Below are 115,343 nucleotides of genomic sequence, written 5' to 3' on the forward strand. Positions count from 1 at the left end.
GGGGCCCGGGCCGTGCGGGACGACCAGCAGCTCGCCGGGGGCGCGGCGCGGGTCCGCCGGGTCGGCCACGCGGACCGGGCCGGTGTGGTCGAGACGCCGCACGACCTCGTCGGCCAGGCGCGCGCGGGCCGCCTGCGCGGCGGCCCGCAGGGTGGCCGTCCCGCCGGGGTCGAGCGCGTGGTTCCACCGGCTCGGGTTCTCCCGGCCCGCCGCCAGCGCCCGGCCCATGGCCGTGCGCTGCGGCTTGCCGGTGGCGGTTGCGGTGAACGCGCCGAACGCCAGGGCGGCGGGGCGCAGCGGGCCGTTCTCGGCGATGGCGCGGGCGGCTGCGATGGTGCCCGCGTCGGTGTCGGCGGTGACGAGGCCGATCTCGTGGCCGAGGGTGTCGTCCGGCACCGGGACGGCGGCGAACCGGCCGGGCAGCCCCGCCTCGCGCCAGGTCCGCTCCACCTCCAGCGGGTAGTGCTTCTCGCCGCCGCGCTCGATGCGCTCGCTGCGGCGGCCGGTGAGCACGAGCAGGTCGCCGCGCCGCGCGCCGAGGTCACCGGTGCGCAGCCAGCCGTCCGGGGTGAGCGCGGCGGCGGTGGCCTCCCGGTCCTCCCAGTAGCCGCGCATCCGGTCCGCGGAGCGGATCCAGACCTCGCCCGCCTCCAGCCGCAGCTCGGTGCCGGGCAGCGGGGCGCCGACCGGCGGGTAGTGGTCGAGGTACTCCGCCACCCAGTGCTCCGGGCCGGGGTGCGGTGTGGTGAAGGAGAAGTTGACCAGCTCGGTCAGCCCGTAGCCCTGGCGCAGCCTCGGCCCGTAGCGCGCGTGGAAGCGGCGGGCGAGGTCGGCGGTGAGCGGGGCGGCGGCGGTGATGAGGTAGTCCAGGCTCTCGGGCCACGGCGGCGCGGAGTCGAGCAGGTCGGGCAGCATCGCCGGGACGATCGAGGCCGTGCGCACCTCCTTGGCGCGCAGGTCGGCGAAGTAGGCGGCGGGGTCGAACCCGGGGTGCAGGACCAGCGGCGTGCCGGTGGTGTGCGTGCCCACCAGGGACATGACCAGCGCGTTGCAGTGGTAGAGCGGCAGGCAGGTCGCGTGTGGACGGTCGGGCGCGAAACCGTGCAGGGCCGCTGTTTTGGCGGCGTTGCCCAGCACCGCGGCCCTGGGCAGCATCACGCCCTTGGGAACACCCGTCGAACCGGAGGTGAACATGATCAGCGCGAGGCCGTCCGCGTCGGGGTGCTCGTGCGGCAGGCCGGTGGTCTCGACGCCGCCCGGGGTGATCACGGCGGAGGCGCGCACGCGGCGCACGACCTCGGCGACGCGCGACGGCGGGGTGCGCGGGTCGAGCGGGACGGCGACCAGCCCGCGGTCGAGGCAGCCGAGCAGCAGCTCGGCCAGCCGGTCGCCGCTGGGCAGCGCGAGGACGACGCGGGCGCCTGCGGGCAGGTCGGCCGGTGGGGACACGGTCGACTCCTCCGGATTCCGCGCGGGCGTCGGGGAAACGCGACCGGCGCATTCGGGGTGCACGGGGACACAAGGGGGAAATAACCGGGAATGAAACGGGATGGCAATGGTGTCGTACCACCCGAGCGGTCGAGGGAAAGCCCAGCGCACCACCGACCGAGCCGCCCCACCTCCCGAGTGGACGCTGCCGACACCAACAGCGTCGATAGTACATATCCGGCAAATCAGACGCTACCCAGTATCTGGATTGGTGAGACACTCACCACCGACTTCCCAGCTCACAGCGCTTCCCACCAACCTGGGCCGACCCCGGCGCGCGTCCTCGACCCGGGACCGGGCAAGATCATCCTCGCCGGTGCCGCCCGCCCGGATGGACCACGACGGCGGTCCGGCAAATCGATGTCGGGCTATTACCGGAACATCACACCCGACCGCTAGGTTGAAGTCCGGTCCGACGCCACCGCGCCCCGCGCCACGAGCAGTGAGGACGATGCCGGAACCCGCCGCACCGCATTCCCCCGTACCCCCCCGACCCGTTCCGGGAATCGGCGCCGATTCCGCCGCGCCCCCACCAGCACCCTCGTCCCACTGGGCGACCGCGCCCGGGAAGGAGTCCCCGCATGATCGTCCCGCTGCTGCTCAGCGCACCCACGTCGGCCGAACTGGTGGCCCAGGCGGAATCGCTGTCCGGCGACCTGCCCGCCCTGGGGCGAGCCCTCGCCGCGCGCGCCCGCCCCGAACACCGGTTCCGCACGGTCCTGCTCGCGCACGGGCCCGACGACCTGGCCGCCGCGCCCGCCGCCGCCGCCGCGTGCGCGCCCCTGCCCGAACCCGGCCCCGTGGCGTTCCTGTTCTCCGGGCAGAGCAGCCAGCGCGTTGACATGGGCGCCCGACTCGGCCTGGAGTTCCCGCAGGTCGACGCGGCGGTGGCGCGGGTGTGCGCGCGGGTCGACCCGATGCTCCCCACCCCGCTGCGGTCGGTCGTCGCGGGCGCCGCCGAGGGCCTCGACGACTGCGCGTTCGCCCAGCCGTCGTTGCTGGGCCTGGGGATCGGCCTGTTCGAGCTGCTCACGACAGCCGGGCTGCGGCCGGACGTGGTGACCGGGCACTCCTTCGGCGAGTACGTCGCCGCCACCGCCGCCGGGGTGTGGTCGCTGGAGGACGCGGCGGCCGTCGTCACCAGCCGGGGGTTGCTGCTCGACGCGCTGCCGCCCGGCGGCGGGATGATCGCCATCGAGGCCCCGGAGGACGTCGTCGCCCCCGCCCTGGCAGGCACGGCGGCGTCGGTGTCGGCCGTGCACGACACGTCGTCGGTCGCGATCGCCGGGCCGCTGGAGGAGATCACCGCCATCGCCGACCGCTTCGCCGCGCGCGGCGTGCGCACCAACCGCGTCGGCGTCGGCAACGCCTACCACTCCCCCGCCGTCGACCCGGCCATGCCCGCCCTGGCCGCCGCCATCGCCGCGGTCCCCGGCCGCCCCGCCGCGATCCCCCTGGTCGGCAACTCCACCGGCGACCTCGTCCCACCCGGCGACGCCGCGACCCCCGACCACTGGACCCGGCACTGCCGCCTGCCGGTCCGCTGGTCCTCCATCATGGACACCCTCCAGGCCCGGGGCGTCGCCACGTACGTCGAGGTCGGCCCCAGCGGCGTGCTCAGCAGGCTGGCGGCCCGCTGCCTCCCCGCCGACGAGCAGGACCGGGTGGTCCCCGCCCTGCAGGCCGAACCGGACGAGACCACCGCCTTCCTGACCGCGCTGGCGCGGTTGGACGCGCGCGGCCACCGGATCGACTGGCAGGCGGTCTTCGCCGCGTCGACGAGCCTGCGGGCGTAGACCCGACATCAGGGCTCGCGGCGTGGCAGGGGGCTCTGATGGGTGCGTTCGACGTGCCGCTGGACGACGAGCGCGCACAGCCCAGCGCTTTCCTCTAGGACTACCGCGGTGCCAACGGGCCCGCCGCGAGCTGGTCCCGTCCGCGACGACGCTGCTCGGCCTGCTGAGCAGGCACCGAGGTCCGAAGGAGCAGACCGGAGGTCCGAGCGCACTCAACCCGACGCCAACTGCGCCCACCATGCCGCGACCGTCCGGATTCGGGGACCGCAATCTGCGTTTCCACAGGTCAGGCCACGATCGGGGCACGGCTGGGGGTCAAGGGGACCCTATTTCAAGTATCCGGCTGTGAAGTCAGCCAGCGGTGGTCGATTCGGTTCGGCTGGTCGTCGGCGTGGACATGACCGAAGAGAGCGCCGAATCTGCCATGACTGTCGACACGCCGACGGCGCCATGCGGGGATGCCCGACGCCGGACTCGCTCCGTCGGGGTGGCCGGAACGACGGCGGTCACAGCTTCTTGAGCCGCCGCCGATTGACCGTCAACACCTCGTCTGACAGGTCCGGGGCAGCGGCCGCGATCGCCCGGGAGAGGACCAGTGCGCCGACCATCTGGCTGAACAGCGCCACCGCGCGCTCGCGGGCTTCGGCGGGAGTGAGTCCGGTGCCGGATTGGCGTGCGCGGTCGAGCAGCATGTCGGTGATGGTGGCGAAGTAGCCGTCAAGCCCGCGCCGGTATGCGGCCTGGGCGGCGGCGCCGTGGCGGCCTGCGTCGGACACGAGGGCGGCCGAGGCGCAGCCGATCTCCGGGTGGTCGCGGTGCTCGGCGTTGACGTACTTGTCGATCATGTCGTGCAGGGCCGCGCGCGCCGAGCGGGGGTGCGCTTCGCGGATGGTGTCGAGCGCCTCGAGCGAGTCGGTGAAGCCCTGGTGGAGGACTTCGAGAGCGAGGTCGTCCTTCGAGGCGAAGTGGTTGTAGAACCCGCCGTGCGTCATGCCTGCCGACTTCATCAGCTCCTCGATGCCGATGCCGTCGATGCCGCGCAGCCGGAATCCCGCGCCTGCCGCGTTGACGATCTTCTCGCGGTTGAGCCGCTTCTGCTCTTGCGTGATGCGGGGCACGTCGACCACCTTCCCGGCGAGCTCGTCTCCCCCGATGATACCCATCATCAAAACGAGAGTGCACGGAGGAGTCCAGGCTTGACAGGTAATGATGACGTCTACAATCATAAATTATGATGACGTAGGTCATCGAAGGATGGAGGGACGGTCATGGACTTCGGAACCATCGGCGCCGGGACGGTCGCGCAGGCCATCGCCCGCCACCTCGTGACGGCAGGCCACAAGGTGACGCTCAGCAACAGCCGCGGCCCGGACACCCTGCTCGACGTCGTGACCCGGCTGGGGCCGCGCGCGAGCGCGGGAACGGCCGCCGAAGCGGCCGCCGCCGAGATGGTCTTCCTCGCCGTGGGGTGGCCGCAGGTCGGCGACGCGCTGGCCGGGCTGCCCGACTGGGACGGCCGCGTCCTGGTCGACACCACCAACAACCTGGAATCGATGCGGCCGACCGCCGCCGACCTCGGGGTGCAGACGGCGAGCGAGTTCGTAGCCGATCGCGCGCCGGGCGCGCGCGTGGTCAAGGCCTTCAACACCCTCTTCGCCCAGTACATCGCCGCCGACCCCCGGCACGCAGAAGGGCGGCAACTGCTGTTCTACGCCGGTGACGACGAGGCCGCCAAGGCGGATTTCCACACCGTCGCCGACACCATCGGATTCGCACCGGTCGACGCAGGGGCGCTGCGCGATGGCGGCCGCCTGATGCAGATCGGCGGCCCGCTCTCGGCGCTGCACGCCCTGAGGCAGGACTGAAGCCGTGAAGGCGCTCACCTACGAGAAAGCGCACGCGCTCGACGCGTTCGCCATCACTCTGACCGAGGTGGCCGAACCTCGGCTGCGCGACCGTGACCTGCTGGTCGAAGTCCGTGCGATCGGCATCAACCCGGGTGAAGCGGCGATCCGGCGAACGCGCGGCGCCGAGCCCGGCGGGCGGCTCGTGCTCGGCTGGGAGTTCGCAGGCGTCGTCGCCGCGGCCGGGTCCGCGGCCACCGGGTTCGCGGTCGGGGACCGGGTGATGGGCACCGGCGACTTCACCCGCGACGGTAGCTGGGCCGAGCGCGTCGCGGTCGACCACCGGGTGGTGGCCAAGATCCCGGACCGGCTCGCGTTCACCGACGCCGCATCGCTGCCCATCGGTGTCCTCACAGCTCGGGAATCGCTGTTCCGCGACCAGGACGTGCTGCTGCCCGGTGTGGGCCGGGTGCTCGTCGTCGGCGGAGCAGGCGGCGTCGGGTCGATGGCCACGCAACTGCTCAAGGCCATGACACCGGCCTTCGTGATCAGCACGGCCTCGCGGCCCGAGTCACGGGAGTGGGCGACAGCGATGGGCGCCGACCTGGTCGTCGACCACCGCGGCGACCTGGCCGGACAGCTCCGCACGGCGGGGATCGACCACGTCGACCTGGTGTTCTCGACCTCGGGCACCAGCGGTCACCTGGGGGCGATCGTCGAGGTGCTGCGCCCCTTCGGTCACCTGGCCTCCACCGACCTCACCGGCCCCTTCGACCTGGGGGCCTTCACGGGCAAGTCACTGTCGCTGCACAGCGAGATGGTGTTCAGCAAGATCGTGGCAGGCGGTGACGTCGGCAGCCAGGGCCGGATCCTCGCCCAGGCGGCGGACGACGTCGCGGCGGGCCGACTGCGCCCGATCGTCACCACCACGCTCGAAGGCCTGACCGCCGAGACCATGAAGACGGCGCACACCCTCGCCGAGAGCGGCCGGACCATCGGGAAGACCGTGATCCAGGTAACCGGCTGAAGCCGGCGAACGTGTACGGCTCCACCGTCCCGGCGGTTCTGGCTGCGACATCCACGGCCGCGCGTGAAACGCCACCCCAATGAAAGGAATTCCCTGACATGACGACGGATCTGCTCGACGGTGAATACGTCCCCAGTGCCGACGCGACGACCCGCGCTCAGGTCGAGCTCTACGAGCGCACCGACGGCCGCGAAGGCGCGACGACGGAGGGTGGTCCCGTGGTCGTGGTGACCATGCGTGGCGCCCGGTCGGGCAAGCTGCGCAAGGTCGCCCTGATGCGCATCGAGCGTGGCGGTGTCTACGCCATCGGCGCGGCGGCAGGCGGCCAGGCTCGCAATCCGAGCTGGTTCCACAACCTCGTGGCGCACCCGACGGTGCAACTGCAGGACGGTCCCGATCGCCGGTTGATGACCGCCCGGGTGGCCGAAGGTGCGGAACGGGAGAACTGGCTGGCCTACACCGACGAGCTCTACCCGTTTTTCGCCGACTTCCGCGCCCGGGCCATCGAGGCAGGCAACCGCGAAGTGCCGCTGATCCTGCTCGAACCCACCGAGAGCTGACCGAATTCGCCACGGGCGCCCGGGCTCGCACCCGGGCGCCCGCCACCCGGCCGACGCAGACCGAACCATCCCGTGGATCGACGTCGCTGCCGCCCGGGAGTTCCCAACAGGATGATCAATTTGGTGGCCGGTGTGTTGTCATGGTGCGGATCATGTCGGTGTGAGGAGAGGCGAGTCGCCGCCGTGGTCGGATCGGGGATGACCTGGTGGCGGCGGCTGTCGGAGTGGAACGAGGCCGAGGTGTGGGCCCGGTTGCCTGAGGTCCTGCTGGCCGAACCGCAATCGGCGGGCCCGGCTGGCCTGGGGCCGGGCGGTGATCGACTCCTCGCATGTGCGGGCGGCGCGGCGGGGCCCAAAAGCGGCCCGTGCCCCGGTCGACCGGGGCAGAGCAGGGTCCAAGCACCACGTCCTGACCGACGGTGCCGGGATCCCGCTCGCGGTCGTGTTGACCGGTGGGAACCGCAGTGACATCACCCAGTCGGAGCCGCTGCTCGACGCGGTTCCCCACGTGCGGGGCAGGTTCGGCCGCCCCGCCACCGGCCCGGGATCGTCTTCGGCGACCGGGCCTACGACCACGACAAGTACCGCAGGCGCCTGCGCGCCAGAGGCGTCGAAACGCGGATCGCCCGCCGCGGACAGCTGCGCGGCTCCGGCCTGGGTGTGGTCCGGTGGGTCGTCGAAAGCACGATCGCCTGGAACGACGGGTTCAAGCGCCTGCGCATCCGCTGGGACGTGCCAGTTTCACCCCATGTCGATGTGGAAGGACGCGCCGAGCCCGCCGATCCGGCCCGGCACCGAAGTTCGCCTGCACTTGAACGAGAGCCCGTTGGGCCCATCGAAGATCGCTGTCGAGCGCGTCATCGCCGCGGCCCAGGACCTGCACCGGTACCCGGGGCACCTCCGCCGCTCAGCGACCGCAGCGGTCGCCGAGTACCAAGGTGTCCCAGAGGACGCCACACTGCTCACCAGTGGTGTCGACGAAGCGGTCGACCTGGTGCTGTCCACAACCCACACCGCGTGGACCACCTCCCCCGGGTTCACCGGCTACGCCGACCGGGCACGGGCGCTGGGGAAGCGGGTCCGCACCATCGTCCTGGACGAGCGGTGGGAACCGGCGACCGACCCGGCCGAGCTACGCGACGGCGTGGTGCTGCTGGCCCAACCGAACAACCCCACCGGCAACACCTTCGGCCCGGACTGGCTGCACGCGGTCCTGCGGGACACGCCGCTGGTGTTCCTCGACGAGACCTACCTGCGGTTCGGCCCGGCGCCGGTGTCCCGGGCCGCGCGGGCTCCGCACACCGACAACCTGTTGGTCTACAGCAGCTTCTCCAAGTCGTTCGGCCTGGCGGGCGTGCGGTTGGGCGCGGTGTTCGGTTCGCAGAAGACCATCCGCGCGCTGCGCGCCGCGCAGCGCTACGAGGCTGTCGACACCGTGGCCTTGGCCGCGGCGGAGGGTGTGCTCGCGGACCGGCCACACCTCGCCGATCTCCGGCGTTGCGTGGTGGAGCTCAGGCCCCGTTACGCCGAGGTGCTTGCCACGGCCGACCTGTTCGACCACGTCCGGGAGACCGAGGCCAACTTCGTGCTTGCCCGGTGCCGCACCCCCGCGGGCGCGGGCGGGGTCGTCGCCGGGCTCGCGGCGCTCGGCGTGCGCGTCTGCGACACGGCGGCCTTCGGCCTGCCGGGCTGGGTCCGGGTGAGCGTCGGGACCTCCAGGTCGCTGCACGTGCTGGCCCAAGCCCTCACCGAGCTCGACCACCGCGCCGCGGGCGGCGCCGCAGACCTCAACACCAGAACACAGGACGGAGAAACCGCGTGACCGAACCTGATTTCGAGATCCGTCTCGTCGAGGCCCTCCAGCCGATCCGCCACTTCGCGCTGGCCAGCGTGCTCCACCAGGTGCACGCCAGCGGGCTCTGCGCGTCGCTGGGCCGGGAGGCGGGGGCGACCTCGGCCGAGCTGGCCGCCGAGCACTCGATGGAGCCGAGCCGGTTGGTGGGCGTACTGGCCTACCTGGCCAATGAGGGCTACGTCGCCGAGCGGGAGCGGCGATGGTCGCTGACCGCCAAGGGCAGCAGGCTCGAACCCTTCCTGCCCTGGTACACCCTGATGATCGGCGGCTACGCCAGACCTTCGGCCAGCTCGGTGCCACGCTTGCCGCGGGCGCGCCCTACGCCTCCCGGCACGGGACAAGGTCGGGGCGGGCAGCTGCGGGATGAGCATGTTCGACGCGCTCCCGCTGGCCCGCAGGCTGCTCGACGCGCTCGACCACCGGGACCTCACCGTCGTCGACGTCGGCTGCGGCGACGGCTCGTTCCTCGCCGAGCTTGTGGGGCACCGGACGGGGGTGACCGGTGTCGGGTTCGAGCCGGACCCCGACGGGTTCGGCCTGGCCCAGAAGCAGGTCGCTGCGCGCGGCTTGGCGGCCGTGATCGACCTGCGCAACGCAGGCGCGCTCAGCGCTGTCGAGGTGGACGTCCCCGAGGGGCGGGAGGTGTGCTTCATGGCGGCGTTCGTCCTGCAGGAGGTGCTGGAGCAGGAGGGCGAGCAGGCACTGCGCGCCATGCTCGAGCGCAGCGTCGCCCGCAACCCCGGCGCGCACTGGCTGGTGATCGAGGTCGACCACCGGCCGCAGGACCCGGCCGTGATGCGCCACGGCCTGGGTGTCGCCTACTACAACCCGTACTACCTGCTGCACGTGCTCACCGAGCAGCGGCTGGCGCCCCGGGCGTTCTGGGAGCGGTTGTTCGACTCCGCGGGCCTGGAGGTGCTGGCGGTGGCGCACCCGGACGAGCAGATCGACTCGACCGGGTTGGAAGTCGGCTACCTGCTCCGGGCCCGCGTCCGGTGACCGGCTCCCGCCCGGCCCGACCAGCTGGTCGGGCCGGGCGGGAGGCTCAGCGGCCGAGCTTGCGCCGCTGCGCCATGCCGGTGAGCGCCTCCAGCACGACGCGGTTGGCCAGCAGCGCGGTGATGTTCATCGGCTGGTCGTAGTGCGGAGCGACCTCGACGAGGTCGACGCCGACGACCGGCAGCTCCCTGGTGAGGCGGCGGACGGCCTCCAGCAGCTGGCGCGAGGTCAGCCCGCCCGGCTCCGGTGTCCCGGTCGCGGGCGCCATGCCGGGGTCGACCACGTCGATGTCGATGGACAGGAAGATTCCGTCCACCGCGCCCGTGTCGTCCGGCTCGGTCACCAGCGCGACGGCCTCGTCGAGGACGGCGTCCATTCCCCGGCTCTCCACCTGGTCCATGCTGTAGCTGTGCATGTTCCGCGCCGCCATCCACTCCAGGACGTCGGCGGGTGGCCAGTAGCCGCGCAGGCCGATCTGCACGAACCGGTGCCCGGGCACCGCCCCGCACCCGATGAGCCTGCGCATCGGCGCGCCGTGGCCCAGCATCTCCGGGCGGGTGTAGACACCGGTGTCCGGGTGCGCGTCGAAGTGGACGACGGCGAACCTGCCGTTGCCCCGGTGCCTCGCGACCGCCTTGGCGTTGGGCAGGGTGATGGTGTGGTCTCCGCCGAGGACGACCGGGGTGCCGCCGCGGCGGACGATCTCGTGCACGTAGGACTCGATCGCGTCCAGCGATTCGTCCATGTAGCCGCGCACCATCGGGTTGTCCCCGGCGTCCACGACGGACAGGTCCACCAGCGGGTCGACGCCCGCGGCCAAGTGCGGGCGGGTACCGCTGGCCTCCAGGTAGTCCGCGTCGCGGATGAACCGCGGGCCGAACCGCGCGCCCGCGCGGAAGCTGGTCCCCCAGTCGAACGGGGCGCCGATGATCACGACGTCCCCGTCCCGCACGTCCTGCACCCCGCGCACCGGGATGCCGCAGAAGGAGCTGCGCGACCCGGCGGGTTCGACGAACTCGGGGCTGTAGGGTGCGACGAACTCGGGAAAAGGGTCGGTCACCGGTCCTCCTCGTGGTGTGGTTGCGCGCGTTCGCGGATGGCGTCGACGAGTGGCCCGAGCCCCGGTGCTCGCAGCACCCCGTAGTGGTCACCGGGCAGGGTTGTCACCTAGACCGGACCGGTCGTCCACGCGCTCCAGTTGAGGTCGGCCGCCCGCGTGTCGAGTGGCTCGTCTCCGGCGCGCACGAGGTGCACCGGTCCGCTGAACCCCCGGGGTGGGGCGTAGCGGGCAGCGGACCGCACGTTGGTGCGGAAGACGCGCCACATGCGGGCCATCGCCACTTCGTCACCCTGGGGGCGGGGACGACCTGCCCGCGTGAGCCCGTTGAGGTCGGCGGCGAACAACCGCCGCGCCTCGTCGTCGTCGACGACGGCGTCCGGGTCTGGCCCGGGCGGCCTGCTGTCGATCAGAAGCACGGGTACCGGTGCGCCGGTGCGCTCCTCGACCTGCCGCGCCATCTCGTAGGCGACGACACCCCCCATCGACCAGCCACCCAGCACGAACCGCCCGGTGTGCCCGGCGGCGGCCAGGGTGCGCAGGTGGTACTCGGCGAGCCGATCGATCCCCGGCACGGGGTCGGCCGCACCATCGAGACCGGGTGCGGCGAGCCCGAAGACCAACGCCCGCCGGACCTGCGCGGTGGTGTACCCCTGTCGCTCGCGCAGGTGGTCGGTGAACGTGCGCGGGTAGCGGGGCACAGCGCCCTCGTCGAAGCAGTCCTCGCACGGCAGGCAGGCGGCGAAGGACACCGCGGCCGGGTAGCGGCGCGACACCCCGTTCAGGAAGTTCACGGCCGCCAGGGCCGGGTCGGCCAGGCTGCCGTGCAGGTCGGCTGCCTCCAGGTCGGGAGATGGGCTGCTCGGTCCACCGCGCTCTCGGGTCCGCACCCTCACCGCACCGGCTCGACGGCGGCGCGGTCGAGCTCGACGGCCTCGTACAGGGCCTTGGTGTTGCCTCGGTGCCGAACACGATGTGCTGCACTCTGGCGCCGCCGCGCGCCGACAGGAAGACTTCGATCTGCCCCCGGCCGCGCGGTGGTGCCTGGTTCGAGGAGGGTGAAGACCACCGAGCTCGACCGGCTCTGCACCACCCTGGAGTCCATGGCCTGGGCACCGACGACGACTCGTTCGGTGAACGTGGTCCGGAAGTCCAGGACCTCCTCGTAGAAGTCGGCAACCGGTCCCAGTTCACCGGGGGGACGCAGACCGCGAAGTGGTCGACGACGCGCAGGCCAGCAGCCCGAGTCGGTGGCGTGGCGCCGAGGGGGGTGGATCGTCCTCTCCCGTCCCGGTCCGGAGAGGGGAGTCGCTCCTCGCCGCAGAGCTTCCGCGTACGCACCATCCACATCGGAGGTGCTGAAGGCGATGTCGGCCACGCCATCGCCGTGTGCGGCGACGTGGGCGGCAGCGGGGTGGGTCGCCGTCAGGCCTTCGGCGACCACCAGGCGGGCGTTCGCCTGCACCGAGGCGACCGAGCGCGCCGCAGCTCCGGTGCGCTCCGCCACACGGGTGAAGCTCCACCGCTCGGCGAGTTCCCGGCCCGCCGCCGCGGCGTCCGCCACGAACAGCTCGGTCCACCCCAGGCTCAGGTCGCCGAAAATCGCACTCGTCGCCATTGTCCCCCCATCGCCGACTGCTGGGACCTCGGATTCAAACGACTCGACGCGGACAGCAAACTCCGCGCGACGCAATCCATTTGGACACCAAGCACCTCCAGCAGAGATTACCAAGGCGACCAAGGACGCTCAACAGCGAATATCGTGCCGCCAATCTCACCCGTTTGCCCGTCAAGGCATTCCACAAAAGCGGAATCGGAGCTTGACAGCGCCGTTGAACAGCCGACCACCGAATGCCGACTGCATGACCGCGATTGGGTCGCGGGTCAAAGATCGAGGACGATTCGAGTTGTTCGGTCGCGTCGGGTGCGCGCCCGCCCCTCGATCAGGCAGACTCGTACGGCAGCCGCGCAGGTCATCGGCGGCGGGACCGACACGGGGCAACCGACTTACGGGCGGTGCGTGAAGCTGTCCTGGGCCACACTGCCGCCGGGGACCCGACCGTCCCCTTGACGACCGTGATCGTCTACCTGTTCGACCGGACGAAATGGGTCAGGTCACCGGAAAGTGAGTGCTCGAGGCGGTGCGACGCCTGACGGAAAAAGGTGAACGAACTCAACGCGAGAAGTGCCAGCATGCTTCGTTGGGCGATCAACCGCTATCTGCTCGGCAGGCATGGACAACTCGCCTACGAGCACACGCTCCTGTGGATCGGATTGTACTTCGGATTCGAACACCGACGACATTCGAACTCGCGGGTGACGACGTGGTTGGGCGACGCCAGGATACCACCGGGCAACTGCCCGACGCCTTCCGCGACGAGATCAGGAACAGTTCGCTCCGCCATTGATTCCGACGCAACTCCGCCCACCCCGGTCGACACTCCCACGGAGACGGCCGAAGGAGCAGAACTGGAGATTTGAGCGCACTTGATCTGACGTCAGGTTTTCGGGGATGGTCGGACCGCAGTGAGCGAGGTCGCCCACCACATGGCAGGTCGAACCGCATCTGGTCAGGGGGCCTTGCCCCGAGGCCCTTCGCCATGGCGGTGGCGTTCGTGGAAGAAGTCGGGGATGGGGGTGGCGGTGCCGGTTTCCGTGGCCTGCCGGTGGACGAAGGTGGCCACGGCGAGGTCGAGGACCCCGAGACCGAACGGCGAGAAGACCACCGTCGCGTCCGCGGGCGCGGTGAACCGCCCGGTCAGCGCTTGCGCGAGCGTGGCGTGGACGTGGTCGCGGGAGCCGGTGCGCTGTTCGACCAGGTGGACCGAGGTGTCGGCCTTGAGGCAGTGGTCGATGTCGTCGACGACGTTGGTCGCGCTGAGGATGACCTCCGGGGACAGGTCGCGGAGGGAGACGTGGAGGACAAGGGGGTGGTGGGCGAACCAGTCCGGGTCGCTCACGTGCGGGGTGGCGGCTGTGGTCGCGAACAGCACAAGGTCGCTGGAGCGGATGAGGGATTCCGGCGTGGGATCGACGACCACGCGGTCGGCGGTGGTGCGCAGGTGGGTTGCCAGGCTGTCGGCGTGCTCGGGCGACAGGTCGTGGACACCGATCTCGTCGAACCGGAAGCCCACCGCGGACAGGTAGTCGCTCACGTAGCGGGCGATCAGGCCCGCGCCGAAGATGCCGAGGCGGGTGGGGCGCGGCCGGGCGGCGCCGATGGTGCGCGCGGCCAAGGCGGCCGAGGCGGCGGTCCTGGCCGCGCTGATGATGGAACTCTCCAAGCAGGCGAACGGGTAGCCGGTCTCCAGATCGTTGAGGACGAGGACGGCGGAGGCCCTCGGCACGCCCTCGGCGACATTGCCGGGGAAACTGGAGATCCATTTGAGGCCCGCGACCCCGGTGGCGCCGCCGATCGAGGCGGGCAGGGCGATGATGCGGTTGTGCGGGGCGTCGGGGAAGCGCAGGAAGTACGAGGGCGGGTTGACCGTCTCGGCCCGGTCGTGGGCCAGGTAGGCGGCTTCCACGATGTCCACGACTTGGCGCCGCCTGCCCGCCAGCGCCCGACTCACCGCCGCCCCGGAAATCGCACTGAAATCGGGGATCTGCACAGTCATGGCACATCCTTGCTGCGTCCACCGAGGACGCCGAAGTGCACGCCAACACCCATAGTGTCCACAACGGACTCCGCAGGATCGGTTTTGTCGTTGCTGGAAACAGCAGTGGAGGCATGCTGACGCGGAGGGGGCACACACAAGACGCGCGGACCCCGATGGTGTCCTATCAGGATTTCACGACAGGAGAAGAGTTCGCAGGTCCCGAGGAAGACGAGCCGGAAGACCCGAGTCAGGGCAAGATCCGATACAGCACAAGAGAAGACGCACAAGGACCCCCATGTCCCCCCACCGGACCCCCTGCCCGGTCAGCAAAGTCGAGTGTAGCACAACTTCGATGCCCGTCAACGAACCGTGGCCGCCCCCTGGCAATCGGCAACAACAGGGCGGATGCCTTGGCGCACTACGACTCCACCGATCGGGGGAGACATGACCGGGCCCTGGATCATCCGACGATAATCGCACCGAAGCCGAAACCTGTGCGGTACGTTCGACGGCACGCACGTGGCGACGTGCACGCCGTGCCTGCCGCGTCGAGCGCCCAGTTCTCCGCACGCGGCACGACGGGCGCAGCGATCCACCGCCCACCGGTGACGGCGGGCGCATCCACGCACTGACACATGGGGGCAGTGTGCGATTCCACATCCTCGGACCGGTGAGCGCTCAACGGGAAGACGATTCCGAAGTCCCGCTCGCGGGCACGAAGAAGAAGACGATGCTGGCGACGCTGCTGCTGGCGAAGGAGCAGAGCGTCCAGGACAGCTCGCTGAGCGAGGTGCTGTGGGGCCGGGTCTCGCCGAAGACCTGCCAGGCCCAGATCTACACCTACGCCTCTAGGTTGCGGAACCACCTCGACGGTGGAGCCGCCATCTCGCGCCAGGGGTCGGGCTACCGGCTGACCCTCGGCGGCGCGTGGTTCGACCTCGCGGAGTTCGAGCGGCTCTCGCGCGCGGGCGCCTCGGCGCTGCGCGCGGAGCGGTACGACGAGGCACGCGGCCTGCTGCACTCGGCGCTCGCGCTGTGGCCCGGCGAGGCGCTGACCGGGGTGACCGAGCCGTTCGCGCAGGTGGAGCGGCCGAGGTTGGCCGAGGCCCGGTTGGAGGTGCTCGAGGACCGCATCGACGCCGACCTGTTGACCGACGCGCTCGGGGGCCTGCTGCCGGAGCTGCTCGCACTGGTGCGGGCGCACCCGCTGCGCGAGCGGCTGCGCGCGCAGTACATGACCGCGCTGTACCGCTCCAACCAGCAGGCTGCCGCGTTCGACACCTACCAGGAGGGGATGGCGCTGCTGCGCTCGGAACTGGGCGTCTCCCCCGGCCCGCTGCTGCGCGACACCCACCGGGCGATCCTCGACGAGCGGTCCGGGGTGGCCAGGCTCCAGCCGTCGCGACGGCGCGCAGGCGGACCCCTGACCGCCCGGGGCGGGCAGCCGAGGGTGGCGGGCCGGGTGGCGGACTTCGTGGGCAGGCACGAGCAGCTGGCCGCGTTCGCGACCTCGCGACCAGGGCGCGGGCAGCGGCCCGTCGTCGTGGTGAACGGTATGCCCGGCGTGGGCAAGACCGCGTTCGCGAGGGAGGCGGCCACCCTGTACCGGGAGGAGTACCCGGATGGGCAGGTGGTGGTCGACCTGCGCGGCGGCAGCCGGAACCCGATGGAGCCCGCCGAGGCGCTCGGCGCGCTGCTCAACGGGCTCGGCGTGCGGGCCGATGACCTGGCGGACGACCCGCTGGCCCGGCTCGAGCAGTACCACCGGGTATTGGCCGACCAGCGGGTGCTGGTCCTGCTCGACGACGCCGCGGAGGGCGAACTGGTGCGGGCGCTGGCGCCACGCACCCCGCACGCCGCGCTGCTGGTCACCAGTGGGCGCCTCCTGCGGGTGCCCGGTGGGCAGCAGACGATCACCTTGCAGCCGATGGGCACCGGCGAGGCGCTCGACCTGTTCACCCGGATCGCCGGGGTGGAGCGGGTGCGCGCCGAACCAGGGGCGGCGTGGCGGCTGGTCGAGGCGTGCGGCGGGTTGCCGTTGGCGGTGCGCGCCGCGGCCGGGTGGGCGGTGGCCCGGCCGGGACAGCCGCTGTCCGCGCTGGCGTTCCGCCTCGACGACGAGCGGTACGCGCTGCACGTGCTGCTCGAGGGCGAGGCCGACATACGGGCCCGGGTGCTGCGGGCGCTGCGGGCGCTGGACCCCGCCGACCGGGAGGCGCTGTGCGCACTGGCCGATGGGGCGGCCGACCGGGAGTTCGCGCCCGCGGTGGCGGGTGGGCTGCTGGACGTCGACCGGCCCTCCGTCGAGCGGGTGATCCGGAAGCTGGTCGACTGGCACCTGCTGCGCGAGGTGGGGGCGACCCCGCTCGGCGAGCCGCTGCACCAGGTGCACCGGTTGGTCCGGTTGGCCGTGTCAGGCCAGGCAGACCGGGTCGCCTGCCTGGCCTGACGTGCGGAAACGGGGTGCGGGCGGTGCTGCGGCACCGCCCGCACCCACGTTCACGAAGTTGCTCTGAGCTTGCAGGTAGACGTCTCATCTGGCACCTGCTAATGTTTGTTGGCATGCGCCAGAGGTTGTTGTGACAACGCCGATGCCGGTCGGAGACGAGCTGGTGCGGTTGCTGGGCGTGCTCGCCAGCCCGCACCGGCTGCGGGTGCTCGCGGCGCTGACGGATGAGCGCAACTACGTCAGCCAGTTGGCCAGGGAGCTGGGCATCAGCAGGCCCCTGCTGCAGGGGCACCTGAAGAAGCTGGAATCGGCGGGCCTGGTGTCCGCCGAGCTGGAGCTGTCGGCGGACGGCAAGGCGATGAAGTTCTACCGACTCGTGCCGTTCTCGGTGCACCTGACACCGGAGACGGTGGCGGAGGCGGCGCGCACCATCGACCCGCACGACGCGGGGCAGACCAAGGGGGGATCGGGGACATGAAGCCCTGGGGCATTCAGGAGATCGCTGGCGTGATCGGCGTGTTCACGCTCGTCACCGTCGTGATCGGGGTGACGATCTGGCAGCTGGGCACCAGCTGGCGGGCCAAGGCAGCCCTGGCCAGGGAAGCCTCCTACCGGCAGCTCGCCGAGCGCACCGTTGTCGCGCAGGAGGAAACGAGGCGGGAACTGGCGGAGATCACCGCCAGGTTCGGCGACCTGCAGCAGCGGGTGGACTCGGTGGAACGGATCCTCAAGGAGATCGAGTAGGGGTCGAGCGAGGTGAGCGGTCCGCCGATGCGGGCCGGGCCCTGGGCCGCCGAGCTGCCACTCGACGGCCCAGGTGTGGAGCAAGTACCCCGCCCTCGGGCGGTTTCCGATCGCACTTCCTCCGGAGGGGGACTGTAAGCCATGCAGAACAACACCCAGGCCACACCACCGAACACGCGGGAACGGACGGTGATCGGACGGATCGCCGCCTGGTCCATCCAGCACCGCTGGACCGCCATCGGCGGCTGGGTCGCCCTGGTCCTCGTCGCCATCCTGTGCGGCGCCCTGGCGTCCGGGTCGGACGCGCGTTCGCTGGACCCCGGTGACTCCGGTCTCGCCCAGCAGGTGATCGCGGGACAAGGCCTGGACCCGTCGAGGGAGAGCGTGCTGGTGCAACCGTTGTCCGCCGACGGTCCCGGCCTGCGCGACGACCCGGCCGCGCGAGCGGCGGTGCGCGACCTGGTGGACCGGCTGCGCGCCACGCCGGGGATCATCGACGTCGAATCGCCCCTCGACCGCGCCGACCGGGTGTCCGACGACGGCAACTCGGGGCTGGTCGGGTTCGCCCTCGGTGGGCCGCTGGCGCAGTACAACGCCCAGGCCAAGGCGTCCACCGCGGTGGTGGAGCAGGTCGCGGCCGCGAACCCGGGGCTGCGCGTGGTGCAGGCCGGTGACCGCAGCCTGACCAGCACGGTCGACCAAGCCATCAAGGACGACATGCTCCGCTCGGAGTCGATGTCACTGCCGATCACCCTGGTCATCCTGCTGGTGGTGTTCGGGTCGCTGGTCGCGGCGGGCATCCCGCTGCTGCTGGCGGGCACCACCGTCGCCGCCACCTTCGGGTTCCTCGGGCTGATCGGCAAGGTCATCCCGGTCAACAGCGCCACCTCGGTGATGATCTTGCTCATCGGCATGGCCGTCGGCATCGACTACACCTTGTTCTACCTGCGCCGCGAGCGCGAGGAGCGGGCCAAGGGGGCGAGCGTGCGCGACGCGCTCATCATCAGCGCTCGCACCTCGGGGCACGCGGTCGTCGTGTCCGGGCTCACCGTGATGGTGTGCGTCGCCGGGTTGCTGTTCACCGACATGGACGTCTTCCGCGGCCTGACCGTCGGCGCCGTGCTGGTCGTCGGACTCGCCGTCCTCGGGTCGATCACCGTGCTGCCCGCCCTGCTCTCGGTCCTCGGCCACCGCGTCGACAAGGGCAGGGTGCCGTGGCTCGGCCGCAGGCGCACCGCCGCGCAGGAGTCCCGCTTCTGGTCCACCGTGGCCTCCGCGGTCGTGCGCAGACCACTGGTGTGGGGGCTGACCGGCACCGTCGCCCTGGTCGTACTCGCCGTCCCGGCGCTGGGCATGCACCTGCAGGACCCCGCCACCACCGACAGCCTCCCCCGCTCGGTCACCCAGGTCGACTCCGCGATCCGGATGCAGGACGCCTTCCCCGGCACCGCGGCTCCCACCCGGGTCGCGATCTGGATGCAGGACGGCAGCACCGCCGACACCCCCGAGGTCCGCGCGGACATCGACCGGCTGCGCCTGCTCGCGGAAGCCGACCCGCGGCTGGGCGGGCCGGTCAGCCTGGCCAAGGTCGGTGACGTCCTCGTCGCCCGCATCCCGTTGGCAGGCAAGGGGACCGACCCCGAGTCCATGGCCGCGCTCGAGCACCTGCGCAACGACGTGCTGCCCCAGGCGTTCGGCGACACCGTCGGCGTGCGGACGGCCGTCTCCGGCAAGCCGACGGCCCAGGCATACGACTTCGCCGAGCAGCTGACCAGCCGCGCGCCCGCGGTGTTCCTGTTCGTCCTCGTGCTGGCGCTGGGCCTGCTGGCGCTCGCGTTCCGCTCGGTGGCCATCCCGATCGTGTCGGTGCTGCTCAACCTGCTCTCGGTCGGCTCGGCCTACGGCGTCGTCACCTGGGTCTTCCAGGGCGGGCACGGTGAGGGCCTGCTCGGCTTCACCTCCTACGGCGGTGTCGTCGGCTGGCTGCCGCTGTTCATGTTCGTGATGCTCTTCGGCCTGAGCATGGACTACCACATCTTCATCCTCAGCCGGATCCGCGAGCGCTGGCTGTCCGGCGCCGACTCCCGCTCCGCCGTCGTCGGCGGCATCCGCAGCAGTTCCGGCGTCGTCACCAGCGCGGCGGTGATCATGACCGCGGTCTTCGCCGTCTTCGTCACGCTGAGCGCCATCGAGTACAAGATGCTCGGCCTCGGCATGGCCGTCGCCGTCCTGATCGACGCCACCGTGGTCCGCGGCGTCCTGCTCCCCGCCGCCCTCGCCCTTCTCGGCGAACGCGCCTGGTGGCTGCCCGGCCGTTCCCGCCGCGGCGTCGCCGCGGCATCGGCGAGCCAGCGCTCGCCGCAGGGCCGAGCGCAGGCGATCCCCACCCCCTCGGCCAGGTAGCCGAGGTCCCGCGACCGGTCCGGCGGCCCCACCCCCTGCCGCCGGGCCGGTCGCACAACCGCTTCACCGGAACGGGTCTGGAACTCCTCCAGGCCCGTTCCGCGCGTCCATAGGACCGGTATAGGTCGAGTATCGCCTCCGGCGCGACGCTACCCGGACGTGGAACCCGGGCAGCGGCCCGATTTCCGCGCGGACCGACCACCGGACTGGGAGCGCACATGGCCGAGGAGCAGGACGACACGCAGGTGTACCGCGTCGTGGTCAACCACGAGGAGCAGTACTCGATCTGGCCGGTCGGCCGGGACATCCCGGCCGGGTGGCAGGCGGACGGCACCGAGGGCAGCAAGGCGCAGTGCCTCGAGCACATCGAGGAGGTCTGGACCGACATGCGGCCCCGCAGCCTGCGCGAGCGGATGGCGGAAAGCGGGATGGCCTAGGCGGTCCTCGACCGACGGCGGACAACGGCGAAGGGGTTGCGGCACATGGGGACCGAGGACGTGGCTGAGCGGGCGGGCGACCTCCGGCAGGAGCTGCTGCTGCGCAGGCTGGCTGGGGGCGGGCGCGGGACGCGGGGAATCCCCCTCGCCGACCGGTCGGCGCCGTTGCCGCTGTCGCCGGGGCAGGAGCAGATGTGGTTCCTGGCGCAACTGGAACCCGACAGCGCCGAGTACCTGGTGCCGCTGGCCGTGCGGGTGCGCGGTCCGCTGGACCTCGCGGCGCTGCGGTGGGCGTGGACGGGGGTGGTGGCCAGGCACGAGGTGCTGCGCACCCGCTACGGCTTCGACGGCGACACCCCGCACCAGATCGTCGACCCACCCGCCGACGCCCCGGTCGAGCTGACCACGGTGACCGGACAGACCGAGGCCGACAGGCTGGTGCGGGTGGAATCGACCACGCCGTTCGACCTGGCGGCCCAGTGGCCCGCCCGGGTGCGCGCGCTGCGCCTGGCCGCTGACGACCACGTACTCACGTTCACCTTCCACCACGTCGCCTTCGACGCGTGGTCGACCGGGGTGCTGTTCACTGAACTGGGCGCGTTGTACCGGGAGCGGACCGGCGGAGCCACCGCCGCACTGCGCCCGCTGGCCGTGCAGTACGCCGACTACGCGGCCTGGCAACGCGAGCAGGGGGGCAGCGGCAGGCTGGACCGCCAGCTCGAACACTGGCGGCGGGAGCTGGCCGGTCTGGAGCCGCTCGACCTGCCCGCCGACCGGCCGAGGCAGGCGCTGCGCGGAGCGGACGGCGCCGAGGTACCGTTCGCCATCCCGAGCGAGCTGGCCGAGCGGGTGCGCGCGTTCGCGTCGATCGCAGGCGTCACGCCGTTCGCTGTGCTGCTCAGCGCCTTCCACCTCTTGGTGGGGCGGTACGCCGGGCGCACCGATGTCGCCGTGGGCACGGTCATGTCCGGGCGGACCCGCGCCGAGCTGCAGGACCTGGTGGGCTACGGCATCAACACCCTGGTCCTGCGCGGGCGGTGGGAGGCAGGCACCACGTTCCGAGAACTGGTCGCGCGCAACCAGGGCACCCTGATCGACGCCTACGACAACCAGGCCGTGCCCTTCGCCAGACTGGTGGACGAGCTGCGACCGGAGCGCGACCAGTCCCGCTCGCCGCTGTACCAGGTCGCGTTCACCATGCACCAGCGCGGTTCTTCCTCGCTGGAACTCGTCGGGGCCACCGTCACCGCGCACGCGACGACGAGCGGTATCGCCAAGTGCGACCTCGAATTGCAGGTCGACGACCGACCGGACGGCGGGTTCGGGGCGCAATTCGTGCACGCGACCGACCTGTTCGACGGTGATCGGGTGCGGCGCATGGCCGGACACCTGGTGCGCCTGCTCGACAGCGCACTGAGCCGCCCCGGACTGCCGGTGTCGCGTCTGCGATTCCTGGACGAGGCCGAATCCGCAGCGCTGGCGCTACCGCCGGGACCGTCGGCCACGGCCCTGGTGACCGACCTGTTCGAGCGCCGGGTCGCCGCGACACCGGACGCGCTCGCCGTGAGCGCGGGCGGTCACACCCTCACCTACGCCGAGCTGAACGCGCGCGCGAATCGGATCGCCCACCACCTGCGCGCCCTCGGCGCGGGCCCGGAGCGCTTGGTGGGCATCCACCTGGACCGCGGCCCGGACCTGCTGCCCGCCATCCTCGGTGTCCTCAAGTCCGGCGCCGCCTACCTGCCGCTCGACCCGGTGAACCCCGACGAGCGGCTGCGCGGCATCGTCGTCGACGCGGGGGCCGACCTGGTGCTCACCACACCCGAACTCGGCCTCGAGCACCCCGCCCGGACCGTCCACATCGGAGATGAGGTGGACTGCGACGTCAACGACCCCACCCCGACGTGCGTACCGGACAACCTGGCGTACGTCATCTACACCTCCGGCTCGACCGGTCGCCCCAAGGGCGTGTCCATCACCCACGCGAACATCACCCGACTGATGGACACCGCCTGCAGGCACCTCCGCTTCGGCGCGGGCGACGTGTGGTCGATGGCGCACTCACACGCTTTTGACGTCTCCGTCTTCGAGATGTGGGGCGCACTCCTGCACGGTGGGCACCTCGTCGTCGTCCCCACCGAGACCACCAGGTCCCCGGAGGACATGGCAGCCCTGTTGTCGGAAAACGGGGTCACCGTACTCAGTCAGACGCCGACCGCGTTCCACGCGCTCGCGCCCGCCCTCACCGCGAAGGGGACCGGTGACCTCCGCGCGGTGATCTTCGCCGGGGAGAAGCTGGACTACCCGGCCCTGCGGGCCTGGGTGGAGCACGCGGGGGTCGACACCCCGTGGCTGGTGAACATGTACGGGATCACCGAGACCACCGTGCACTCCACGTTCCACCGGGTGAGCGCCTCCGACCTCGACCGGCACGGGAACCCGATCGGCACACCGCTGTCCGACACCACGATCCACCTGCTGGACGCGCACGGCGAACCGGTGCCCCCCGGCGTGCCGGGTGAGATCCACGTCGGCGGCCCCGCGGTGGCCCGCGGCTACCACGGCAGTCCCGCCCTCACCGCGGAGCGGTTCACCCCGAACCCGTTCGGACCGGCCGGGTCCCGCCACTACCGCAGCGGTGACCTGGCGCACCGCGACCCGGACGGGCAACTGCACCACCACCGGCGACTCGACGACCAGGTCAAGGTGCGCGGCTTCCGGATCGAACTCGGCGAGGTGCGCGCCACCATCACCGCCCACCCCGGGGTCACCGGTGCGTACGTGGCCGTCCTCGACCGGGGCGGGTCGCCCCAGCTCGTCGCCTACCTCACCACCGAGGCCGGGACCGACCACACCGGGCTGGTCGCCGACCTGCGCACTGCTTTGCGCGCGGCACTCCCGCCGTACATGGTGCCCGCGCACCTCATCGCGCTCGACGAGCTGCCGCGCACGGCCAACGGCAAGCTCGACCGGGCGCGGCTGCCCGAGCCCGGCGACGTCGCGGGTGTCGCGGAGCGGACCGCGCCGAGCACACCGCTGGAGCACCACGTCGCCGCGATCTGGTCCCGCGTGCTGGGAACCGACGACCTCGGCACGACCGACAGCTTCTTCGACCTGGGCGGTGACTCCATCCGCGCGGTCGCGCTCAGCGGCGCGCTGCGCGCCGAGGGCCTCGCCGCAGGGGTGCAGGACATCTTCCGGCACCGCACGATCGCCGAGCTGGCCGCGAACCTCGGCACCGCGGCCACCGGGGCGGATCGGGCACTCACCGGGCGCTTCGAGCTCGTCGACGCCGAGGACCGGGCGCTGCTGCCGGGGACGGCCACCGACGCGTACCCGCTGACCCAGGTACAGACGGGCATGGTCATCGAGATGGTGACCGATCCGGAGCGCAACAACTACCACAACGCCAGCGCCTTCCGAATCCGCGACGAGCACCCGTTCCGACCGGACGCGTTCGCCGGGGCGGTGGCGGAGGTGGTCGCGCGGCACGAGACCCTGCGCACCAGCGTGCACCTGACCGGGTTCTCCCGCCCGCTGCAGGTCGTGCACGCGCACGCCGACGTCGAGGTGCACCACGAGGACCTGAGCGGGTACGACGCGGAGGCGGTCGCGGAGGTGCTGCGCGCCCACGCGGCGGCCGAGCGGGCACGCCCCTTCGACCTGGGGCGCCCGGGGCTGATGCGGTTCAGCGCACACTCCGGCACCCCGGGCGGGTGGTGGATCTCGATCACCGAGTGCCATCCGATCATGGAGGGCTGGAGCTACCACTCGCTGCTGATGGAGGTGCTCGACGGCTACGAGCGGCTGCGGTCGGGCACGGGCACCGCGCCCGCCGCGCTGCCCGCCGTGCGGTTCGCCGACACGGTCGCCGCCGAGCTGGCCGCGGTCGCCGACCCCGGTCACCGGCGGTACTGGGGCGACCTGGTCGGCGGGCGGCCGAAGTTCACCCTGCCCACCGGGTGGGGCGACGGCGGCCCGGTCGGGCGTGCGCCGGTGCACGAGCACGTCGAGTGGGCCGACCTCGAGGACGACCTGCGGGCACTGGCGACCAGGGCGCGGGCGTCCCTCAAGAGCGTCATGCTCGCCGCGTACCTGTCGGTCCTGGCGCGGCTCACCGACGAGCCCGAGTTCCACGCCGGGGTGGTGTTCGACATCCGTCCCGAGGTCGAGGGCGCTGACCGCGTCCACGGCATGTACCTCAACACCCTGCCCGTCGTCGCCGACCGCTCGGCGGGCACCTGGCTGGAGTTGGTGCGGCAGGTCTTCGACGCCGAGGTCACCGCCTGGGAGCATCGGCGCTACCCGCTGCCCGCCATTCAGCGCGACCACGGCGGCACGGGCGGCCTGATCGACGTTTTCTTCAACTACCAGGATTTCCGACAGGTCGACACGACCAAGGTGGACAGTTCGGTCGGTGTCGACGACAGCCCCACCGAGTTCCCGCTGACCATCTCCTCTCGCGCGGGCCGGATCTTCCTGACCGCCAACCCGGCCCACCTGGATCGGGCAGGTGCCCGGCGGGTCGGCGGGTTGTTCCGGGCCGTGCTGGCCGCGATGGCGGCCGACCCCGACGGCGACGCGCGGGCGGCGCTGCTCCCCGACGACGAGCGGGAGCGCCTGCTCGGGTGGGCGACCAACCCGGGGCGCCACGTCACCGAGAGCGCACTGCGGCTCATCGAGCGGCAGGCGGCGCGCACCCCGCACGCGGTGGCGGTCACCGACGGGGATGCCGACGGCACCCGTACCGAAACCACCTACGCCGAACTCGACCGGCGTGCGAACCAGGTGGCAGGCAGGCTGCGCGAGCTGGGCGCGGGTCCTGACGCGGTCGTCGGCGTCGTGCTCGATCGGGGCGTCGACCTCATCGCGGCGTTCCTGGGCACCTGGAAGGCGGGGGCGGCGTTCCTGCCGCTGGATTCGGCCTTCCCGGCCGCGCGGATCGCCGCCGTCCTCGACGACGCGCGTTGCGCGGTCGTGCTCACCCAGGACCGGCACCGGTCGCTGGTCGTCGGGCGGCGGGCGGTCGTCGTCGACGGCGGCGACCTGGCGGATGCCCCCTCCGGGCCGACCGGGATCGAGGTCGACCTCGACAGCCTGGCGTACACGATCTACACCTCCGGCTCGACCGGCACCCCGAAGGGCGTACAGGTGTCGCACCGGTCGCTGGCCAACCACCTGGTGTGGGCCGCCGACGAGCTGGCGGGGAAGGGCACCGGCGGGGCGCCGCTGTTCACCTCGGTGGCCTTCGACCTGGGCATGCCGAACGTGTTCGCACCGCTGCTCGCCGGTCAGGCCGTGCACGTGGTGCCTGCGGGGGTCGACCTCGGCGAGCTGGGCGCGCACGTGGCCGAGCACGCGCCCTACAGCTTCATCAAGCTCACCCCGGGACACCTGGAGGTGCTGACCCACCAGCTGACGCCCGAGCAGGCCGATGGGCTGGCAGGCGTCCTCGTGGTGGCGGGGGAGGCGCTCACCAGGCGCACCGTGCTGGCTTGGCAGGCGATCGCGCCCTCAGTGCCGGTGGTCAACGAGTACGGGCCGACCGAGGCCGCGATCGGCACCTGCGTGTTCCCCGTTCCGCTGCCCGCGACCGACGAGGTGATCCCGATCGGTCGGCCGTTGCCCGGGGTGTCGATGCACGTGCTGGACGCGTGGGCGCAACCGGTGCCCACGGGGGTGGTGGGCGAGCTGCGGGTCGGCGGGGCCGGGGTGGCCCGCGGGTACCTGGGCCGCCCGGGGCTGACCGCCGAGCGGTTCGCCCCGGACCCGTTCGGCGAGCCGGGGTCGCGGCTCTACCGCACCGGCGACCTGGCGCGAGTGCTGCCCGACGGCGCGGTCGAGTTCCTGGGCAGGCGCGATGGCCAGGTGAAGGTGCGCGGGTACCGGGTGGAGCTGGGTGAGGTCGCGGCTGCGCTCGGCGCGGACCCGACGGTCGCGGACGTGCGGGTGCTCAACCGGCCCGATGCCGACGGAACCGCCAGGCTGGTGGCCTACGTCGTCGCCGAGAGCGCCTCGGTGGACGCCACCGCGCTGGCCGCCCGGCTGCGGGACCTGCTGCCCGAGTACATGGTGCCCGCGGCGTTCGTGCCGGTGCCCGGGTTCCCGTTGACGACCAACGGGAAGCTCGACACCCGCGCGCTGCCGGAACCCGACGGTGACACCCACGGCGCGGTCCGCCCGGTGGCGCCGCGCACGCCCCTGGAGAGCCGGGTGGCAGCGGTGTGGGCGGCGGTGCTCGGGCGCGACCGGGTGGGGGTGCTGGACAGCTTCTTCACCTCCGGCGGTGACTCGATTCGGGCGGTCGCCCTGGTCGGGGCGATGCGCGCGGAGGGCATGGACGTGTCAGTGCGCGAGGTCTTCCGGCACCCGACCGTCGAGGGCTTGGCCGGGGTGCTGACCGGGCGGGAGCCGGTGGACACCGGGCAGTGGCACGGGGTGGCGCCGTTCGAGCTGCTCTCCCCCGCCGACGCCGCCGCGGTGCCGGACGGGGTGGTCGACGCCTACCCGCTCACCCGGGTGCAGACGGGGATGCTCGTCGAGCAGCTGACCGACCCCGACGTGAGCAGCTACCACAACGTCAACGCCTATCGGGTGCGCGACACCGGCCCGTTCGACCTGACCGCGCTGCGCGCCGCGCTGGCGGTCGTGGTGTCGCGGCATGAGGTGCTGCGCACCAGCATCGACCTGACCTCCTTCGGCGAGCCGATGCAGCTGGTGCACGACCGGGCCGAGGTCGACTGCGACGTGCGCGACCTCCGCGGGCTCGACGACGCCGGGCAGCGCGCCGCGGTGTTGGCGTTCGTGGCCGAGGAACGGTCGCGGCCCTTCGACCTGTCTTCGGGTGGACCGTTGCTGCGGGTGCACGCGCACTTGACCGGTGAGGACCGGTGGCTGTGCACGATGACCCAGAGCCACGCCGTGCTCGACGGGTGGAGCAACCAACTGCTGGTGATGGAGCTGGTCCGCGGCTACCGGGACGTGCGGGACGGTGTCGCTCCCGACAGCGCCGCACCCGGCCTGCCGATGGCGCGGTTCGCCGACGGTGTCGCGGCCGAGCGGGCGGCGCTGGCCGACCCGGTGCCTGCCGGGTACTGGCGGGACCTGGTTGCCGGGCACCGGAAGGTGACCCTGCCCGCAGCCTGGGGCGAACCGGGGGAGCCACGCGTGGTGCACGCCGTTGCGCGGATCGGCGACCTCGGGGCGGGCCTGAGGGCGGTGGCCGCCGCCTCGGGTGCGCCGCTGAAGAGTGTGCTGCTCGCCGCGCACCTGAAGGTGATGGGGCAACTGACCGGCGAACCCCGCTTCCACACCGGACTCGTCACGCACACCCGCCCGGAGGCCCCGGGGGCGGAACGGGTCCTCGGCAACTTCCTCAACACCCTGCCCTTCCCCGGCGACCGCACCGCGGCGACGTGGGTGGACCTGGTGCGCCGGTGCGCCGAGCGGGAGGTCGAAGCCTGGGACCACCGGCACTTCCCGATGCCCGCCATCGAGCACGACGAGCCCGGCGGTCGGCTGGTGGAGGTGTTCTTCGCCCACCTGGACTTCCACAGCCTCGACAGCGACACCGCCGAGGACGGCTGGGGGCTCAGCGACGCGCCGAACGAGTTCGCGCTGACGGTGACCGCGCTGGACGGGGTGATCACCCTGCGCGGGCGGTCCGACGTGCTGGGCCAGGCCGCTGCGGACCGGCTCGCCGAGACCTACCGGGCGGTGCTGGTGGCCATGGCCGCCGACCCGACCGGCGACCCCCGCCGCGCCGTGCTGCCACCGGTGGAACTGGCCGGTGCGATCGCGGCGCCCGTGGTGGTGCCCGAGGCGGACGACCTCGTGTCGGCGTTCGCCAGGCAGGTCGCCGCCACCCCGTACGCACGGGCGGTGACCTGCGGCGAGCACACGCTCGACTACACCGGGCTGGACGCCGGGGCGACCCGGCTGGCCCGGCGCCTGGTGGCGCTCGGCGCCGGACCGGAGGTGCTGGTCGGCGTCCACCTCGACCGCGACGCACACCTGCTGCCCGCGCTGCTCGGCGTGCTGCGCTCCGGCGCGGCGTACCTGCCGTTGGACCCGGTCAACCCGCGCGAGCGCACCCTGGGGTTGCTCGACGACGCGGGCGCGCACCTGGTGGTGACCACCGCCGACCTGGCCGCGAGCCTCGACGCGGACGTCGAGGTCGTGCTCGTCGACAGCGACCTCGACGACGGCGGGGACGCGGAGGCCGACCTGCCCGTGCGGATCGACCCGGACTCGCTGGCCTACGTCATGTACACCTCCGGGTCCACCGGTAAGCCCAAGGGCGTCGCGGTGACGCACGCCAACGTCACGCGGCTGCTCGCCCGGTGCGCCGAACTGGGCGGCTACGCCGGGGACGAGGTGTGGTCGAACCTGCACTCCCCCGCCTTCGACTTCTCCGTCTTCGAGATGTGGGGTGCCCTGCTGCACGGCGGACACCTGGTCGTCGTGCCCGCCGAGGTGACCCGCTCCCCGGACGACGTGCTGGACCTGCTGGTGCGCCACCGGGTGACCCGGCTGAGCCAGACCCCGTCGGCGTTCCGCGCGCTGGTGGCGGCCGCTGAGCGGGGAGACCCCAGGTTGGACCGGCTGGCGCTGCGCGCGGTCGTCTTCGGCGGGGAGCGGCTCGAGCCCGCCGGGCTGAGGCCCTGGATGGAGCACTTCGGGCAGTCGGGGCCCGAGCTGGTGAACATGTACGGGATCACCGAGACCACCGTGCACACCACCGCGCACACCGTGACCGAGGCCGACACCGCCGCACCCGGGCGCAGCCCGGTCGGCACCCCGCTGGCGGACACGACCGCCGTGCCGCTCGACCCGCGCGGCGACCCGACCCCAATCGGCGTGCCCGGTGACGTCCACGTCGGCGGGGCGGGCTGTGCCCGCGGCTACCACCGCAGGCCCGCCCTCACCGCCGAGCGCTTCACCCCGGACCCGTTCGGAGCGCCCGGTTCGCGCCGCTACCGCAGCGGCGACCTGGCGCACCGCGATGCCGACGGCGGTCTGCACCACCACGGGCGCGTCGACCGGCAGGCCAAGGTGCGCGGCCACCGCGTCGAACTGGGGGAGGTCCAGGCTGCGCTCAGCGCCCACCCGGCGGTGGCGACCGCCCACGTCGTCACCCGGGGCACCGGCGCGGACACGGCGCTGGTGGCCTACGCGGTGCCCTCGGGCGGCGAACTGCCGGTGGCCGGGATCCGCGAGCACCTGCGCCGCGTGCTGCCCCCGTACATGATCCCCGCTCACCTCGTCGCGCTGGCGAAGCTGCCGCTGACGGCCAACGGCAAGCTGGACACCGCCGCGCTGCCGGAGCCGTCGCCCTCGGTACCGGAGGACGACTCGGCACCCACAACCCTGCTGGAGCACCGGATCGCCGCGGTCTGGGCGGCGGTGCTCGGGTTGCCCGAAGTGGGCACCGCCGCTGGCTTCTTCGACATCGGTGGTGATTCCATCCGCGCGGTCGCGCTCGCGGGGGCGCTGCGCGCCGAGGGGATCCCCGCCGGTGTGCGGGAGATCTTCCGCCACCCGACCGTCGCCGAGCTGGCCGAGGCGGTCGACGGTGTGACCGCGCCCGACCTGGAACCGGTGGCACCGTTCGCATTGCTCTCGCCGGAAGACCGGGCGGCGCTGCCCGTGTCGGCCACCGACGCTTGGCCGTTGACGCTCGTGCAGACCGGCATGGTGGTGGAGGCGGCGGCCGACACCGCGGGCCACCGCTACCACAACCACAGTGCGTTCCGGGTGCGCGGCGGCGCGCTCGACCCGGTCGCGCTGCGGGCGGCGCTGGACGAGCTGGCCACCCGGCACGAGGTGCTGCGCACGTCGATCGACCTGCACACCTGCTCGGTCCCGGTCCAGGTCGTGCACCCGGACGCGCGAATCCCGCTGGCGGTCCGCGACCTCACCGGTCTCGACGGGCCGGGGCTGCGGAGCGCCCTGCGCGCGCACGCCGATGCCGAACGCGCCACACCGCTCGACCTCGCCACCGCACCGCTGCTGCGGGTGGCGGCCCTCGCCGAGGACGACGGCTGGTGGCTGTCGCTGACGCACTCCCACGCCGTGCTGGAGGGTTGGAGCACGCACTCGCTGGTGGTGGAACTGGTGGAGCTGCACCGGGTCCTGCGCGACGGCGAGCCGCTCCCGGCCCACGAGCAGACGGCGGTGCGCTTCGCGGACACGGTGGCCGCGGAGCTGGCCGCGCTCGACAGCGACGCCGACCGGGAGCACTGGAACAACCTCACCGCGACGCACGAGCCCGCGCGGCTGCCCGCGCACTGGGGCGGCACGGACACCGGGCCGGTGCTCGCGCGGGTCGACGCCGCCGACCTGCTGCCGGGGCTGCGCACCCTGGCGGCGGCCAACCGGGTGAGCCTGAAGTCGGTGCTGCTCGCCGCGCACACCACCGTGATCGGCAGGCTGGTGCCGGAGGCGTCCGTCCACACCGGAGTGGTCACGCACACGCGGCCGGAGGCGCCAGGGGCGGACCGGGTGTGCGGCATGCACCTGAACACACTGCCGCACCCGGTGGTGCGGACCGCGACCAGCTGGGACGCCCTGGTGCGGAACACGCACGAGCACGAGGCGCGGCTGTGGGAGCACCGGCACTACCCCATGCCCCGCATCCAGCAGGACGCGGGCCAGGGCAGGCTCATCCACATCATCTTCAACCACCTCGACTTCCACGTCTCCGACGGCGGACCGGTCGATGCCCGGACCGGTCTGGGCTCCGGGGGCACCGAGTTCGCGCTGACCACGACCACGACCAGTCGGGGCCACGTCGAGCTGCGCTCGACCGGTGAGCACCTGGACCAGCGGCGGGCCGACCGGCTCGCGGCGCTGTACCGGGAGGTGCTGGAGTCGATGGCGGAGGACGGCTCGGCCCCGCCGCGCGTGGCGCCCAGGGCCGACGACCCCGCCGTCCTCGCCGCGACACCGGTCGAGGCCCCCGTCGACGCGGGCACGCTGGTGCAGCTGTTCGAGCGGCAGGCCGCCGCGTCCCCGGTCGCGCCCGCGGTGACGTGCGGCGGCACGACGATGACCTACGCGGAGCTGGACAGACGTGCGAACCGGCTCGCCCACCACCTCCGGGCGCTCGGCGCCGGACCGGAGGGGCTCGTCGGAGTGCACCTGGAGCGCGGGCCCGAGCTGCTGCCCGCGATCCTGGGCGTGCTGAAGTCGGGGGCGGCGTACCTGCCGCTGGACCCGGCGAACCCGGTGGAGCGGCTGCGGCACGTCGTGACCGATGCGGGTGTGCGCCTCCTGGTGACCTCGAGCGGCCTCGACCTCCCACACGACGGGACGACCGTGCGGGTGGACGACCTGCCCGCGGACCTGCCGGAGGACAACCCGCAGGTCTTGACCGTGCCGGACAACCTGGCGTACGTCATCTACACCTCCGGATCAACCGGCCACCCCAAAGGCGTCTCCATCACCCACTCCAACATCACCCGACTCCTGCACACCACACACACCCACTTCCACTTCACCCCCCACGACGTGTGGTCAATGGCACACTCCTACGCCTTCGACGTCTCCGTCTTCGAAATGTGGGGCGCACTCCTACACGGCGGACACCTCATCGTCGTACCCACCGACACCACCCGCTCCCCACACGACTTCGCAAACCTCATCACCCACCACGGAATCACCATCCTGAGCCAAACACCCACCGCGTTCGGCACCCTCACCACCGCGCTGGCGGCGGGCGGGCACGACCAGCTCCGCGCGGTGGTCTTCGCGGGCGAGCGGCTGGACTACTCCGACCTGCGGGCGTGGGTCGCGGAGCGGGGGCTGGACCGAACGCACCTGGTCAACATGTACGGGATCACCGAGACCACCGTGCACTCGACGTTCCACCGCGTCACCGAGGCCGACATCGCCGGGATCGGTGCAACCGCGCGGCAGGACAACCCGGTGGGCGAACCACTGGCCGACACGTCGGTGCAACTGCTCGACCCCGTCGGGATCCCGGTGCCGGTCGAGGTGCCCGGGGAGATCCACGTGGCCGGTCCCGCCGTCGCACGCGGCTACCACGGCCGCCCCGGCCTCGCCGCCGAGCGGTTCACCCCGGACCCGTACGGGGCGCCCGGGTCGCGGCGGTACCGCAGCGGGGACCTCGCGCACCGCGACGCCTCCGGCGGCCTGCACTTCCACAGCCGGATCGATTCCCAGGTCAAGGTGCGCGGCCACCGGATCGAACTCGGCGAGGTGCAGGCGGCGATCACCGGGCACCCGGCCGTGACCGCCGCGCACGTCACCACCCGGACCGCCGGGGGCGCGACGCAGCTGATCGCGTACATCACCACCGCGCGCCCGGACCCCGCCCTGCCCGCGGAGATCAGGGCGCACCTGGCGACCGTGCTGCCACCGTACGCGGTCCCCGCGCACGTGCTGCCGCTGGAGCGCTTCCCGTTGACGGCCAACGGGAAGCTGGACCGCAACCGGCTGCCCGTTCCCCTGTCCACCTCGGTCGAACGCGTCCGGCCGAGCACCCCCGAGCAGCGGCAACTGGCCGAGGTGTGGGCGCGGGTCCTCGCGGTGCCCGAGGTCGGGGTGGAGGACGACTTCTTCGACCTCGGCGGGGACTCCGTGCACGTGGTCGCCGTGGTGGCCGAGGCGGAGCGGGCCGGTTTGCAGGTCGGGGTGTTCGACCTCTACCGGCACCGCACCGTCGCGGGCCTGGCCGCGGCACTGGCGCCCACCCGACCGGCGCCCACCCGACCGATCGCCACCACGGTCCCGGACCCCACCTCGGCCATGGCGGAGGCCGGAGTGCCCGGCTTGGGTGTCGCGCTGCTGCGCGGCGGCGAACTGGTGGCCGACGAGGGCTTCGGCGTGCTCCGGGCGGGGTGTCCGGACCCGGTGACGGCGTCGACGACGTTCCAGGTGGGGTCCATCAGCAAGCACGTCACCGCGCTCGGCGTGCTCATGCTGGTGGGCCGCGGCGAGTTGGACCTGGGCGCCGACGTGAACGACCACCTCACCCGCTGGCGGGTGCCCGGGTCGTGGGCCGCGCAGCCGGTCACCGTCGAGCAGCTGCTGGGGCACCGGTCCGGCCTGCGCCCCACCTCGGGCGCCGGGTACCCGGCGGGTGCCGTACCGACCCTGCTCGACCTGCTGGAGGGCAGGGCACCCGCGCAGAACGACCCGGTGGTCCGCGACCTGGAACCGGGCCACGGGGTCCGGCAGGCCAACGTGCACTACCTCGTCCTGCAGCAGCTGTTGGAGGACCTCACCGGGCGCCCGTTCGCCGAGCTGATGGCCGAACTGGTGCTCAACCCGCTCGGCATGGTCGACAGCGGTTTCGACCAAGAGGACCCACCGGGAACCCCCGCCGTGGGCCACGACGCAGCCGGGGTGCCGTTGCCCGGGGGCTGGCTGCGCAGGCCGGATGCCGCGGCGGCCGGGCTGTGGACGACCGCGGGCGACCTCGCCACCGCCGCGCAGCAGCTGCGCCGGTCCGCGCTCGGGCTGCCGCGCGCCCCGTTCCGGCGCGACCTCGCTCGCCTCGCGCTCACCGCCTTCGGCAGGTCGGGGTACGGGCTGGGGACGGTCGTGGAGACCGCGGCGGACTCCGGGACGCGCTTCGGGCACGGCGGCCACACCACCGGGTACCAGGCGATGTTCCGCTGCGATCTGGAATCGGGCGACGGCTGGGTCGTGCTCACCAACGGCGAGTCCGGCGACACAGTGGTCCGGGCGATGCTCGACGCGGGTCTGGACCCGGCCGACACCGGCGCACCCGCGCCACGACCGCAGGGGGCAAACCGATGAGGAGCCTGATCTCCACTGACGACCTGACCGACACCGAGCTGCACCGGCTGGTGGTGCGCGGCGCGGAGTTCGCCGCGCACGGCCCGCCCGCACCCGGTGACCGGCTGCCGTTGGCCGGGCGGGTGGCCGGAATGTACTTCCAGCTGACCTCCACCCGCACCCGCACCGCGTTCGGCAGCGCGGCGCTGCGACTCGGCGCCGGGGTCATCGCCTACGGTCCCGGCGACTTGCAGACCAACACCGGGGAATCAGCCCACGACACCGGGCGTGTCCTGGGCGGCATGCTCGACGTGCTGGTGGCCAGGGTCGGGCAGCCCGACTCCACACTGCGGGAGTGGGCCGGGACGGGCATGGCAGTGGTCAACGCCATGGCCGAGGAGGAGCACCCGACCCAGGCGCTGACCGACCTGAGCGCGCTGTGGCGGCGGTTCGGCCGGATCGAGGGGCTGCGGGTGCTGTACCTGGGCGAGGGCAACAACACCGCGGCCGCGCTCGCGCTGACCCTGAGCCGGTTCCCGGGAGTGCGGTTCGAGCTGCGCACCCCACCGGGTTACGGCCTGCTCCCCCGGGTCGCCGCCCGCGCGGCCGAGCACGCCGCCCGATCCGGCGCCGTCGTGGTGGAGCGGCACGACGCCGACGACCTGCCCGAGGACTGCGACGCCATCTACACCACCCGCTGGCAGACCACCGGCACCAGCAAGCCGGACCCGGCCTGGCGGTCGGTGTTCGCGCCGTTCCGGGTGACCGAACGGCTCTGGCGCACCAGCCCGAAGGCACTGTTCCTGCACGACCTGCCCGCCCACCGCGGTGACGAGGTGACCGCGGCGGTGCTCGACGGGCCTGCGAGCGTCGCCTTCGAGCAGGCGGCGACGAAAGCGTGCAGCGCGATGGCCGTGCTCGAGTGGTGTCTGGCGGGATGAGCACCACGACGGGGTCACCGTCCCGGCTGCGGTCCGTGCGCGACTTCCGGCTGCTGTGGGGCGGTGCGGCGGCCTCGATGCTCGGCGAACGCGTCGCCGCAGCGGGTTACCCGCTGCTGGTGGTGTTCCAGGGCGGGTCCCCCGCCACCGCCGGGTTGGTCGGGTTCTTCGCCCTGCTGCCGGTGCTGCTGCTCCAGCTGCCCGCGGGCGTGTACGTCGACCGGTGGGACCGGCGGCAGGTGCTGCTGGTCTGCGACGTGCTCGGCGCGCTGGCGCTGGGCAGCGTCGCGGTGGCACTGGCCGTCGGCGAGCTGTGGTTGCCGCACCTGCTGGTGGCCGCGTTCGCCGAGGGCGCGGTCGCGGTGTTCTACCGACTGGCGGAGCGGGCCGCCGTGCGGTCGGTGGTGCCGTCGGCCCTGCTGCCCGCGGCGCTGTCGCGCAACGAGGCGCGCGGCCGGGCGGCCGGGCTCCTCGGGCAGCCGCTGGGCGGCCTCCTGTTCACCTCGGCGCGCTGGGCGCCGTTCGCCTTCACCGCCGTGGCCCACCTGACCGCGCTGGCGACCCTGCTGTGCTTGCGCAGACCGTTGCGTGCCGAGGGCGCGGGCACGCGCCGGGGGTTGCGCGCGGAGCTGGGCGAGGGGCTTCGGTGGCTGCGGGGCCAGAGGTTCCTGGCGACCGCCGTCTTGCTCGTGGCCGGGACGAATGTGCTGTTCCAGGTGCTGTCGCTGGCACTGGTGCTGATCGTGCGCGGTGAGGGCGGGTCGGCGGTCGTGGTCGGGGTGATCGGGGCCGCGTCCGGGCTGGGCGGAGTGCTCGGTGCGCTGGCCGGGTCGGCGGTGACCACCCGGTTTCCGCCGGGGCGGGTGTTGATCGCGGTGTTCGCCGTGTGGTCGGCGGTCATGCCGGTGATCGCGCTGGTGTCGCACCCGGTGGCGCTCGGCGCGCTCTACGCGGCGCTGAGCTTCGCCGGGGCGTTGCTGAACGTGCTCGCCGGGGCGTACCAGGTGAGCCTCACGCCTGACGCGCTGCAAGGCCGGGTGGGCGCAGTGGCCGGGTTGCTCAGCTCCGGCGCGGGTTCGCTGGGCGCGCTGCTCGGCGGCCTCGTTCTCGCCGCAGTGGGGACGACGGCGGCGGTGTTGGGCGCGAGTGCGGTGATGCTGTGCCTGACCGCCACCGCCGCCGCGCTGCCCGCCGTCCGCTCCGCCGGTGTGGGAGGGGCGCGGTGAGCGCGTACGCCGAGTGGACCCGGGTGTTCGACCCGAGGCCGGGCGCGCGGGTGCGGCTGGTGTGCTTCCCGCACGCGGGCGGGTCCGCAGCCGCGTTCGGGCAGTGGCACCGGCTGCTGCCGGACAACGTGGAGGTGGTGGCCGTGCAGTACCCCGGCCGCGCCGACCGGTTCGATGAGCCGTTGGAACCCGATCTCGACGCGCTCGCCGACCGGCTCGCCGCCGCACTCGGTCCCGCCGTCGACCACTCGACCGTCTTCTTCGGACACAGCCTCGGCGCGACGGTGGCCTTCGAGGTGGCATCCCGGCTGCGGCCTCGGTTCCCGGCGCCGCTCGCCCGGCTGGTGGTCTCCGCGCGACGGGGCCCCTCGGTGCCCGAGCGAGGAGCACCAGAGGAACTCGACGGGCGCACTGTTCGCGCACGAGTGCGGGAGCTGGGTGGTCGGGGCGCGGAACTGCTGGCCGACCCGGAAGTGCTGGATCTGGCGCTTCCCGTGCTGCGCAACGACTTCGCGATGGCCCGCGCGCACCGCACCCGCCCGGGACCGCCGCTCGCCTGCCCGATCACCGCCGTCGCCGCCGATGGCGACCCGGCGGTGGACGCCGCCGACGTGGCCCGCTGGCGCGCCCACACCCTGGGCGGGTTCGAGCTGCTCCGGGTGCCCGGCGGGCACTTCTACCTGGAGGACGGGGCGGCGGACCTGCTGGCGCGCCTGGGACTGGGCGCGCGGGCCCGACGATAACACCGGTATAGGAACCATATCGACGTCCGCCCAAGACTGGCCGCGACCGGGCCGCGCGCGGCCGCACCCCGCTGGGCGACGGCGGGAGTCCGACGGGGAGAGAGCATGACACATCCGCCCGACCGAACACCGATCCTCGAGCTGGTCGCCGCGACCGCGGCCCGCACCCCACTCGCCGTCGCCGTCCTCGACGACGAGGGCGGCGAACTGGACTACGCCGAGCTGGGCCGGCGGGCGGACGCGCTGGCCAGGCATCTGCGCGCGCTCGGCGCGGGACCGGGCAGGCTGGTCGCGGTCTGCCTGCCGCGCTGCCTGAACCTGGTCCCAGCGCTGCTGGCGGTGTGGCGGACGGGGGCGGCCTACGTCCCGCTGGGTCCCGACGACCCGGGGGCGCGGCACGCGGCGATCCTCCACGCGACCGGTGCGGTCGTGGTGCTGACCGACGCGGCGCACGCGCCCGCCTTCGGAACCGGTGCGGCGCGACCGGTCGTACTCGACCCCACGGCCTGGTCCGACCTGCCCGGCAGCGCGGGCCCCCTCCCGACCGTGTCCCCTGTGGACACCGCGTGCGTGTTGCACACCTCCGGCTCCACCTCGGCGCCCAAGGCGGTCGTGCTCAGCCACGCCGGACTGGCCAACCGCGTGGGGTGGACCGTCCGTGAGCACGGCCTGGGACCGGCGGACCGGGTGCTCCAGAAGACCGCGCTGACCTTCGACGCCGCGGGCTGGGAGGTGTTCGCGCCGCTGGTGTCCGGTGGCGCGGTCGTGCTGGCCGCCCCCGGCGCCGAGCGCGACCCGGCCGCGCTGGTCGCCGCGGTCGCACGGCACTCGGTCACCGTGCTCCAGGTGGTGCCGTCGGTGCTGCGGGCCCTCGTCGTCGAGCCGGGGTGGGCGGCGTGCACAGCGCTGCGGCTGTTGTTCAGCGCGGGCGAGGCGCTGCACGCCGACCTGGTGCAGCGCTTCCTCGACGCGGTCGAACCCGCGGGCGGGGACGTACGGGTGTGGAACACCTACGGCCCCACGGAGTGCTCGATCGACGTGACCGCGCAGCCGGTGGACCCGGCGCAGCGCACCGGACCGATCCCCATCGGCACCTCGATCAGCGGCATGCGCGCGCTGGTCGCGGACGCGGACGGGCTGCCGGTACCCCCGGGCACCGAGGGTGAGCTGTGCGCGGCGGGGGTGGGCCTGGCCGACGGGTACCTGGGCGACCCCGCCCTGACCGCGCAGCGGTTCGCCCCGGACCCGACCGGCCCCCCCGGGTCCAGGCTCTACCGCACCGGCGACCTGGCCCGACTACGCGCCGACGGGGCACTGGAGTACCTGGGCCGGGCCGACCACCAGGTCAAGGTGGACGGTGTGCGGATCGAACCGGGCGAGGTCGAGGCCGCGCTGATCGCGCACCCCGAGGTGCTGGAGGCCGCCGTCACGCCCTACACCGCCGAGGCGGGCGGCAGCACCCGATTGGCCGCGCACCTGCGCACCCGGGGCGGCGCGGTGCCCGGGGACCTGCGCGACTTCCTGGCCGACCGGCTGCCGCGCAGCCACGTCCCCGCGGTCTTCGTGGCGCTGGCGGCGCTGCCCACCACCGCGAGCGGCAAGCTCGACCGCGCCGCCCTCCCCCACCCCGGTTCCGGCGCCACGACGGCGTCCCCCGGCGCGGTCACCCTCGTCACCGGCCTGTGGCGCGACTTGCTGGGGGTGGCGGACGTGCGCGCCGAGGACGACTTCTTCGCCCTCGGCGGCTCCTCGTTGCAGCTGACCCAGTTGGCGAACCGCCTGCGCGCGGCCACCGGCGCCGAGGTGGACCTGGCGGCGCTGCTGCGCGCGACGACCGCGGGCGCGCAGGCCGAGCTGGTCACCGCCGAGCGGCAGGCGGCCGAGCCGATCCGCCCGGTCCGGCGCGGGCACGCCGTGCCGGTGTCGGCGGGCCAGCGCAGGCTGTGGCTGCTCGACCGGATCAGCCCCACCCCCCGCGAGTGGGTGTCCGGGCACTTCCTCCCGGTGGCCGACGACCTCGACGCCGCCGTGGTGCAGCGCGCGCTCGACCTGCTGGTGCGCAGGCACGAGGCGCTGCGCACCCGGTTCACCGCCGAGTCCGGCGAGCCGGTGCAGCTGGTGGAACCCGCCCGTCCAGTCGAGCTGCTGCGGGTGGTCGCCGCCGAGGGAACCCTCGGCGAGGTGGTCGACCGGGAGGCCGGGCGCGGCTTCGACCTCGAAGCGGGCCAGCCGGTGCGGGCGCTGCTGGTGCGGTCCCGGGGCGGTGCCAGGCAGTCGCTGGTGCTGCTGATGCACCACATCGTGTGCGACGGCTGGTCGGCCGCGGTGTTGGAGCGAGAGTTCGTCGAGGTGGTGGCCGCGCTGGGCGCGGGCCGCGAGCCGGACCTGCCGGAGCTTCCCGTGCAGTACCCCGACTTCGCCTCGTGGGAGGCGGCGCGGCTCACCCAGGAGGTGCTCGACGTCGAGCTGGCGCACTGGCGGTCGACCCTGGCAGGCGCGGTGCCGATGGAGCTGCGCGCCGACCGGCCAAGGCAGCGGGCGCGGGACGCGCGCGGCGCGGTGGCCACGTTCACCCTGTCCGCGCGGACCGCGACCGCGCTGGGCGAGCTGGCGGCCCGGACCGGGACCACCCTCTTCGGCGCGCTGCTCGCCGGGTACAGCACAGCGCTCGCCCGGCACACCGGTCAGTGGGACGTCGTGGTCGGCACCCCGGTCGCGAACCGGGAGCGGCGCGAGCTGGAGGGCGTGGTCGGCTTCTTCCTCAACAACCTCGTACTGCGGGCCCGGCTCTCCGGCGACCTGGCGTTCACCGACGCGGTGCGCGCGGTGGGCGACACCTGCCGCGACGCGTTCGCCCACCAGCGGCTGCCGTTCGAGCGGCTGGTGGCGGAACTGGCCCCGCAGCGCGACCTGTCCCGCACCCCGCTCTACCAGGTCGCCTTCGACCTGCACGACGAGCGCCTGACCGGTGGGCCCGCCGCGCCGGAGGACTTGGCCGCCCTGCTCGCGGCCTCGCGGATCGCCAAGACGGACCTGACCCTCTACGCCAGGGTCCAGCCGAACGGCTCGGTTCTCGGCGTGCTCGAGTACGCCACCGCGCTGTTCGACCACAGCACGATCGAGCGGTTCGGCGCCCACCTCGCCACGCTGCTCACCGCGGCGGCGGCGGACCCGGGAACCGCGCTCGACGCCCTCCCCCTCGCCGACGTCGAGGAGCTGCGCGCGCTCGACGCCTCGGCCACCACCCCCGGCCCGGCTGTCGGGGACAGCGTGGTCGACGCGGTGGAGCGGCAGGCGGCGGTCACCCCGGACGCCCCGGCCGTGCTCACCGACCAGGGTGCGCTCAGCTACGCCGAACTCGACGCACGGGCCAACCGGCTGGCACATCTGCTGCGCGGGCTCGGGGTCGGCACCGACGACGTCGTGGCCGTCCTGCTCGACCGGGGCCAAGACCTCCTGGTCACCCTGCTGGCGGTGGGGAAGGCGGGGGCGGCCTACCTGCCGCTCGACCCCGCTGCGCCGCCCGCCAGGGTCGCGTCCGCGTGCGCCGACTGCGGGGTGCGGCACGCGGTGACCCAGCGCGCGCTCGCCGCCGCGCTGGACGGCACCGACCTCGCCCAGGTCCTCGTGGACGGGCACTCCGACCGCATCTCGCTGGCCGCGATGCCCGCCGACCGACCGGACCGGGTGAGTGACCCGGAGCTGCTCGCCTACGTCATCCAGACCTCCGGGTCGACCGGCCGCCCCAAGGGCGTCGCGGTCACCAGGGGCGGGCTGGCCAACCACGTCCGCTGGGCCGCCGACCGGCTGGTCGCGCCGGGCCCCGGCGGCGGCGCGCTGTTCTCCTCGGTGGCCTTCGACCTGGTGGTGCCCAACCTGTGGGCGCCGCTGGTCTCGGGCAGGCCGGTGCGGGTGCTTCCCGAGCGGCTCGACCTGGCCGAGCTGGGCGAGCGGCTGGCCGACACCGCCCCGCACAGCTTCCTCAAGCTCACCCCGGGGCACCTGGAGGTGCTCGGGGCGCGGCTGCCGGACGAGCGGCTCGCCGCCCTCGCGCGCACCGTCGTCGTGGCGGGCGAGGTGCTGCCGCCGGAGACGGCGCGGCGCTGGGCCCGCCTGCTGGGGCCGGGCGGGCTGCTCAACGAGTACGGGCCGACGGAGACCACCGTGGGAGCCACGGCGTTCGAGGTCGACCCGGCCTGGGACGACCGGCCGGTGCCCATCGGCCACCCGCTGCCCGGGGTGTCCGCGCGGGTGCTCGGGCCGGGGCTCGACCCGCAGGGCGTCGACGTGCCCGGTGAGCTGGTCGTCGGCGGTGTCGGCGTGGCCCGGGGTTACGTCGGCAGGCCGGGGTTGACCGCGGCGCGGTTCGTGCCCGACCCGTCCGGCCCGCCCGGTTCCCGGGCCTACCGCACCGGCGACCTGGTGCGGCGGCGCGCGGACGGGGCGGTGGAGTTCCTCGGCCGCACCGACGACCAGGTCAAGATCCGCGGCCACCGGGTCGAACCCGGGGAGGTGCGCGCCGCGCTGGCCGCGCACCCGGCGGTGGCCGAGGCGGTCGTGGTGGCCCGCGACGACGGCGCGGGTCCCCGCCTGGTCGGCTACTTCGTCCCGGTCGACCCCGGCGACGACCCGACGACCCGGCTGCGCGCGCACCTGGCCGGGCTGCTGCCCGAGCACATGGTGCCCGACGCGCTGCTCGCGCTGATCGCGATCCCGTTGACCGCCAATGGAAAGGTCGACAGGGCCGCGTTGCCGTGGACCGGTGTGGACACCCCGGCCGAGGCCACCGCGCCGAGGGGACCGGTGCAGGAGCGGGTGGCGGAGGTCTTCGGCGAGCTGCTCAAGCGCCGCGTCGGCGCGCACACCCACTTCTTCTCCTCGGGCGGCGACTCGATCCTGGCCATCCGGCTGATCGCCGCGATCCAGTCCGCGTTCGACGTCGACCTGCCCATCCGCGCGGTGTTCGAGGGCCCCACGGTGGCCGAGCTGGCCGCGCTCGTGGAGCGGGAACTGCGCGCCGAACTGGACCGGATGACCCCCGAGGAGCTGCTGGCCGAGTCCGCCCGCGCGGAGTCCGGCCCGTGAGCACCCCGCGGTCCGCACCCCGGCAACACCAACCCCGAGGCCGCCGCGCCACAGCGGTGGCACGGCACCAGGAGGAGACAACCACGATGCCCGACGCCCCAGCCGACACCCGCGTGCGACCCGACCGGTTCGTCGCCGAACTCGTCGGGTTCGTCCGGGCGGAGTTCGTCCCCGAGGACGAGCACGACCAGCTGACGAGCACCACCCCGCTCATCGAGTCAGGCATCCTCGACTCGCTGCGGGTGGCGGTGCTGCTGACCTACATCCGCGACGCTCTCGGCGTCGCCGTACCGCTGGCACTGATGGACGCGCGGAACTTCCGCGACGTCGAGTCGATCGCCGCGGTGCTGCGCTCGGTGGAGGAGGACCGGTGAGCGGCACCGACTACGACGTCGTGGTGATCGGCGGCGGGCCCGCGGGGTCCACGACCGCGTCCTACCTGGCGCGCGCGGGCCTGCGCGTCGCGGTGTTCGAGAGCGAGACCTTCCCGCGCGAGCACGTCGGGGAGTCTCTCGTTCCCGCCACCACCCCGGTGCTGCTGGAGATCGGCGCCTTGGACAAGGTGGACGCGGCGGGTTTCCCGCGCAAGTACGGCGCGTCCTGGACCTCCGCGGAGTCGCGGGACATCCCGCACCTGGGCTACAGCGGGCTCAGCCACGGCTGGACCGCCGACATCCAGTTCGTCGAGCGCGACCAGCCCGGCGTGGACCGCGACTACACCTACCACGTCGACCGGGGTCAGTTCGACGCGTTGCTGCTCAAGCACTCCGAGGAACAGGGTGCGGCGGTGTTCACCGGCGTGCGGGTGCTGTCGGTGGACTTCGACGACCCCGAGCGGGTCACCGTGTCCTGCCGGATCGGCGACCGGACCGTGCCGTTCACCGCCGGTCTGGTGGTGGACGCCTCCGGCAGGCAAACCCTGCTCGGCAGGCAGCTGCGGATCAAGGTCCCGGACCCGGTGTTCGACCAGTACGCGGTGCACACGTGGGTCAAGGGGCTCGACCGCGCGGCGCTGGCGAACAGCGCCGAGGAGGTGGACCACATCTTCGTGCACTTCCTGCCCATCAAGGACACGTGGGTGTGGCAGATCCCGATCACCGACACCATCACCAGCGTGGGCGTGGTGACGCAGAAGAAGCGGTTCACCGAGGCGAACAAGGACCGGGAGGCGTTCTTCTGGGAGTTCGTGTCCAGCCACCCGGCGCTGGCCGAGGCGCTGCACGCCACCGAGCGGGTACGACCGTTCAAGGTCGAGGGCGATTACAGCTACGCCATGGAGGAGATCTGCGGCGACCGCTTCATCCTCGTCGGCGACGCGGCCCGCTTCGTCGACCCGATCTTCTCCAGCGGTGTCAGCGTCGCGCTCAACAGCGCCCGCATCGCCAGCCAGGACATCATCGCCGCCCACCGCGCGGGAGCGGGCTACGGCCGCGAGCGGTTCGCCACCTACGAGGACAAGCTGCGGTCGGCGGTCCGCTACTGGTACGAGTTCATCTCCATCTACTACCGCCTGAACGTCCTGTTCACCGCTTTCGTGCAGGACCCGCGCTACCGCGTGGACGTCCTCAAGATGCTCCAGGGCGACGTGTACGACGGCGAGGAACCCAAGGCCCTGACCGCGATGCGGGAGGTGGTGCGGGCGGTGGAGGAGAACCCCGACCACCTGTGGCACCCGTACCTCGGCACCCTGAAGGTCCCCGCCCCGACGTTGTAGCCACGCCCACGGAGGGCCCGCCCCACTCGGGGCGGGCCCTCCGTCGTGCGGGACAAAGCCACAGCGGGCGAAAACACCCGCCCACGTCCGCAGAGGATGTGGGCGGGTGTTGTCGCGGTGCCGTCAGACCGCCCGCCGGGCCCCGGGGTCACCGAGGACCGCCACCAGGTGGTCGGCGATGGCGACGACCGTGGGCTGGTGCCAGAGGAGCGTGGGCGGGATGGGGCGGGCGAAGGCACGTTCGAGGCGTTTGCGGACCACGATCGTCATGACCGAGTCGAGGCCCTGCAACGACAGCGAGCGGTGGGCGTCGAGCGCGGCGGCGGGCAGGCGCATCTCGCCCGCGATCTGTTCGGTCACCTCCGAGACCAGGTGGGCGTGGAGTTCGTCCCCGGACAGCGCGGCCAAGTCGGCCGCGGGGGTGGGGTCGGGCTGGGCGGGGCTCGCGGCGATCCCGGCGAGCACCGGGAGGGCGGTCGTCGCGCCGGGGACCACGCGGAGCACCGGGTAGCGGCCGGGGCCGGTCTTGGCGGCGAGGTCCCACGCGGCGAACGCCTCGTCAGGGCTGATGCCGGTGACCCCCCGGGCGGCGAGTTCGCGGTCGACCACGGCGTTGGCGGCCATACCGAGGCCGCGCCAGGACGTCCAGGCCAGGCTGGTGGTGTCCGGTCGGTGCGCGGCGAGGGCGTCGAGGAAGGCATTGGCCGCGCCGTAGGCGACCTGGCCCGGCATGCCGAGCAGGTGGCCGCAGGAGGAGAACAGCACGAGGAAGTCGAGCGAGCCCGGCGGGTAGAGGCCGTGCAGCACCCAGGCGCCGTCCGCCTTGGGGCGCAGCACCGACCGCAGCGACTCCCCGTCGACACCACGCAGCAGCCGGTTGTCGAGAACCCCGGCGGCGTGCACGACCCCGGTGACCGGCGGGAGGTCCAGGGCGGCCGGGTCGAGCGCGGCCCGCGCCGCCGCCGCGTCCGCGATGTCGACGGCGACGACCTTCACGGTGACACCGCGCGCCTCCAACCCGGTGATGGCGGCGATGCGCGGGTCGTCGGCGTGCGCCGGGTCGCCCCAGGCGGCCCGCGCGGGCACACCGCGCCTGCCGACGAGTACGAGCCTGCGGGCGCCGCGCTCGGCCAGCCTGCGGGCCACGGCCAGGCCGAGCACCCCCAGACCGCCGGTGATCAGGTACGTCCCCTCCTGGCGGCAGCGCAGCACGTCGCCACCACCGGGTCGCACCCTGGCCAGCCGCGACGCGGACACGACCCCGCCGCGCACCGAGAGCACCTCCGCCCCCGGTCCGGTGCGCAGCGCGGCGAGCAGACCCGCCGCGGACTCGTCCGGTCCGGCGGGGAGGTCGACCACACCGCCATGCAGTTCCTCATGCTCGGTGGCCAGGACGCGGCCGATGCCCCACAGCGGCGCACCGGTCAGGCCGTCGACACCGTCGGCGTCGCGCACACCCGTGGTCGCCGCCCACAGCCGAGGGCTGTCCGCGCGGCCGACCAACGCCTGGGCTGCGCGGACGTACAGGTCGGCCGCGCGTGCCGCGCTCGCGGGCGCGTCGGCGTCCCCGAACGCGGGTACGACGACATCGGTCCCCGGTCCGACGGAGGTGAGGGCGCTGACCGGGCGGACACCGACCTCGGCACCCGCGGCGGAAAGGGCATCGGCCAGCGTGGCGATTCGCCCATCCGGCTCGTCCGCGACGAGCACCACCGGCCGCGCGGGCGCCTCGGGGGCGGGCAGTTCCCGCCACACCACCTCGTGCACCAACTCCTCCGCACGGGCCCGCCCCGTCCCCACCCCGGCGTAGCGCAGGCCCACGAGCACCGCGTGCGGCCCGTCCGATTCGCCGACGAGGACGTCGACGGCGTCCGGCGCGGTCGAGCGCCGGACGCGGACCGCCGCCGTGGCCGGTGCTCCGCCGCGCAGCGCCACCGAGTCCACACCGGACACCACGCGCAGCTCCGGCTCCCCGGGGTGGGCGAGCGGGGCGACGGACAGAGCCGCGTCGAGCAGCGCGGCCCATCCCGGGGTGGCCGGGTCGGGGGTGATGGTGGCATCCACCGCCCACTCCCCCAGCGCGAGCGCGTTCACGGTCCAGTCGAACGCCATGTCCGGCACACCGACCGCGGTCAGGTGCTCGCGCACCCGAGCCGGATCGGCGCGGACGAGCGCGGCAGGAGCGACCGGGCCGGTGGGCACGGCCGCGCGAGCGGTGGCGGTGGTGTGCACGGCCCACTCGTCGTCCGCGGGCAGCCGCGACGCGAGGTGCAGCGCCGCGCCGTCGCGGACGAGCTGGACCTCCCGGTGCTCGGCCGTGGTCAGTGGGAGCCGCAGGACCACGTCGGCGAGGTCGCCGCCGTCGGCGGCGGCCACCAGCGAGGTGATCAGCACCGCGGCGGGCACGATCTCGGTGCCGTGCACGCTGTGGCTGCCGGGATAAGGCCGGGAAGCGTCGTCGAGCGCGGTCCGCCACAGACGCGCACCGCGGCCGGACACCGGGACCAATTGCCCCAGCAGGGTGTGGGAATCCACGTCGTGGCCACCGTCGGCCCCGGCCGGGGTGCTGAACCGGTGCCAATGCGGGGTGCGCTGCCAGGGCAGGGCGGGCAGCGCGGTGAGCCGACCACCGCCGGTCAGCGCGGACCAGTCGACCTCGCCGCCCGCGCAGTGCACGGCGGCGACGGCGTCGAGGAACGCCGCGCGCTGGGGGGTGTCGCGCCGCAGCGTCGGCACCACCACCGACTCCCGCGCGAGATCCGCGTCCGCAAGGGTCTCGCGCACCGAGTGGAGCAGGACCGGGTGCGCGGACACCTCGATGAACAGCCGGTGCCCGTCCTCGGCGGCAGCGGCGACCGCCGGGGCCAGCCGCACGGGCTCGCGCAGGTTGGCGGCCCAGTAGTCCGCGTCGATCCGGGGAGCGCGCGGGTCCACGAGCGCGGTGCTGTAGACGGGGACGGTCTGCGGGTGGAACCGCAGGTCCGACACGGCGGCGCGCAGGTCGTCGAGCAGGCCGTCCATCTGCGGGCTGTGGAAGGCGACGTCGGAGGACACCCGCCGCACGTCCAAGCCCTCGGCGCGCCAGCGCCCGCCGAGGTCCTCGACGCCCTCCGGCGTGCCCGAGATGACGGTGGACGACGGCGCCGCCCAGATCGCGGTGACGACGTCGGCCCGCCCCGCCAGCCGGGCTTCGGCCTCGGCGAAGGGCAGGTCCACCATCGTCATGGCCCCGGCGCCCGCGACCCGGCGCAGCAGCACCGAGCGGCGGCAGATGAGCCGGGCGCCGTCTGCGGGGCTGAGTACCCCGGCGGCGACGGCGGCGGCGACCTCGCCGACCGAGTGGCCCATCACGGCGGCCGGGCGCACCCCCGCCGCCCGCCAGCTCGCGGCGAGCCCGACCTGCACGGCGAAGATCATCGTCTGCACCCGGTCCACGGTGGAGAAGTCCGCCTCGAGCAGCACCCGGGCGGGAGAGAAGCCGATCTCCTCGAGGAACACCGGTTCCAACTCCTCGATCGCGGCGGCGAAGGCCGGGTCGGTGGCCAGGAGTTCCCGGCCCATCCCGGCCCACTGCGACCCGTGCCCGGAGAACACCCACACCGGTGCCGCGCGGTCGGCCGACGCCTCCCCGGTGCGCAGCGCGGGGCCGGGTTGCCCGTCAGCGACCGACCGCAGCCCGGCGACCAGTTCGTCGCGGTCGGCGGCGACCACAGCCGCGCGGTGGGCGAGGTGGGTCCGGCGCAGCGCGAGCGTGTGCGCCACATCCGCCGCGTCGGGCGCCCGGGCCCCGGCGAGCAGGTCGGCCAGCGCGCCCGCCCGGTCGCGCAGGGCGGAGGGAGTGTGCGCGGACAGCGGGAACACGGTCGCGCCGCCGCGCTCCCCGGCGGGTCCGCCCAGGTCGTCGGGCGCCTGCTCGAGCAACACGTGCCCGATGGTGCCGCCGTAGCCGAACCCGGAGACGCCTGCGCGGCGCGGTCCGTCCGACGACGGCCACGGCTGGTGCGCGGTGGAGACCCGCAGCCCCGACCCTGCCCAGTCGATCGCCGGGTTGGGGCTGCTGAAGCCGAGGCTCGCCGGGATCTCGCCGTGCCGGACGGCGAGCGCCGCCTTGATCAGGCTGGCCACGCCCGCGCCCGCCTCCAGGTGTCCGATCGACCCCTTCACCGAACCGATCAGGCACGGGCGGTCCCCGGGCCTGCCTGTCCCGTAGACCGCGCCGAGCGCACCCGCCTCCAGCGGGTCGCCCAGCCGGGTTCCGGTGCCGTGCGCCTCGACGTAGTCGACCGTGACCGGGTCGACCCCGGCCCTGGCGCAGGTCAGGGCGACGAGGTCGCGCTGGGCCTGCCCGTTGGGCGCCATGATCCCGTTGGTGCGGCCGTCCTGGCTGACCGCACTGCCCCGGATGACCGCGACCACCGGATCGCCGTCGCGGCGGGCATCGGCGAGCAGCTTGAGCACCAGGACACCACCGCCCTCGCCGCGGCCGTAGCCGTCGGCCTCGGCGTCGAACGGCTTGCACCGCCCGTCCGGAGCGGTCGCGCCCGCGGCGTCGAGGGTGAGCGTGAGGCCGGGGGCCAAGACCAGGTTGACCCCGCCGACGACGGCCAAGCCGCACTCCCGAGCACGCAGCGCCTGGCATGCCAGGTGCGCGGCGACCAGCGACGCCGAGCACGCTGTGTCGACCGCCAGGCTCGGGCCACGCAGGTCCAGCGCGTGCGAGACGCGGTTGGCCGAGGCGCACAGCGCGGCGCCGATGCCGGTCCACGCCTCGATGGTGGGCAGGTCCTCCAGCATCCGCCTGCCGTAGTCGTCGGAGCCGATGCCGACGAACACACCGGTGTCCCCGCCCGCCAGCGAGTCCGGCGGGATGCCCGCGTCCTCCAGCGCCTCCCAGGTCAGCTCGAGCAGCAGCCGCTGCTGCGGGTCCATCAGCTCGGCTTCGCGCGGGCTGAGCCCGAAGAAGGCCGGGTCGAACCCGGCGACGTCGGCGAGGAAACCGCCCCGGGCGGTGGCCCGGCGCAGGGCGCGGGCGTGGTCGGGGCCGCGGTCGCGGTAGTCGTCCCAGCGGCCCTCTGGCAGGTCGCCGATGCCGTCGCGCCCCTCGGCGAGCAGATCCCAGAACAGCGCGGGGCTGTCCGCGCCACCCGCGAACCGGCACCCGAGGCCGACGATCGCGACCGGCTCGGGTGTGGTGTCCCCTGGTGCTGTGTTCCCGGCTGCGGTGTTCCGGGGTGTGCTGTGCTCGGCCATCAGCGGTCCACCCCCGCTCCGGATGTCCACGGCGCCGGTGCGTGCACGCGCACCACCGCCGCGGAGAGCGTGACACCGGGACCGACGCCCAGCATGAGGAAGTGGTCGCCAGGGCGCAGCTCCCCGGTGATAAGCAGGTGGTCGAACGAGACGACCTGGTCGCTGGTCCCCAGGTGCCCCAGCATCCGCCCGAAGTCCCAGGTGGACGCCGAGAGCGGCAGGCCGAGCGGCGCCAGGCACCGCTGCTCCACGATCTCCTTGGAGTAGTTCATGTACGCGACCCTGGTGATGTCGGCCAGCGCCACCCCGGCTTCGTCGAGGGTGCGCTCCACGACCTGCAACGAGCGCTGGTGGATGCCGACCAGCGCGGCCGTGCCGGTGCCCTCCTCGAGGGCCCGGCGGCGGTAGGCGGCGTTGCGCCCGGCGAAGTCCAGCGGCCTGCCGATGGTCGGGCCGGGCGGGAACAGCGGCTCGTCGCCCCGGTGCATGCCCTCGGCCTCGGGGACCGCGAGCGACCCGGCGGCCAGCAGCTCGGCGAAGGCGGGCTCGGTACCCAGCAGCACCGCACAGGCGCCGTCGCCCGCGACGTAGCCGGGGCCCATCCGCCAGCGGTCGATCATCGGCGTGCCGAAGTTGTCCGCGCCGACGACCAGCGCGTGGTGGGCGCGGCCGTCGGCAGTGCGGCCGCGCAGGTAACCCGCGGCCAGCTCCAGCCCGCCGAGCACGCCATTGCAGCCCTGGCGCAGCTCCAGCGCCAGCACGTCACCGCCGACCAGGTGGCGCTGCAGGTGGTACTGCGGCTGCCAACCGTCCGGTCCCTGGTGCCAGGACGAGGCGTAGAGCAGCAGGTCGAGGCCGTCCGGCGGGTGGCCCGCGCGCTTGAAGGCCTCCTGCGCGGCCGCCAGCGCCAAGTCCGCGGCGGGCACGTCACCGGCCACGGCAGCGCCGCCGAGCTCGTGCAACTCCACCTCCTCGGCCGGGTAGCGCCCGGCGCGGACCGCCTCGGCGATGGGCACGGGTTCGGGCACGACGGCGCCGAGCCCCTGGATGTAGGTCCCCGCTGTGCGCACGGCTCTCGTCTCCTCCTGCAGGTCCGGTCGGGGTACGGGCGCCGCTCACGGCACGCCCGCCGGTCGCGGCGCGGCGGCGACCAGGTCGGCCAGCCGCGCCAGCAGCAGCTCCAGCGGTCCTGAGCTGCGGCGGAACAGGTCGGGCCGGTGCCCGACCACCAACTCGGGGGTGGGTCCGAGCAGGACCACCAGCCGCAGCGGGTAGTGGGTGGCATCGGTGACGTCGGTGCCGACCAGGCGCGGCGCACCGGGGTGATCGGCCACCCCGTCCGCGGCCATGGCGCCCGCGACGACGCTGATGGCGGTGTCGTAGAGCGGGCCGGGGAGTCCGCTGACCCGCTGAACCTCGCCCGGTCCGAGGTGCTGGTGGGCCAGCAGGTCGGCCTGTTCGCACTGCAGCCTGCGCAGCGCGGCCACCACGTCCTCGCCCGGCTGGGCGGTGCGACGGACCGGGATGGTGTTGCTGAGCAGCCCGACGATCCGGTCCGCCCCGGGCAACTCGGGTGGCCTGCCCGAGACCGACGAACCGAACACGACGTCCTCGCGCCCGGTGAGCCGCGACAGCAGGTCGGCCCAGGCGGCGTGGAACACGGTGCTCTCGGTGACCCCGGCGGCGCGGGCCAACGCGGTCACCCCGGCGGCCAGCTCCGGGTCGAGTCGGGCGCGGACGCGGACCTGCCCCGGCGGGCCGGACCCGGCGCCGACCAGGGTCGGGGCGGTCAGACCGGCCAGCGCCGCACGCCAGGCGGCCTCGGCCGCGGGCCGGTCGCGGGTGGCCAGCCAGCCCAGGTGCGCCTCGGCGGGCACCGGCTCGGGCAGGGCGGCCCCGGTGGGGTCCGCGACCAGGGCGAGCAACTCCCGCACCAGCAGCGCGGTCGACCACCCGTCCCAGAGCACGTGGTGGGCGGTGAGCAGTACCCGGTGGGAGTCGGGGGCGAACCGGAGGACGGCGAACCGCAGCAGCGGCGGCTCCGCCGGGTCGAAGGGCGTGCGCCGCTCGGCTTCGGCGATGGCGCGGGCGAGGCGCTCACGGTCGGCCGCCGCCGAGGTGCCCAGGTCGTGCTCGGCCCACGGCAGCTCTACCCGGGCGGGAACGACCTGCACGGGCCGGTCGAGGTCACGGTGGTGGAAGGCCGCGCGCAGCGCCGGGTGCCTGCGCAGCAGGGCGGTGGCCGCGGCGCGCAGCCGCGCCGGGTCCACTGGCCCGGCCAGGTCGAGGGAGAGCTGGGCGGTGTAGGCGTCGTCGTCCCCGTCGAGTTCGCGCAGGAACAGGAAGCTCTCCTGCAGCGGGGTGATCGGCAGGACCCGCGCTGCCGCACCGTGCCGCTCCCGCAGCCGGGCGGATTGCGCCGGTGGCAACGGGTCCACGACCGGCACCGCGGGCGGGGTGGCGTCGGCAGGCTCGTCGAGCGCGGCGAGCAGGGCGGGCGCCGGGTGCTCGAACACGTGTCGCGCGGTGAACCCGAACCCGGCGTCGCGGGCGGCGGAGACCAGCGCGAGGACCGCGATGCTGTCGGCGCCGTGGTCGAACACGGAGTCGTCCGGGCCGACCGGTTGCCCCAGCACCCGGGAGAACACCGCGCAGAGGGCGCCCACCCTCGGCGTGGTCCTCGATGTGTCCCCGGCGGGAGCGGATGTGGGGACGGGCAGCCGATCCCGGTCCACCTTGCCGTGCGCGGTCACCGGGATCTCCTCGACCAGGACCACCACGGCGGGCACGGCGTGCGCGGGCAGCCGCTCGGCGGCGAAGGCGCGCAGCCCGGCGGCGGTGGCCCCCGGCCCGGCTTGGGCGTAGGACACCAGGCGGCGGGGACCGCCATCGGCGCGGATGACCGTGGCCGCGGCCAGCACGGCCGGGTGCGCGCGCAACGTGGCGTCGACCTCGGCGGGTTCGACCCGGTGTCCTCGGACCTTCACCTGGTCGTCGTCGCGGCCGAGGAACTCCAGCGTGCCGTCGGGCAACCAGCGGGCCAGGTCGCCGGTGCGGTAGGCGCGCGACCCCGGCGGGCCGAACGGGTCGGGCACGAACCGGTCGGCGGTCCGGCCGGGTGCCCGCAGGTAACCGCGCGCCACACCCGCGCCCGCGACGAACAGCCTGCCGGTGGCTCCGGGCGGCACCGGTTGCAGCGCCGAGTCGAGGACGAGCACGCGGGTATTGGCGATCGGGGCGCCGATCGACGGGGTGCCGTCCCCGGCGAGTGGTAGCCCCGCGGTGGAGGCGACGCTGGCTTCGGTGACGCCGTAGACGTTGTGCAGCTGCCTGCCCTCAGCCCACCGCCGGACCGCCCCGGGGTCGGACGCCTCGCCACCGGTCACCAGCACGCGCAGGTCGGGGAGGTTGTCGGACGGGACGCGGGGCAGCAGCGCGGCGGGGATGCTGGCGTGGGTCACGCGGGCCGCGCGCAGCCTGCCCGCCAGTTCCCCGGCGGCGGAACGCCAGTCTGCCGGGGCGAGCACGAGCGTTCCCCCCGCCAGGAGTACCGGCCACGTGTCACCCACCGCGACGTCGAAGCTGGGGGACACCAGCTGGTACACCCGGCTGTCGGCAGTCACTTCCAACCGGTCGGCGTGGTCGCGCACCAGGTTGTGGAAACCCTCGTGTGGCACGACGACTCCTTTGGGCGCGCCGGTGGAACCGGAGGTGTAGATGGCGTACGCGGCCTGCGCGGGGTGCGGTTCGACCGGGTCGAACAGGGGCGCGACCGCCGGGTCCGGCACGTCGGTCAGCAGCGGTTCGGTGCCCGTGGGCAGCCTGTCCGCCCATTCGGTGGTGCTGAGCACGCACGCAGGGCGCAGGTCGCCGAGCAGGTGGATGATCCGCTCCTCGGGGTAGGCCAAGTCCACCGGGACGTAGGCCGCTCCGGCCCGCAGCACCGCGAGCGTGGCCACGATCAGCTCGGGGGACCTCGGCATGGCCAGAGCGACGAAGTCCTCCGCGCCCACACCGGCCGCGCGCAGCCTGCCCGCCAGCGCGGCGGACAGCTCGTCCAGCTCGGCGTAGGTCAGCTCACCCCGCTCACCGGTGACGGCGGTGCGGTCGGGCACGAGCGCCGCGCGCTCCACGAAGGACGCGACGATCGACCGCGCCGGGTGCCCGGTCCGCGTGGCGTTCCGCGCGACCACGAGTTCGTGGTGCTCGGCCCGCGTCACGAGGGGTACCCCGCCGAGCGGTCGGTCCGGGGCGGCGAGCACGGCGGCGGTGAACGCGGCGAGCCTGCGCTGGTGGTCGGCGAGCCCGGCGCGGTCGTGGCGCTCAGGGTTCCCGGTGAGCACCCAGGACATCGGGCCGCCCCCGACCCGGCCGCGCACGGTGACGGTGACGTCCGGCGCCGGACCGGAGGCGATGTTGTGCGTGCTCGCGGCGAACGGGCCGAAGGCCACGTCCCGGTCGTAGGGCATGAAGTTGAGGACCGGGCCGAGCAACTCGGCCGCGCCGCGGACCCCGAGCCCCCTGGCCAGCTCGTCCAGTGGGAAGCGCTCGTGGCGCAACGCCGCGCGCAACTCGTCGGTGACCACCGGGACCAGGTCGACCAGTGACATCGCGGGTGTCACCGGGAAGCGCAGGAGTACGGTGTTGGTGGTCATGGCCGCGGTCCGCGAGGCAGTGGCGCCGCGCCTGCCCGAGACCGGCAGGCCCAGCACCACGTCGGTCCGCCCGGTCGCGCGGTGCGCGTACCCGGCCACCACGGCGGTGAGCACGGCCTGCCAGGTCACACCCGCGGCACCTGCGACCTCCCGCAACCGCTCGACGTCCTCGGCGGGCAACGGGGCCACCCACCTCGGTCGCTCGCCGGGGGCGCTGCCGGACGTACCGCCGCACGCCGGGAGCAGCGGCGGTTCCGGGATGTCGCCGAAGCGCCCGAGCCAGTGGTCGCGGTCGGCGGCGAGCGACGCCGAGTTCCGGTAGCGGCGTTCCCGCTCAGCCAGCGGTGCCAGGCGCCCCAACGGGTCCGGTGCGTCGAGATCGCCGTACAGCTCGGCGAGGCGCGCCCCCAGCAGGTGGAACCCGAGGCCGTCCACGACGCTGTGGTGCGAGCGGAAGTAGACCACCGAGGTCTCCGGCCCCACCTGGATCAGTGCCGCCGAGGTGACCGGTCCACGCTCCAGGTCGACCGGTCGCCCGGCATCCGCGCGCATCCACGAGACCGCCTCGGCCACCGGGTCCGGCGCGGTCGACACGTCGACGCGCACCGGCCACGCGGCGGGGCCGTCCCGCAGGACCGCGACGGGTCCCGCGCCCCGGCCCGGGACCGCGCACACGCGCAGCACCTCCGCCTCGACCGCCAGCCGCTCCCAGGCCGAGGCCAGGCGGGCGGCGTCGACGCGACCGCGCACCAACAGGTACTCGGCGCAGGTGTACCAGGCGGCGGTCGGGTCGGTCTGGTGGGCCAGCCACACCGCGCGCGCCACGGCACCGAGCGGCAGCTCCTCGACCGGACCGCTGCCGTCCACCACGCCCACTTCCCCGTCCCAGCCCATGCGGTCGCTCCTCCCCGGCACCCGATCAGTCGGACATGGCCACGAGCACGCGGCGCGGCCCGGTGAACGGGCGCCTGCCGTGCGCGACCCGCACGTTGTCGACGAGCAGCAGGTCACCCGCGCGCCAGTCGACGTCCACCGCCTCGGCCAGACCCCGCTCGCGCACGTGCCGGACGTGCTCGGCGGGGATCGGCGCACCGTCCGCGTAGGACACCGCCTGCGGCATGTCCTCCTCCGGCATGATGCTGCGCAGGGCCCGCGCGACCTCGTCGCCGAGGGTGTCGGGATGCCACTGGTCGGCCTGGGAGAACCAGACCTCGGCCCCGGTCCCCGGGTGGCGGGTGGTGGCCGCGCGCAACTGGGTCACCCGCAGCCCGCCGTCGGGCCGCCACCACCACTGCGCCTCGGCGTCGGCGAGGAACCGCTCGACGGCGCCGCGGTCGTCGGTCTCGAACGTCTCCTGCCAGCTTTTGCCGAACCCCTTGCCGCCGTGCAGGTTCTGTGTGTACCGCACCCCGCCCGCGAAGGCCGCGCGCACCCCCGGGTCGAGCGCGGCGAGCCAGCGCTGCCCGTCCACGACCGGTGTCGCTCCACCGGTCCCGGCGGCGCGGTCGCAGAAGAAGGCCAGCCGGGCGGGCCAGCGCGCGGCGTAGGACATCTCGTTGTGCATGGAGATGGTGTGGGCGGGCGGGTACTCGGTGGAGGTGTAGACGTCCCTGCCGACCTTGGTGCGCGGCGAGTTGCCGTGTACGTAGGCCAAGCGGTTGGGCAGCAACAGGTCCAGCACGCTGTCCAGGTCGGCCTCGGTGAGCCGGAAACCGCGGAACACCACCGCCCCGCACCCGGCGAGCAGCGCGTCGGTGCCCGCGGTGTCGACCAACCGCTCCACCAGCGCGGCGGGGCGCGCGTCGCCACCGCCGCTGGGCACCACCTCGACCGGCGCCCACGGCGCGCGCTCGGACTGCTCCGACATGGCACTCCCCTCGGTTCGCGTGCCACGAACCCTGCGGGGGCGACCTATACTCCAGTTGTACGGGGGCTATCGCCCCGGCACCGTAGACGCTGTATAGAATCGATATCGCGGCCGAGGCCACGGTGTGCCCGTGGCCGTCATCGTTTCCAGCCCCTGCGAGTTCACCCTCGGTGACCTCTACGTCGACCTCACCGACCTGGTCCCCAGCGCCCTGTTCCTCAAGTGCGAGGGCTTCAACTTCGCGGGCTCGATCAAGCTCAAGGCCGCCGAGGCGATGGTGTCGGACAAGGAGCGCAGCGGCGAACTGCGCCCGGGCGGCGCGCTGGTGGAGTCCTCGTCCGGCAACATGGGCGTCGCGCTGGCCGTGGTCGCCGCCGCCCGCGGGTACCGGTTCACCTGCGTCACCGACGACCGCAGCACCCGCGCCGCCCGCGCGCAGATCAGCGCGCTCGGTGCGGCGCTGCACGTGGTCAGCGACCCCGGCAGGCACGGCTCGCACCTGGCTGCCCGGCTGGCGCTGGTGCGCGAGCTGTGCGCGGCTGACCCGGACCTGGTGTGGCTCAACCAGTACACCAACCCGGGCAACTGGGGGGCGCACTACCACAGCACGGCCGAAGAGATCGCGAAAGACTTCGCCGACCTCGACGTGCTGTTCGTCGGCGCGGGCACCACCGGGACGCTGATGGGCTGCGCCCGCTGGTTCCGGCGCAACCGGCCCTCGGTGGCGGTGGTCGCGGTGGACACCGCGGGGTCGACCACGTTCGGCGGCCCGCCCGGCCCGCGCCACGTGCCGGGGTTGGGCACCAGCGTGCGCCCCGCCATCCTGGACGAGTCCTACGTGGACGACGTGGTGCTGGTGGCGGAGGTCGACGGCGTGCGCGCCTGCCGGGAGCTGGCCAGGCGCGGCTACCTGCTCGGCGGGTCGTCGGGCACCGTGCTGCACGGCGCGCGGACCTGGCTGGAGCAGGCGGGAGCCGGTGCGGGCACGATGGCGGTGGCGATTTCCCCCGACCTGGGGCACGCCTACGCGGAGACGGTCTACGACGACGGCTGGGTCGCCGCGCGCCTCGGCCGAGACGCGGTCTAGGGCGCCGCCGTGCGCAGGGTGTTCCTCACCGCGGCCGACCTCGCCGAGGTCAGGCTGAAGCCGACCGTGGGGGCGGTCGCGGAGACCGCGTTCGCCCTGGAGCGGTTGCGCGGCCCGGCGTCCGGCCCGTTCCGCCGCTGGCACCGCCTCGTCGAGGCCGCGCTTCTCCACACTCCGAACCTGAGTGCGCTGCTGGGCGGGCCCGAGGCGGACTGCTCGGTGGCAGAGCTGCTCGACCTGGTGGAACTGGCCGGTGGGACCGAGGACTTCGTCGCCAGGGCCCGCGCGCCCCGCCACCGCGGCGCCGCCGCGGGCTTGGTCGAGCTGTGGCGGGCGGGGGTGTCGCCACACTGGCCCGTGCTGCTGCGCCACCTGCGGGCCGACTGCGAGGCCAGGGGCCGGGTGGTGATGGCGCGCGGGGTGCAGCACCTCCTCGCCACCCTGCACCCGAGGGTGCGATGGGAACCGCCGGTGCTGTCGCTGCCCGGACCGGGCGGGCCGGACGTGCACCTGCGAGGGCAGGGCCTGGTGTTGATCCCGTCGGCGTTCCTCTCCCGGGGCCCGGTCCGGCTCATCGGTGCCGAGCAGCGGGTGGAGGCCGCGGCCCTGGTGTTCGCCGCCCCACCCCCGGCGGGGGTGTGGGCGGGCACCCCCGCACGGGAGGAGCCCGCCGCGCTCGCCGCCCTCGTCGGGCCCACCAGGGCGGCGGCGCTGCGGGCCCTGCGCACGAGCTGCTCGACCACGGAGCTGGCGGTGCGGCTGGGGGTGTCGGCGGCCAGCGCCAGCAAGCACGCGGCGGTGTTGCGGCGCAGCGGTCTGGTTTCCACCCGCCGGGTGCGCAACGCCGTCCTGCATACCGTGACCCCGCTGGGGATCGCACTGATCGACGGTGCGCACCCGTGACGGGAGCTCACCGCGCCTGCCAGGTCCGGTAGCCGCGGAACCCGTACAGCAGCGGGTCGCCGGGCAGTTCGGTGACCGACCCGACCGAGCCGAAGACCACCACGTGGTCGGCCACCGGGCGAGTGCCCACCACCGCGCACTCGGCGACCGTCCGCGCGGCCCCGGTCAGCCGGGGACCCGCGGCCGACGGCTCCCAAGGCACCCGGTCGAACCGATCCGGCGCCCCGGAGGCGAAGAGCTCGGCCACGTGCCGTGCCCCGCCGTGCAGGACGTTGACGCAGAAGGCACCCGCCTCGAGCACTGCGGCCAACGTCGGGCTCGCCGCGCGCAGGCTCACCAGCAGCGTCGGCGGGTCCACCGCCACGCTGCACAGCGACGAGCAGGTCATCCCCCACGGCATACCCCCGGCGTCGCGCGCGGTCACCACGACGACCCCGGTGGGGTAGCCGCGCATCATCGCCCGGAAGCCCTCGGCGGTGGGAACGGCAGGCAGCAGGTCCTCGGTCACGACCGCTCCACCTCCTCTGTGGGTGCACCCGGCTCGACCACCGGTGCTCTGTTGTCGACGGCGCGCAGGAGCGGACCGGTCAGCGCCGTGGTCGCCAACGCCATCACCAGCAACGCCAGGAACATCGGCGCGGTCAGGACACCTGAGGTGAAACCGACCTGGATCACCACGATTTCGGTGAGCCCACGGGTGTTCATCAGCGCGCCGGTGCGGATCGCGTCCGGCTTGCCCATCCCGGCCGCCCTGGCGCCGAGGTAGCCGCCTGCCAGCTTGCCGACGGCGGCCAGCGCGAAGGTCCCGACGAGCAGCAACGCACCGGGCGCCACCAGATCCCCGGTGAGCACGGTCAGGCCGGTGACGACGAAGAACAGCGGGACCAGCGCCGTGCCCAGGCGCGCGAGCAGGTCCACCGGCGGCGCCCATGAACGGTCAGCCCCACCCGGGACAGCCAGTCCCGCGAGGACGGCGCCGACGATGACCGTCAGCCCCAGGTGTTCCAGCGCCAGCGCGAACACGACCACCGCCGCCGCCAGGACCAGCGCAGCGGTGCGCGGCAGGCCGGTGGCCAAGGCACGGGCGGGCCCGGTGCGCAGCGCCCACCCGAGCAGCACCGCGACGAGCAGCGCACCCCCCAGCACCAGCACCGCCCGCACCCAGCGGTCGGACCCGCCCGCCGCGGTGCCGATCGCCACCAGCAGCCACACCCAGGTCACCGCGTCGATCAGCACAGCGGCGGCCAAGGCGGTCCGCCCCACCGCACCGGCGGGGCGCCGGGCGGTGATCCTGGCGAGCACCGGCACCGCGGTGATCGCCAGGCTGACCGGCACCATCAGCCAGAACGCCGCGGCGGGCGCGGCGCCACGCAGCACGGGGTCACCGGAGACCCACCAGGCCAGCAGCAGCCCGCACAGCGCGGGCGCGACCAGCGACCCGGCGGCGACCAGCAGCGTCGTCCGCCGGTCGCCGGGGGCGCTCCGGTGCAAGCCCAGGTCGCGTACCTCGGCGAGGAGGAACAGCACCAACCCGACCTCGGCCACCGTCTTGGCCCCGGTGAGCGCACCCGAATCGAGCAGCGCACCCACCCGGCCGGAACCGAGCAGCCACACCGCGGCGGGACCGCACAACAGCCCAGCCGCCACCTCACCGACCACCTCGGGCTGGCGCAGCGCACGGGCGAGCAGCGCACCGACCCGCGCGGCGACCAGGGCGACGGCCAAGATCCCCAACAGCCCCAGCGCCGGGGCCGCGATCCCTGTGGGTTGCACGTTCAGGCCCGCAGCGCGGTGAAGTACTCGTGCTGGTCGGGCAGCTCGCGCACGAACGCGTCCGCCCTGGCTCGAATCCGGTCGAACTCCCGGAGCGCCTCGTCCTCGCTCGCCAGGTCGAGCGCGGCGGACGGCGCGAGGTCCACCCCGCCCATCCCCAGCAGGATGCACATGTAGGAGTACGGCGGGAGCCCGTGGTAGTAGGGGAATATCGTCTCCGAGTCGGGCAGCTGCACCTGCCACCGCGCCAGCCGCTCGGCGAGCCCGTCGGGCAGCTCCCGCGTTTTCGCGTCGCGCCAGTACCGCGTGTCCGACCGCCCTGCTGCCCGGTAGTGCAGTGCCAGGAACTCCCGCACGCCGAGCATGACGTTCTCGACGGACTTGTTGTAGAGGTCGCGCCGCACCGGGTCGAACCCGTCGCCGGGGAAGTGCCGCACGAGTTGCTCGACGGCGTGGTGGATGAAGAAGATCCCGGTGGATTCCAGCGGTTCGACGAACCCGCTGGACAGCCCGATGGCCACGCAGTTGTTCACCCAGGGGTTGCGGGTGCGGCCGATGCGCATGCGGATGTGGTTGGCGGGCACCTCAGCGGCCGAAGGTCCGACGAACCGCCGCAGCGTCTCCTCCGCCTCCTCGGGCGAGGTGTACTCGCTGGAGTAGACGTACCCGGTCCCGATCCGCCCGTACAGCGGGATGGTCCAGATCCACCCGGCGTCCTGCGCGGTGGCGGTGGTGCACGGCCGGATCCCGTGCTCGGCCATGTCCAGCGGCACCTGCAGCGCGACGGCCCGGTCGTTGGGCAGGAACCGCTGCCAGGACTCGAATGGCTCCCCGAGCGCCTTGTTCACCAGCAGCCCGCGGAAGCCGGTGCAGTCGACGTACAGGTCCCCCCGCAACTCGCCGTTCTCCTGCGTCCGCACGTGGTCGATCCACCCCCTCCCGTCCAGCGCAACGTCGACGACGTCGTCCACCACGTGCCGCACCCCGCGATCCACGGCGTACCCGGTCAGGTAATCGGCCAGCAGCGCGGCCTCGAAGTGGTACGCATAGGGGAATTGGGTCTTGCCCTGGTGCTCGGACATGGTGAGGCCCCGGAACTCCCCGGAAGGGTCATACCCCTGGTCCAGCATGGCCCCACCAAGCATCCGCGGACTCCGCTCGGCATCGCACAACGACGCCATGACGAAGCAGTCCCGGTCGAACCGCTCCGACGGCCGCAGCTTCAACCACCAGTCGGTGAGCGAGAACCCGTCCACCGACCGCATCTGCTCGAACGGGTGGTAGAAGTGGTGCCCCGGCTCTCTCCAGTCCTGGAACCGCACCGCCAACTTGTACGTGGCGTTGCACGCGGGCATCCACTCCTCCTCCCGCAGCCCCAGGAACTCGAAGAAGTGCCGGATGTCGCTGAACGTCGCCTCCCCGACCCCGATCGTCCCGACTTTCCCCGACTCCACCAGGGTGATGTCCAACCGCTCCCCGAAAGCCTTGCTGAGGAACGCCGCTGTCATCCACCCCGCCGTACCCCCACCGACGATCACCAATCTCCTGGCCATGGCTCCCCCTGAGCTGAGTAGGTCCCCACACGCTATGAGCGGGCGGGGACCGCTGCCAGACGCTGTCAGCGGGCATTAAAGACGCAGCTCAGACTCGGCAAAAACACTGTTCCTCGGAGAACAGTATAGTCAAAATATCGCCTCACAATGGAAACCCGTCAAATGGATCAAGAGCGTCCTGCGACATCCGAAGGCTGAAAATTTTGTTCCACCACGCCGCGTCGCCGTTGTCACATCGACCCTGACCTTCGTGGCCGGCTTGATCCGGGCCCATCGCAGTGAGTCCGGCGGTATGTCGGGAAAACCGTCGAACTGCTCGCCAGGCGAGCCGCAAAACCGCGGACGGCGTCGCGAGAAGCGACACGGGAGGGCATGGCCCATGTGGTGGTCCACGGGACACCGATCCCGATCGACCGCGTCGCCGCGGGTCGGCCGTTCCGTTCAGGGAAGCACAAGCTTCACGGGGTGGACTTGGCCGCGATAACCGCGCCGAGGTCGTCCCGACGGCGTCCTGGAACACCTCCCCCGGTTCAATGTGCGCATGAGCGTTTCTGATCTGGCCCGGCGACTGCCCGGGATCGACGAGCTGCGTGACCGGTCGCGCGCCATGGCCATGGTCGAGGCCGTGCTGAGCCCCGATCGGCACCTGCGGCACCACGCGTTTCACGCGGGCTGGGGTGAGGGTGCGCAACTCGCCTCACGTGACAACGGGTCGGGTGATGGGTACTCGATCGTGTTCTCGGCGGCGGGCGCGTACATCTGCGGTTTCGACCACGAGTCGCCGATGAGCCCGTACGTCACCGACGACGGCGAGGTGTGGCCCGGCCTGCTCGACGGCGTGCCTGAGGTGTTCCAGCACCACGTGGTCGAGCCCGCCTTCCGCGACGAGGATGGCACGCACGCCGTGACCGTGTGCCTGTGGCGCGAAGCGGGCGACGCGCGGTGGCGGCACGGGACCTTCGACTACCCGAACGGCGACACCCGCGCGGACGGCGCGTCCTACCTGTTCGGGCTGCTGACCGATGCGACCTCGGCGGCGTTCACGGACTTCGCCGCGGACTATTACGGTAGGGAGATCGACCTCGACGCCGTGCGGCACGTGTTCGCGCTGCGTCCCCTGGACGAGGCGGTCGTAGCGGCGCTCAATCCTCAGGTGGTCCTGGCCGACCTCCAGGAGGACATCCGCCATATCGGCTACCCGAGGTAGCTCCGCCGCGTGGAGGCCACGATCGACGACGTCCGGCGGCTGCGCTCGCGCACGTTCCTGCGCGGGTGCGACGACCTGCGCGCGCCCGGCGACTTCGCCGTGCCCGAGCAGGTCGCCACCGCCGAAACCATCGCCGCCGAGGGCATCACCAACGACGGCGGGCATCCCCCGGTGGTTCCGCACCGGCCACGTGCTCGTCGGCGGCACGGGCAGGCACCGCACGCTCGTGTTCGAGAGCGGCCCGGTCCTCGCCACCGCCAAGACCCTGGGCCAGACGGCAGTGATCTCACCACCAGGGTGACCGGTGTGAACGCTCCCCAGACCGTCCGCCCCAGCCAAGCTGCGAGCAGACGGCGAGGTAGGCGAAACTGACCCGGCTGTCGCGCACCACGCCGAGGCCCTGCCCCAGACAGCCGACCGCCTTCCGCGACCCAGGGGTATGGGCTCCCGATCCGTGATCAGCTTCTACCCTGTACACCGTGCGACGTGACCCGGCCATCACCTTTCGCGGTGCCCTGCAGATTTTGGGCCACCACGACCGCCCCTGGCTCGACCGGCTCGACTCCCTCCTCGGCGGGGTCGTCCTCGGCTCGGTCGGCGTTCCACCCATCAGCGCCCTGTTCGAGCTGGTCGACCAGAAGAACGAGGCCACCGGTCTGATCCGCCGCGCGTGCGCCGCCGTCTCCGACCGCCTGCTGCGCACGGGCGGCCTCGAACGCCACCAGCTCGTCATCGCCGCCCACACCACGATCGCCGTCTCCGCGCTGTTCGACACGATCGACCGCATCTACCCCGACGCCGCCATCTCCGACGCGGAGAAGCTCGGCCTCGTGACGCGCCAGTGGGACCACAGCGGGGAACCGCTCATCCGCCACCTCTACGACGCCGCCGTGCCAGCGCCCTCGCTCACCGACGGCTTCCACGAGAACGTCGCCAACATCCTCGACTGGGCCGAGCACACCCTACAAGACATCAACTCCTTCCTGCACGGCTTGAAGGTGACTGCCTTCGCCGACACCTCGGAGGTCCTCGCGTCCGTCGAAGGCGCTTACCGCAGCTCCTTCCTCACCCTCGCCGCCACCGTCACGGAGTTCAAGGTCTGGTCCGACCTCGGCGAGCACGCTGCCACCCGCTCCGCCCTGGCGCGGATGGAAAGCCTCCTCGGCGCAGGCACCGCCCTGCCTGCCCGGGATCTGCGCCAGACACTCCGCGACCTCAACCGCGCCGAGCTCTCCCGACCCGTCATCGAGGTCAACGAGGACGGCTACGGCACCGGCGCCGCTTTCCCCTCAGTCGGCGACATCTTCATCACCCCGCGCTTCCGCGCCACCCGGGCGCACCCGCTCGCCCAGTTCGCCAGCGAGACCTGGTGGAAACCCCTGCCCGTGTCGGCGGACCTGGATCTCGCGCTGGCCCGCCACTTCCTCACCGAGGACGCGCTGCGCCGCCCGCTGCTGTTGCTCGGCCACCCGGGCGCCGGGAAGTCGCTGCTCATGAAGGTCCTCGCGGCCCGCCTGCCCGAGCACCACACCGTCATCCGCATCCCGCTGCGCCGCGTCGACGCCAACGTCCACGTGTCGCAGCAGATCAGCCAGGGCCTGTCTCAGGCCACCCACGGCGCGGTGCAGTGGTCGGCGTTGGCCGAGCAGAGCTCCAACTCCCTGCGCGTGGTCATCCTCGACGGCCTCGACGAGTTGCTCCAGGCCACGACGACCGATCGCGCGAGCTACCTCACCGACCTGGTCGAGTTCCAGCGCGTCGAGGCAGCCCTCGGCCATCCGGTCGCCGTCGTCGTCACCTCCCGGGTCCTGGTCGCCGACCACATCCGCATCCCCGAGGGCACCCCCGTGGTGAAGATCGAGGAGTTCGACAAACCCCAGATCACGCTGTGGGTGGAGGCATGGAACGCCCACAACCCGCAGCGCTCCCTGCCTGTCGAAGTCGCGCTCGACCACCTCAACCTGGCTGCCCAACCGCTGCTGCTGCTCATGCTCAGCCTCTACTTCACCGACCCGGCGACGACGGTCGAGAGGGACCTGTCACAGACCGACCTCTACACCCGACTGTTCGACACCTACGCCCGCCGCGAGGTCACCAAACAACGCGGGCACGTCCCGCGCGAGGAGGAGTTGACGGAGGCGGTCGAGGCTCAGATCACCCGCCTGGCCATCGCCGCGCTGGGAATGTTCAACCGGGGCAGGCAGTCCATCAGCGAGGCCGAACTGATCTCCGACCTGCGCACCCTCCAGGAAGAGGTCCCGGACGGCACCCGTGTGCTCGGCGAATTCTTCTTCGTGCACTCTGCCGAAGCCCTGACCGACGTGGTGCACCGCAGCTACGAATTCCTGCACCTGACCTTCGCCGAGTACCTCGTCGCCCGCCACGTCGTCGAGGTACTGCGCGACACCGCCGCGAGCGTCCACGGCCGCCGCAAACGTCAGGCGCCGGACGACGAACTGCTCTACGCGCTGCTCTCACACCAAGTGTTGACCGCCCAACGCCCGGTCTACGAATTTGCAGAAGATCTGCTGCACGCCTTGGGCGAGGACGAGGCCGCCGATGTCGTCGAGGTGCTGGAGCAGCTCATCCCCGTCCGCCGGGCACCGGAGACGAAATTCGGCGAGTACCAACCACTGGGCGCCGACCACATCCGCGCAGCCGCCGCGTACTCGGCCAACCTGCTCCTGCTGCGCGTGGCCTTCGGGAACGCGCACGCGGCGCGTCTCTGGCCGGACGCCGACCCTGACACCCGGTGGCTCTCACTCGTCAACCTCTGGGCGGCAGGTCTGGAACCTACCGCCTACAACTCACTGCACCACGCTGTCCGGCATCACATCGATGGCTTGCGTGACACCCGGCTGAACGTGGAAGACCTCGAATTTCGGGGACACAACCGGGAAAGGACGTTGTTGACAACAGCGAGCCTGGCCCTGCACGACCGATTCCAGTCCGCAACGTCCGAGGAGGTCGTACTCGGCGGGCAGATCAGACTTCTGCTCGGCTACCCGAATGTGAAGATCCTCCGGCGTATGGATCCACACCGGTTCCAGCCCAAGGCGGCGGAGACCCTCGCGGAGTTCGCCTGCTTCGTGCTCGCGGTCCGGGGTGGCCAGTGGTCTCCCAAATTCGCCACAGACTTCCTGCTGTGGCTGCTGAAATTCCCGGCTCCCAGCACCATCGACGACGACACGCTCATCGCGATTCTGTTGCGCTGCTCCACCGCCTTGCACCATGCCAAGGCAGCCCTTTCGCAGGCGGACCCACGCTGGGAGCGACTGTGCGACGCGGCGTTGAGGCACAGCAGTCCGCAGAGGGACGAGGTCCAGCTCTATCTGGACCGCATCGCCGTGCGGTTCCCGGGGGAGTTGATCAGCAAGCCGCCCCGGTGGCCCGAGCCACCGGCATGACGCACAGCACCAGGCCAGCGCGGGCAACGGCGGCCGATCCCCGCGCTGTACGCCCGCGCGGTGAGAGGCGCGCAGCACCAAGACGCCAGTGTGGTTGCCCGGCACGAACGCGTTCCCGTCACGCAGCGCAAGCAGCACGTCCAGCTCCCGGCAGCGCCGATATGCCGTCACGCGGCCGTTGACGGCGGTGGTCTTGAGGTAGCCGCACCAGCGGACCGCGACGAATCCAGTCGGCGTGCCGCAGGGGACACCGCAGGCGCGGGTGGCGTTCAGCACCGCAGAGCGCCACCGCGCCCGGCAGCTCGGCCGCGGCGTTGCCGCTGGCGAACGGTATGAAGTCGAGGACCTGCGAGGTGAACTGCCGCAGGTAGCCATACGAGCCGTTCAGCGCCGCGAAATGCCGTGCTCGCGCGGCAGCAGCACACGAGCACGCCGCGGGCGTCGCGAATCCGCTCAACCGAAGCGAACCGCTCCGGGTCGTCGCGCACCCGACTGACCGCGTCCGCTGCCTTCCTTGCGTCTCCGCCCGCCGTGTTTTCGGAACCGCCGCCATCTTCGGTAGGTCGGGACAACCAGGCGTCAGGCGGCGCGGTCTTCGAATTGTCGTGGGTTCCGGGCGCCTGCTTCCATGCCGTCGCTGATGGCCGCGTCGGCTTCGTGGGTGGGGATGCGGTCGGATACCGCGGAGAGTGGGGAATCGGCGTACACGCCACAGTGCCTGCGGGCTGCCTGTCCAGCTTCTCCGTCAGCAGCTACTGACACCATGACATTCCGCCCTGCCAAACCGACTCCTGCACCAGCGTGACCAGTGCAGGCACAGACGAGATGCCGGATGGCACGCCTGCCGTAGTGCAGCGCCTGTACGACTTTTGTGCGGCACCGATTCCCGGGGCGGCGCCGACCGCCCTTCCCTGCGGCGGTGCCGACCGCCGGTCCCGGGGCGGTCGCGACGCATGCCGCGACCGCCCCGTGTCGGGCGGGCCGGAGCGGTCAGCGGGGTTCGGCCGTCCGCCTCACGACCGGGCGGGGGGCCACGGCGTAGAACTCGGCCGGGTCTTGGGCGAGGCCCGCCTTCGCGGTCCGGCTCCACTCGTCCACGAGGACTTCGACGGCGCCGTCGGTCAGTCCGTCGAGAGCGGCCCCGACGACCTCGCTCGGCTTGAGCATGGGGCCGTCGTGGTCACCCATCATGTCGGTCGCGGCGGCGCCGAGGTGCACCCCCACCACCTGCGTGCCCTGGTCGGCGAGCTCGACGCGCGTGCCCGCGGTCAGGCTCCACTCCGCCGCCTTCGCGGCCGAGTACGACGTGGCCCCGTTCCAGGAGAACCAGGACAGCACCGACAGGACGTTGACGATCGCCCCGCCCCCGTTGCGGCCGAGGGTGTCGGCGAAGGCGCGGGTGACCGCCAGGGTGCCGAAGAAGTGGGTCTCCATCTCCCGGCGGACCTGCGCGAGGTCGCCGCGGATGAGGTTCTGCCCGGTCGCGATCCCGGCGTTGTTGACGAGCAGGGTCACGTCCCCCGCCTGGCGCGCGGCCCGCTCGATGCCCGCCGGGTCGAGCAGGTCCAGGGCCAGGGGCACGACGCCCGGCGTCGTGATGCTGCTGATGTCCCTGGCGGCGGCGTACACCTTCTCGGCGCCGCGCTCGCGAAGCTGCTCGACGAACTCCCGGCCGAGACCCCGGTTGGCCCCGGTGACCAAGGCGACCGATCCCACGATGTCCACGATGGTGTCCTTTCCCGTTGTGGTTCCGACCAAAGGCTAGAATCTGACATGCATGTCAGCTTCAACGAGAAGTGGCGGAGGTCACAGTGATCGAAGAGGGCTCGAGGATGCGCATCGGCGATTTGTCCGCCCGTACGGGGGTCAGCATCCGCTCGCTCCGCTACTACGAGGAGCGCGGCCTGCTGACCTCCACGCGGACGACGGGGGCGCAGCGGTTGTACACCGAGGACTCGGTGGACCGGGTGCGCTTGCTGCGCAGGCTGTTCGACGCGGGCCTGTCGAGCGAGACGATCGCCGCGCTGCTGCCCTGCGTCGACACCCCCGCGGAAGACGTCACCGCGCAGACGCTGGAGGTGATGCGAAGCGAGCGGGAGCGGATCGACGCGCAGATCGCGACCCTGCTCACCACGCGCGACCACCTCGACGCCCTGATGGCCGGGGCGGCGGGCCACCTCGCCCGGCAGCGCGAAGACGCACTCGCCGCCGCCGGATGACGCCGCTTCCCGCCGCCCGGTCGAGGGCCGCGCGGTGGCGGGCCTTCACGTCGAGCTCGGCCCACCGCCGCCTTCGGCACTCCACGACGGCTTCCCCCCGGCGGCGGTGGACGTGATCGCCGGGCCGATCAGCAGGAAGCGGGCCTCTTCGTCGGCCACCGGGCAGTGTTGCGTCCCGCGCGGGACCACGTAGAGGTCGCCGGGGCGCAGCTCGACGTCCCCGGTGCGCAGCCGGATCCGCAGCCTGCCGCTGAGCAGGAGGAACGTCTCGTCCTGGTCGTCGTGCCGGTGCCAGTTCGTGGAGCCGATGCCCTTCGCGACCTTGAACAGGTTGCCGTTGGCCTCGGCGAGGACCCGCTGCGACCAGAACTCGGTGAGTTCGGCCGCCTCGCGGGCCAGATCGATCGCGGTCATGATCGTCCTCCTCGTGGTGAGGTTCCGATCGTGCCGCCGGAGTCGCCGGGGAACCAGTGGTAGGAATGGCGGATGACGCGCGATTCCTACCACCCGGTTCCGGTGGGCCTGCTCCTCGACGAGGGATCGAACCCCTTCGAATTCGCCTGCGTGTGCGAGGTGTTCGGCGCCCGCAGGCGGCCCGAGATCGGGCGGGAGCTCTACGCGCTCCAGGTCATCGCGCCGCGCCGCTCGGTCCCCGTCCGCGATCACCTGTTCACCGTGGGAAGCGCGGCGCCGCTGTCGGCGCTGCGGGACGTCCACACGGTGTTCGTGCCCAACCGGCCCGATGTGGACACTCCGACCCGGCCGTCCGTGCTCACCGCCCTGCGTGACGCGCACGCCCGCGGAGCACGGATCGTCGGGTTGTGCACCGGCGCCTTCACCCTCGCCGAAGCCGGTCTGCTCGACCACCGCCCCGCGACCGTGCACTGGCAGCTCGCGGACGGGTTCCGGCGCCGCTTCCCCGCCGTGGACCTGCGCGAGGACCTGCTCTTCGTCGACGACGGTTCGGTGCTGACCTCGGCGGGCAGCGCGGCCGCCCTCGACCTCGCCCTGCACATCGTCCGCACCGACCACGGCGCGGAAGTCGCCAACGCCGTCAGCAGGCGGCTCGTCTTCTCGACCTACCGGGAAGGGGGCCAGAAGCAGTTCGTCGAGAAACCGGTGCCCGACACCCACCAGCGCTCGCTGAGCAGCACCCTGGCCTGGGCGCGGGGGCGGCTGGACACCCCGCTCACCGTCGCCGACCTCGCCGCGCACGCCTGCCAGAGCATCACCACGGTGCACCGCCGGTTCCGCGCCGAGCTGGGCACGACACCGCTGGCGTGGCTGAACCTGGAACGGGTCGAACTGGCCCGGCGGCTACTGGAAACCGACGCCGGTGGTCTGGACCAGGTGGCGGCCCGCAGCGGACTGGGCACCGCGTCCAACCTCCGCAGGCAGATCCGGCGCAGCACCGGCCTCACGCCCAGTCAGTACCGGGCCGCCTGCTTCCGGCATTCCGGTCCCGATCAGCGAACCGCCGTGCGGTGACCAGCCGGACCCGCGTCGTGCTGGTAATCCTGACCGCGCTCCAGGCGATCGCGCTGGTGACTCGGGGCGGGACGACGTCAACGCTCGTCGGGTTTGCCCTGGTGTTCGGTGAGGACGAGGGAGGAGCCGGTCGGTGCTGGGTCCGCCAGCGGTTCGGCGTCGTAGGTGATGCGAATGACCCCGTCCCCGCCCAGGGCGGCTGTCGCGTTGACACCGAACACCTCCGCGAGGACCGCGGGGGTCAGGGTGTTCAAGACCGGGCCCGCGGCGATGGCGTGTCCTCGGTCGAGGACGACCAGGGAGTCGCAGCAGCGGGCGGCGAGGTCGAGTTCGTGCAGCACGGCGAGGGTGGTGATGCCGAGGCCGCGGACGAGGTCGAGCATTTCGAAGCGGGCGCGGATGTCGAGGTGGTTGGTCAGCTCGTCGAGGACCAGGAGCCGCGGTTGTTGGGCGATGGCCCTGGCGAGGAGGACGCGTTGGCGTTCGCCGCCGGAGAGGGAGCCGATGGTGCGGTGCGCGAAGTCGGCCGTCCCGGTCCGGGTCAGGGCTTCGGCGACCGCGGTCCGGTCGGTCCCCGACTCGCGGCTGAGGAGACCGTGGTGGGGGTTGCGGCCGAGGGCGACGAGTTCGGTGACGGTGAGGCCCGCGGGGTCCGAACCGTCCTGGACGACGGCCGCGGTGCGCTGGGCGGCGGTGCGGGCGGACAGGGAGCGCAGGTCGTCGCCGTCGACCAGGATCGCGCCCGCGGTGGGCCTGATGGAGCGGTAGACGGTGCGCAGCAGGGTGGACTTGCCGCTGCCGTTCGGGCCGACGAGGCCGACGAACTGGCCGGGCCGCACGGTGAGGTCGACCCCGCGCAGGACGGGGGAACCGCTGAGGTCGACGTCGACACCGGTGATCCGCAGTCCCGCGGTGTGGCTCATGTTCCCGCTCCGATGCTCTGGTTGCGGCGCAGCAGCCACAGGAAGAACGGGGCGCCGAAGGCGGCGGTGAAGATGCCGATGGGCAGTTCGTTGGGCGGGTCGACCGTGCGCGAGAGCAGGTCGACGACCACCAGGTAGGTGGCGCCGACCAGGGCGGCCAGCGGGAGGACCCTGCGGTGGTCGAGGCCGACGGTGAGGCGGACGAGGTGCGGGACCATCAGGCCGACGAACCCGATGCCGCCCGCGGCCGCGATCAGGACCCCGGTCACGAGGGAGGACAGGGCCAGCAGGCCGATGCGCAGGGCGCGCACGTCCACGCCGAGGGCGGTGGCCTGTTCGTCGCCCGCGCCGAGGGCGTTGAGCCTGCGGCCGTGGAGCAGGAGAACACCGACCGAGATCAGCACCACGGCGGTGACCACGCCGAGTTGGTCCCAGGTGGCGCCCGCGACGCTGCCCAGCGACCAGAAGACGACCTGGCGCAACTCGTTGGGGTTGGCGCGCAGTTGCAGGTAGCTGGTGGCGGCCAGCAGCAGGTAGCCGACGGCCACCCCGGCCAGCACGACCCGCGTCGGGGCCAGCCTGCCGCGTTGCTGCCCGAGGGCGAACACCAGGGTGATGGCCAGGGCGGCGCCGAGGAACGCCGCGAAGGAGGTGCCGAGGCCGCCGATGACACCACCGGCGCCGACGATCACCAGGACCGCCCCGAAGGAGGCACCCGAGGACAGGCCGAGGACGTACGGGTCGGCCAGCGGGTTGTTCACCAGCGCCTGGAGCACGACCCCCGCGACGGACAGCCCGGCGCCGCACAGCAGGGCCAGGACCACGCGCGGGAGCCGGTACCCCCAGACGATCTGGTCGAGCGCGGGGTCGAGCCCGCCGGTGTCGCCGGTCAGGTGGCCGACCACGGTCCGCCAGGTGTCGCCCAGCGGGACCGTGACCGGGCCGACGCAGGCGGCGGCGAGCGCCACGAGGACCAGCGCGCCGCCCGCGCCGATGAGCAGCGGGGCGAGGCGGGCTCCGCTGAGCGGTGCCTGGCCCGGCCGCCGCCGGGCTGCCCGCGCCTCAGGACCCATCGGCGTGGAGCAGGTCGGCGATCTTGTCGACCGCGACGTCGTTGCTGGGTCCGAAGTAGACGGAGTCGGACAGGATCAGGAAGCGCTGGTTCTTCGCGGCCTCCCACTGCGGGAACTGCGCGAGGATCTTCTTCGCCGAGCCCTCGGGGTCGGGGTTCATGTAGTTGACGACGATGACCGCGTCGATGGCGGTGGTGGCGAGCTTCTCCTTGCTCACCGTGGCGAACATGGTGCCCGCGGGGTCGTCGAACGGGTTGGCACCGCCCGCCTTGGCGAGCACGTCGTTCCACACCCCGGCCGCGGCGATCGAGCTGAAGTCGTCGGCGCCCATGCCGGGGAACACCAGCAGCACGTTCTTGGTGGGTTTGCCCGCCACCGCCGCGGTGGCTTCCTCGATCCTCTTCTTCGACTCGGCGATGACCTGCTCGGCCCTGCCGGGGACGTCGAAGATCTTGCCGAGGTCGCGCAGCAGCGCGTAGCTGTCCTCGATCGTCGGTGTTCCGGCGACCGTCCCGGTGGCACCGCAGGACACACCCGGTACGTACGTGTTGGCCTTGATCCCGGCCAGGTCGTCTCGGGTGGCGAACCCGGTCTCGCTGGAGAAGCCGCCCTCGTAGGTGGAGATGACGAAGTCGGGGCGCAGGCCGAGCATCGCCTCGCGCGGGATGTCCTGCTGCGCGTTGAGCGCCACCCCGCCGGTGGGCAGCGCCTTGATCGCCTCCGCCCGGCCGGGTACGTCGGAGGCGCCGTAGGACTGGGCATTGGCCACCACGCTGCCCTGCACACCGAGGGCGAGGATGCTGGACACCTCGGCGACGGAGCCGCCGTTCATCAGCACCACGCGGCTGGGCGCCTTGTCGAAGGTGTAGTCCTTGCCGCAGTTGCTGATCGTGACCGGGTACTGCGTCTTGCCCTCACCCGCGGCCCGGGCGGCGTCACCGCTCGCCCCGGTACCGGTGGTTCCGGTCCCGCACGCGGCGGCACCGAGGGCGACCACGGTCACGGCCAGGGTGACGAGGGGTCTCACGAACATGGTGCACCTTCCGCGAACGGGTTTGTCTTCTTGGGAGTCGGATGTGGCCGGTCGGGAGTTCCCCGGCGGGGCCGGGTGTTCACCCGGTGGGTGTTCGAGCGGAGGACCCGCGTGCGCACAGCAGCCCGGTGAGGAGGGCCAGCACCACGAGCACCCCGATCGCGCTGCAGTAGGCGCGCACGTGTTCGGTGAGTGCCGTCGGGGCCTGCGGTGTGCCCGGGGTGGCACCCAGCACGAACCGGTAGAAGCTCCCGACCGCGGCGAAACCCGTGGCGAGACCGAACTGGGTGGCGGTGGCCGCCGCCCCGGAGAGGGCGCCCGCGTCGTCCGGGTCGACCTGGGTGAAGATGCTCGCGATCAGTGGCGAGACCACCAACCCCTCGACCAGGCCGACCGCGCCGATCACCACGCCGAGCAGCACGGTCTGGCTCTGCGGCGCCGCCTGCACCACGGCCAGGTGGGTCAGCAGGGCCGCGGCGAGCAACCCGCACCCGTACACCGGCAGCTTCGGGCCGAACCGGGTCAGGAGTCTGCCGCTGACCGCGGAGCCGGTGGCGAACCCGACGCCGAGCGGCACGAACATCAGCCCGGCCGCGAGCGGGTCGCGGCCGAGACCGGTCTGCACGTAGTAGGTGAACACCAGGAACAGGCCCGCGTTGCCGCCGAAGAAGGTCATGATCGCGATGAGCCCGAACCGGGTCCCGCGCGGCCTGAACACCCGTGGTGGGAACAGCGGGGCCGCGCCACCCGCCGCCATGGCGCGTTGCCGGGCGAGCAGGGCAGGCACCGCGGCGACCGCGATGACCGGGGTCAGCCACAGCCACCACGCCGCACCCTCCTCCTGGCCCATGATGATCGGCAGCAGCAGCGCGGGGAGGGCGACCGCGGTCAGCGCCACCCCGGGGAGGTCGAGCCCCGGCCGGTGCTGGGCGCGGCTCTCGGCGATCGCCGCGCGGCCGAGCAGCAGGATCAGCACCCCGATCGGCACGTTGATCAGGAAGGCCGACCGCCAGCCGAGGCCGGCGATGTCGAGGTGCACGAGGAATCCGCCGCCCGCCAGCCCGAAGATCACCCCGAGGCCGAGGACGACCCCGTAGGCCCCGATCGCCTTCGCGCGCTGGGCCTCGTCGAGGAAGGTGCTCCGCACGAGGGCCAGTTCCTGCGGTACCAGCGCCGCCGCGGCCAGGCCCTGGGCGAACCTGGCGGCGATCAGCACCTCGGCGTCGGGGGCCGTCCCGCAGACCAGCGAGGCGAGGGTGAACGCGGCCACGCCCAGCAGGAAGACCCGGCGCCTGCCGTAGCGGTCGCCGAGCCTGCCGCCGGTGATCATCCCCGCCGCGCAGGCGAGCACGTAGCTCGCGCCGATGAGCTGGACCTGGCCGAACCCGGCGGGCAGGTCGCGCTGCACCGACGGTGCCGCGATGGTGACGATGAACCCGTCGACCTGCCCCATGAAGGTCGCGGCGAGCACGGCGGTGAGCCCGATCCAGTCGCGGGCGGTCGCACGGGGGGACGACGACGTCCCGGGGGTCTGTGTGGTCATACTGCGCTCCGCACGGCTGGGTCGGGGAAGAAGCCCACTTCGGTGAAGTGGTCGAGGTAGGCGTCGAGCACGGTGTCGTCCACCTCGGCGGGCGGGAGGTCCGCCCCGGTCGACACGGCCAGTGCGTTGTCCCTGCCGAACACCACCGAGCCCGCCGCCCCGGCCGGTCCGCGGGTGTGGGTCGCCGCGACGGCGAGGGTGTGGTCGCCCCGGTCGGCGGCGGCGTCGGCGGCCTCGGCGAGGCGCGCCGCCCACGCTGCCGCCGGCAGCGGTTCCAACCGGTGCCCGCGGGCGCGCAGCCGGGCGAGGACCGTCGCGACAGCGAGCGGGCGCGGGCTGGTCAGGTGGTGGGTGCGGCCGGTCCGGCCGACGAGCAGCACGCGCACGACCACGGCCGCGACCCAGTCGACCGGCACGATGTCGACGAACCCGGGCGGTTCGTCCGCGTCGGGAGCGGCGCCCAGGACGAGCATGGCGCGGACCAGGGTCCAGAAGGCGTCATCGGTGCTCCCCGCTCCGGTGGCGCTGTGGCCGCCGATCCGGCTCGGGCGGTGCACGCAGACCGGCAGGCCGCGCTCGCCCGCGGCGAGCACCATCCCCTCGGCGACCCACTTGCTGCCCACGTACCCGTTGGCGGACAACGACTCCGCTGGTACCCGGCGGTCCTCGCCGAGCACGGGCGGGTTCCCGTCGACCGCCACCGCCGTGTCGCACGTGGACACGAAGTGGACCGGCACGGACCGGTGCGCGCAGGCCAGCCGCAGCACCTCCGCGGTGCCGCGCACGTTGGCCGCGCGCAGCCGGGCGTAGGGTTCCAGGTGGTTGACCCTGGCGCCGTTGTGCAGCACCACGTCGACCTCGGCGGCCAGGCGCAGGAAGGTCTCCGGCGTCAGGCCGAGTGCGGGTCGGGCGAGGTCGCCGGGCACGGCGACCACGCGGTCCAGGTCGTGTTCGCCGAGCCCGTGGCGGTTCAGCGCCCGCCGGACGCGGTTGATCGCGGCCTGCTCGTCGTCCGCGCGGACCAGGCAGTGCACCCTGGCCCCGGTGCGGCCCAGCAGTTCGCGCAGCAGGAAGGCGCCGAGGAACCCGGTGGCACCGGTGAGCAGGACTGATCGGGGTGGGCCTGCGCGGGAGGCAGGCGCGGGGCGGACCGCGGCGGGGAGTGCGACCTCGGTCGCCAGGTCGATCCCCGCCCACGGGTGGGTCGCGGTCGGTTCGACGGTGTCCATCCTGGTGCCGAGCGCGGCCGGGGTCGGGGCGTCGAACACGTCGCGGATGCCCAGGCGGACGCCGAATTCCGCCCGCACCCCCGCGAGCAGCCTGGCCGCGAGCAGCGAGTGTCCACCGAGGGCGAAGAAGTCGTCGTCCACCCCGACCTCCGCGACGCCCAGCGCGTCGGCGAACAGCCCGCACAGCGCCCGTTCCCGCTCGGTGGCGGGTGCCCGGCCACCCCCCGGGCTCCCGGAGGGGGGCGCGGGCAGGGCACCGCGGTCGAGCTTGCCGTTGGTGTTGACCGGCAGTCGCTCCAACAACACGTACACCGGGGGCACCATGTAGTCCGGGAGGCGTTCGGCGGCGAAGCGGCGCAGCGCGACCTGGTCCGGGGGCGTCGCGCCCGGGAGGGGGACGACGTAGGCCACCAGCCGGTCCGCCCGGACGACGACGGCGACTTGGGCCAGGTCGGGGTGGGCGCCCAGCGTGGCCTCGACCTCACCCGGTTCGATCCGGAACCCGCGGACCTTGACCTGGTCGTCGGCGCGACCCAGGTACTCGAGGGTGCCGTCGGACCGCCACCTGGCGAGGTCACCGGTCCGGTAGAGCGTGCTGCCCGGTGGTCCGAAGGGGTCCGGCACGAACCGCTCGGCGGTCAACCCGGGGCGGTCGTGGTACCCGCGTGACACCGGGGCGCCGCCGAGGTGCAGTTCACCGACAGCTCCCGGTGGCAGGAGGCGCGAAGCCCCGTCCAGCACGTGGCAGCGCCCATTGGCGACCGGTCGGCCGATGATCGGGGTCTCGCTGTCGCGCAGCCGCGCCCACACCGTGTCCACGGTGCACTCGGTCGGGCCGTAGAGGTTGTACGCGGAGATCTCCGGGACCGCCCGCAGCGCCGACCACAGCGCCGGACCCGCGGCCTCACCGCCGAGGGCGAGCACCGCCGGGCGGTGCTCGCCCGGGTCGAGCAGGCCCGCGGCCAGCAGCTCCTCGGCGTAGGTGGGGGTGATGTCGAGGAAATCGATCCGGTTGGCGCGCACGTGGCGCAGCAGTTCGGCGGGCTCCCTGCGGACGTCGTCGTCGATGAAGTGCAGTTCGTGGCCCGCGAGCAGCCACAGCAGCCCTTCCCACGAGGTGTCGAACGACAGCGACGCGGTGAGGGCGACGGCGAGCCGGTCGCGGCCCGCGGCGGCGGTTTCCGGTTCGATCATCTCCGTGCGGTGGTGGTGGAACAGGTTCACCATGCTCCGGTGGGTCAGCACCGCGCCCTTGGGCCTGCCGGTCGACCCGGAGGTGTGGATCAGGCACAGCGGGTCGTCCGGGCCGATCCCGTGCTCCGGTGCGCTGTCGGGCTGCGCGGCGACCGCCCGCGCGGTCTCGGGGGCGTCCAGTTCGACCGTGGGCACCGCTGTGCCCGGCAGACCGGGGGCCAGTGCCGCGGTGGTGAGCACGAGGTGCGGCCGGGCGTCGTCGAGGAGGAAGCCGAGCCGCGCCCGCGGGTGGTCGGGGTCGGCGGGCAGGTAGGCCGCGCCCGCGCGCAGGACGGCGAACAGGGCGACCACCGCGTCGGTGGTGCGCGGCAGGAGCAGCATGACGACGCTGCCGGGCCCGACCCCGTGCCCGCGCAGCAGCCACGCCAACCGGTTCACCCGTGCGCCGAGCGTGGCGTGGTCGATCGGCGTGCAGGGGCCTGCCCGGTCCCAGGCGACCAGGGCGGTGGTGTTCGGCTGCCGGGCCGCGCACTCGGAGAGCAAGTCGGGGATGGTGCTCTCCGGCCAGGTCCGGTCGGTGTCGTTCCAGTCGTGCAGCAGCGTGCGGCGCTCGTCGTCGACGAGCACGTCCACCTCGCCGACGGGTGTCCCCGGGGCCCGCAGGAGGCGGTGCAGGAAGGTGCTGAAACGGCGCAGGTGGGTGGCGAGGTCGGCGCCGGTGTAAAGGTTGGGGTTGCCGTCGAAGGCGACTCGGAGCCCGGCGCCGTCCGCGCGGTCGTAGACGTTGACGGCCAAGTCCTCGACCAGGCCCGCCGACACGTTGCGCACCACGCTGGGGTGCCCGTCGAAGGTCAGGCCGTAGTCGAAGGGCATGATGTTGGCCGAGGGGCCGAAGAGCTTGCGGTCGCTGCCCACCATCCTCAGGTCGCGGCGCAGTTGCTCGTAGCGGTAGCGGTGGTGCTTGCGCCCGCGCCGCAGGTGCCCGGACACCTGCGCGGTCACGGCGTCGAGACTGGGGTCGTCGGCGAAATCGCTCCACAGTTGCACCACGTTGAGGACCATGCAGGGCACGCGCAGGGCGGGTGACCCGGTGCGCAGCATGACCGGCAGCGCCAGCGACACCTGCTCGGCGCCGGTCATCCGGTGCAGGTAGGCGGAGATGGCGGCGATGAGCACGTCGGTCCAGGTCGCCCTGGCCGCGGTGGCCACCCGGTGCAGCAGGTCGACCACCGGGCGGTCGAGGTCGGCGAACTCGCGGGTGACGTGCCTGGCCAGGGGTGCCGTGCGACCGGCCAGTGACACCGGGTCGGGCCGGTCGGCCTGGTAGGCGACCCAGAAGTCCCGGTCCCGCTCGCACAGGGCGGAGCCCTCGTAGTCCGCGTCGTGGTCGACGACCGACCGCAGCGCGCCGAACCCGTGCTCAGCCGGGGCGCGATCCCGGGCGAGGGCGGTGTAGACCTCGGCGACCCGGCGGGCCACCAGGGCCAGCCCGTAGCCGTCGAGCAGGATGTGGTGCACGCGGTGGTACCAGAGGAACCGGTCGTCCCCGATCCGGAACACCGCGTGCCCGAACAGGACATCGGTGCCGAGGTCGACGGGGCGGGCGGTGTCCTCGGCCATCCACCCCTCGGCCGCGCCCAGCGGGTCCGGTTCGTCCCGCAGGTCCGCCGTCCACACCTCCCAGTCCGGCGGGTCGACGACCTGGCGGGGAACGCCGTCGTGCTCGGCGAAGCGGACCGTGAGGGCCTCGGTCTCCGCGACCGTCCGCCGGATCGCCGCGACCAGCACGTCGACCCGGATGCCGCCGTGGATCTCGACGTACTCGGCGGTGTTGTAGGCGGGAGAGCGCGGGTCGAGTTGCTGGCCGGTCCAGATCCCGTGCTGCGCGGCTGTCAGCGGCCACCACGTGCCCGGCTCAGGCATCGGGTGCCTGCTCGGAGAGCAGTTCCCACCAGGCCAGCAGCGTCGGCTGCTCGGCGAGGTCGGCGAAGGTTGTCTCGACCCCGAACTCGCGCCAGCGCTCGACCAGCGTCAACAGCCGCACCGAGTCGAGGCCCTCGTCGAACAGGTTCTCGGTCTCGGAGAGTTCTTCCGGCTCCAGGTAGAGCTGCTCGGCGATGTCCGCGCGCAACACGTCGATGGTGAACCGTGGGTCCACGGGGAAGTCCTCGTCTCGGCGGGGTTCAGTTGACCTGGCGGTCGCGGTCGGCCCAGAACCGGTCGCGCAGCTCCCGCCGGAGGACCTTGCCGCTGGGGTTGCGCGGCACCTGTTCGACGAACTCGAACTTCGACGGGATCTTGAACGCGGCGATCCGGTCGCGGCAGAACAGCAGCAGGTCCCTGGCCCGCGCGGTGGCGCCCTGGCGCAGCGCGACGAAGGCGTGGACCGCCTCGCCGAAGCGGTCGTCCGGCACGCCGATCACCGCGACGTCGGCGACCGCGGGGTGCTCGGCGATGGCGTTCTCGATCTCGGTCGGGTAGATGTTCTCCCCGCCGACGATGATCATGTCCTTGATCCGGTCGGAGATGAACACGTACCCGTCGTCGTCGAGGTACCCGGCGTCGCCGGTGTGCAGCCACCCGTCGACCAGGGTGTCGGCGGTGGCTCCTGGCAGGCCCCAGTACTCCAGCATCCGCGCGGGCGTGCGCAGGCAGACCTCGCCGACCTCGCCCGCGGGCAGCGGCTCGCCGGAGTCGTCGACGACCTTGACCCCGAGCCCGGGGTAGGGCCTGCCCGCCGCGCGCAGCCGCGGGCTGCCCGGGACGTGGTCGGCCGGTGGGAGGCAGACGGCGGTGTTGCCGGTCTCGGTGAGGCCGTAGATCTGGGCGAAGTCGCAGTCGAAGACCGGCAGCGCCTCCTGCAGCAGGGCCTCGGAGATCGGCGACCCGCCGTAGACGACCTTGCGCAGCGACCTGAACGCCGCCGCGTCCGCACCGGGTTCGCCGAGCAGCAGGCGCAGCATCGAGGGCACCACGCACGCCGTGGTCACCCCCAGTTCGGCGATCAGCCGCAGCGCGCCCGCGCTGTCGAAGCGGGGCATCGCCACGTTCGTGATGCCCGCCGAGAAGCCCTGCACCGACCACCACACCCCGCCGACGTGGAAGCCGGGGATCCCGATGAGGCTGCGGTCGCCCGCCTGCCAGTCGATCCACCGCTCACCGGCATCGGCGAGCGCGTCGCGGACGGCGAAGAAGCTGCGGTGGGCGAGCACCACGCCCTTGGGCAGCCCGGTGGTCCCGCTGGTGTAGAGCTGCACGACGGGGTCGTCGCCGCCGGTGCCGGGGACCAGGTCCGAATCCGGCTGCGCCGCGGTCCACTCGGCGAAGTCCGCCGGGCCGGCGCCGCGCACGAGCAGACCGGGCAGTTCGGCCGCGACGTGGTCGACCACCCCGCGCAGGTCGGCGTCGACGACGAGCGCGCGGCTGCCGGAGTCGCGCAGGATGTGGTCGACCTCGGCGGCGGTCAGCCGGAAGTTGATCGGCACCAGGACGGCACCGAGCTTGGCGCAGGCGAAGACGGTGGCGTAGTAGTGCACCGACTCCTGCCCGAGGTAGGCCACCCGGTCGCCGACCCCGATGCCGTCGGCGCGCAGCGCGTGCGCGACCCGGTTGCTCTCCCGGTGCAGTGCCGCGTAGTCCAGTGTCACCCCGGCGCAGACGATTGCGGGCACGTCGGGTGTGCGCTCGGCGTGGAAGCCGGGGACCGCCCAGACGGTGTCCAGTTCGGGGTGGTGCAGTGCGTCCTGCGTGGTTGTCATCCGTTCAGCTCCCGACGATCGTGACCTGGGCGGTGCCGGAGCACGCGCCACCGGCCTCGTCCCAGCAGCGGAACGAGGTCTCCAACGACACCAGCGGGTCGGCGTCGGGCCGCAGCCTGCGTTGCCGGACGCTGTCCAGCGCGAACTCCCCGTGGAACGACCGCGGGTCGATCGGGCGGCGGAAGACGCTGCTGAACCGGGTGATGAGGACGTCGGGCAGCCGCCTGCGCCAGAAGTCCGCCATCGTCCAGGTGTCGAACACCGGGCCGATGCCGTCGCGGACCGCGGTGGCGATCACCTGGTAGAGCATCTGGTTGTAGCAGATGTTCACCTCGACGGAATTGAGGTGCCCGGTGTCGTCGATGTAGCAGGACTCCGGGATCTCCAGGACCCCCGCCCCGCGCAGGACGCCCTCCTCCTGCGACACCGCAAACGAGGCCAGGTACCGGCAGTGCGGTTTGTAGCAGTCCAACACCCGTGCCAGGAGCTCCCGATCGCTGTCGAGTACCGGCGGGAGGACCGCGCTCACGAACGCGGGCCGATCTCGTCGTCGTACACCGTGACCCGGAACGACACCGCGGGCTCGGACGCCGCCGTGTGCAGGGCCCGGTGCACCAGGCTGCGGTTGTCCCAGATCAGCATGTCGCCCCTGTCGAAGGTCTGCAGGTGGATCGCGGGGTGCTCGAAGGTCTGGTCGAGCTGCCCGGTCGCGGCCAGCAGTTCGCGCAGCAGCTCCGGTCGGTCCCGGCCCCGCTCGTCGGTGATCCCCTGGGTGAACCCCTCGCTGAGGTAGAGGATCGTCTCGCCGGTGTGGCGGTGGGTGTGCGCGGTCGGCAGGCTCACCGGCGGGGTCTTGGCGTCGACCTCTTCGAGGACCTCGGAGATCGGTCGGTAGACGTCGCTGGGGCGGATCTTGAAGTAGCGGCGCACGCTGTGGGTCGCGGTGGTGCCCTCGACCGCGACCTTGAGCTCCTCGCCGAGGTTCTCGTAGGCGCGGCACAGGTCGATGAAGAACGTGCCGCGGTTCCTGCTCGGCACGACCTGCGGGTGGATCAGGGTGAGGTCGAACGGCCGGGGCATGAACTGGTAGTCCGAGTGCCAGAACTTCCCGGTCTTGGGCACCCCGATGCGCTTCTCGCCCTCACCCACGTTGGAGGAGACGAACACCTCGGGGACCTCGGGGTGGTGGTAGATCGGCTCGTAGTACTTCTCCACCGCGCCGAACCGCTCACCCAGGGCCAGGAAACCCCTCGGGTCGAGGTCCTGGTCCTTCAACACGACTATCTTCTCGCGGTAGACGGTCTGCTTGAGGGCGCGCACGTCGTCGTCGGAGGCGGAGTCGAAGTCCTCGACGACGACGCCGATCCCCTGCTGTTGCGATAATCGCATGGCGGTATCCCCTTCTCAGGACGCGGAAGCGACGTAGTCCACCAGGTCCCCGACAGTCGTGATCCCCGGCAGCGCCTCGTCCGGGATGGACACGTCGAAGGTGCGTTCCAGCTTGAACAACAGGTCGACCAGGCTCAGCGAATCGACGCCGAGGTCGTCGAAGGTCGCCCCCGGGTCCAGCTCCGGCGCCGCGCCGGGGTCGAGTTCGCGGATGAACCGCTCCACCATGGCGCGTACCTGCTCGTGGTCCACCGTGTGCACTCCTCGTCACCTCAGAACAGTTCGGGCCACGTCAAGGCGGCGGCGCCCCACGTCGCGCCCCCGCCGAAGGCGGACAGCAGGACCCGGTCACCGCCGTGGAGCTCCCCCGCTTCCGCGGCGTGCGCGAGGGCGAGTGGGATGGAGGCCGCCACGGTGTTGCCGACGGCGCCGAGGTTCGCGTAGACGCGGTCCGCCGGGACGCCCAATTCGGTCCCGACGGTCGCCAGGATCCTGGCGTTCGCCTGGTGCGCAACGAACCTGTCGACCTCACCCGGCGCCCAGCCGACGCGGTCGAGGACCGACCGCGCCGACTCGGTCATCCGGGCGACCGCGTGCCGGTAGACGGCTTGTCCGCGCATGGCGAAGAAGCGGTCCGACCGCTCGGCGCCGGGGTCGCGCCCGGGGTGGCGGGAACCGCCCTCGCGGACCATGACGAGGTCCGCGAGGTCTCCGTCACTGCCCAGGTCGAACGCCTGCACAGCACCGGGTTCGCCCACGTGGCCCGCGCGCAGCACCACCGCGCCCGCGCCGTCGCCGAAGAGCGCCGCGGCGCTGCGGTCGTCGGGGTCGAGGATGGTGGAGAACGTGTCCGCGCCGATGAGCAGCACCCGCTCGGCCACGCCGCCCGCGATCAGGCCGTCGGCCACGGCCAGCCCGTACACGAAGCCGGAGCACACCGCGTTGACGTCCAGAGCGGGTACGGACAGGCCCAGCCGGGTGGCCACGGCGGGCGCGGTCGCCGGGCACGGGTGGTCCGGGGTGGACGTGGCCAGGAGGAGCAGGTCCACCCCGTCGCCACCCGACCTCGGGGCGGCCGACCTCAACGCTGCCGCCCCGGCGCGCACCGCGAGGTCGGAGGTCGCTTCGCCCGGCTCGGCGACGTGCCTGGCGCCGATCCCCGTACGGCTGCGGATCCACTCGTCGGACGTGTCGAACCGCAGGCTCAACGCGGCGTTTGTGACCACAGTGGACGGTGTGTGCCCACCGATCCCCGCCACCACGGCCACTCGTCGCCCCTGTCCCGCGGCACCCGCGGGAACTGCACCCTGCATGTCCTACAAGTCGGGCAACCACGCGCCGCGGTTCCCCGCAACTCGAACAATTCCACCGGGCTATGACGCAGGACACCCCAGGCGGTGGGGGCTTCGAGTGGTGCGCCGCCGACTCCGCGGTCCACCTGACGGGCATCGGAGGGGCCTACTGGCCGAACCGTCGAACGACTGCGGCACGGTGCCAGGACCTGCGGTCCGCCCCCTTCGGCGCCCGAGTCCCCGGCTACTCGGTCCCCGTGGACCGGTTGTCCTCGCTGTGCGCCAGGTCGTCACGGGCACGGGCGACGCGAGAGCGGACCGTGCCCACCGGGACACCGGTGACCTCCGCGGCCTCGGCGTAGGTCAGCCCGAGGATCTGGGTGAGCACGATGGCCGCGCGCCGATCGGGGTCCAGGGCGTCGAGGAGCTGGTTCACCACGACGAGGTCTTCGAAGCCCACCGACGTGGAGTACCCCTGCGCTTGCCTGGCCTCCGCGGCGGTCGCCCAGTCGACGGAGGAGCTGTGGCGGGGTCGGGCGCTCGCCGAGCGGATGCTGTCGACGACGACGCGACGGGCGATCGACAACAGCCAGGTCCGGGCGGAGGACCGGGCGGCGAACCTGGGCAGGCTCGGCAACGCCCTCAGGTAGGTCTCCTGCGTGAGGTCGTCGGCCGCGCCGACGTCGGCGAGGTGCGCCACGAAGCGCCACACCTCGCGCTGGGTGGCGCGCACGAACGCCTCCAGCGCGCGCCGGTCGCCCGCACCCGCGGCCAACGCCCACCGGGTGACCTCGTCGTCCTCGCTGCTGCCGACCACGAGGCGGGAGCCTAACCCACGATCGCGGGAACTTCCGGGGCCAACCGGGCGACCTTCACCATGTGGACTGCTTGAGCTACCGCGAAGCCCTGTCGGCGCGCCTGGACGGCGAGACCGAGCTGATCGCCCCGACCGCCACCGACGCGCACCTGGGCGCGTGCCCGGCGTGCGGGGAGTGGTACGCGCGCGCCGCGGCGATGACGCGCCCGCTGCGGGTGCGCGTCGCCCCGCGATCACCGGACCTGGCCGACGTCATCCTCGACGCCGCGCCGGAGCCGGAGCCGGAGCCGAGCCGCGACTGGTGGCCCCGGCTGCTCCTGGGTGTCGTCGCGGTCGCGCAGTTGGCACTGGCCATGGGGCAGGTCCTCGGTGTCGACACCGCCCACGGTGCGGCCCACGCCCCCGGCGGCCTCGCGGACCACCTGTCCAACGAGAGCACGGCGTGGAACCTGGCCATCGGGATCGGCCTGGGCTGGGCGGCGCTGCGCCCCCGCGCCGCCGGTGGGCTGGCCCCCCTGCTCAGCGGGTTCGTGCTCGCGCTGACCGCCTACTCCACAGTGGACCTCGTCGCGGGCGTCGTCCCGTGGTCGCGGGTCCTCGGGCACGGGCTGCTCGTGGCCGGGCTGGCGCTCGTGGTCGTCGTGGGGCGCACCGCCGCTCCGGGACCGGGCGACCGGAACGCCCGGGGATCGGTCGAGCGCGCGGTGGCGTCGGAATGGCTCGACCAGGAAGAGGTGCCGCCCGGCTCGACGGCGCAGTCGAGGCGCAAGCACTTGGTGCCGGTCGCCGAGCACCGCGCGGCGTGATCGCTTCCGAGGGCCAGGGGTCGCCGGGTGGATTCACTGCGGATGACGAGTCGGTTCCACAGTGCTGCCCTGCTCAACCCGCGCTCGCCCGGTCGGGCACGACGGGCAGTTGCAGGTAACCGATGTGTTCCGGTCCCGTGTGGACCGTGTTGGTCGCTCCCGCGTGGTAGCCCGCGTCGTACTCGTGGCGCATGCCGTGGGCCACGCCGTCGTGGGGTTGGATGTCGACGCGGATGCGGTGTCCCTTGCGCACGAGCGCGGTGCTCGGGATCAGCTCGATCTCGACGGGCACGACCTCGCCGGGGACGAGGGGGGCGTGATCGGCGCGCAGGTGGGTGTGCTTGGGCGCGTACTCGGTGCTGCGGGCGTGGTCGAGCGCCCGGTGCGAGACCTTCAACCAGCCCTTCATGACCGGGTGGACCCGTTCGGCGAAACCCATCGTGGTGGGCCCGGTGTAGTCGACCTCGCGGCCGTGTTCGTCCAGGACGCGGACGGAGACGTAGATGTCCATGTCGTGGCTGGTGGCCGACACCCACAGCCCGACCCTGCCGTACCCGGCGAGCACCAGGTCCTCGGCCTGCGGTTCGCTGACGAACGAGATGCCCGTGGTGCGCGGGTCGGCCGTCGCGACGTCGGCGGAGTAGGCCGCGATCCGCTCACCCGCGGGCGGGGTGTCCACCAGCGCCCCGTTCCCCGAGGCGGCGGCGTCGAGGTACCACCGGCGGTAGGTCGTGCGGGCGATCGGCCACTCGTGCTCGGTCTGCAGGTAGGAGGCGCCGTTGCCGACGCGGATCTCCAGGCGCACCGGCGGGGTGTCCATGATCCCGTTGTCGACGCCCTTGAGCCAGTGGTCGAAGAACGCCTTGTGCTCGGCGACGGTGTCGGCGGCGTAGGACTTGGTGAACCAGTCCTCCCAGAAGTCGAGCTTCTTGTGCGGTGTCGGGGTGCGCAGGTACGCCTCGCTGCTGCCGAGCTGGTGGAAGTGGCTCTGGTGGGTCGTGACCGCAACAGCCCACAGCGGCACGTCCACACCGGTCAGGTCGGGGCTCAGGAAGACCTCGGCGCGCGGGCCGAAGATCGCCGCGGGGTCGGAGTCGCGGAACGGGCTGCGCTTCATGACCTCGATGAAGTCGATGCTGTCGGGTTCGCCGCAGATCGGCGGGAGGATGGCCCAGCGGTACCAGACGTCGAAGAACTGCTCGTTGCGGATGCCGCCGTTGTAGGCGACCTCGTCGTAGAGGTCGACGTCGGTCCCGATCGCGATCATCGCCTTGAGGTGCGGTGGGTGCAGGGCGGCCACGGCGTGCTGCGCGACGGCGTAGTAGGACATGCCCCACAGCCCGACCGCGCCGTTGCACCACGGCTGCTCGGCGGCCCACTCGATCGCGTCGCGGAAGGCTTCCGCGGTGCTGATCCCCCAGGTCGCCTGCGTTCCCGGGCTGCGACCGGTGCCCGGGCCGTCCACCCGGACCACGGCGTAGCCGTCGGGCACCCACACCGCGGTGTCGACGGTCTCGTGGTTCTCGAACAACTGGCCCCCCGGGTTGCCGAGGAAGTAGCTCTCCTCCAGCTCCTCGTGCGCCTCGAGGTCGTCGTCGTCGCAGATGGAGTGGTGGAAGAACGCCTTCCCGTAGGGGCCGCAGTTCATGACCACCGGGTAGGTGCCCGCCGCGGCCGGGCGGAACACGTCGGCGAACACGTGCTGCCCGTTGTCCAACGGGATCACCACGTCGCGGAAGCGCAGGATGCCCGCGGCGTTGCGGCGCAGTTCGTTGCGGGCGTTCGCCGGGGTGCACAGCCGCCGCGGCGTCCGATCGGTGAACACACCGGCGCTGTCCAGTTCGGCCAGCAGTTCGGCCACGGCGGGGTCGCGGGTGAACGCGGCCACCGGGTCGGGTTCGAGCTCGGCCGCGGCGGCGCCGAACGCGGTGTCGGTGCGCAGGTTCAGCGGGCGGTCGCCGATGATGTCGTGCACCTCGGGGGCGATGTCGGTCCCGCCGTCGCGCACGCCTGCCCGGTCGAGGCTGAACAGCAGCCGGGCGAGGTTGGTCACGCCGGGGTCGAGGAGCTTGTCGGTGTTGCCGTCGACCCGGCTCAGGATCTGGGCCAGGTGCACCCGCGGTGCGGCCCGGACCGTGCCGATCGCGGTGTCGCCGAGCAGGAACGCGACCCGGTCACCGTCCTCGTACCGGAACTCGCCGCGGTCGTTGGTCAGCCCGCGGTGGCCGCGGGTCTCGTACCTCAGGCCTGCGATGGGGCCCGCCAGGACACCGGTGCACGTCATGGGCATACCTCTTCCCCGCTGGTGGTGGGCGTCGGCCGCAGCGCCGCCCGACGGTCGCAATCGGACACATCCGACCGTACAAGCGGGAGCGAAAAATATCAACGCCTGTTTACATCCGGGGGGTGGCTATTCTGATCGGATGACGTCAGATCCGGTGGACGACCACCCGCCCGCGCGGCGCGGGCGACGACCCGGCCCGAGCGGGACCCGGCAGGCGATCCTCGACGCGGCGCGCGCCCGCTTCGCCCGCGAGGGGTACACCGCGGCCACGATCCGGGGCATCGCCGCGGACGCGGGCGTCAACGCCGCCCTGGTGATGCAGTTCTTCCGGTCCAAGGACGAGCTCTTCGCCGCGGTCATGTCGATCACCCCGGCGACGCTGCACCGCATCGCCGACGCGTTCGGCGGCCCGCACCAGGGCGTCGGGGAACGCGTGGTACGGGCCTACCTCGACGTGTGGGAGGGCTCCCCGCAGGACGCCGAGCCGCTGCTGGCCATGTTGCGCAGCGCGATCTCCAGCGAGCAGGCGGCCGGGCAGTTGCGCGACTTCATCGAGGCACGGGTCCGCCGGGGAACCGAATCCACCGACCGGCACGACCCCCAGGTGGGCCTGCGGGTGGCGCTGGTGTCGGCGATGCTGGTCGGTGTTGTCGTCGCCAGGCGGGTCGTGACGGTGCCGACGCTCGCCGCAGCGGACCGGGACACGATCGTCGGACTCGTCGCGCCCGGCATCCAGGCGGTGCTGACCCCGGCCGAGCCCGCTGCCCACGGGCGCACCACCTGACCGAGGCCACGCGGTCCGTGCCGCCGCGCACACCAGCGGCCTGATCCACGCGCCGCACCGGCCCCTGCCCCATGGCGCCTCCGCGCCCCGCTGCGCGTCGAAGCCCCCGAACACGCCTGCGGGGGTGGCGGCGTTCGATCCGCTCCCACAACCCGTCCGACAGATGCGGCACCGGGACCACCGGGTCGGCGTTGGGGTGCGGCCGGTGATCCGGAGTGGGCCCAGGACGATGTCGACCTCGAGCACCCGGCGTCCGCTGATCATCAACCCGAGGATGACCATCGATGTCCCGGTCTCACACAACCGACGGTTGATTGTCCGTGTCCGACCGGTGGTGTTCGATGACGCCTCTTTCGACCACTCGGTCGTCACCGCCCCCGGTGCGAGAGCTTGTGAGGCGCGTTCTGCGGTGCCGTGGTGGGGGTGGCTCGGGCCGCCAGTCGACTGATGGTGAGTTCGATGTGTTCCACCGACATCGCTCTGGGCAGAGCGGGGGCGGCGTGTACCTGCGGCAGGGTGGCTTTTGTGAGCGCGGTGAGGATGTTTCGGGGCCGGTTTCCAGGAACGTCCGCACTCCTGCGGAGTGCAGGGCCTGGAGCGCCTGCCGGAAGCCCGTGGGTCGGATGAGGTGGTGGACAACGGCCTCGCGCAATTCATCGGCCCCTCGGTAGCACCTGCCGAGCGTGGGAGACAGGACGGGGGTCGACGGGGGTCCGATGTGGATGGACGTGATCGGGTCGCGGTAGTGTCGGGCGACGTCGGCAAGCACCGCGTTGTGGAACATGGTGGCCGGGGGCACCGGTCTGACGCGATGCCCGCGTCGGGCGACGATCGCGGCGAGGTCGGACTCCGTGCCGGAGACCACGCACTGATCCGTGGCGTTGTCGCAGGCCAGTTGCGCCGAGCGCAGCGCGTCGGTGAACGCGCCGGTCAGGCCGGTGACATCGGCGAGATCGGCCGGCAGGCGGGATCCGGCATGGCCAGGTACGTTCGTTCAGAGTTCTGGGCGATCTACCAGCGAACGCCGTGCACAGGTCCGAGGAGACGGAGGAATGCCGAGCATGGTCCCGGAGATCCTGAACGACCCGTTGCGCAACCGCGGCACTGCCTTCACGGTGGACGAACGTCACCGACTGGGACTGGTGGGCATGCTGCCTTCGGCGGTGGAGACGCTGGACCAGCAGGCCGCCCGCGCTTACGCGCAGCTGAACCAACAGCCCACCGATTTGGCCAAGTACATCTACTTGTACGCCCTGCGCGACCGCAACGAGACGCTGTACTTCAAGGTCCTGTCCGACCACCTGGCCGAGCTGCTGCCAGTGGTGTACGACCCCACCATCGGTGACGCGATCGAGCAGTGGAGTCACGACTACCGCCGCTCCCGAGCGGTGTACCTGTCCATCGACCGCCCCGGTGACGTGCGCGCCTCGTTCGAGAACTTGGGGTTGGGCCCGGACGACGTGGACCTGATCGTGGCCTCCGACGCGGAGGAGATCCTCGGGATCGGTGACTGGGGGGTCAACGGCACCGATATCTCCGTGGGCAAGCTCGCCGTCTACACCGCCGCCGCAGGCATCCACCCCGACCGGGTGATCCCGGTCAACCTCGATGTCGGCACCGACAACGAAGCCCTCCTCAACGACTCGGCCTACCTGGGCAACCGCCACGCCCGCGTGCGCGGCAAGGACTACGACGACTTCATCGCCACTTACCTGTCCACGGTCGCCGAGCTGTTCCCCCATGCGCTGCTGCACTTCGAGGACTTCGGCCCCTCCAACGCACGGCGGATCCTGGTCGACAACGCCAAGGACTTCCGGATCTTCAACGACGACATGCAGGGCACCGGTGCGATCGTCGTGGCCGCGGTGATCTCGGCGCTGAAGATCACTGGCGGCACCTTCGCCGACCAGCGGCTGGTCGTCTTCGGGGCGGGCACCGCAGGCACCGGCATGGCCGACCAGATCTCAGCGGCGATGGTGCGCACCGGCGCAGGCGAGGCGCAGGCGAAGTCCCAGGTGTGGTTGGTCGACAAGGATGGTCTGGTCACCGACGACATGCCCGACCTGCCCGGCTACCAGCAGGCATACGCCCGCCGCGCTGCCGAGGTCGGGAAATGGGCGCGCTCCGACGGGAAGATCGACCTGCTCGAGGTCGTCAAGCAGGTCAGGCCGACGATCCTGATCGGCACCTCCACCGCGCACGGCGCCTTCACCCGAGACGTCGTCGAGGCGCTCGCCGCCGGGGTGGAACGGCCGATCCTGCTACCGCTGTCCAACCCGACCTCGCGCATCGAGGTCATGCCCGAGCAGGCCATCCCGTGGTCCGAGGGCAAGGCGCTGATGGCCGTGGGCATCCCCGTGCCGCCGGTGACCTACGAAGGCACCACCCACACCATCGGGCAGGCCAACAATGCCCTGCTCTACCCGGGCCTCGGGCTGGGCACCATCGTCTCCGGGGCCGAGCACGTCACCGACGGCATGCTCCTGGCCGCAGCCCATGCCGTCGCCGGGCAGGTCGACGTCACGGCCCCCGGCGCCTCGCTGCTGCCGGACGTGGCGAACCTGCGCGCCTCCTCGGCCACCGTCGCCGTCGCCGTGTGCAAAGCCGCAGTCGACGACGGCGTGGCCACCCGCAAGCACGACAACCTCGTCCAAGCCGTCCAAGACGCCATGTGGCAACCCGCCTACGAGTAGGCGCGCGATAGCCACCTGTCCCTCCGGGGCGATCGCGCTCAGCTCGTGTCGCCGACGTCGAACGTCTCGCAACCGGAGATGCGGATGAGGACGCGGCCGTCGGAGTTCACCGCCTCCTCGACGTTCGCGTCGTCGACGTGGACGAGCCGGATGCCGTCCGGGTTCGACTTGCTCACCCCCGCGTCGCTGCCCGCCGTGAAGAACTCGACGCGGGCGATGGAGCGGGGTACCGCGACCAGGTGGACGCCGTTGCCGTCGGTGCGCAGCAACCGGGTCCGGGCCAGGGCGTCCAGCATCACCGTGGGGACCGGTGGGTTCTCCAGGAGTGCGCGGTCGGCTTCGGTGGCGGGCGGGACCAGCACCCAGCGGGAACTCGTGCCGCCGGGGCCTTCCCGGCCGTCGGTGCTCGCGCGGTAGACCCCGCGCAGGACCACCGCGCTGTCGTCGCGGTAGTACGGGTCCTCGGACGGCCGGTCGGTGACGACGTCCCTGGCCGGTGGTGGGGCCGGGAGAGCGCCCAGCACCACGTGGCACGCGAAGTGCTCCCGATCGGCGCGGAGCACCCGGCCACGCCGGTCCACGACGTCGCTGGTGATCCGGACGTGCACGCGATCCGCGCCGTCCAGCCGCGCCGTCACGCGGTAGGGGTTGCCCGGCCCGGCTTTCGGCGCGACGAACGCCGAGAACCGCAGGTCCTCCAGGGCGCGGACGGGCAAACCGGGTGCCACCGCGGTCGCCGCTTCGGCGGCGATGGTGGCCAGTCCGGTGCCGTGCATGGTCGGCTTGCCGTTCACCGTGTGGTCGACCAGGAAGCCCGCGGTGCGCTCGCCGAGGTCCAGCAGCCACTGCGCGGAGTCCCGCGTGATGCGGTGCGGGACCCCGAGCATCCACCGGGTGCGTTCCGGCACCGGGTGCACGAAGCCGGGGAACTGCTCGCCGAACGTCTTGCGCTCCTTCGCGTTGAGGAACGCCACCAGCGGCTGGGCGACCGAGGGCGTGCCCAGCTCGGCGGCCAGGTGCCGGACGCCCTCGGCCGGGGCCAGCGGAGCCATGATCCCCGCCCGCTCGTTGTTGCCCTGCATCAGCTCCGAACCGCCCATGCCGACTTCCGCCCAGATCGGCCAGACCAGCGTGCGCTCGTCCGCGCCGCGGACCAGCGCCGCGTGGCGGGCCGCCCCGTGGAGGAAGTCGTTGCCGGGCGCGTAATCGGTCTCGCCGGGCAACCCCACCAGGCCTGCCACCGAGCCGAAGTTGCACCACTGGGCGGGCTGGGCGGCACCGAACGCGTCCTTGAGGTTGCGGTAGCCCTCCACCTTGACTGCGCGGATGCGCCGCAACCCGTCGACGGACAGCCGTGAGATGTCACCGCCGTTGTGCAAGCCCGCGCCGTGCACGAGCAGGTCGACCTGGGGGGTGACCTCCCGGATCCGGTCGACGGTCGAGCGGACCGCCTCGGCGTCGGTCAGGTCGCAGGTGAGGTAGTCGACTGCCCCGTCACCGCAGAGCGCACGCAGTTCCCGCAGGTTCCGGTGCGATTCGCGGGCGTTGAGCAGGCGGTCGAACCGGGCCATGACCTCCCGGACCGGGGCACCGGGGGTGCGGGCGCGCTCGGCCTTGAGGAAGTCCGCCCGCAGGGCCGCGAGCTGGTCGTCCTCGGCTTCCAGCAGGTCCTCCGGCACGTCCCGCAACCGAGACGATCCCAGCAGCCACAGCCGCAGCGGCGTCCGGGACGCGAGTTCCTTGGCGCAGGCCGCGGTGATCCCCCGCGCGCCGCCGGTGACCACGACCACCGATCCCGGCCGCAGCGGGGACACGTTCGAGCGCAGGTCGAGCGGGGCGGGCACGAGCTTGGTGCGCAACCGGACACCGTCGTGGTGCAGCACCGCCGGGTAGCCGCGGTACCCGGCCAGTTCCCGGTTCAGGGTCGCCCAGCCGTCGGCCTGCGAGCTGATGACCACGGCCAGCCGCGCTTGGCGGAGGTCCCAGGCGAGGCTGCTGACGATGCCGGTGAACAGACCGGTGGCGGGGTGCGGGACACCGCTGCGCAGGTCGTCGACGACATGCACCCCGAGCGAGCCACCGGCGTCGATCCGGTCGCGGCAGGACTTCGCCGCGAGGAACAGCGCTTCATGCGCGCGGAGAGTCCCCTCCGAAACGGTCTCCCCGGGTGCCGCCCCACCGGTGGAGGCGAAGAGGCGGACGTGGCTGAACCGGCCCGCACCCGTTGCGGCGTCGGGGAACTGGGCTTCGATCGGTGTGGTCTTGTCCAGTACGTGGACGCGCGCGCCGGACTCGTGAACCTGCGTGGGCACCGACTCCCCGCACCCGGGCTGGACGATGACGAGCCAATCCGGCCCGGGGACGCCGGTCCACTCCGCGTCGGGGGCCGGTTCTTCGACGTAGGAGCAGACGTAGCGCTCGTTGCGCGGCGCGGGCCGGGTGGCCGGGTGCGGTGTCAGCACGATCCCGGGCGCCGAGGCACCGGCAGCGATCACGTGGGGCGTGTCCCCCAGCCTGGCGAGCTCGCCGATGAGGTCGCACGCACCGTTGGCGCCGAGGTAGTCCAGTGGCCGCCCGGCTCGGGCTTCGCCGCCGCCGGTGACGACCGAGAGCCGGCAGAGCACCGGCCACCCGGCCGCCGCCGCGGTGCTCTCGCGTGCCAGGGCGAACAGGAAGGCACCTTCGCCGAGGGGACCACGACCGAGCAGGGTGCGCAGTTCATCGGTGCTGTTGCCGTTGAGGCTGAGCACGAGCGCGAGGTCCAGTGCTCCGCTCCGGAGGTGGCGCACCGCGGTCTGGACCGCGTGCGCGGTGGCGGCGGGCCCCGCGTCGGCGAGCTGCACCGCACCGTTGAGATTGTGGCGGTTGGCGATGCGCGAGGCGATGACGTTGCCCATCAGACCGGGCTGGGTGTCCGGGGTGGACGCCGCGGTTCCCGCCCGCACCGCGCGGCCGACGGCTCGCGCGGCCTCGGTGAACTCGCGGGCGTCGAGCTCACCCGGCGCCACGGCGAGCAGGTCGTCGGCGTAGCAGCGCAGCGCCGACTGGTACCAGGACAGGGTCGGTCCGTAGTGCGCGGCGATGACGCCGGTGGTCTCCTCGCGGCCCTCCCACAGTTGCCCGTGTTCGGCCCGGAACCGCTCGGTCACGTCCAACGCCATCAACTGGGTGCGGTCGATCGCATCCGACACCGCGGCGGGCAGCCTGCTGACCTGCCAATCCGGCGCCGGGTAGGGCACCGGGAAGCCCGCGTCGGCGGCGGGCGCACGTCCATCGCCGAGACGCGCCGCGACTTCGGCCGAGGACGGCGCACCAGGCAGGTGGGCGCTCCACGCGACCAGGACGATCCGATCGTCCTCCGCGGGCGGGCGCGCGGCGGGCGCGGGCTCGCCCGGGCGGGGCTCATCACCGATCAGCAGGTGCCCGTTGGTCCCACCGAACCCGAACCCGGAGACGCCGACCAGGCGCGGTCCGGGGGGCAGCGGCACCTCCTGCGCGGGGACGGTGACGTGCTCCGCGGTCACCGCCGCACCGGGCCGTGGCCGCTGGGCGGGGACCACACCGTGGCGCAGGCCCAGCAGCGCGTGGATCACCGACACCGCACCCGCCGCCCAACCCGTGTGCCCGATCAGCGACTTGTTGCTGGTGCACAGCACCTGCCTGCCCGCCGCCGACCGGTCCAGCGCGGCGAGCTCGACCTCGTCGCCCGCCCGGGTGCCGGTGCCGTGCCCGACCACCCAGATCGGGGCGCGCTGCTGCCCGTGCCCGGCGCGTGCGATCGCCAGTTCCTGCCCGCGGCGGTTGGGGGCGGCGATGGCCTTGCCCCGGCCGTCGGCCGCGGCGCCGAACCCCGCCAGCACCCCGAGCACGTGCTGGCCCGCGCGCCGGGCGTCACCCAGCCGTCGAAGCGCCACCACCGCCGCACCGTCGGAGAAGAGCGTGCCGTCCGCGGAACCGTCGAACGCGTTGACCGCTCCCCGGTGGCTGAGCCCGCCGAGCTTGCCGAACAGCACGTTGAACCGCGGCGTGACCATGAAGTAGCCCCCGCACAGCGCCAGGTCGGTGCTGCCCTCCTGGAGAGCGGCCACGCCCAGGTCGATGGCGTAGAGGGAGGAGGAGCACGCGGTGTCCACGATCGTGACGGGTGTTGTGTCCGGCAGCAGGCCGCGCACGGCGCTGCGAACCACCCCATCCGGCAAGTGGTCCTCCGGGTTGCCCGCTGCCAGCCGGTAGCGCTCCCGCAGCAGGGAGCGCAGCCGTTCCGCGTCCGGGCCCGTCGGCGAAGGCCAGTTCTCGGCGAGCATGCGGGCGTACCCCTCGACCACCATGGCCTGCTCGAAGTGCTGGTCACCGTCGGAGCAGGCACCGATGAACAGCGAGGAGCGGGGCAGGGGCCCGTCCGGCAGCGCCTGGTCGAGGGCGTGGCGCAGCCAGGACGACGACAGGCTGGCGTCGGGGGCGACGTCCTCGTGCCACCCCATCCGGACGAATCCCGCGGTGCGCGCGTAGGTGCGGTCGCGGCTGCCCGGATCGGCGGCCCAGAAGGTGTCCTGCGGATACCGGTCCCCCGGTTCGGTGAACGCGGGTGCGCCGGTTCGCAGCAGCTCCCAGAACTGCTCGGGTGACTCCGCGCCGGGAACGACCAGCCCCATCCCGACAACGGCGATGGCACCCTCGTCGTCCGCGTGATCAGGGGTGCGTGCGGCGGTGCCGTGGGCCAGCGCACCCGGTGCACCCGACGCGCTGGGCTCGACGACACCCGCGGGCGGCCGAGCGGCGTCACCCCACGTGCCCCCGGCTCGGATCAGCGCGCCACCCAGCCGGATCCCGCCGTCGTTGACGACGTTCTCCCCCGTCATCCACGACGCGTCCGGCGAGGCGAGGAAGGCCACCAGCTTCGCGTGCTCCTCGACCGTGCCCAGCCTGCCGAGCGGGGTGCCCGCGACCGTCGCTTCCAGGACCTCCCCACTGCGGGGGAACAACTCCACCGTCTTGCTGACCAGCATTCCCGCGGAGGCCATGTTCACCCGGATGCCGTGCGGACCGAACTCCACGGCGAGGTACTTCGTCAACTGCTCGAGCGCGCCCTTGCACACCGCCACGCAGCTGTAGTTGTCGATGACAACACTGGTGCCGATCGAACCCAGGTTCACGATGGCCCCGCCGCGCTCCCGCATGAGCGGGAACGCGGCACGGCAACAACGGCGGGGACCGTGCACGTTCGTGTCGATCGCCCGCTCCCAGTCGCGATCGGTGAGCACGTGACCGGGCTCGAACACCCCGCGCGCCGCATTGTTGACCAGCACGTCGAGCCTGCCGTGCCTGCGCCCGACTTCGGCGAACATCTCCTCGACCGCGTCCTGCTTGGCCACGCTCGCCCGCAGGTGCTCCGCGGAACCACCCTCCGCGAGGATGTCCGCAACGGTCTGCCGCGCGGCGTCCAGGTCGTGGAACCAGTTCACGATCACGTGGCCCCCACCACGGGCCAGTTCGCGCGCGATGGCCCGGCCCTGCCCCTTCGAACCTCCCGTGACCAGGCAGATCCGGTCGGTGAAGGCACCGGCACGTGGACTGTTCACGCGCTCACCCGCCCGGCTCCGAGCTCGGTGAGCAGGCCCGCGATCGACTCCAGGGTGGTGTAGTCGGTGATCCGGATGTGGTCGGCCTCGGGGAGGTCGTACTTCCGGCGGGCCCGCTGGAGCAGCTCGGTCTGCCGGATGGAGTCGATACCCAGGTCCGCCTCCAGTTCGACGTCGGCTTCGAACACTTCCTCCGGGTACCCGATCGCGGAGGCGTAGAGGGTGCGCAGCTCGTCCACGAGGCCGGGAACGGCCGCATCCCCGGGCGGCGAAGGTTCGGCGGGCTCGGGTGCCGTCGTGCGGACGGGGGCAGCGGGGACCGGGACAGGCTCGGCCCGCTCGACCGCGGGCACGTCCGACCCCGCCTGCTCGACCGCCGATGCGTCCGGTCCGACCCGCTCGAACGGCGATGCGTCCGGTCCGACCCGCTCGACCGCCGGTGCGTCCGTTCCGGCCCCCTCGCCGGAGAACGCGGCGAGTGCGCTCCGCAGTTCATCGAGTGTCCGGCGCTGCCGCAACGGCGCCGCGGTCCGCACCCCGGGCAGGGTCGCGTCCACGAGGTCGGTCAGGGCGGCGCGGGCGCCGCACTCGAGGAAGCGGGTGAACCCGTCACCCCGTACCGCCACCACGGCGGACAAGAAGCCGACCTCGCGCACGAGGTGGCTGGTCAGGATCTCGCGGCTGTCCTGCTCGGTTTCGACATAACGGCCCAGCACCGGCGAATACATCGGCACCCGCGGAGCGCGTACCCGGACCCCGTCCACCTCCGCCTCGAACAACCGGTTCGCCTCTGTCAGCAGCCGGTTGTGGAACGGGTACGGGACACGCAGGCGCGTCGCCTCGATCCCGAGCAGGTTCGCCACCGCCCTCAGCCGGTCCAGCGACTCGTGTGGGCCGGAGACCACGACCTGGTCGTACCCGTTGTGGGCCGCGACCACCAGGGCGCGGTCAGCCAGGGACCCGACGACGGCGCTCCCGCGCTGCCGACCGACGCGCAACGCGACCATTCCCCCCTCGGTGCCGTGCGCGGCGCGCAGCGCGCGGTCCCGCGCGATCACGAGCCGGGCCCCGTCCGCCACCTCGAGCGCTCCCGCGGCGGTCAACGCCGCGAACTCGCCGAAGCTGTGGCCGACCACGAGGCCCGGTGTGATGCCCGCGAGTTCACGGGACAGGTCCAGGACCGCCAGCTCCGTGGCGAAGATGGCCAGGCTCAAGGCGGGGACGTCGCCGGCGAGCAGCGTGTCCAACGCGGGCGCGTCCGTCCTCTCCAGCAGCGCGGAGATCTCGGGACCGCCGTACCGGAGCGATATCGCGTCCACTTCACCGACGACGGTCGGCAGTGGACCCCCGGCGCACACACGCGAAAGGCAACCGGGCAGGTAACCACCCTGCCCCGGGAACAGGAAGACCGGCTCTGCGGACGGTGAGCAAGACACGATGATGATCCTCACGGTGGAACGGGGAACCGGGGCCCAAAGCACCGGCGAAGGTCAGGGCCGACTCCGGGCGGAGTCGGGAGATCGCTTGGTCCGCTCGATCGCACCGCCCAGCAGAACGGCTGAGCGCACCGCTGCGCCAGTCGCCCGCCGTCGGCCGCTCCTCGGAGGTGTGATCATCCTTCGACCAGGACGCAGACGAGGCTAATCAGCCCCGCACCGACCGAACTGCGGAAGTCCGCAGCTCCACCGCCGGGACCGGGCGCCCGCGGCGATGACTGTGCGGATGTGCCCGCCCACCAGCGGTGATGGCGTAGGGAAGTCCTCACCGGAAGGCGGACGGGCAGCTCGTGTGGGCCACAGGGGCATGACGCAGATCACCGACCGCCGAACGGGGCCTTGTGGTTGTCCACGGCGGCGGCGGGATGCGTCCGTGATAACATCCGCCACCCGCTTGACGCCGCAGCTCGGCGCGTCGACCAGGTTGCCGGAACATCCCGCCCCCACCGTCACGTCCACGCCCACGGACGAGCTGGGCGGCACAACACAGGGATGACGCTGTCCGATCGCCCCGTACTGCGTGATCTCGCTTACCTGAGGTTCGTCGCGGCCTTCGTCAAGGGCCCACCGGTGCGCGCACCTTTCCCCATTGACACTGGACCGCGAGCCCATCGGTGTTACTCGGACGACTCCGCCCCGCTTCCGGTCGGTTGGAGAAACGCACGGTGCACGTGTGACAAATTTCGGCGCAACTCGCGCCCGGGCACGACGTTGTCAACGTCCTGAACGGACCCGACCCCAGGGCGACCTGCGGATTCAGCCACGACAAGCGCTCCGCCCGCGACGGTTCACGAACTTGACCGGGCGGGTACCCCCACCGTGGAATTGTCAGGACGCCGATACGACCGGAATTGACCCACGCACCACTCGAATGGCCTAGTGACAACTACGGAGCGCGCAAATGGTCGCCCACGCACACCAGCACCGGAATACCGGCAGCCGGGCCTCCCTCGTCGGCCGCGGTGCGGAGTTGGAACGGATCGCCGAGGCTCTCGAATCAGCGAAGGCCGCGACCCCCGCCACGCTCCTGGTGGAAGGCGCGACCGGGATCGGCAAGACGACGCTCCTGGACGTGGCGTGCGAGCTCGCCCACGAGCGCGGGTTCGTGGTCTGCCGGGCGACGGCCTCGCCGATGGAGCAGGGGGTGCCCTTCGCCGTCGTCCAGCAGCTCTTCGAGCACCTGCGCGGGGAACGGCCCGCGGGCCAGGGCGCCGAAGCCGCACCGCACGGGCACGACGTCATCGCCGGGCGCTTCACCGCCGAGGTGGACGACTTCGAGGGAGCCCACGTCCACCGGGCGATCCGGGGTGCCTACCGCTTCACGGCCGAGCTCGCACTGCGCGCACCGCTCTGCCTGGTCGTCGACGACGTGCAGTGGACGGACGTGCTGTCGTTGCGCTGGCTGAACTACGTGGTCCACCGCGTCGTCAAGCTCCCGATCGCGGTCCTGATGACCCGCACGCCCGGGATCCGGCCGACCGATCCCCTGCTCATCGCGGAGCTGGAGATCTACTCCGAGCGCATGAGGCTCGCGGTCTTCATGCCGCAGGAAGTCGTGGACCTCACCGAGCGGATGCTCGGACGCACACCGGACGAGAAGTTCACCCGGGCCGTCCTCCACGCCACCAACGGCTGCCCCATGGTCATGAGCCACGTCCTGGGTCTGATGCGGGAACGATCGGTACCGCCGGAGGAGGAAGCCGCGGGCGACCTGCTCCGCCCGGAATCCGAGAAACTCGGTCAATCGATGCTCGCGCGGCTCAACCGCCAGTCGCGCGAACTCGTCGAGGTCGCCAAGGCGATCGCGGTCGTGGAGCCCGCCGACCTGGACCTCCTGACCGCCGTCATCGGCATGAACACCGGCGAGGCCGCCGATCAGGTCCGGCAGTTGGAGGGGATGGGGGTGCTCGCCCCGGAGGGCGAGCTCACGTTCACGCACTCGGTGATGAAGAACGCGATCGAGAGCGCGGTCTGCTACCGGGAGCGCGAGGAACTGCACGCCAAGGCCGCGCGGTTCCTGCACCGCACGCGGGCGCCCGCACCTCTCGTGGCACGCCACGTCCTGCGGACTTCCTCCCGGCTGGGCGCCTGGGTGCTGGAGACCCTGCGCACCGCAGCCGACACCGTGGTCGCCGAGGGCGATCCCCGCACCGGCGTGGAGCTGCTCACCAGGGCCCTCGACGAGGACCTCACCGCCGCGCAGAGGACGGACCTGGTGCTGCGGCTCGGTCTTGCCGAGATCTGTTTCGACCCGCGGATGGCCGTGGTGCACCTCCAGGAGGGGATGACCGGGCTGGACGACCCGGAGACGGTTCTCGCGGTCGCTTGCAGGCTCGCCCAGGCCCTCTGCTTCGACGGTGCGTACGACAGCGCGAGCGAGGTGCTGCGCCGGACCGCGGCCGAGATCGAGCAGGAGATCCCCGCGGCCGCCGACATGGTGCGCCTGCTCGAACGGATCACCGTGCCGTCCCGGGACCCGGCGGCCGGTCGGGTGGACTTCCGCCACTTCGACGAACAGGAGTGGCGCCGCGGTGACGCGCGCGGCCGCACGCTGGCGGGACTGGTCGCCGAAGACGCGAGCAACCGGGGCGTCGAGCTGCCGCTGTGCCGGAAGGCGGCGCTCGCGGCGCTGTCCGGCGGTGCGGCCTCCACCGTGCAGGACCCGCAGCGGATGGTCGGGGTGCTCGACTCCCTCCTCCGCGCCGACGAGGCGGAGCTCGTGCTGCGCCACTGCAACGAGATCCTGCTCGAAGCCCACCGAGGGGGGATGACCCTGATCGCGCTGCTCGGCCACACCCTCCGGTCGCGGGCGCACCACCACTGCGGAGCCTTCGCGGAGGCGGTCGCGGACGCGGAGCTCGCGCTGTCCGCGGCGCGGACGGCGAAACTGCCCCCGGACCACTTCGGACAGGTCTCCGCCGTCGACGCCCAGGTTCGCGCTCAGCTCGCGCTCGGCGACGTCGGCGCGGCGGAGAACGCGCTCCGGCCGTTCGGCGGGTCCAGGACGCTGCCGCGCACCTGGCACCACACGGCACTCCTGCACGCCAGGGGCGCGTTGCGCATGGAGCTCGGTGACAGCGAGGGAGCGCTGGCCGACCAGCTCGAATGCGGTGAGCGGTTCGAGGCCTGGGGCAGGCGCAGCCCGGCGCTGCGGCCCTGGCGGTCCTGTGCGGCGCTGGCACACCTCCGGCTCGGGCAGCGCAAGCCCGCCCTCGACTTGGCGCTGCGGGAGCTGGAACTGGCGCGGGAGTGGGGCGCACCGACCGCGATCGGCCGTGCGCTGCTGACCGTGGGCATCGCGACCGGCGGTGCCGCCGCCGCCCCGTGGCTGACCGAGGCCGACTCGGTGCTGCGGCGGTCGCCCGCGCGGATGCTGCACGCACAGGTGCTGCTGGAGCTCGCCATCACGCGGTGGGAGAAGGGGCAACACGACGCCGGTCGGCAACACCTCGCGGAAGCGAGGACGCTCGGTGAGCAGTGCGGCGTCGTCGTGGAGCCCGGGGAGCGGCTCCCCGACCTGACCCCCGCAGGCACACCACGCGCACAAGTCCCGCAGCCCACTGGACCGGCGAAGGCCGCGCCACCCGACCCCCGGACCAACGCGCTCGCGCTGACGCCGCACGAGTGCCGCGTGGCCGGTCTGGTGCTCGAGGGGAACTCGAACGACGAGATCGCGCACAAGCTGAACGTCTCGAGGCGCACGATCGAGTTCCACCTCACGAGCATCTACCGCAAGCTCGGTGTACGCCGCCGAACCCAGCTTTCCTCCGCACTCGCGGGCTCCATCTCGCGGAAGTGATGGTGCACCGGTCCTGCCGAACTTCGCCATTGCCGCGCACAAAATCGACACCGCTGAGCGACGGATGCTGCTCGGTGCGGACGAGCCTTGCGGGTTTCCCTGAGCCCAAGGCCGCGGGCGCCGGGGGGCGAGCCAAGCAGAACGACGCGAGGGGGGTCGTTCGGCGCTGGGCGGGAACGGCGACAGTCCACCGCGAAGCACGCGCGCAGGAACGCGCGACCCGCACGACCTGGCGGCGGGGATCATGCCGATGACCACGCTGCCGCCGGGCTCCGGGGCGATGCTTTCGGCGGCGTGGCCCGCGGACCGGTCGAAGTGCCGGTCCCAGAGGCAGGCGAGTTCTTCGCTCTTCGCGCGCAGCGCCTCGACCAACCCCACCACCGCGGGATCGGCGGGGTGGGCCGCGAGGGTTGCCCCGCAGGTCCTCCACCTGCGCCCGCTTTTGTGCTCGGCACCACCGGCACGAGGCGGCGCGGAATGACCGGCGAGGCGGAACAGGTGATCGCGTTCGTCGAACGTCAGCCGCAGCCCACGAGCAGGCGCGGTGAGCACCGCGACTGAGGGCCGGGGGCCGCGCCCCTGCTCGATCCGGGCGTAGTAGTCCGGTGACATGCCTGCGAGCTGGGTCAGCGGGCCGGGAGCGCCTCGTGGCCGTCGGCGAGGTAGGCGTCCAGTCGCCTGCGGCGCTCGGCGATGTGGTGTTCCTGCCGCACGAGTTCGTCGCGGACCTGGCGGACGCGCGCCAGGAGTTCGGCGCAGTCGCCGCGCGGGTGCTCGTTTCCGGCGCACGGCAGGATGTCGCGGACCACGTCGGACGACAGACCGGCGTGGAACAGGTCTTGGATGAACGCGACGACCTCGATCGACTCGGGGGCGTACTCGCGGTACCCGTTGGGCAGGCGCTCGCTGCGCAGCAGGCCCTGCTGCTCGTAGTAGCGCAGTGCCCGGCTGCTGACGCCGGTCGCCTCGCTCAACTCGCCGATGCGCATGCCCCAGTCCACCTTGACCTTGACATCAACGTCAAGGTTTACCGTCGAGACCATGACCACAGCAGCGCACATGCGCGACACGTTCGCCGTCGTCACCGGCGCCTCCACCGGCATCGGGGCGGCCATCGCCGAGCGGCTGGCCGCCTCCGGCGTGCACCTCGTCCTGGTCGCCCGCAGCGCCGACAGGCTCGACGAGGCGGCTGAGCGGCTGAGCAGGCGTCACGGGGTGACCGTGCGCGCCTTCCCGCTCGATCTCGCCGCCGCCGACGCGCCGACGCGGTTGGCCAAGTCGTTGGCCGACGAGGGCATCGAGGTGGAGGTGCTGGTCAACAATGCCGGTCTCAGCGCGCGAGGGCCGGTGCTCGACGGCGATCCGGCCCGGTTCCGTTCCCTGATCGACCTCAACGTCACCGCACTGACCGAACTCACCACGCTCCTGGTGCCCGCGATGGTCGCCCGTGGCCACGGGGCCGTGGTCAACATCGCCAGCACCGGCGGGTACGTCCCCGCCCCCTACCTGGCGGTGTACGCGGCGACGAAGGCGTACGTCGTCTCGTTCACCCAGGCGCTGTGGGCCGAGACCCGGGGCACCGGGGTCCGGGTGGTGGTGGTCAGTCCCGGCCCCACGAAGACGCCGATGAACACCCGGGGCACACGCAGCGCCGAGGCTGTCGCCACCACCGTGGTGCGCGCCCTGTCCGGCAACGGACCAGCGGTCATCGACGGCAGGGCCAACGCACTGGGCGCCCACCTGTTCGGCAGGCTGCTGCCGACGCGCCTCGTCCTCGCCATCGCGCGACGGGTGATGGCCAGAAGCGGCACCTGAACAAGACGGCACCCGCACCGACGTGGCACAACCGATGTCGGATGGAACCGCCACCCCGGGCCTGTTGTTCTGCGCCAAACCGGCGCGCTCCACGGAGGCGAACCGCAGGTCCATCGCCGTCAGCAACTCCGCCCCTCCCCCGCGCGCCAGTCCGCGCACCTCGGCGATCGTGATCTGACGTCGACGGCGCATGGCATCCCGAACGGCGCGCCAGGCGTCCCGAGGTCGCCGGACTCGTGGTGGGTGCTTCGAGCATCAAGGCTGATTCCAGCCGGTTCTGTGCCGCTATGATCACTGCCCGTGGATGACGATCGTGCGATCGCGGGTCGGTACCGACTGGACGAGCAGGTCGGCGCCGGTGGGATGGGGGATGTGTGGCGGGGGCTCGACCTGGAACTGGGCCGGGTCGTGGCCTTGAAGCGGTCCCGGGTGGGGGATGACGGGCAGTTCCGCCGTGAGGCGCGGATCGCCGCCGGGTTGCACCACCCCCGCGTGGTGACGGTGTTCGACGTCGTCGTGGACGGCGACGAGCGGTGGCTGGTGATGGAGTACCTGCCGTCGCGGAGCCTCGGCCGGGTGTTGGACGACGACGGCCCGCTGTCACCGGGTGCCGCCGCCCGGGTGGGCGCGCAGGTCGCGGACGCGTTGGCGGGGATGCACGAGCGGTCGATGGTGCACCGGGACGTGACGCCGGGAAACATCCTCGTCGCCGACGACGGCACCGCGAAGCTGACCGACTTCGGCATCGCCCGGTGGGCGGAGGTCACCAGGACCGGTGACGCGCTCGTGGCGGGGACACCGGGGTACCTCCCGCCGGAAGTGGCGGCGGGCCGGGAGGCCGGTCCCGCCGCTGACGTGTTCGCCCTCGGTGCGACGCTGTTCGCGGCCGTCGAGGGGCATTCACCGTGGGGTGGGGACGAAGTGGAGCCCGCGGCGCGGTTCCAGCGCGCCGTCGCCGGTGAGGTTTCCCCGTCGGAGGCCGCCGGTGAGCTGGGGCCCGTCCTGGCCTCGATGTTGGCCAAGGACCCTGCGGACCGGCCCAGCGCCCGCACCGCCAAGAGCATGTTGGCGGAAGTGGCGGGCGTGCACTTGGCGTCCGCCCCGGTCACCGTGGCAGGCCGCACCTCGCGTCGAAGTCGCCGGTGGGTCCTCGCAGGCGCGGCGGTTGCCCTGGTGGCGGTCACGGTGGCCACCACACTGGTCGTCGCCGACCGGATGCCGCCCGGGGAGAGTGCAGCCGCGCTGCCCGAGTACGGCACGATGGGCGATCATCGAACCGCCGACCCGTGCGCACTCCTCATCGAGGACACGGTTTCCCCCTACGGCAAGGTTTTCCCGGACACCGAGTACGGCAACTTCAACCGCTGCGGGTACTGGATCAAGCCGGAACCGATCGGTGAGGAGATCGTGTCGGCCGCCGTGGAGCTGCTCGGCCCGGACGACGGCGCGGGCCCGACCGGCGAGTTCGGGGTCAAGGCATGGCCACCCGCGGTCGAGGGGTTGTGCAGCCGGTACCTGGACCTGTTCGACGCGCACCGCGTCCTGGTCACCGCCAGGTCCGGCACGACGGACCCGAAGACCCTGTGTGCGATCGCCGATTCACTCCTGACCGGTGCCATGTCGGTCGCGGCGCGCGGACAGGTCCCACGCCGGTCGCGTCCGCTCGCCCCCAACTCGCTGTCCGAGCGCACAGCGTGCGAGATGGCGCAGGAGGCCGACGTCGTCAAGGCGGCGGGGCCCGGGTTGGTGTCTTCGCCGGGTTTCGGGGGCTGGGCGTGCTTCTACGACGCCGCCGATCGGGATGTCGAGATTTCGGTGGACTTCGCCCGGGAGCAGGAGTCCCAGTTCGCGCGTGACGACCGGCGCCAGGACAGGTTCAGCGGCCGCCGAGCGGTGTGGGCCACGACCCTGTCCGGGGACGACGGGCAGGACACGTGCCTGATCAAGCTGGAGTACCGGCCCTACTTCAAGGACACCGAGGAAGGCGACGACTGGGTCGAGGTGATCTACTTCGACGTCGAGCTGGATTCGGGGGCCACGGCGGAGCAGCGGTGCGCGGTGGCCGAGTCCCTGGCCCGCTCCGTGGCCGCCCGCAACCCGTCGGGGTGAACCTCGCCGCAGGCACAGGTGCCGTTGCGCGGGATGTTCGTGCGTACCACCGGCTCACCGTGCCCGTCCTCTTACAGGTTGTCCGAGTAGAAGTCGGCGAGCCGATCCACGGCAGCGTCGACGTACTCGGGTTCAACGTGATCGCCTGGGTCGTGTCGACATCGGTCAGCCCGGCCGCGGCGGCGTCCTGCAAGGTGTCGGGCAGCCAGTTCACGCGGCTCAGCTCACCGCCGCGGGCCTCTTCGAGGCGCGCGTCGGCCATGGCGTCGAGCGGGCGGGGTCGAACACCAGCGCCGCGATGCCTCGGGCGGCGAGCCGGGACGCGTGGTTCGCGCCGATCTGCTCCTTCACGCTGCTGCCGGGCGTGGAGAGCACCACCGCGCGCAGCGGCGCGGATGCGTCGATGTCGCCGGGCAGGTGCAGGTCGGCCACGAGCCGGCCGCACTCGGTCTTGAGACGAAGGAGTTCTTCGTGCTCGCCGAGGTGGAGGCGGCGCGGGACCGCGCACTGGCAGCGCTCGCGACCGAGTTCGACCGCAGACTGGCGAGGATCGCGCCTCGCGACCGGACCGAACTGCAGCGGACCCTCTTGGCCCTGCTCGAACCTGCGCACCAGTTCTCCCCGGTTGGGAGCTGCCGCGACCGGGCAACCCGAGTCGTCCGCGCAAGAGGCACAACCGCTCTCGCCTTCTCCGACATCACCCCGCCTCGCCCGGGTCGGTGACCTTGCGGCGTCCGCGGCCGTCGTTGCGCGGACAGCTACCGCATGCGCGAAGACGACTTGTCTTGACAGGGCAATATTGCCGAGGCAATACTTTTGTCGTGCGCGATGACCCGGCCCTGGTGATCCACAACCTCGCTGCCGAGCTGGGGCGGGCAGCAGACCTGCTCCTGGGCGAGAAGCACGGCATCTCGTTCGCGCGCTACCGGGTCCTCCGGGGCCTGCGCCGGGATGGGGCGACGACCCAGCACGCCCTGGCGGAGTCCCTCGGGATCGGCGACGCGTCGATCAGTCGGGTCCTGCCCGCCCTCGTCGAGCGCGGCTGGTGCCTGGTCGAGGACGACCCGCACCACGGCAGGCGCCGACGTGTACGACTCACCCCGGATGGCGCGGACCTGGAACGGGTCTGCGCCACGGCGCTGGCCGAAGCCTTCTACGGTGCGACCTCCGATGCCGGGATCGACGCCGACCGGCTCTTCGCGGCGGCCGAAGCGCTCACGGCACGCCTCCGGTCGGCGACCGCATCCGCGGCCGACCGGTAAGACCTTCGCACGGCCCCACCCCGAGGACCGGAGGACCACATGACCACTTCACCCCGCACCACAACACGCGCCCCCGCCTTCGACCCCGAGCTGCAGGAGGTCCTGCGGAACGCGGACGGGCACACCATCGCCGTCGGTATCCGGCCGGACACCGTCCTGGCCGAACGCGCCGCCGTGGAGCAGCGGATCGTGTCGTACGCGGACATCGCCGCCGACCCGCGGTTCGAGCTGTCCGCCCGGACGGCGCCCGGGACGGGCGGGAACCCCCCGGTGGAGCTCCTGGTCGCGACGCCTGCCACACGTCGCGAGGGCAGGCCCGTCCTGTTCGTCACGCACGGCGGGGGCCTGATCTTCGGCAACGCCCGGTACGGCCTGCCGGGGGTACTCGACCTCGCCGCGGACCTGGACGCGCTCGTGGTCTCGGTCGAGTACCGGCTCGCCCCCGAGCACCCGTTCCCCGCTGCGCACGACGACGCCTGGGCGGCGCTGCTGTGGACGGTCCGCGAAGCGGCCGAGCTCGACGCCGACCCGGCATCGGTGGTCCTCTTCGGTGGCAGCGCAGGCGCCAACCTCGCCGCGGGCCTCGCGCTGCGGGCCCGCGACACCGGCGAGGTGACCCCCCGAGGCCAACTGCTGATCTACCCCATGCTCGACGACCGCAACGACACCCCCTCCGCCCGGCAGATGCACGGGATCGGCGTCTGGGACGACGTCTCGAACCACACCGCCTGGGAGAGCGTGCGAGGCCCGGCCGGACGCGAACTGCCCGCCTACGCCGCCCCCGCACGCGCCGACTCCCTGGCCGACCTCCCGCCGACCTACCTCGAGGTCGGTTCGGCCGAGACGTTCAGAGACGAGACGGTCACCTACGCGCAGCGGATCTGGAGCTGCGGAGGAGACGCCGAACTCCACGTCTGGCCCGGCGCCTTCCACGGCTTCGACCTGTTCGCGCCGACCTCGACCGTCGCACAGCGAGCCCGCACCGCGCGGCGCGAGTGGCTGCACCGTCTACTTCGAGACGACCGGCAGTGAGAAGCAGACGAGCCCCGCGGGCGGCCTTCGCAGGCGGCACGACCAACGACGTATCCGAGCGCCACGCAGTCCGGATACGCGAGATGGTGCAGGCTGCTCTTGTGTTTGAACCTCCTCGACACGTAGCTGCCGTCGACCTCCGCTGTCACAACTGACCGAGGGCGGTGTACGCGGTGACGTCGAAGCCGATCTGGGCCAGGAGGAACTCCGCCAACGACGGCCACGTGCCGATGATCCCCGTCTCCTCCGTGTACAGCCGGGCCGTTCCCTCCGGTTCCAACCAGTACAGTTGGTAGCCCCCGTGCAACCCGATCACGGTCGATCCCGGCGGGAACAGGTCGAGGTTGTCGTCGTCGCGGAGGATTTCCATGCCGGTGTCGTGGATGTCGAGCGTGCCGGGGTAGAAGAAGTCTGTGCCGATCAGGAGTTTGCCCGCCCCGCAGCCCATGGTCTCGAGGAACCGCTCGTAGACCGGGGGCAGGGTGCCCCAGTCCGCCCGCAGTTCCTCGATCTCCGCGGCGGTGCACGGCACGATCTGCTCCTCGGTCGCGAGCCCCGTCGAGATCAGGTGGGCCACAACGTCCTCGATCGTCACCGTCATCGACTCCTCCGAGGTGTCACGCGAAGTGCGGATCGCATGGTGATCCTCCACGGTGCGTCGGACGAGCCGGTTCACGCACTGGCGCCGCGGACGCCCGCCGTCGGGGGCGCGAGCGGTGCCAGCCACGTCTCGAACACGGCGGCCACCCGGGCCGGATCGGCGTCCGTGAGCGGTGCGAGTTCGAGGAAGTGGCGGGCGATGGTCAGCCCGAGGATGCTCGAGACGACGGCGGCGGCCCGGAGTTCGCTGTCCGCACCCGGCATCGCACGGGCGAGGACCGCTGCCCGCTCCTGCAGGTAGTCCCGCATCACCGACGTCGCCTCCTCCGAGGTGAGCATGGACCGCATGAGGGCGCGGGTGGCGGGTGGGAGTTCGCGCATCCGCGCGTCGAGCACCTCGGTCAGGTGGCCGACGACGTCATCGGATCGCAGTTCTGCCACGGGTCGGACGGCCAGGGTGAACAACGCCTGCTTGGAGCCGTAGTGCTGTAGCACGAGCGACGGGTCGACACCCGCGCGGCGCGCGATGGACCGCACCGTCGCGCTCTCCCCCCTCGCGCCGAACTCGGCTCGGGCGGCCTCGAGGATCTTCGCCGCGGTCGCTTCGCGGCGTTCTGCTCGTGTTCTTCCGGTTCCCACAATTTCACTCTACAGGCGATGAGCGAGTGGTGCTACGCTCGCTCAACAAGCGATGAGCGAATCGCGGTGTCCCCCGAAGAGGAGTTGTCCATGACCACAACAGTGCAGACCCCCATCCAGAACGCCCTTGTCATCGGAGCCTCCCGAGGACTGGGAGAAGCTCTCGTCGAGGCGTACGCGGGCCGCGGCGCGCACGTCGTGGCGACGGTGCGGGACGACCACCCCTCACCGTTGCTCGACTTCGCGGCCCGGCACCGGGCCTCGGTCGAGGTCGAACGGGTCGACATCACCGACCGCGCACAGCTCGCAGCACTCCACCACCGCCTGTCAGGCCGCGTCTTCGACCTGCTCTTCGTCGTCGCGGGCGTGTCGCTTGCCGACCGGGACGCCGTGGGCGTGGACATCGCGGACGAGGACTTCGACCGGATGATGCGCACGAACGTCCTGGGCGTGATGCGAACGGTCGAAACCCTGCAGGACCTCGTCGCCCCCACGGGCACCATCGCCGTGATGTCCTCCGGGCAGGGCAGCGTCGCGGACAACACCAGGGGCGGGTTCGAGGTGTACCGGGCGACCAAGTCCGCGCTCAACCAGATGTTCCGGAGCTACGCGGTGCGCCACCGCGACGAGGGGCGCGCGCTGCTGCTCATGGCCCCGGGCTGGGTCAGGACCGACATGGGCGGACCGGGCGCCGCCCTCGACATCAACGAGAGCATCCCGCCGCTCGTGGACACCGTCGACGCCCAGCACGGCGTCCCCGGGCTGCGGTACCTCGACCGGCACGGCCGGGCGGTGAACTGGTGACCCTGATCGGCATCGAGGAGCACTGGACGCTCGACCGCGTCGACAACTCCCTCCGCGCGCTCCCGACCGGGCTCGTCGACGACAGCCTCGTCCTGAACCAGCACGGCGACGCGGGCGCCCGGCTCCGGGACCTCGGCGCCCTGCGGACCGACACGATGGACCGGCAGGGCGTCGACATGCACGTCCTCTCGCTCGCCCCACCCGGCGCGCAGGTCCCCTCGCCGCGGACGGCGGTGTCGCTGTGCCGCGACGCCAACGACACGATCAGCGACGCGGTCCGGTCGAACCCGCGCCGCTTCCGCGGCATGGCGACGCTGCCGCTGGCCGACCCGGCGGCCGCGGCGGCCGAGCTCGAACGCGCGACAGCCCTGGGGCTCACCGGCGTGATGGTCTACGGCCGCGTCGGCGAGGTGCCGCTCGACGACCCGCGGTTCGGCGACCTCTGGGCGGTCGCGGAGCAGCTTCGCCAGCCGGTCTTCATCCACCCCCAGATCCCCCCGGACGCCGTCCGCCGAGCCGCCTACCGCGGCCTCGGCGATCCGGTCGACCTGGCGCTCGCGACGTTCGGGTGGGGGTGGCACGTCGAGGCGGGCACCGCGGCGCTGCGGCTGATGGCGAGCGGCGCCCTCGACCGACACCCGGACCTGCGGCTCGTCCTCGGCCACTGGGGCGAGCTCCTGCTGTTCTGGCACGGGCGGGCCGACGGGGTCGCCCGGTCGGCGGGCCTCGACCGGACGATCACCGAGTACCTGCGGCAGAACGTCTGGATCACCGCGTCGGGCATGCTCGACCGCGCGCTGCTCGACCACGCCCTGACCGTGACCACACCCGACCGGATCCTCTTCTCCACCGACTACCCCTTCCAGGTGCCGACACGGCAGGAGATCGACGAGTTCCTCCTGGCGTTCCCGGACCGGAGCACCCGCGACGCCTTCACTTCGGGGAACGCCCGCCACCTCTTCGGCATCCCGGAGGAGGCAGGCGGACCGCTCGAAGCGGCGAGCCCGCTCGACACCTGACTGCCCACCTGTGGTGCGCAGCGCATCGACGAGCGAGAGTCCTTCCCGGCGCCCATCGGCATGGTGCAGGCCGTGTTCGGCACGCGGGACATCGATGCGCGCCACCGCGAGGTGATCGCCGACCTCTGAGTGGCAGGCCGGATCGCCCGGCAGGCCGTGGCGGTCCGGGGCGTCAGCCGACGAGGAGGTCGACTGCGGCGGTGAAGCGCTCGAAGTACGCCTCGCGCGTCTCGACCTGGTGTTTCAAGCCGATCGAGACGCTGATCAGCGTTTGCGTGATCCGGATCGCGGACGCCCGCTCCGCGGTCTCGGCGATCGCGTCGGTGACGAGGTCCGCGAAGCGGAGCGGCGCGGTTTCGACGATCTCACCGAGCAGGTCCGGGTTCTGCTCGATGACGTTCGTGACGTCCCGGCCCAGCGGTCCCGCGTAGCGGCCCGCCCAACGGTCGAAGGCCCCGGCCAGGCGCTCGCGCAGCGGCCGGTCCGTGGCGGCGAGGAGCGCCTCGGCCGCGGCGAGGTCCTGTTCCAGCGCCCGGGTGAACGCGGCCCGGAACAGCGTTTCCTTCGACTCGAACAGGAAGTACAAGCCCGGCCGGGAGATCCGGGCCGTTCGCGCCACCTCCTCCATGGAGGTCTTGCGGTAGCCGTGACGGGCGAAGGTGAGCAGCGCCGAGTCGAGCACCGCGTCCCGACGGCTCGCGGTGCCGACGTTCGACGTCTCGGGTGCGACCATGCGCCGATCCTACGGTGGTGAACTAACTAGACAGAAATCGTTTAGTCTGTACAGTCGCAGCATGACCACCCGTGCCCTCATCACCACCCCGTTCTCCGCTTCCAGCACCGCGGACGAGGTGCTGGACGGCATCGACCTCTCCGGGGTCCGCGCGATCGTGACCGGCGCGTCCTCGGGGATCGGCGCCGAAACGGCCCGCGCCCTCGCGACCGCAGGCGCCGAGGTCACCCTCGCCGTCCGGAACACGGCTGCCGGTCGAGCGGTCGCGGACGCCACCACCGGCGCGACTCGCGTTTCGCCGCTCGACCTGGCCGACCAGGCGTCCGTCCGGCACTTCACCGACGACTGGGACGGGCCGCTGCACCTGCTCGTCGCCAACGCAGGCGTCGTCACCGCAGGCTTGGAGCGGACACGGGAAGGGTGGGAGCTGCAGTTCGCGACGAACCACCTCGGCCACTTCGCGCTGGCCACCGGCCTGCACGACGCGCTCACCCGCGGGGCCGCTGACCGTGGCGAGGCGCGCATCGTCTCGGTCAGCTCGACCGCGCACATGCGCTCGGGCGTCGACTTCGACGACCCGCACTTCCTCCGCCGGGCCTACGACCCGCAGCTCGCGTACGCGCGGTCGAAGTCCGCGAACTCGCTGTTCGCCGTCGAAGCGACCCGCCGCTGGGCCGCCGACGGGATCTTCGCGAACGCGGTGAACCCCGGCGGGGTCGTGACCGGGTTGCAGCGGAACTTCACCCCGGCGCAGAGGCAATCCCTCGACGCGGCCGAAGCCGCGGGCATCTTCGCCTACAAGACGATCGGGCAGGGCGCCGCGACCACCGTCGTCGCCGCGGTCGCGCCGCAGTTCGCCCGCACGGGCGGGCACTACCTCGACGACGCCCAGGAGGCGTACACCGTGCCCGACGACGCCGCCATGGCCGACCACCCGCACGGCGTCAAGGAATGGGCTCTCGACCCCGCCACCGCGGAGCGCCTCTGGGCCGTCTCCACCGCGCTGACTCACGGCTGACCACCAGCGCGGCCACGACCGGCTCGACACCGCCCTCGGTCTCCGAGGTGTGCGGCATCCCCGCGGCGGTGACCGTGGCAGTGGGGACGACGTGCCCGACCTGTCCGGTGGATTCCCCGGCCGTTCGGTGCGCGCCCTGCGCTTGAGGACAACCATCAGGTGTGAGCGCCAGACGGCCGTGCTGGTCGACCTGACTCATCCTGTTCAACCCGCCAACGGACAGGAGTGGCCCGGTCGGACCGCTTCCCACCTCCGGTGCGACGGGACCTCCGGCGGCGATCAGGGGTGTTGGGTGGCGGCGCGGGCGAGGTCGTCGCCGGGGAGTCGGGTGCCGAAGTCGGTGCCGGGGTTGACGACGACGGTGATCCCGGACGCGGTTCGGGCCAGGGCTCGGCCCTCGGCCTGGGTCACCCGCGGTGCGTCCTGCGGGACGTAGCGGGGGGAGGAGTGGACGGCGAGGAAGCGGGTGCCGTTGGCGTCGACGCCGATCCGCGGGTTGCCCGTGCCGTCGGGTTCCACGATGAACGAGGATCGCAGGAACGCGTGCGGCAGGCGCGCGTGCGGCAGCCACCCGGCGGCGGCGTAGCCCAGGACCAGCTCGAAGAAGGTCTGCGGTTCCGGGTACCCGCGGCGGCGGGGGCTCGGGCGGTAGTCCTCGTTGAGGTAGGTCTCGCCGGTGAACCGGCCGTCCTCGCCGACCTTGTAGCCGCCCAGCAGGACGGGTGGCGGCATGCCCTCGATCACCCGGGGGTCGGCGTCCGGGTCGGCGCAGTACACCCAGCCACCCGGGTTCCGGGCCGCCTCGGCGCGCATCGCGTCGGTGATCGGTGGCAGGCCGGGGTGGTCGGGCCGGGTGACCTCCACCAGGTGCCCGGAGCGCAGGTACTCGCTGATCGGCCGCGGCAGCACGTAACCGCGGCCGCCCGCCGCCGAGGTCACCGCGGCCACCTGCCACGCGCCGCCGGTGAGGCGGTACCGGCGCAGGGGCCGGGAGGCGAACCCGGCGGGCAGGCCGCGCTGGTCGAACGGGGTGCCCGCGGCGAACACCAGGTTGCCGTCCGGCTCGCCGTACCGGTCCACCTCGATGTCCTCGACCACCACCGGCGTGACACCGGCGAACGACTCCACCGGCGGGTCGTCGGACAGCACGACCAGCGGCGACTGCCACGCCGGGACCCGCTCGCCCGGCTCGGGTCCGAACCGGGCGGCGTTCGCGGACAACTGCCCCGCCAGGTACGCCGCGGCCTGCCGCACGTCGTCGAACCGGACCGCGCTCGACCGGTCCGACGACCACTGCACGCGGTACCGGTCACCGTCGCGGACCAGGCACCAGGCGCCTTCCCGCTCGGCGAACAGGCTGCAGTACCGGGGGTTGATCCGCTTGTCGGCGATCACCGCCTCCACCGGTGCCACAGCCCGGTGCGCCTTGGCCTCCACTTCGGACTCGTCCCACGGCCTGCCGACGGCCGCCGCCACCGCCCGGTCCATCGCGATGGACGCGACACCGCCCGGCAGCCGGTACCGCGCCGCCCTGATCCACTCCACCAGCGGCGGCACCGGCGGCACCCCGTGCGCCCGCAGGTAGTAGGCCACCGCGCTCGGCCAGACGAACCGGCCGTCGGTGTGGAAGCCCATCGGCACCACGTCCTCGGTGCCCAGCGCGTCCCGGGTCGTGCCGCGGGCGGACAGCACGAGCGGCGCGCCCTCCAGGTACGCCAGCACGGCCTCGCGTTCCCGCTCCCCGAGCACCGGCCGGTACCAGGTCGAGCGGCCCGCGTCGTCCACGCCGTCGAACAACCGGACCAGCTCCGGCGGCCGGGGCGGCTCTGGCTCGACCTGCCGCGCGGCACGAACCTGCTCACCGCGCACGGCCGCCGCGAGCAGCCAGTCCGGGGTGGCGACCGCGCTGCGGGGGAACGTGCGCAGCTCAGCGGCGGCGGCCTCGACGTCCGCGTCGGTCACCAGCTCCAATGGCTCGACGAGGTAGGTGATCTTGGCCAGGACGCCCAGCCGCACCTCGAACTGGGCACGCCACCACGTACCCCGGGTGGGGTGGTGGTCCCGCACCCGCTGCCGGTGCAACCACTGACCGATCATCGCGGGCGGCGACCAGTACCCGATGTGGCCGTCCTCGTTCTGGACGAGGCCCGCGATCTTCATCCGCGGCCCCGTGGCCTCGCAGTCGACCAGCAGCCGGTGGCACCCCTGCGGCATGGCCGCGAGGAGCGCGCGCTCGAATCCGGGGACCACGTCGAGGGGGGCCGTGCCCGGCTTGTCGCCCGAGGCCGGTTCCGTCAGCACCGACGCGAAGCAGGCCACCGCGCGCCCGTCCGGGATCTCCGCGCGGATCTGCCGGACGGCTTCCTCCGCCAGGAAGCTCGCTGCCGGGTCGAACGCGAGGACGTCCATTTCCGACGGGCGGATGCTCGTGGTGAACAGGGACTCGAACTCGCTCAACGGCAGCCGCTTGACCTCCCGCCCGTTCGGCAGCGTGACGACCTGTCCGTCCACCGGTGCGCCCGCCGCGACGTGCGCGGTCCGGTCCGGTCCCTCCTCGACGAGGTACGCCGCGCCGCCGATGATCCCGATGCGCATGGACATGATCTTCCTCCCGGACGGCAGCACCCGACTCCCACGAATCCCGTGCCGGTCATCGCGGTCCCATCAGGACCTCGTGGAGGTCACATGGAGGTCATGTTGATCAGCTTCTCGGAGAACTCGGTCGCCAGCTCGGCGAGGTCACGCCCCGCCTGCGCCATGCCGACGGCGGGCCCCGGAGCGAGTCGGTCCGCCAACTCCTGGAGCAACTGCCCGATCACCAGCGCCCGCACCTGCGACACGTGCACGTCTCGAACCGGCTCCCCCGGCAGGTGCTCCCCGCGACCGCGATCACCCGCGAGGTCCGCACGGAGTTCAGCCGCCAACTCCGCCAACCCGTACGGGGCCGACGACCCGTCGTCCCGGAAGTCGGTGAACGCCAGGCTGAACCGCGTCGGATCGAGCGATCCCACCGGCGACCCCACCCGCGTGGCCGAACCCTGCTCGGCCAACAGCAACCGGTACACCTCATCCAGCTCCGCCGTGTACGGCACCGGGGGGTAGTGCGGCGTTTGGTGGTGGACCACATCGGCCGCGGCCGCGCGCAGGGTCTCGTACCGCGCCGCCAAGTCGTCGTCGGTCATCGCTTCTCCTCGCGCACGGTCATGATGGACTTGATCAGATCGCCTGCCGACTGCCCCGCGCTTTGCAGCGTCCGCAACGCGGTCACCACCGCCTCGCGCAGTTGCACCGCCCGCCGCCGGGCCGCCCGCAGGTCGTCGACCACCGCCGCGAGTCCGGCCACCCACCGCTCGATCGGCGCCGCCGCCTCCCCCTCGGCACGCCGGATCACCGAGTGCTCGGCCAACCGCGGGTCGATCCGCCCGCTCCTGGCCAGGAAGTTCCCCACGCCGCAGGTGTCCGGCACCAGCACCGGCA

General features: G+C 72.7%; 73 protein-coding genes and 3 pseudogenes (1 of these 76 running past the window's edge). 37 read left to right on the forward strand and 39 right to left on the reverse strand.

Features of this window, described 5'->3' with window-relative positions:
* Positions 1–1,449 (reverse strand): class I adenylate-forming enzyme family protein (locus L6E12_RS01295; RefSeq protein WP_236226007.1); only part of this gene is annotated, 1,449 nt, incomplete at its 3' end.
* Between the two features lie 620 nt (positions 1,450–2,069).
* Between L6E12_RS01295 and L6E12_RS01300 the strand changes: the two genes are divergently transcribed.
* A complete protein-coding gene (locus tag L6E12_RS01300; RefSeq protein ID WP_236226008.1) occupies positions 2,070–3,284 on the forward strand; it encodes an acyltransferase domain-containing protein in 1,215 nt (404 codons plus the stop codon).
* Between the two features lie 506 nt (positions 3,285–3,790).
* Here the strand turns inward: L6E12_RS01300 and L6E12_RS01305 are convergent.
* The gene (locus L6E12_RS01305; RefSeq protein ID WP_236226009.1) at positions 3,791–4,450 is read right to left on the reverse strand and encodes a TetR/AcrR family transcriptional regulator; all 660 of its coding nucleotides are present in this window, start codon (positions 4,448–4,450) and stop codon (positions 3,791–3,793) included.
* A gap of 102 nt (positions 4,451–4,552) precedes the next feature.
* On the opposite strand from L6E12_RS01305, the gene L6E12_RS01310 reads away from it, so the two are divergent.
* The 6 genes and pseudogenes from L6E12_RS01310 (at position 4,553) to L6E12_RS01335 (ending at position 9,569) form a co-directional block, all read left to right on the forward strand.
* The gene (locus L6E12_RS01310; protein ID WP_236226010.1) at positions 4,553–5,149 is read left to right on the forward strand and encodes an NADPH-dependent F420 reductase; all 597 of its coding nucleotides are present in this window, start codon (positions 4,553–4,555) and stop codon (positions 5,147–5,149) included.
* Between the two features lie 4 nt (positions 5,150–5,153).
* Positions 5,154–6,155 (forward strand): zinc-binding dehydrogenase, encoded by a 1,002-nt coding sequence (locus tag L6E12_RS01315; protein ID WP_236226011.1) that lies wholly within the window; start codon positions 5,154–5,156, stop codon positions 6,153–6,155.
* Between the two features lie 98 nt (positions 6,156–6,253).
* Positions 6,254–6,715 carry a nitroreductase/quinone reductase family protein gene (locus L6E12_RS01320; protein ID WP_236226012.1) on the forward strand — a complete coding sequence of 154 codons (462 nt, stop codon included), beginning with the start codon at positions 6,254–6,256 and terminating at the stop codon, positions 6,713–6,715.
* A gap of 39 nt (positions 6,716–6,754) precedes the next feature.
* Positions 6,755–7,468, forward strand: a pseudogene (locus L6E12_RS01325) (IS5 family transposase); the annotation flags it as partial.
* Position 7,469: 1 nt separating this feature from the next.
* On the forward strand, positions 7,470–8,537 hold the full coding sequence (locus tag L6E12_RS01330) for a histidinol-phosphate transaminase (protein WP_374201824.1): 1,068 nt from the start codon (positions 7,470–7,472) through the stop codon (positions 8,535–8,537).
* 396 nt (positions 8,538–8,933) lie between these two features.
* A complete protein-coding gene (locus L6E12_RS01335; RefSeq protein ID WP_236226014.1) occupies positions 8,934–9,569 on the forward strand; it encodes a methyltransferase domain-containing protein in 636 nt (211 codons plus the stop codon).
* Positions 9,570–9,615: 46 nt separating this feature from the next.
* Here the strand turns inward: L6E12_RS01335 and speB are convergent, their stop codons facing one another.
* From speB to sbnB, 4 genes are all read right to left on the reverse strand, one after another.
* A complete protein-coding gene (gene speB / locus L6E12_RS01340) occupies positions 9,616–10,629 on the reverse strand; it encodes an agmatinase (RefSeq protein WP_236226015.1) in 1,014 nt (337 codons plus the stop codon).
* Between the two features lie 107 nt (positions 10,630–10,736).
* A complete protein-coding gene (locus L6E12_RS01345) occupies positions 10,737–11,516 on the reverse strand; it encodes a thioesterase domain-containing protein (protein ID WP_236226016.1) in 780 nt (259 codons plus the stop codon).
* A gap of 2 nt (positions 11,517–11,518) precedes the next feature.
* Positions 11,519–12,244, reverse strand: coding sequence for a hypothetical protein (locus L6E12_RS01350; protein ID WP_236226017.1), 726 nt, complete (start codon positions 12,242–12,244; stop codon positions 11,519–11,521).
* Between the two features lie 952 nt (positions 12,245–13,196).
* Complete coding sequence (gene sbnB, locus L6E12_RS01355; RefSeq protein ID WP_236226018.1) at positions 13,197–14,243, reverse strand: 2,3-diaminopropionate biosynthesis protein SbnB; 1,047 nt, start codon at positions 14,241–14,243, stop codon at positions 13,197–13,199.
* Positions 14,244–14,895: 652 nt separating this feature from the next.
* Here sbnB and L6E12_RS01360 point away from each other — a divergent pair.
* The 12 genes from L6E12_RS01360 to L6E12_RS01415 all read left to right on the forward strand — a co-directional run bounded on the left by L6E12_RS01360 (position 14,896) and on the right by L6E12_RS01415 (position 43,734).
* The gene (locus tag L6E12_RS01360) at positions 14,896–16,674 is read left to right on the forward strand and encodes a BTAD domain-containing putative transcriptional regulator (RefSeq protein ID WP_236226019.1); all 1,779 of its coding nucleotides are present in this window, start codon (positions 14,896–14,898) and stop codon (positions 16,672–16,674) included.
* Positions 16,675–16,816: 142 nt separating this feature from the next.
* Complete coding sequence (locus L6E12_RS01365; protein WP_236226020.1) at positions 16,817–17,152, forward strand: metalloregulator ArsR/SmtB family transcription factor; 336 nt, start codon at positions 16,817–16,819, stop codon at positions 17,150–17,152.
* Positions 17,149–17,418 carry a hypothetical protein gene (locus L6E12_RS01370; RefSeq protein WP_236226021.1) on the forward strand — a complete coding sequence of 90 codons (270 nt, stop codon included), beginning with the start codon at positions 17,149–17,151 and terminating at the stop codon, positions 17,416–17,418. Before L6E12_RS01365 ends, L6E12_RS01370 begins: the two co-directional genes overlap by 4 nt.
* A gap of 189 nt (positions 17,419–17,607) precedes the next feature.
* Entirely contained in the window at positions 17,608–19,821 is a 2,214-nt protein-coding gene (locus L6E12_RS01375; RefSeq protein ID WP_236226022.1) for an MMPL family transporter, read from the forward strand.
* Between the two features lie 218 nt (positions 19,822–20,039).
* Entirely contained in the window at positions 20,040–20,258 is a 219-nt protein-coding gene (locus L6E12_RS01380) for an MbtH family protein (RefSeq protein ID WP_236226023.1), read from the forward strand.
* Positions 20,259–20,303: 45 nt separating this feature from the next.
* On the forward strand, positions 20,304–34,046 hold the full coding sequence (locus L6E12_RS01385; RefSeq protein ID WP_236226024.1) for a non-ribosomal peptide synthetase: 13,743 nt from the start codon (positions 20,304–20,306) through the stop codon (positions 34,044–34,046).
* Positions 34,043–34,966: an ornithine carbamoyltransferase gene (locus L6E12_RS01390; RefSeq protein ID WP_236226025.1), complete on the forward strand. Its 924-nt coding sequence runs from the start codon at positions 34,043–34,045 to the stop codon at positions 34,964–34,966. Before L6E12_RS01385 ends, L6E12_RS01390 begins: the two co-directional genes overlap by 4 nt.
* A complete protein-coding gene (locus tag L6E12_RS01395; protein WP_236226026.1) occupies positions 34,963–36,192 on the forward strand; it encodes an MFS transporter in 1,230 nt (409 codons plus the stop codon). Before L6E12_RS01390 ends, L6E12_RS01395 begins: the two co-directional genes overlap by 4 nt.
* Positions 36,189–36,935, forward strand: a complete 747-nt coding sequence (locus tag L6E12_RS01400; protein ID WP_236226027.1) for a thioesterase II family protein — start codon at positions 36,189–36,191, stop codon at positions 36,933–36,935. Before L6E12_RS01395 ends, L6E12_RS01400 begins: the two co-directional genes overlap by 4 nt.
* A 105-nt stretch (positions 36,936–37,040) precedes the next feature.
* Positions 37,041–42,020 (forward strand): non-ribosomal peptide synthetase, encoded by a 4,980-nt coding sequence (locus tag L6E12_RS01405; protein ID WP_236226028.1) that lies wholly within the window; start codon positions 37,041–37,043, stop codon positions 42,018–42,020.
* Between the two features lie 86 nt (positions 42,021–42,106).
* Positions 42,107–42,394 (forward strand): phosphopantetheine-binding protein, encoded by a 288-nt coding sequence (locus tag L6E12_RS01410; RefSeq protein WP_236226029.1) that lies wholly within the window; start codon positions 42,107–42,109, stop codon positions 42,392–42,394.
* The gene (locus L6E12_RS01415) at positions 42,391–43,734 is read left to right on the forward strand and encodes an FAD-dependent oxidoreductase (RefSeq protein ID WP_236226030.1); all 1,344 of its coding nucleotides are present in this window, start codon (positions 42,391–42,393) and stop codon (positions 43,732–43,734) included. Before L6E12_RS01410 ends, L6E12_RS01415 begins: the two co-directional genes overlap by 4 nt.
* 123 nt (positions 43,735–43,857) lie before the next feature.
* Here L6E12_RS01415 and L6E12_RS01420 read toward each other — a convergent pair whose 3' ends face one another.
* Genes L6E12_RS01420 through L6E12_RS01435 form a run of 4 tightly spaced genes read right to left on the reverse strand, consistent with a single transcriptional unit; the run spans position 43,858 to position 55,506 of the window.
* Positions 43,858–48,984 carry a type I polyketide synthase gene (locus L6E12_RS01420; protein WP_236226031.1) on the reverse strand — a complete coding sequence of 1,709 codons (5,127 nt, stop codon included), beginning with the start codon at positions 48,982–48,984 and terminating at the stop codon, positions 43,858–43,860.
* A complete protein-coding gene (locus L6E12_RS01425; protein ID WP_236226032.1) occupies positions 48,984–50,054 on the reverse strand; it encodes a ketoacyl-ACP synthase III family protein in 1,071 nt (356 codons plus the stop codon). Before L6E12_RS01425 ends, L6E12_RS01420 begins: the two co-directional genes overlap by 1 nt.
* 45 nt (positions 50,055–50,099) lie before the next feature.
* Positions 50,100–54,533, reverse strand: coding sequence for an amino acid adenylation domain-containing protein (locus L6E12_RS01430; RefSeq protein WP_236226033.1), 4,434 nt, complete (start codon positions 54,531–54,533; stop codon positions 50,100–50,102).
* A 25-nt stretch (positions 54,534–54,558) separates the two neighbouring features.
* Positions 54,559–55,506, reverse strand: a complete 948-nt coding sequence (locus tag L6E12_RS01435) for a TauD/TfdA family dioxygenase (RefSeq protein ID WP_236226034.1) — start codon at positions 55,504–55,506, stop codon at positions 54,559–54,561.
* 130 nt (positions 55,507–55,636) lie between these two features.
* Here L6E12_RS01435 and sbnA point away from each other — a divergent pair, with 130 nt between their 5' ends.
* Both sbnA and L6E12_RS35235 read left to right on the forward strand, forming a co-directional pair.
* Positions 55,637–56,593, forward strand: coding sequence for a 2,3-diaminopropionate biosynthesis protein SbnA (gene sbnA / locus L6E12_RS01440; RefSeq protein ID WP_236226035.1), 957 nt, complete (start codon positions 55,637–55,639; stop codon positions 56,591–56,593).
* 9 nt (positions 56,594–56,602) lie between these two features.
* Positions 56,603–57,496: a helix-turn-helix domain-containing protein gene (locus tag L6E12_RS35235; RefSeq protein ID WP_236226036.1), complete on the forward strand. Its 894-nt coding sequence runs from the start codon at positions 56,603–56,605 to the stop codon at positions 57,494–57,496.
* Between the two features lie 7 nt (positions 57,497–57,503).
* On the opposite strand, the gene L6E12_RS01450 is transcribed toward L6E12_RS35235, so the two are convergent.
* The 3 genes from L6E12_RS01450 to L6E12_RS01460 are packed head-to-tail and all read right to left on the reverse strand — an operon-like array spanning position 57,504 to position 60,822.
* On the reverse strand, positions 57,504–58,004 hold the full coding sequence (locus L6E12_RS01450) for a flavin reductase family protein (protein WP_236226037.1): 501 nt from the start codon (positions 58,002–58,004) through the stop codon (positions 57,504–57,506).
* Entirely contained in the window at positions 58,001–59,269 is a 1,269-nt protein-coding gene (locus tag L6E12_RS01455; protein ID WP_236226038.1) for a cation:proton antiporter, read from the reverse strand. The genes L6E12_RS01450 and L6E12_RS01455 overlap by 4 nt, the downstream gene beginning before the upstream one ends.
* Before the next feature lie 2 nt (positions 59,270–59,271).
* Positions 59,272–60,822 (reverse strand): tryptophan halogenase family protein, encoded by a 1,551-nt coding sequence (locus L6E12_RS01460; protein ID WP_255683033.1) that lies wholly within the window; start codon positions 60,820–60,822, stop codon positions 59,272–59,274.
* A gap of 200 nt (positions 60,823–61,022) precedes the next feature.
* On the opposite strand from L6E12_RS01460, the pseudogene L6E12_RS01465 reads away from it, so the two are divergent.
* The 3 genes and pseudogenes from L6E12_RS01465 to L6E12_RS01475 all read left to right on the forward strand — a co-directional run.
* A pseudogene (locus L6E12_RS01465) lies at positions 61,023–61,314 on the forward strand (IS5/IS1182 family transposase); the annotation flags it as partial.
* Positions 61,315–61,363: 49 nt separating this feature from the next.
* On the forward strand, positions 61,364–62,029 hold the full coding sequence (locus tag L6E12_RS01470) for a hypothetical protein (RefSeq protein ID WP_236226040.1): 666 nt from the start codon (positions 61,364–61,366) through the stop codon (positions 62,027–62,029).
* Positions 62,030–62,508: 479 nt separating this feature from the next.
* On the forward strand, positions 62,509–65,436 hold the full coding sequence (locus L6E12_RS01475) for an NACHT domain-containing NTPase (RefSeq protein ID WP_236226041.1): 2,928 nt from the start codon (positions 62,509–62,511) through the stop codon (positions 65,434–65,436).
* 990 nt (positions 65,437–66,426) lie between these two features.
* Here L6E12_RS01475 and L6E12_RS01480 read toward each other — a convergent pair.
* On the reverse strand, positions 66,427–67,161 hold the full coding sequence (locus L6E12_RS01480; RefSeq protein WP_236226042.1) for an SDR family oxidoreductase: 735 nt from the start codon (positions 67,159–67,161) through the stop codon (positions 66,427–66,429).
* A 107-nt stretch (positions 67,162–67,268) separates the two neighbouring features.
* On the opposite strand from L6E12_RS01480, the gene L6E12_RS01485 reads away from it, so the two are divergent.
* Complete coding sequence (locus L6E12_RS01485) at positions 67,269–67,655, forward strand: MerR family transcriptional regulator (protein WP_236226043.1); 387 nt, start codon at positions 67,269–67,271, stop codon at positions 67,653–67,655.
* A gap of 45 nt (positions 67,656–67,700) precedes the next feature.
* Here L6E12_RS01485 and L6E12_RS01490 read toward each other — a convergent pair whose 3' ends face one another.
* Positions 67,701–68,069: a cupin domain-containing protein gene (locus tag L6E12_RS01490; protein WP_236226044.1), complete on the reverse strand. Its 369-nt coding sequence runs from the start codon at positions 68,067–68,069 to the stop codon at positions 67,701–67,703.
* A 72-nt stretch (positions 68,070–68,141) separates the two neighbouring features.
* Between L6E12_RS01490 and L6E12_RS01495 the strand changes: the two genes are divergently transcribed.
* Positions 68,142–69,143: a GlxA family transcriptional regulator gene (locus L6E12_RS01495; protein WP_236226045.1), complete on the forward strand. Its 1,002-nt coding sequence runs from the start codon at positions 68,142–68,144 to the stop codon at positions 69,141–69,143.
* Between the two features lie 77 nt (positions 69,144–69,220).
* Here L6E12_RS01495 and L6E12_RS01500 read toward each other — a convergent pair whose 3' ends face one another.
* The 12 genes from L6E12_RS01500 to L6E12_RS01555 all read right to left on the reverse strand — a co-directional run bounded on the left by L6E12_RS01500 (position 69,221) and on the right by L6E12_RS01555 (position 83,394).
* Complete coding sequence (locus L6E12_RS01500; protein WP_236226046.1) at positions 69,221–70,066, reverse strand: ABC transporter ATP-binding protein; 846 nt, start codon at positions 70,064–70,066, stop codon at positions 69,221–69,223.
* Positions 70,063–71,139 carry an iron ABC transporter permease gene (locus L6E12_RS01505; protein ID WP_236226047.1) on the reverse strand — a complete coding sequence of 359 codons (1,077 nt, stop codon included), beginning with the start codon at positions 71,137–71,139 and terminating at the stop codon, positions 70,063–70,065. Before L6E12_RS01505 ends, L6E12_RS01500 begins: the two co-directional genes overlap by 4 nt.
* Positions 71,129–72,172, reverse strand: a complete 1,044-nt coding sequence (locus tag L6E12_RS01510) for an ABC transporter substrate-binding protein (protein ID WP_236226048.1) — start codon at positions 72,170–72,172, stop codon at positions 71,129–71,131. The genes L6E12_RS01505 and L6E12_RS01510 overlap by 11 nt, the downstream gene beginning before the upstream one ends.
* 79 nt (positions 72,173–72,251) lie before the next feature.
* Positions 72,252–73,715 carry an MFS transporter gene (locus L6E12_RS01515; RefSeq protein WP_236226049.1) on the reverse strand — a complete coding sequence of 488 codons (1,464 nt, stop codon included), beginning with the start codon at positions 73,713–73,715 and terminating at the stop codon, positions 72,252–72,254.
* Positions 73,712–78,061 carry an SDR family oxidoreductase gene (locus L6E12_RS01520; protein ID WP_236226050.1) on the reverse strand — a complete coding sequence of 1,450 codons (4,350 nt, stop codon included), beginning with the start codon at positions 78,059–78,061 and terminating at the stop codon, positions 73,712–73,714. The genes L6E12_RS01515 and L6E12_RS01520 overlap by 4 nt, the downstream gene beginning before the upstream one ends.
* Positions 78,054–78,296, reverse strand: coding sequence for a phosphopantetheine-binding protein (locus L6E12_RS01525; RefSeq protein ID WP_236226051.1), 243 nt, complete (start codon positions 78,294–78,296; stop codon positions 78,054–78,056). Before L6E12_RS01525 ends, L6E12_RS01520 begins: the two co-directional genes overlap by 8 nt.
* Before the next feature lie 25 nt (positions 78,297–78,321).
* Positions 78,322–79,896: a long-chain-fatty-acid--CoA ligase gene (locus L6E12_RS01530; protein ID WP_236226052.1), complete on the reverse strand. Its 1,575-nt coding sequence runs from the start codon at positions 79,894–79,896 to the stop codon at positions 78,322–78,324.
* A 4-nt stretch (positions 79,897–79,900) separates the two neighbouring features.
* Positions 79,901–80,425, reverse strand: a complete 525-nt coding sequence (locus L6E12_RS01535; RefSeq protein ID WP_236226053.1) for an FcoT family thioesterase — start codon at positions 80,423–80,425, stop codon at positions 79,901–79,903.
* Entirely contained in the window at positions 80,422–81,285 is an 864-nt protein-coding gene (locus L6E12_RS01540) for a TauD/TfdA family dioxygenase (protein ID WP_236226054.1), read from the reverse strand. Before L6E12_RS01540 ends, L6E12_RS01535 begins: the two co-directional genes overlap by 4 nt.
* A gap of 15 nt (positions 81,286–81,300) precedes the next feature.
* A complete protein-coding gene (locus L6E12_RS01545; protein WP_236226055.1) occupies positions 81,301–81,537 on the reverse strand; it encodes an acyl carrier protein in 237 nt (78 codons plus the stop codon).
* 20 nt (positions 81,538–81,557) lie between these two features.
* Positions 81,558–82,598, reverse strand: a complete 1,041-nt coding sequence (locus L6E12_RS01550; RefSeq protein WP_236226056.1) for a beta-ketoacyl-ACP synthase 3 — start codon at positions 82,596–82,598, stop codon at positions 81,558–81,560.
* Between the two features lie 223 nt (positions 82,599–82,821).
* Positions 82,822–83,394: a sigma-70 family RNA polymerase sigma factor gene (locus L6E12_RS01555; protein ID WP_236226057.1), complete on the reverse strand. Its 573-nt coding sequence runs from the start codon at positions 83,392–83,394 to the stop codon at positions 82,822–82,824.
* Positions 83,395–83,465: 71 nt separating this feature from the next.
* On the opposite strand from L6E12_RS01555, the gene L6E12_RS01560 reads away from it, so the two are divergent.
* Complete coding sequence (locus L6E12_RS01560) at positions 83,466–84,200, forward strand: zf-HC2 domain-containing protein (protein WP_236226058.1); 735 nt, start codon at positions 83,466–83,468, stop codon at positions 84,198–84,200.
* 73 nt (positions 84,201–84,273) lie between these two features.
* On the opposite strand, the gene L6E12_RS01565 is transcribed toward L6E12_RS01560, so the two are convergent.
* Positions 84,274–86,484: a CocE/NonD family hydrolase gene (locus L6E12_RS01565; RefSeq protein ID WP_236226059.1), complete on the reverse strand. Its 2,211-nt coding sequence runs from the start codon at positions 86,482–86,484 to the stop codon at positions 84,274–84,276.
* Between the two features lie 139 nt (positions 86,485–86,623).
* Here L6E12_RS01565 and L6E12_RS01570 point away from each other — a divergent pair, with 139 nt between their 5' ends.
* Positions 86,624–87,268: a TetR/AcrR family transcriptional regulator gene (locus L6E12_RS01570; RefSeq protein WP_236226060.1), complete on the forward strand. Its 645-nt coding sequence runs from the start codon at positions 86,624–86,626 to the stop codon at positions 87,266–87,268.
* Positions 87,269–88,320: 1,052 nt separating this feature from the next.
* The gene (locus tag L6E12_RS01575; RefSeq protein WP_236226061.1) at positions 88,321–89,961 is read left to right on the forward strand and encodes an NAD-dependent malic enzyme; all 1,641 of its coding nucleotides are present in this window, start codon (positions 88,321–88,323) and stop codon (positions 89,959–89,961) included.
* Between the two features lie 38 nt (positions 89,962–89,999).
* Here the strand turns inward: L6E12_RS01575 and L6E12_RS01580 are convergent, their stop codons facing one another.
* Positions 90,000–95,540, reverse strand: coding sequence for an SDR family oxidoreductase (locus tag L6E12_RS01580; RefSeq protein ID WP_236226062.1), 5,541 nt, complete (start codon positions 95,538–95,540; stop codon positions 90,000–90,002).
* Positions 95,537–96,859 (reverse strand): acyltransferase domain-containing protein, encoded by a 1,323-nt coding sequence (locus tag L6E12_RS01585; protein ID WP_236226063.1) that lies wholly within the window; start codon positions 96,857–96,859, stop codon positions 95,537–95,539. Before L6E12_RS01585 ends, L6E12_RS01580 begins: the two co-directional genes overlap by 4 nt.
* A 1,078-nt stretch (positions 96,860–97,937) precedes the next feature.
* Here L6E12_RS01585 and L6E12_RS01590 point away from each other — a divergent pair.
* Complete coding sequence (locus L6E12_RS01590; RefSeq protein WP_236226064.1) at positions 97,938–100,835, forward strand: LuxR family transcriptional regulator; 2,898 nt, start codon at positions 97,938–97,940, stop codon at positions 100,833–100,835.
* A 507-nt stretch (positions 100,836–101,342) separates the two neighbouring features.
* Here L6E12_RS01590 and L6E12_RS01595 read toward each other — a convergent pair.
* Both L6E12_RS01595 and L6E12_RS01600 read right to left on the reverse strand, forming a co-directional pair.
* Positions 101,343–101,447, reverse strand: a pseudogene (locus tag L6E12_RS01595) (transcriptional regulator); the annotation flags it as partial.
* Between the two features lie 14 nt (positions 101,448–101,461).
* Positions 101,462–101,878: a MerR family transcriptional regulator gene (locus tag L6E12_RS01600; protein WP_236226065.1), complete on the reverse strand. Its 417-nt coding sequence runs from the start codon at positions 101,876–101,878 to the stop codon at positions 101,462–101,464.
* Between L6E12_RS01600 and L6E12_RS01605 the strand changes: the two genes are divergently transcribed.
* Positions 101,877–102,650 carry an SDR family oxidoreductase gene (locus tag L6E12_RS01605; RefSeq protein ID WP_236226066.1) on the forward strand — a complete coding sequence of 258 codons (774 nt, stop codon included), beginning with the start codon at positions 101,877–101,879 and terminating at the stop codon, positions 102,648–102,650. The two genes, L6E12_RS01600 and L6E12_RS01605, sit on opposite strands and share 2 nt — an antisense overlap.
* A 300-nt stretch (positions 102,651–102,950) precedes the next feature.
* Positions 102,951–104,759 (forward strand): serine/threonine-protein kinase, encoded by a 1,809-nt coding sequence (locus tag L6E12_RS01610; protein ID WP_236226067.1) that lies wholly within the window; start codon positions 102,951–102,953, stop codon positions 104,757–104,759.
* Positions 104,760–104,978: 219 nt separating this feature from the next.
* Here L6E12_RS01610 and L6E12_RS01615 read toward each other — a convergent pair whose 3' ends face one another.
* The gene (locus L6E12_RS01615; protein WP_236226068.1) at positions 104,979–105,371 is read right to left on the reverse strand and encodes an alpha/beta hydrolase; all 393 of its coding nucleotides are present in this window, start codon (positions 105,369–105,371) and stop codon (positions 104,979–104,981) included.
* Positions 105,372–105,580: 209 nt separating this feature from the next.
* Here L6E12_RS01615 and L6E12_RS01620 point away from each other — a divergent pair, with 209 nt between their 5' ends.
* A complete protein-coding gene (locus L6E12_RS01620) occupies positions 105,581–106,021 on the forward strand; it encodes a MarR family winged helix-turn-helix transcriptional regulator (RefSeq protein WP_236226069.1) in 441 nt (146 codons plus the stop codon).
* Between the two features lie 39 nt (positions 106,022–106,060).
* The gene (locus tag L6E12_RS01625; protein WP_236226070.1) at positions 106,061–107,053 is read left to right on the forward strand and encodes an alpha/beta hydrolase fold domain-containing protein; all 993 of its coding nucleotides are present in this window, start codon (positions 106,061–106,063) and stop codon (positions 107,051–107,053) included.
* Positions 107,054–107,198: 145 nt separating this feature from the next.
* On the opposite strand, the gene L6E12_RS01630 is transcribed toward L6E12_RS01625, so the two are convergent.
* Entirely contained in the window at positions 107,199–107,654 is a 456-nt protein-coding gene (locus L6E12_RS01630; protein ID WP_236226071.1) for an SMI1/KNR4 family protein, read from the reverse strand.
* A 71-nt stretch (positions 107,655–107,725) separates the two neighbouring features.
* The gene (locus L6E12_RS34215; protein WP_308073964.1) at positions 107,726–108,292 is read right to left on the reverse strand and encodes a TetR family transcriptional regulator; all 567 of its coding nucleotides are present in this window, start codon (positions 108,290–108,292) and stop codon (positions 107,726–107,728) included.
* A gap of 90 nt (positions 108,293–108,382) precedes the next feature.
* Between L6E12_RS34215 and L6E12_RS01640 the strand changes: the two genes are divergently transcribed.
* On the forward strand, positions 108,383–109,096 hold the full coding sequence (locus L6E12_RS01640) for an SDR family NAD(P)-dependent oxidoreductase (RefSeq protein ID WP_236226073.1): 714 nt from the start codon (positions 108,383–108,385) through the stop codon (positions 109,094–109,096).
* Positions 109,093–110,115: an amidohydrolase family protein gene (locus tag L6E12_RS01645; RefSeq protein ID WP_236226074.1), complete on the forward strand. Its 1,023-nt coding sequence runs from the start codon at positions 109,093–109,095 to the stop codon at positions 110,113–110,115. The genes L6E12_RS01640 and L6E12_RS01645 overlap by 4 nt, the downstream gene beginning before the upstream one ends.
* Positions 110,116–110,287: 172 nt before the next feature.
* On the opposite strand, the gene L6E12_RS01650 is transcribed toward L6E12_RS01645, so the two are convergent.
* On the reverse strand, positions 110,288–110,848 hold the full coding sequence (locus L6E12_RS01650) for a TetR/AcrR family transcriptional regulator (protein ID WP_236226075.1): 561 nt from the start codon (positions 110,846–110,848) through the stop codon (positions 110,288–110,290).
* A 61-nt stretch (positions 110,849–110,909) separates the two neighbouring features.
* Between L6E12_RS01650 and L6E12_RS01655 the strand changes: the two genes are divergently transcribed.
* The gene (locus tag L6E12_RS01655) at positions 110,910–111,866 is read left to right on the forward strand and encodes an SDR family NAD(P)-dependent oxidoreductase (protein WP_236226076.1); all 957 of its coding nucleotides are present in this window, start codon (positions 110,910–110,912) and stop codon (positions 111,864–111,866) included.
* Positions 111,867–112,145: 279 nt separating this feature from the next.
* Here L6E12_RS01655 and L6E12_RS01660 read toward each other — a convergent pair whose 3' ends face one another.
* The 3 genes from L6E12_RS01660 to L6E12_RS01670 all read right to left on the reverse strand — a co-directional run.
* Positions 112,146–114,467 carry a glycohydrolase toxin TNT-related protein gene (locus L6E12_RS01660; RefSeq protein WP_236226077.1) on the reverse strand — a complete coding sequence of 774 codons (2,322 nt, stop codon included), beginning with the start codon at positions 114,465–114,467 and terminating at the stop codon, positions 112,146–112,148.
* Between the two features lie 80 nt (positions 114,468–114,547).
* Entirely contained in the window at positions 114,548–115,048 is a 501-nt protein-coding gene (locus L6E12_RS01665) for a hypothetical protein (protein WP_236226078.1), read from the reverse strand.
* A protein-coding gene (locus L6E12_RS01670; RefSeq protein ID WP_236226079.1) for a glycosyltransferase crosses the window boundary here: on the reverse strand, positions 115,045–115,343 show its 3' portion. It continues 319 nt past the right edge of the window; only the last 299 of its 618 coding nucleotides appear in the window; the start codon falls outside the window, past its right edge; the stop codon is at positions 115,045–115,047. Before L6E12_RS01670 ends, L6E12_RS01665 begins: the two co-directional genes overlap by 4 nt.

This window comes from Actinokineospora sp. PR83 (assembly GCF_021056305.1).
Taxonomy (GTDB): Bacteria; Actinomycetota; Actinomycetes; order Mycobacteriales; family Pseudonocardiaceae; genus Actinokineospora; species Actinokineospora spheciospongiae.

What these genes read in the sequence shown, in the direction of transcription:
- L6E12_RS01300 (WP_236226008.1), top strand. Translation starts at nt 2,070, where the DNA reads ATGATCGTCCCGCTGCTGCTCAGCGCACCCACGTCGGCCGAACTGGTG.
- L6E12_RS01305 (WP_236226009.1), bottom strand. Translation starts at nt 4,450, where the DNA reads ATGATGGGTATCATCGGGGGAGACGAGCTCGCCGGGAAGGTGGTCGAC.
- L6E12_RS01310 (WP_236226010.1), top strand. Translation starts at nt 4,553, where the DNA reads ATGGACTTCGGAACCATCGGCGCCGGGACGGTCGCGCAGGCCATCGCC.
- L6E12_RS01320 (WP_236226012.1), top strand. Translation starts at nt 6,254, where the DNA reads ATGACGACGGATCTGCTCGACGGTGAATACGTCCCCAGTGCCGACGCG.
- L6E12_RS01330 (WP_374201824.1), top strand. Translation starts at nt 7,470, where the DNA reads ATGTGGAAGGACGCGCCGAGCCCGCCGATCCGGCCCGGCACCGAAGTT.
- L6E12_RS01335 (WP_236226014.1), top strand. Translation starts at nt 8,934, where the DNA reads ATGAGCATGTTCGACGCGCTCCCGCTGGCCCGCAGGCTGCTCGACGCG.
- L6E12_RS01350 (WP_236226017.1), bottom strand. Translation starts at nt 12,244, where the DNA reads ATGGCGACGAGTGCGATTTTCGGCGACCTGAGCCTGGGGTGGACCGAG.
- sbnB (WP_236226018.1), bottom strand. Translation starts at nt 14,243, where the DNA reads ATGACTGTGCAGATCCCCGATTTCAGTGCGATTTCCGGGGCGGCGGTG.
- L6E12_RS01365 (WP_236226020.1), top strand. Translation starts at nt 16,817, where the DNA reads ATGCCGGTCGGAGACGAGCTGGTGCGGTTGCTGGGCGTGCTCGCCAGC.
- L6E12_RS01370 (WP_236226021.1), top strand. Translation starts at nt 17,149, where the DNA reads ATGAAGCCCTGGGGCATTCAGGAGATCGCTGGCGTGATCGGCGTGTTC.
- L6E12_RS01380 (WP_236226023.1), top strand. Translation starts at nt 20,040, where the DNA reads ATGGCCGAGGAGCAGGACGACACGCAGGTGTACCGCGTCGTGGTCAAC.
- L6E12_RS01385 (WP_236226024.1), top strand. Translation starts at nt 20,304, where the DNA reads ATGGGGACCGAGGACGTGGCTGAGCGGGCGGGCGACCTCCGGCAGGAG.
- L6E12_RS01390 (WP_236226025.1), top strand. Translation starts at nt 34,043, where the DNA reads ATGAGGAGCCTGATCTCCACTGACGACCTGACCGACACCGAGCTGCAC.
- L6E12_RS01395 (WP_236226026.1), top strand. Translation starts at nt 34,963, where the DNA reads ATGAGCACCACGACGGGGTCACCGTCCCGGCTGCGGTCCGTGCGCGAC.
- L6E12_RS01405 (WP_236226028.1), top strand. Translation starts at nt 37,041, where the DNA reads ATGACACATCCGCCCGACCGAACACCGATCCTCGAGCTGGTCGCCGCG.
- L6E12_RS01410 (WP_236226029.1), top strand. Translation starts at nt 42,107, where the DNA reads ATGCCCGACGCCCCAGCCGACACCCGCGTGCGACCCGACCGGTTCGTC.
- L6E12_RS01420 (WP_236226031.1), bottom strand. Translation starts at nt 48,984, where the DNA reads ATGGCCGAGCACAGCACACCCCGGAACACCGCAGCCGGGAACACAGCA.
- L6E12_RS01430 (WP_236226033.1), bottom strand. Translation starts at nt 54,533, where the DNA reads ATGGGCTGGGACGGGGAAGTGGGCGTGGTGGACGGCAGCGGTCCGGTC.
- L6E12_RS01435 (WP_236226034.1), bottom strand. Translation starts at nt 55,506, where the DNA reads ATGTCGGAGCAGTCCGAGCGCGCGCCGTGGGCGCCGGTCGAGGTGGTG.
- L6E12_RS01460 (WP_255683033.1), bottom strand. Translation starts at nt 60,822, where the DNA reads ATGGCCAGGAGATTGGTGATCGTCGGTGGGGGTACGGCGGGGTGGATG.
- L6E12_RS01470 (WP_236226040.1), top strand. Translation starts at nt 61,364, where the DNA reads ATGAGCGTTTCTGATCTGGCCCGGCGACTGCCCGGGATCGACGAGCTG.
- L6E12_RS01485 (WP_236226043.1), top strand. Translation starts at nt 67,269, where the DNA reads ATGCGCATCGGCGATTTGTCCGCCCGTACGGGGGTCAGCATCCGCTCG.
- L6E12_RS01490 (WP_236226044.1), bottom strand. Translation starts at nt 68,069, where the DNA reads ATGACCGCGATCGATCTGGCCCGCGAGGCGGCCGAACTCACCGAGTTC.
- L6E12_RS01495 (WP_236226045.1), top strand. Translation starts at nt 68,142, where the DNA reads ATGACGCGCGATTCCTACCACCCGGTTCCGGTGGGCCTGCTCCTCGAC.
- L6E12_RS01500 (WP_236226046.1), bottom strand. Translation starts at nt 70,066, where the DNA reads ATGAGCCACACCGCGGGACTGCGGATCACCGGTGTCGACGTCGACCTC.
- L6E12_RS01505 (WP_236226047.1), bottom strand. Translation starts at nt 71,139, where the DNA reads ATGGGTCCTGAGGCGCGGGCAGCCCGGCGGCGGCCGGGCCAGGCACCG.
- L6E12_RS01510 (WP_236226048.1), bottom strand. Translation starts at nt 72,172, where the DNA reads ATGTTCGTGAGACCCCTCGTCACCCTGGCCGTGACCGTGGTCGCCCTC.
- L6E12_RS01515 (WP_236226049.1), bottom strand. Translation starts at nt 73,715, where the DNA reads ATGACCACACAGACCCCCGGGACGTCGTCGTCCCCCCGTGCGACCGCC.
- L6E12_RS01520 (WP_236226050.1), bottom strand. Translation starts at nt 78,061, where the DNA reads ATGCCTGAGCCGGGCACGTGGTGGCCGCTGACAGCCGCGCAGCACGGG.
- L6E12_RS01530 (WP_236226052.1), bottom strand. Translation starts at nt 79,896, where the DNA reads ATGACAACCACGCAGGACGCACTGCACCACCCCGAACTGGACACCGTC.
- L6E12_RS01540 (WP_236226054.1), bottom strand. Translation starts at nt 81,285, where the DNA reads ATGCGATTATCGCAACAGCAGGGGATCGGCGTCGTCGTCGAGGACTTC.
- L6E12_RS01550 (WP_236226056.1), bottom strand. Translation starts at nt 82,598, where the DNA reads ATGCAGGGTGCAGTTCCCGCGGGTGCCGCGGGACAGGGGCGACGAGTG.
- L6E12_RS01565 (WP_236226059.1), bottom strand. Translation starts at nt 86,484, where the DNA reads ATGACGTGCACCGGTGTCCTGGCGGGCCCCATCGCAGGCCTGAGGTAC.
- L6E12_RS01570 (WP_236226060.1), top strand. Translation starts at nt 86,624, where the DNA reads ATGACGTCAGATCCGGTGGACGACCACCCGCCCGCGCGGCGCGGGCGA.
- L6E12_RS01575 (WP_236226061.1), top strand. Translation starts at nt 88,321, where the DNA reads ATGCCGAGCATGGTCCCGGAGATCCTGAACGACCCGTTGCGCAACCGC.
- L6E12_RS01590 (WP_236226064.1), top strand. Translation starts at nt 97,938, where the DNA reads ATGGTCGCCCACGCACACCAGCACCGGAATACCGGCAGCCGGGCCTCC.
- L6E12_RS01605 (WP_236226066.1), top strand. Translation starts at nt 101,877, where the DNA reads ATGACCACAGCAGCGCACATGCGCGACACGTTCGCCGTCGTCACCGGC.
- L6E12_RS01600 (WP_236226065.1), bottom strand. Translation starts at nt 101,878, where the DNA reads ATGGTCTCGACGGTAAACCTTGACGTTGATGTCAAGGTCAAGGTGGAC.
- L6E12_RS01625 (WP_236226070.1), top strand. Translation starts at nt 106,061, where the DNA reads ATGACCACTTCACCCCGCACCACAACACGCGCCCCCGCCTTCGACCCC.
- L6E12_RS01630 (WP_236226071.1), bottom strand. Translation starts at nt 107,654, where the DNA reads ATGACGGTGACGATCGAGGACGTTGTGGCCCACCTGATCTCGACGGGG.
- L6E12_RS01640 (WP_236226073.1), top strand. Translation starts at nt 108,383, where the DNA reads ATGACCACAACAGTGCAGACCCCCATCCAGAACGCCCTTGTCATCGGA.
- L6E12_RS01650 (WP_236226075.1), bottom strand. Translation starts at nt 110,848, where the DNA reads ATGGTCGCACCCGAGACGTCGAACGTCGGCACCGCGAGCCGTCGGGAC.
- L6E12_RS01655 (WP_236226076.1), top strand. Translation starts at nt 110,910, where the DNA reads ATGACCACCCGTGCCCTCATCACCACCCCGTTCTCCGCTTCCAGCACC.
- L6E12_RS01660 (WP_236226077.1), bottom strand. Translation starts at nt 114,467, where the DNA reads ATGTCCATGCGCATCGGGATCATCGGCGGCGCGGCGTACCTCGTCGAG.
- L6E12_RS01665 (WP_236226078.1), bottom strand. Translation starts at nt 115,048, where the DNA reads ATGACCGACGACGACTTGGCGGCGCGGTACGAGACCCTGCGCGCGGCC.